An 81,607-nucleotide genomic window follows, 5' to 3' on the forward strand; every position below is an offset into this window, starting at 1 on the left:
TCAACATTGCTCACTGGGTGGTTTGCACCATGGTGACCAAATTTCATCTTTAAGGTTTTTGCGCCTGAGGCTAATGCTAATAATTGATGGCCAAGACAAATACCAAAAACAGGGATTTCTGTTTTCAAAATTTGCTGGATGGCGGTAATCGCGTAATCACATGGCTCAGGGTCGCCAGGACCATTTGACAGAAATACTCCATCAGGATTCATCGCAAGTACGTCTGCAGCAGAAGTTTGCGCAGGTACCACGGTGACATCACAACCACGGTCAACCAACATACGTAAAATATTACGTTTTACACCGTAATCGTAGGCAACAATTTTATATTTGAGTTCAGCTTCTGGTGTTTCAGACGGTAAACCACCGACTAATTTCCAGCTACCATTGCGCCATGTATAGGCTTTATCGGTAGTCACTTCTTTAGCTAAATCCATACCTTTTAAGCCTGGAAATGCTTTTGCAGCTGCAAGTGCCTTCGCTTCATCTAGGTTGCCGACCATAATGCAACCGGCTTGAGCGCCTTTTTCACGCAAAATACGAGTTAGTTTGCGAGTATCAATATCAGCGATACCAACAACATTATTTGCTTTTAAATAATCGCTTAATGATTGTTGGTTACGAAAATTACTCGCCATAAGCGGTAAGTCACGAATGATTAAGCCACATGCATGAACCGAATCCGATTCAGTGTCTTCATCATTAGTACCTGTGTTACCGATGTGAGGATAGGTTAATGTTACTATTTGGCGTGAATATGAAGGATCCGTAAGAATCTCTTGATAACCTGTCATTGAAGTATTAAATACCACTTCACCAACAGAGATACCGGTAGCACCAATTGCGGTACCAGAGAATACGGTTCCATCTTCGAGTACGAGTAAGGCAGACTGTGTCAACGCGACCTCCAGAAAAGAGCCAAGCCACTTAAATTATGTGTTTTTTATTTTGCACTAAAAATACCAATTTCCGTTAAATTACGAAATTTTGGCAAATTCTAGCGATTGTATAAGAAATTCGTTTTTACGTCTATATTTTGCAGGATTGTTTTCAAAAAAAAACACCAACGAATGGTGTTTTTAGTTGCTAATTCAACCCTAGTACTTGCTGCATGTCGTATAGACCAGCATTTTGATCTGAGAGCCAAAAAGCCGCTCTCATAGCCCCATTCGCAAAGGTCATTCTGCTCGATGCTTTGTGGGTTATTTCTAACCGCTCGCCTATGTCAGCAAACATAGCGGTATGTTCACCAACAATATCACCAGCGCGAACAGTAGCAAAACCTATGGTATTACGGTCGCGTTCACCAGTAATACCTTCACGTCCAAATACCGCACATTGGTCTAAATCACGGCCTAATGTTTGAGCAATAATCTCACCCATTTTGAGCGCGGTGCCTGACGGTGCATCTTTTTTATGACGATGATGAGCTTCGATTATTTCGATATCGGTATAATCACCCATCACTTCAGTGGCAAGTGCAAGTAGCTTCCACATCACATTAACACCAACAGACATATTAGGTGCTAATACCACAGGTACTTGTTCTGAATAGGCACCAATGAGCTCTTTTTGAGCATGATTGAACCCAGTTGTACCGATGACAATGGCTTTGTGATTTTTAGCACACCAATCAAGATGAATGATTGAAGACTCTGGTGAGGTAAAATCAATCAGAACGTCAAAATCGTTCACTACGTTATCTAGTGAATCGGTAATAACAACGTCCATTGCACCAACACCAGCAAGCACACCGGCATCAATACCGACTAAACTAGAGCCTGTACGATCTATCGCTGCGCCAAGTACGATGACTTGTTGCTGTCTAGCAGATTCAATCAGTGTACGGCCCATACGGCCACTGGCACCAACTACAGCAATTCTCACTTTTGCAGTCATTTATTTCTCCCAGTGTTAACTAAAGATAAACCTAAAAACAGCATATACAAAAACGCCTAAGTTAACTTAGGCGTTTTTAATAACTAGATAATTTCTAACAATTCAACTTCGAAGACCAAAGCTGAATAAGGCGGGATTGAAGCACCCGCGCCACGCTCACCATAAGCCAAGTGATGCGGGACATATAATTTAAGCTTAGTGCCAACAGGCATTAACTGTAATGCCTCAGTCCAACCAGCTATCACACCTGATACCGGGAACTCAGCAGGCTGGCCACGAGCAACAGAGCTGTCGAAAACATCACCACTGATAAATGTACCATGGTAGTGAGTACGTACAGTTGAATCATAGGTAGGCTTTTCGCCGTCACCTTGAACAAGTACTTCGTATTGAAGACCAGACTCAGTAATCGTAATACCGTCACGCTTAGCGTTTTCAGCTAAGAATGTTTCGCCTTCAGCAGCAGCGGCTTCAGCAGCAGCTTCTTGAGCTTCTTGTAAACGACGACTAATTTCAGTAAATGCAACTTGAAGCTCTTCCATTGATACTGCGCTTTCTTTACCGGCAAATGCATCAGCAAGACCAGCTTGAACAGCCGGGATATCAATACCTTCAAAAGAGTTTGCCGCTAGCTGCTCGCCCATTTGACGACCTACACCGTAGCTAGCATGCTGTTCCATAGTGCTGAACAAATCTGACATAATAATTTTCTCTCAATAAACATAAAAAATTCGCACCAGAGTTTATCACAATAAACTCCGTCAATGTTGGCAAAAAACGCTATTTAACTTGAGCAATTTTACACTCAGTCAAAGACTGTTTTCTTGCCTGTGTATAAAGCGGCATCACTTGATTTTGCGCCGCTTGTAAGTCTTCAATTCGATGACTGTGTGACGGATGAGTCGACAACAGCTCAGGCCCTTGTGCACCACCAGCCTTGGCCATATTTTGCCACAAAGCAATGCTTTGCGCCGGATTAAATCCCGCTTTAGCCATTAGCTCTAAACCTACAATATCAGCTTCAGACTCTTGACTGCGGCCAAAGGGTAAAATAATGCCGACTTTTGACCCTAAGCCAAGTCCGGCCATGTACAGATCTTTATTAGCAATTCCAGATGCGCCTATCGCTGCATCGGCGGCTTGCATACCCAAACCAGTAAGCTGGGCGCGAGATACTTGCTCATTTCCATGTTGCGCTAACACATGTGCCACTTCATGCCCCATCACAGTAGCAAGTTGATCTTGATTAACGGCGACCTTCAATAAACCGGTATAGACACCAATATGACCGCCCGGTAATGCAAAAGCATTAACCTGGTCTGAATCAAATACCACTACGTCCCATTGTTGAGACTGATCAGGTAATACTGCTGTGATACGCTTAGCAATACAATTGACATAGTCAGTTTGGGCTTTATTTTGACTTATTTTTTCACTTTGTTTCATTGCCTCAAACGACTGACCACCCATTTGCTGCATCTGTGTATCAGAAAACAATAAGGTCTGCCCTCGCCCCGTGGGCGATTGACTATTGACACAGCCCACTAATAAAGCAGCAACAAATAGGGTTAGTGCGAGAGGTTTCATGTTGTCATCCCTTAAACATTATTGAATCAAAAAGCTAATCCAGCATTAGCTTATTTTATACCAGTCTTTAGCGCGAATGCATCACTTACAATATCTAATCTCAGCTCGCATTAACAAGTCGGCTTGCGTTTGGTAAAATCACTAATACTGCGTTTGTTCGCAGTACGACGATTAGCTTGTTTATCGCGAGGCGCTCGCTTACTGGCTTCACTCGTTGGCTTATCTGTTACGGCAAAACCAGCGAGTTCAGTTAACGGTAACGCTTGCCTTGTTAACAACCTAATAGCATCCAAGCTTAATAACTCAGCATGACTCACTAATGACAAGGCAACACCACTTAATCCTGCCCGTGCAGTTCGTCCTATACGATGTACATAGACAGCGGCCTGGCTAGGTAAATCAACATTTATGACCACAGGTAGAGCGTCAATATGGATACCACGAGATAATACATCGGTAGCCACTAGTACTGTTAACTGTTGATTTTTAAACTGCTCCAAAGTTTGGCTTCGCACAGCTTGTTCTTTATCACCATGAAGTGCCGCGGCATTAATACCCGCTTTGACTAATTTTTTACATAATGAATCGACATCATCTTTAGCATTAACAAATACCAACACCTGTGACCATTGGTGCAAAGTAATTAAGTGGATCAGTGCTTTTGCTTTACTGCCTTTATTTACATGATATAAGGTTTGAGCGATATCAGCCACAGCACTATTGATCACATGCGCTTGAATACGCACGTGTGCTGTCGTCAAAACTTGCTCGGCTAATGTGGTTAATGGCTCAGGCAATGTGGCCGAAAATAATAAACGCTGTCCAGTTGGCATCATTGCGATTAGCGCATTAATGTCACCAATAAAACCCATGTCCAATAATCTATCAGCTTCATCAAGCACTAAGCTTTGCAGATGTTCAAACTGAATAACACCTTGCTGCGCTAACGCTAATAAGCGCCCTGGGGTCGCAACAATAAGGTTAGCAGGTTGTGTCAATCGCTCTACCTGCAATTCAATTGCTTGGCCGCCGCATAGCATATCGACGCGTAAATTTAATGCTTGCGCTAACGGGGCTAAATCTTGCATCACTTGTGAAGCTAATTCTCGAGTTGGCACAATGACCACCGCAGAAAGACCAACCTCTGGAGACAGACTCAAGCGCTGTAAAAGTGGTAAACCATAAGCATAGGTTTTACCGCTACCGGTTTGCGCCAATGCCAAGACATCTTGCCCAGTCAATATTGCAGGGATCGCTAATTGCTGAACGCGACTAGGCTCAGTCACTGCTGGCGGTAATGCGGTTAATAATGTTGGATTGAGCTGGAATACAGAAAATGACATACATAACGCCTAATGGTAAAAAAACAGCTAAATAAGTTGCTAAAAAATTGTATCGCTAAAAATGTGTTCGCCATGAACTAGACAGACATTGACGTCATCTGCAGAGCTATAACATGTCACCTTTTAGTACCTGATTATACCAGTCAATAAAAAAGGCTGTTTACCTAAAGTAAACAGCCTTTCATGATAGTCACGTTTAATGGAACGATACTAACTGTTTAAGTCTTGAAAAAACTTTTTTACGCCATCAAAAAAACCTTCCGCTTTAGGGCTGTGCTTTTTTGACTCGCCAGTTAAGGTCGCTTCAAACTCACGCAATAACTCTTTTTGTTTGTCATTCAAGTTAACCGGTGTTTCCATGACCACTTTACACAACAAGTCACCAACGGCATGGCTACGAACCGACTTAACCCCTTTACCACGCAAGCGGAACATACGCCCAGTTTGGGTTTCTGTTGGGATTTTAAGGCTAACTTTACCGTCTAATGTCGGTACTTCAATCTCGCCGCCTAATGCCGCTTTACTAAATGAAATAGGCACTTCACAGTATAAGTTATTGGCATCACGAGTAAAGATGGCATGTTCACGTACACTAACCTGCACATATAAATCGCCAGGAGGTGCACCAAACTCGCCCGCTTCACCTTCACCGGTTAAACGAATACGATCGCCTGTATCAACACCGGCTGGAATTTTAACTGACAGAGTTTTGCTTTTCTCGACTCGGCCTTCGCCATGACATTTGCCACAAGGATCTTTAATAATTTTACCGCGACCATGACAAGTAGGACACGCTTGCTGAACAGCAAAGAAACCTTGGCGCATTTGCACTTGGCCTTGACCATGACAAGTGCCACATGTGGTTGCAGAGGTGCCTTTTTTAGCGCCACTACCATCACACAAATCACATGCAGCGAGTGTCGGAATGCGTAATTCTTTGGTTAAACCACGGACAGCTTCTTCTAAAGATAATTCAAGGTTGTAGCGTAAGTCACTACCACGTGCAGCCTGACGTTGACCACCGCGGCGACCGCCACCAAAAATATCACCAAAAACATCACCAAAGATATCGCCAAAATCACCTTGGCCACCGCCGTGTCCACCACGATTAGGATCGACGCCAGCATGACCAAATTGATCATATGCAGCTTTCTTGTCGCTGTCGGTTAAAATTTCGTACGCTTCTTTAATTTCTTTAAAGCTGGCTTCTGCGGCTTTATCACCCGGATTACGATCTGGGTGAAATTTCATCGCTAAGCGTTTGTACGCTTTTTTAATTTCGCGTTCACTGGTGTCACGTCCAACACCGAGAACTTCGTAATAATCACGCTTTGACATAGTGTTCTGTTTCTCGAAGGTGTGAGTAAGTTGTTAAACTTAATTTATACAAACGGGCGTGTGAGGATAGCCTCAACGCCCGCTTTTAAAGTAACTAACTGAAATGGTTAATTACTTTTTGTCGTCTTTAACTTCTTCGAACTCAGCATCAACAACATCATCAGCAGGCTTAGATTGGCCAGCATCTTGCGCTTGGCCTTCAGCTTCGCCTTGCGCTTTAGCTTGAGCAATTTCCATTAACTTAGCAGACGCTTCGATAAGAGCTTGAGTTGCAGTGTCCATTGCTTCTTTATCTTTGCCTTTAATAGCCGTTTCTAAAGTTGCAATTGCCGCTTCAATCTTTTCTTTTTCATCGCTTGCTAAAGCATCACCAGCTTCTTCAACTTGTTTTCTAGTTGAATGAGCTAAACCATCGGCTTGATTACGCGCTTTTACTAACTCTTCAAATTTCGCATCTTCGTCAGCATGAGCTTCGGCATCACGTACCATTTGCTCTACTTCTTCATCAGACAAACCAGAAGAGGCTTTAATGGTAATGTTTTGTTTCTTACCTGTTTTCTTGTCTGTTGCAGACACATGTAAGATACCATCAGCATCGATGTCGAACATCACTTCAACTTGTGGCTGGCCACGTGGTGCAGGCTCAATACCTTCAAGGTTAAATTGACCTAAAGACTTGTTTGCACTCGCTTGCTTACGCTCACCTTGAAGTACGTGAATGGTCACGGCACTTTGGTTGTCGTCAGCGGTTGAGAATACTTGCTGAGCTTTAGTCGGGATAGTGGTGTTTTTATCGATAAGCTTAGTCATCACACTGCCCATGGTTTCAATACCAAGAGACAATGGTGTAACGTCAAGTAGCAATACGTCTTTCACTTCACCTGAAAGTACGCCAGCTTGAATCGCCGCGCCAACTGCAACCGCTTCATCAGGGTTGACGTCTTTACGTGGCTCTTTGCCGAAGAAGTTAGTTACCGCTTCTTGTACTTTAGGCATACGAGTTTGACCACCAACAAGAATCACTTCATTGATGTCTGATACTTTTAAATCAGCGTCAGCTAGGGCAACTTTTAACGGCTCTAAAGTACGTTGAATTAAGTCTTCAACTAATGACTCTAATTTAGAGCGAGTAATTTTAACCACTAAATGTTTAGGGCCTGATGCATCTGCAGTGATGTAAGGCAAGTTAACTTCAGTATGGTTAGTGCTTGAAAGCTCGATTTTTGCTTTTTCAGCAGCTTCTTTCAAACGTTGCATCGCTAGAGGATCTCTACGAAGATCTAAGCCTTGGTCTTTCTTAAATTCGTCAGCTAAATAGTTGATTAAGCGGTTATCGAAATCTTCACCACCTAAATGAGTGTCACCATTGGTTGCTAACACTTCAAATGTTTGGTCACCATCATTACTGTCGATTTCGATGATAGAGATATCAAATGTACCACCACCTAAATCGTAAACGGCAACGACGTTGTCGCCTTGCTTCTTATCGATACCATAGGCAAGTGCAGCAGCCGTTGGTTCGTTGATGATACGCTTAACATCAAGACCTGCGATACGGCCAGCATCTTTAGTTGCTTGACGTTGTGAATCGTTAAAGTAAGCAGGAACAGTAATAACCGCTTCAGTCACTTCTTCACCTAAAAAGTCTTCAGCTGTCTTTTTCATCTTTTTCAAGATTTCAGCCGACACTTGTGGTGGTGCCATTTTATTACCACGAGACTCAACCCATGCATCACCGTTATCAGCGCCAATAATTTTGAATGGCATGATGTTTACATCACGTTGCACTTCATCGTCTTTAAAACGACGGCCGATTAAACGCTTAATCGCAAAAAATGTGTTTGCAGGGTTAGTAACAGCTTGACGCTTAGCAGGTTGGCCAACAATAATTTCATCATCGGTGTACGCGATGATTGAAGGGGTTGTGCGATCACCCTCTGCGTTTTCAATTACGCGTGCTTTGCCGCCATCAAGGACTGCTACACACGAGTTTGTTGTGCCTAAATCGATACCAATAATTTTGCCCATGGGGTCCTCCGAAATTGACGTTATTCGTCGCAAATATGTTATTTGATGTTGATATGGGGATGAACAACCAGTATTTCAAGCATTTTATTGCTTAACTTGAGATTCATATTAACCACTCATATCAGCCTTGATACCTATATTGGGACAGCAAAGTGAATTACAAGGGGAATGCTAAAAATTTATCGTGTTTTACTGATATTATTGACGCAGCATCAATGATGCGAAGGGGTTTTCTCTTCAACTAACAACAACAGCTTAAATAATTGTATTGTCGAGGTTACCACTGCAACGTGAGGCTATTTTATTTTGGTTAGCTGTAACAAGGCGCAAGCTTTGCCATGTCTTTTACTATTACCCCTTAAGCCTTTTACGTCTTATAACAGCATGAACTGCTCGAATATTAGTCTCAAATAATCCAACGTTACATAGGCAGTGATGACTGACCTTTGCAGCCGAGTTTACCGATGGCTAACATCAGCTAGCTCAAAGAGAATAGGCACTCGGGTATGTTTTAATCCTCCCCATATTAGCTAACCATATCAGCAGAACTTATTGTCAGGATATTAAACAGCGTTAGATAAGCATTAAATAACGCTATTCATTTGATAAAAACACAACTAAAGTTATAAAAGTATCAAAGATGCTTAGAAAACAATCAAAATGCAATTAATTGAAGAGGTAGTAGGCAATGGGACTGCCAAGATGGAATTTAAGTGATAACACGGAACGTAAAATACGCATTATTATTTTAATCGTTGTGGCATTAATCCTTATCTATGAAAAGTTTTGTGGCATGAGCTCCACTCAATATCCAGCGATGTATTTAAGCGTGTTTTCACTGATAGCCACGTTTATGACCAATGCGGTACAGCGTCGCTATTTCACCTATGTAATGGAATACGCTCAAGCATTTAGAATTGTAGCCATATTAATGACCGGAGCATTTTTTGTGATTTGGTTGTTAACCACCTATGAACGCTTGAATGAATCCGCAATGCCAAGCCATCTTATTTATAATATGTAATGCGCTATTTGATTGTCAAAAACCAGCTCTACATTCACAAATTATCAATAATAAGGACGCTTAACAGCGCCCTTATTATCATGAAGACCATCACCCAATCAGTTATTGTCTACAAGTATAATCGCCCCAGGCGAGCCACTTATACGTCGTCAAAGCATCTAACGCCATGGGACCACGAGCATGCAATTTTTGGGTACTCACGGCAACTTCTGCGCCAAGACCAAACTGTGAGCCATCTGTAAAACGAGTACTGGCATTCACATACACTGCAGCGGAATCAACTTGATTCATAAAGTCGCTCGCTGTGTGAATGTTATCCGTTAAAATAGCCTCAGAGTGTCCTGTCGAATATTGACGAATATGCTCCACCGCTTCGTCAATATCATTGACCACTTTGATCCCTAACGTAAGTGATAACCACTCGGTTGAGAACGACTCATCATGCGCTGGAGTAACATCAAAACCTAGACCGTCAAGATAAGGTAAGGCAATGGCACAAGCATGGAAACGTACCCCAAGCGAATGTAAATGTGAGGCAATATTTGGAATAAATTCAGCGGCTACCTGTTGATGTATTAGCAATGTATCTAAGGCATTACACACTGTTGGGCGTTGCACTTTAGCGTTAGCAATCACATCAATTGCACGGACTAAATCGGCCTGTTTATCAACCAATAAATGACAGATACCAATCCCACCTAGAATGACTGGAATACTCGATTGTTCAGCACACAACCGCTGCAGATTTTGTCCACCACGGGGGATAATCATATCGACATATTTGTCGAGCCTGAGCAAACCACTAACAAGACTTCGCTCAGGTGAATCAATAAGCTGCACGGCATCTTTAGGTAAATCTAGGCTCACGAGTGCATCTCGAATGACTTCACTTAGCACTTTATTGGAGGTCAGGGTTTCTTTACCGCCGCGCAAAATCACGGCATTGCCAGTCTTTAACGCTAACACAGCAATATCAACGGTGACATTTGGCCGAGCCTCATAAATCACTCCCACTACCCCTAATGGGACACTGCGACGAGTTAAGCGTAAGCCGTTATCTAATACTCGACTTTCAGCTTCTTTACCGACAGGGTCAGCTAGGGCGATGACATTATCAATGTCAGCGATAATCCCGCCAAGCCGTCCTTCGTCCAGCATCAACCTATCTATCATGGCTTCGGTTAAACCACTTTGCTTCGCAGCAATGATATCTTGTGCATTGGCTTGTAAAATATCATCTTTACGCTGAGCTAAGTAATCGGCAATAGTTGCTAACAACAGGTTTTTCTGTTTTGCCGTTAAACTCGCTAAGATAAAACTAGCAGCTTTAGCGCGTTGGCCGAGTAGGGTTAAATATTCTGTTTTTGTGGCTGACATCTGCTTATCCTTAATTATCGAGTACGACCATATCATTGCGATGAACAACAGCATCACCGTAGTTATAGCCGAGTAAACTTTCTATGTCATCAGAGTGTTTACCGCTAATTTTAATTAAATCATTGGCACAATAACGGCTAATGCCTTTAGCTAAAATCTTACCGATTTGATTCACGATCAGTAAAGTCGCACCGCGCTCAAAATGACCTTCTACATCAATAATACCTTTGGACAATAAGCTACGACCATTAGCAACGACGGCAACCGATGCTCCAGCATCAATGACTAATTTACCTTGCGAAGCTGGGCCGGCAAGGATCCATTGCTTGCGACTTTCTAATGGATTTTCTATGGCACTAAAATGAGTACCAACAGACTCTCTAGCCGCTACTCTGGCGATAACATCAGGATGATGACCGGAAGCGATGACCACTTCAATACCCGCACGGCGAGCCACATCGGCAGCTTCTAGTTTGGTTGCCATACCACCCGTTCCAAGTCCAGACACAGAACCGCCAGCTAACAAACGCAAACTGTCGTCGATATTAACAACTTGTTTAATCAACTGTGCTTCTGGATGCGTGCGCGGATCGGCATCAAATAAGCCTTTTTGGTCAGTCAGTAAGATCAGTAAATCAGCATCGCAAAGCAAGGCTGCACGGGCGGACAAATTATCATTATCACCCACCTTAATTTCATTGGTGGCAACGGCATCATTTTCATTAATGATCGGGATAATATTATGAGCTAATAATGCATTTAAAGTGTCACGGGCATTTAAATAACGTTCGCGATCTTGCAAATCAGCACGAGTTAACAATAACTGGCCAACATGTAAGCCGTAAATACTGAACAATTGTGACCACGCCAAAATTAACTGACTTTGACCTACAGCTGCAAGTAACTGTTTATTCGCCATAGTGTCGGGCAACACCGGATAATGTAAATGCTCTCGCCCAGCAGCTATTGCGCCCGATGTACACAATACAACTTCAACGCCTGAACGCATAAGCGAGGCCATTTGCCTGGCCAATTCAACCATATGTGCTTTATCGAGCTTTTTACTGCCAGATGTCAGCACGCTGGTGCCTAACTTAACTACTACGCGGCGATAACCCATTTATCTCACTCAGCTTGCAAAAAATATTCAGTTCATTTTTATACCCAATTCACTCGATAATTCATAGTGAAAGCCGCTAATAGTGGAATATTTATCGAGATTAACTATTTTCAGGTTAATAAATGGTTATCAAACAGTCTCTAATCCTGCTAACTCAGTTTCATTAAGCTTAAATAGCTTGGCTATTGGCGCCTTATTAGAAAAACAAAAAAAGGGCTAATAGCCCTTTTTTGTATTGGCCTAAGCCAATTTATAACCATTTACCCTATTGATGGGCAACGGATTAACTATAAATAAATTTCGCCACAAACAATGCTGCTACAACTAAAATACCTGAATTTAAATCTTTAAAACGTCCTGTCATCAATTTGATTGCAGCGTAAGAAATAAACCCAAGGCCAATAGCATTGGCAATAGAGAAAGTTAACGGCATTAATAAACATGTCACCACCACTGGAGCGGCTTCCGTTATATCTTCCCAATCAACATTCACCAGACCAGACATCATTAAAATAGCCACGTAAAACAAGGTACCAGTTGTTGCATAAGCTGGCACCATAGCAGCTAGCGGCGATAAAAATAACGCCGCAACAAACAACAATCCAACCACCACAGCGGTTAAACCTGTGCGGCCGCCAGCACTTACCCCTGCAATACTTTCAATATAGCTAGTCGTCGTTGATGTACCCAATGCCGCACCGGTAATGGTGGCAACACTGTCTGCTGTTAATGCACGTTTAACTCGCGGCAAGCGGCCTTTTTCATCCAGTAATCCTCCCCGTTGTGCAACAGCAACTAAGGTGCCGGATGTATCGAATAAATCAACAAACAAAAAAGCAAAGACGACAGATAACATGCTAATTTCTAATACACTAGACAAGTCCATTTTCATGAATGTAGGAGCAATAGACGGTGGCATAGCAACTAAGCCTTGATACTGTACGTCACCAAAAATCATGCCGAGAGCCGTCACGATCAAAATACTAAAAATAACTGCCGCTTTCAGGCCACGATGCACCATAGCAATAATTAAGAAGAAACCTAACGCCGCCATCAAGGCTGGAAATGAGGTAATGTCACCCATAGTCACTAATGTTGCAGGACTTGCCACAACAATGCCGGCATTTTTCAAGCCAATTAATGCTAAAAATAAACCAATACCTGCCGCGATACCAAATCGCAATGACATAGGAATACAGTTAACAATCCACTCGCGGATCCTAACTAGAGATAGAATTAAGAAGCACACCCCAGACATGAACACCGCACCAAGGGCCGTTTCCCAGCTATAACCCATTTCACCTACTACAGTGTAAGTGAAAAAAGCATTAAGCCCCATACCAGGCGCTAATGCGATAGGGTAATTAGCCAATAAGCCCATAACTAAGCACCCTATGGCAGCGGCTAAACATGTGGCAACAAATACCGCACCATGATCCATTCCTGCATCAGCAAGCATCATAGGGTTGACGAAAATAATGTAGGCCATGGTTAAGAAAGTAGTAAGACCGGCTATCGCTTCTTGTTTAAGACTCGTGTTGTGTTGTTTAAGTTTAAATAATTTTTCTAACATGGAGCGAAGGTCCTTGGGCAAAGGTTAACGTTGAGTTTATCGTTTTAATCGTTACAGATGAGGATAAGGCATGCTTACATGCTAAGCCGACATCTTTACGCAGGATAGGTGTGAATCAGCGGGAAATTATAAGTACTTACGACCTTGATAGCTATCAATTGCCTTTTTATTGAAAGATTTCAGTTTTTTATATAACGCACTAACCAATTGGCTAAATTTCAGGTAAAAAAAAGCCTACTCAAAAGAGTAGGCAGACATGTTACAAGCATTCCGTATGGGGAAAGGAAAGCTAGCACCACTGAATGTGATGTGGTAATAAATCTATTAGTTTATTACCTTGTCTAAACCGTCAAACGAGACGAACAAAAGGTTGATGGATATTAAAACGACGTAAAGAGGGTCAATTCTTAACGTTTCATGGCGAATATACCGCCACGTAAAACTGTCACATCAGCAAACCAAGTGTTTTGCCAATAAAATTTGCTGCTACCTGTATAAGACATGGTCTTCTCCTGAATAAAGTTAAGTTGCATAAACCTAGTAAAGCTTGGCTCGGTTCCCTGGAACGTACATTTCTCAAATCCATTGAGACAACTTGTCACTCAGATCCTTGGAGGCTATATCCATCCTGGATTAACTAGAGCCGGCAATGATAATCCTTGCCGACGAAATGAATTATACAAAACTGTAATTTAATTACAAGTATTATTTGCTTTAATTCACAAAAACTTCATTAAAAGTGATTTAATTACAATAATTTCTAATTGAAACTATGTTAACCCATTGTTATCGGCATGTAACTATCAAAATAATACCAATAATTACAACAACTTAATTATTCTTCACCTACAAAAAGGAAAACTGTAATAAAGCAACCAAAGGGCTTGCAGTTGGCTTTCCGTAGAGAGGATCGCCCTCAACAGCACTGCCTGCAATATCGATATGGGTAAATGCCAGTTCTGTTTCGGCTAATCCAGACGCTTTTATCAAGAAAGCGGCAGGATATTGATGCCCACGAGCCGTAATTGAAGACGGACCATTATTCGATGACACCACATCTGCAGCGCCATTTTTATCGGCAACTTTATCAAAGTCTTCCGGACGTAATTGTGAAACCTCAAATGGTTCCCCCCATAATTGCCCCACTTCAGCTAATGTTGCTGCAACACCTTGCTTTTTAGCCGCGCTATTTTCAACTAATGCAGGGTAACCACCGTAGGCTCGAACAACATGACCGGTTAACGTCGCCACCGAAAACAATTGTGGATTCACCGCAGTTTGAGCCTGTAAACGTAAATGGGATAACAAATCGGCTAGCACTAAACGCCCTTCAGCATCGGTATTACCTATACGGACTCGTACACCTGCGTGACTGGCAATAATTTCATCGGTAACAAATGCATCACTGCCAATACTGTTTCTCACTAATCCAAGCTCGGCGACCACTTTGATCCCTTTAGGTTTAAGTATCGATAGCGCCTTCATTAAACCGGCAACCGCAGCTGCGCCACCTTTATCACGGCTCATGCCAGCCATTGACCCGGCAACTTTAACATCAGCGCCACCAGTGTCGTAAACCACGCCTTTACCCGCAAAGAATAAGGTTTTGGTAATAGTGCCTTCACCAACATATTCAAGCTTTACCACTCGTGGATGATGACGAGCCACATCAAAAGAGCTTCTGCCAACAGCGCTTAATAATGGGTATTGCGCTTTTAACTGCTCGGCTTGATCAATCACAGATACAGCCAAACCGCTATCAGCAAAAGCATCAACACAATATTGTGCAAACCCAATAGCCGACATACGCTCAGGTTCTGTACCACAAAGATCGCGCGCCAATACTCGTCCAGACTCTGCCGCATTAAGTAATAAACTATGGGTGGCGGTATTCAATAGTCCAATCGCGGTTAAACTCGATGGCAAAGACTTTGCTTCTCGTGCTTCTAACGGTTGCCAAAGCTCTTGTCCACACGCCAGTGCGGCAACTTGTTCAGCATTAGCAAAACGCTTGTCAGTTACACTTGGTACAACTAATAAAGGTTTAGTGGCACCTGCGGCTTTAGCAATGGCAATCCCTTCTCGAGCAGCTTTGGCAAAAATCCTCACATCGCTATACTCATTGCCGCTATCAGCCACTGGAGAGATGATCAATCGACCACCGGCCAACCCTGGTGCAAAAAGGAGCGTGGCACTTTTACCGACACGCATATCAATTTGGCGAGCGTGTGCAGCAAGCAAACTCACTTCATCTTGTTTAATCTCAGCTAAACTCGTCGCTATCACGACAACAGCATCCCAACCTTCGCCTTCAAAAATAGCCCCATCACTTGTGACATCAATAATTGGCACTTGGAACGCGGTAACCGCTTTATTCACTTGGGTCATACAAGATCCTTACTCTTTAGGAATACAGATAAATTAGTGGGTTCATAATTATTTACAGATTTGTGGACTAAACCTTGGCAAATCGGTATCGCAATATCAAGTAACTGCGCAGAATATGTTAAAATAATTGCAGTTATATTCTGTGTCGTATATCGACTTGATTTCATCTTAGAGGGCGTTTCGTGACTGCATTAACTCAATTATATCCTCAGCCTCTATGGCAATGGTTTGAACAAATTTGCGCTATTCCACATCCATCAAAGCATGAACATGCGTTATCACAACATATTCAGCAATGGGCAAAAGCTCAAGGCCTTGCGGTTGTTGAAGACAAAGTCGGTAACTTGATCATCCGTAAGCCTGCCACAGCAGGAATGGAAAACTGTAAAATCGTGGTGTTACAAGCGCACATTGATATGGTGCCGCAAAAAAATGCCGACAAAGTACATAACTTTGAAACCGATCCGATTGAAGCTTATGTAGACGGTGATTGGGTTAAAGCTAGAGGAACAACCTTAGGCTCTGATAACGGTATTGGTATGTCTTCGGCGCTGGCTGTTTTAGGCAGTAAAGACATTAAGCACGGGCCACTCGAAGTACTGCTCACCATTGATGAAGAAGCTGGCATGACGGGCGCTTTTGGTTTAGAAGCCGGTTACCTTGATGCAGAAATCTTAATCAACACCGACTCTGAGCAAGAAGGTGAAATCTACATGGGTTGTGCTGGAGGTGTTGATGCACAGATAAGTGTACCAATGTCTTGGCAAGCACCAGAACAAAGCAACGCCAGCTTTTCACTGACCATGTCAGAATTAAAAGGCGGTCACTCTGGGGTTAATATTCACCTTGGACGTGGTAATGCCAATAAGTTATTAGCGCGCTTTTTGTTTAAATACAGTGACGAATTAGCCCTAGAGCTAGTTAGCTTTAGTGGTGGCTCGCTGCGTAATGCCATTCCGCGTGAAGCTAACGTGCAATTTATGCTACCAGCAGAAAATATTGACGCACTAAAGCAAGCCATTGAATCGTTCCAAGCCCTAGTTCGTGAAGAATTAGCCGTTGCAGACCCAGGCATGCTACTGAGCTTAGCCACCATAGATGCACCCACCAAAGTCATGGGCGAAGAAGCGCAAAATACCTTAATCGACTTATTACATGCTTGCCCTAACGGCGTAATGCGCATGAGTGATGAAGTGGAAGGCGTCACTGAAACATCACTAAATATAGGCGTGATCAGCACTGAAGATGAAAGCGTAGAAATATTATGCCTTATTCGTTCATTAATTGATTCAGGTCGTGAAGAAGTCACCGGTATGCTAACCGCACTATCAAACCTATCGGGTGCTAGCATTGATTTAAGCGGTGCTTACCCGGGGTGGAAACCAGATACTAGCTCACCTGTAATGGCAATTGTGCGAGACACCTATAACGATATTTATAAAAAAGATCCAACCGTGATGGTTATCCATGCTGGTCTAGAATGTGGTTTATTTAAAGAGCCTTATCCACTAATGGACATGGTCTCTATTGGGCCGACTATTCGTTATCCACATAGCCCTGATGAAATGGTCAACATCACCACTGTTGGTCAGTACTGGGAATTGCTACTTGCCGTATTAGAGCGTATTCCAGCTAAAGAAGCGTAATCAGTAGCGATGATTAATGCGTAAAACTAAAAAACGACAGAAATGTCGTTTTTTAGTTTTAGACTTGAGCGTTTTTCATTGCAATTCTAACATTTAAAACTGCAAATCAAGCTGAGTAATATGTGCCACTGGATTATCTGTAACAGCCAATGTTGTATCAGCTAAACCAACACTAACCCCCAATAAGCGAATACCTCGCCCTTGACTGCGCTGCAGAGCCTGTTGCAGTAAATCATGAAACAAATTAATCGACATTTCATCACTACGATGTTCGATGGTGGTCTGTTTAAAATCATTAAATTTCAGCTTCACAACTTGCTTGTGGATCTGTCTATCTTTAGCACTGCGATGAACCCGAGCACTCAGTTCTTGAATCAGCTGTGGTAATACTTGACGGCATTGCTCTAAGGTAAAAATGTCTTTGGCTAACGTAGTTTCAACCCCAACAGACTTTCGTACCCGATGCGGACTAATTTGTCTTGGATCTATCCCTTGTGATCGCTCTGCTAATACATGACCAAATTTGCCAAATACCTCAATTAATTGCGCTTTTGGATACTGTTGCACGTCGTAGCAGGTGGTTAAGCCAATATCAGCTAACTTTTTTGAAGTGACTTTACCGACGCCAGGAATTTTACTCAGAGGAAGATCTTTTACAAAATCACTAATTTGATTAGGAGTGATGACATATTGGCCGTTGGGTTTATTTAAATCGGAAGCGATTTTAGCTAAAAACTTAATCGGTGCAATACCCGCTGAGGCGGTTAAACCTGTGGTCTCAAATATATCATTTCGAATAGCCTTGGCAATTAACGTGGCACTGCCTTGGTGAGCATCGCAATCAGTCACATCAAGATAAGCTTCGTCTAGAGACAAGGGTTCGACAAGATCTGTGTATCGATGAAAGATCTCACGTATTTGCGCAGACACCGATTTATATACATCCATGCGCCCTGGCACTAAAATTAGCTGCGGGCACAGCTGCAGTGCATGATAACTGGACATAGCACTTCGCACGCCAAATTTGCGGGCCTCATAACTGCAGGTACTTATCACACCGCGGCGATCACTTCTGCCGCCAACAGCAATGGGCTTTCCTCGTAATTCAGGAAAATCGCGCATTTCTACCGCAGCAAAATAACAATCCATATCGATGTGAATGATTTTACGCATTCTATAACCATCATCATTTACTCAATTAAAAACAATGATACTGTATATAAAAACAGTATTCAATCATTGTGTATTGTTAATATAATGAATAAGTACAACTCAACATACTTTTTAAAAGTCAAAACCTAGCTTCAAGTCATTCTAAAACTCGATAAAATATTATTGTAGAAAAACCTAGATCATCTACGAAGTTAATCAATTGGCTAAATCGATTGTAGACAATGTTCTTATTACTTCATTTCTGTTTATTGAGTCATTATTTCTTTTCAAAAGCATTACAAAATCATAAGCATTTAACTTATTTTGACTATCTAGCAGTTCAGGGTCACTACCTTTGCTAAGTAAGTATTCGACTAATTTTTTATCATTAAGTAAGATTGCAGCATGAAGAGGTGGTAATCCATCAATCTCGCTTTTGCTATTAACAGAGGCACCATTTTCGATAAATTTATCTAAGTAAACATATTTTTTTTTCTGATTAGAAATGCTAAATAAAAATGCTATACCGCTAGCAGACTGAAGCTCATCTAAGTCTTGTTTAGTTAATCTAAAATTAAACAAATAAAATTCACAGAATGAATTTGGTATGTAATGTGTATTATCTTCTACACTACATAATACAACATCTTCAACACGGCTATTTTCAAGCGAATAAATGGCACCTAATGAATACAGAATAATAGTAATGAAAACACATCCAAGTAATACCTTAAATCTCATTTTAACTCCATATAACTTTGTTGTTTAAGTTAAAAGCTAAAACACCAAAATGTGGACCTTTTGTTTTTGCTATTCCATTTAAATACATGAGTAAAACACGACCAAAACTGTATGATAGTTGCTCTCTCACTCTGTCATATATTTTTATTTGCATTAAGTCTTTAGCTGTTGCATGACTAAACCAATGCTTTGCAGCACTTCGCCCAAATTTTGTTATAACTTTTTTAGCACCATCTTGAGGGTTCATTGTTGCTCGAAATAAAGAGTCAATAAATCCCATTGCATAAGAGGCATCTACAGCCTCAACTAACAAACCTTGAGCAAACTCACGTACTTCATCAGTAATATCTAACTCATCAATAATCGAATGTTGACTCGAAAATATAAATTTGAGAATAATTATAGTTTCATCATTATCAAATATAAGTTCACTACTCTTGAAACTCTTAAGGTGTACATTTCTATTCATTTCAACTTCCATGTAGTTTATCAAATGTTCTATAAAATATATCAATTTAGTTAGAAACAAACCATTATCACTTTTAATGTATCTCCCACCAACGAACACAAAAAAGCCCAAACTGAGTTGGGCTTTTTTAACATGTAACGTGTCGACTAAGTCGTTACATTTTAGTCTGTAAATAGTTCTGTAAACCAATACGTTCAATAAGACCTAATTGCTTTTCTAACCAATACATATGATCAGATTCAGTGTCATCTAATAACACCTCTAAAATTTCACGGGTTTGGTAATCAGCCTTTTGCTCACACAAGCCGATAACCTTACGTAAATGATCAGCCACATGGTATTCATATGCAAGATCATTTTGTAGCATTTGTTGCACATCTTTACCTATGTTGAGCGCTTCACGACTGGCAACATCTGGAGTGCCTTCTAAAAATAAAATACGTTGGATCAACTTAGCTGCATGTAATTTTTCATCGTCTGATTCATGTAGAATACGGGTATAAAGTTCGTTAAATCCCCAATCCTCATACATGTGAGCATGGACAAAATATTGATCCATAGCAGATAATTCGCCGGTTAATAAACTATTGAGCGCATCGATGACTTCTGGATGACCTTTCATAATAATGTCCTATTAATCGTTAATTTGTGATTGAAGGTAATTTTGAATACCCGTTTGAGTGATGAGCTCTTGTTGTGATTCAATCCAATCTAAATGCTCTTCTTCATCTTCGAGTAAATCTTCCATTAAATCGCGACTAACATAATCTTGCTGAGTTTCGCATACCTTAATGGCTTCACGCAAAATGGCAATTTGTTCCGTTATCGCAGTGAGATCGCAGCTAAGCATTTCTTCAGCATGTTCACCAATACGCAATTTATCTAACTGTTGTAGGTTAGGTAAACCTTCAAGAAACAATACACGTTCAATCAGCTTGTCAGCATGCTTCATGTCTTCAATCGATTTTTTATATTCTTTCTCATTAAGCTTTTCCAATCCCCAATGCTTAAACATACGAGCATGTAAAAAGTATTGGTTAATAGCGGTCAGCTCACAAGTAAGTACACGATTGAGTTGGCTGATGACTTTAGGATGACCTTTCATAGTAGTGTCCTCGAGAAGTAATGTGATCTTGATCAATTACAAACAGAATAAAACACTATAGGGTAAAATGCAAATTATCCTTTATTTTCACACACTTACAATTGATAACCATTATCATTATAACTAAGCTTTGTAACTGGCCAGCAATACTCAAGCATAAAAAAGCCTTCAAAATGAAGGCTCTTTACAAAGCATTAGTGAAACAACCTAAGCTTAAAATAATTAACGAGGTTAAATAATACGATTTTGGTTAAGCAACTTATTTCGAGCTTGCTCTTTTTCCATACGGCGTTTGCGTTTATCACATGGATCATCACAGTCACAGGCTTTCTCTATACCTAAAACACCTAAACCACCGCAACTGCCTTCTACCGCTTTTTTCTTTACGATATAGCCAATGGACATTAGCAAAAAAAATAATAATAAAACCACAAACGCTGCAATAAATGTACTCATCACAAACTCCTATTGACTCATTCAGATTAGGGTAAACTGGTTCAATAAATTAGTAGCTCAATCAACCAGTTTAAAAATAAGCAAGCTACTTAAGATACGATTTAAACGCATCACTGTAATAGACCTGATATCCCTGCTCTTGCTTCTCTATCAACATTACCGCTAAATTGTTCTTTTTAGCTAACGCCAATGAAGCCTCTGTACCTAACACCATCATGGCCGTTGCATATCCATCTGCGGTCATACAACTAGAGTGTAACACGGTTGCTGAAGCTAATTGATGCTTTATTGGGTAGCCGGTACGAGGATCAATTAAATGTGAGAAGCGCTCACCATTTTCTTGATAAAAGTTACGATAATCACCCGAAGTTGCCAATGACATAGTGCCAGGTTCAATGATTTGCTGAACCGCTTGGCCTTCGCTGGTTGGTTGCTCTACAGCTACTCGCCAAGGGGTATTATCACTCTTAGTTCCTTTGACATTCAGTTCGCCACCAATTTCAACTAAATAACCAGACACATGATATTTATCTAATAAAGCGGCAACCTTGTCGACGCCAAAACCTTTGGCAATTGAAGATAAATCGACATACAAATCTGCATTATGCTTGGTTAATGTCAAACCGTTTACAGACAGCTCATGTATGCCCATTTTAGCTTTTGCTGCATCAATTTGAGCTTGAGTAGGTTCTGATATAGGGCGCTTATCGGGACCAAATCCCCATAAATTAACCACTGGGCCTAGAGTAATATCTAATGCACCATCAGTCTCATTATAAAGACGCATGCCCTCTTTAATCACCTTAATTGTATCGGCCGAGACGCTAACGCTCTGCTGAACCTGTAATTGATTAAACTTAGACAGTTCTGAGTCAGGGCGGTAAGTCGACATTTGATCGTTAACCACCTCCAATGCCATGTCAATTTCAGCTTGCAGTAGCTGTGGTTCGGGTAAGCTTTTATTACTGACCACTTTAATATGATAAGTGGTACCCATTGTACTGCCAGATAATGAAATAATAGGCTCTGGAGAGCTACATGCACTCACAAATAATAAAACCGCTGGCAATAGCAGTAACTTGATTGAATTTACAGTCATCTCAAATTTACACTTGTATTAAATGAACAAAAAAAATTGCAGCATGCGAGACCTGTGTTTAACCACCCTGTCTGCACTGCTGCAATCTCATGACTTACATGTCGATGTTATGGGTTAACTCATTAACCACCGAAATCATCTAATAAGATATTTTCGTCTTCGACACCTAAATCTTTTAGCATACCAATAACAGCTGCGTTCATCATTGGAGGTCCACACATGTAGAACTCACAATCTTCTGGCGCATCATGGTCACGTAAATAGTTTTCATACAATACGTTATGGATAAATCCAGTATAACCAGTCCAGTTATCTTCTGCTTGCGGATCTGATAACGCGACATGCCATTTGAAGTTCTCATTTTCAGCCGCTAAGCCATCAAAGTCTTCTACATAGAACATTTCACGTTGAGAACGCGCACCGTACCAGAAACTGATCTTACGCTTAGATTTAAGACGCTTTAATTGGTCAAAAATATGTGAGCGCATCGGGGCCATACCTGCACCGCCACCAATAAATACCATTTCTGCATCGGTATCTTTAGCGAAGAACTCACCAAATGGACCAGAAATAGTCACTTTATCACCGGCTTTTAAGCTCCAAATATATGAAGACATTTTACCGCAAGGCAAGGTTAAATTACGTGGCGGTGGCGTAGCAATACGCACGTTCAACATAATAATCCCAAACTCTTCTGGATAGTTAGCCATAGAGTAAGCACGAATAGTTTCTTCGTCTACTTTAGACTCTAACTTGAAGAAACCAAAGTGTTCCCAGTCACCACGATACTTATCAGGCACTTCAAACTCAGCATACTTAATATGATGAGCAGGCGCTTCAATCTGAATGTAACCACCGGCGCGGAAAGGCACAGACTCGCCATCAGGAATTTGCAGCTTAAGTTCTTTAATGAACGTCGCTTTGTTATCGTTAGAGATAACAGCACATTCCCATTTCTTGATGCCGAAGATTTCTTCATCAAGTTCAATTTCCATATCAGATTTAACGTTTACCTGACAAGATAAACGACAACCTTGACGAGCTTCGCCCTTGCTAATGTGATCAAGTTCGGTTGGCAGAATATCACCACCACCAGACTTAATATTCACACGACACTGACCACATGAGCCACCGCCACCACAAGCACTTGATACGAAGATGCCGTTGTCTGCTAAAACGCCAAGTAACTTGCCGCCAGCACCTGTTTTAATTGCTTTATCTGCGTCGCCGTTAATACCAATAATGATATCACCGCTTGCCACTAGTTTTGATTTAGCGAATAAAATCACTAACACCAAAACCAAGACAATCACAGTAAACATACTCACACCTAGATAGACTTCTAGTGGAGTAGATTCAAGAATACCCATTCACTTATCCTTAAAGGTTCAAATTAATGCGTCGTCTCAGTGACTCTTACAGAGAAACACCTGAGAATGACATGAAACCTAGAGCCATAAGACCTGCAGAAACGAAGGTAATCCCTAAGCCTCGTAAGCCATTTGGCACGTCAGAATATTTCATCTTTTCACGGATACCGGCTAGCAATACGATTGCTAACGCCCAACCAATACCAGAGCCAATACCGAATACGACGCTCTCGCCAAGGTTATAATCACGCTCAACCATGAAAGATACTGCACCGAAAATTGCACAGTTCACGGTAATCAAAGGTAAGAAAATACCCAACGCGTTGTACAAAGGTGGAAAATACTTGTCTAAAGCCATTTCCAAAATTTGCACAAGTGCTGCAATCACACCGATAAAGGTGATGAACTTCAAGAAGCTCAAATCAGCATCAGGGAAACCAGCCCAAGCTAGAGCACCTGGAGCTAACAGACCTTGATAAATAATTTGGTTAGCAGGAACCGAAATAGCCAGTACCACGATAACTGCAACACCTAGGCCCATCGCAGTAGTGATTTTCTTTGATACTGCTAAGAAAGTACACATACCTAAGAAGAACGCTAGCGCCATGTTTTCAATGAAAACGGAGCGAATTAATAAACTAATATAATGTTCCATTGCGTTTACCCTTTTGCTTCAACTTGCTCTGGCTTATACGTACGGATCAACCAGATCAGACCACCGATCAAGAAGAATGCACTCGGTGGTAGCAGTAATAAACCGTTAGGTTGATACCAACCACCGTCAGAGATTTTACTGAGGATTTCTACGCCGAATAATGAACCATTACCAAATAGTTCACGCACAACGCCGACAGACAATAGAATTGCACCGTAACCTAAACCGTTACCGATACCATCCATAAAGCTCATCATAGGCGGGGTTTTCATTGCGTAAGCTTCAGCACGACCCATTACGATACAGTTAGTAATAATTAAGCCAACGAACACCGATAACTGCTTAGAAATAGCGTAGGCATAAGCTTGTAATACTTGGTCAACCACAATCACTAACGAAGCAATAATGGTCATCTGTACAATAATACGCACACTGCTTGGAATATGATTACGGATAAGTGAGATAAACAGGTTAGAAAACGCTGTTACCGCAGTTAATGCAATCGTCATTACCAATGCTGTTTCTAACTTACTGGTCACAGCAAGTGCGCTACACACACCCAGAATTTGCAATGCAATTGGGTTGTTATTGATAATAGGTCCGGTTAGAACCTGTTTAAGTTCTTTAGCGTCAGCCATTAGCTTAACCCTCCGTTGTGTGCTTTAGCGATAAAGTTTGCAAAACCTTCTTTACCTAACCAAAACTGCAATGAGTGTTGTACACCGTTACTGGTAAGTGTTGCACCGGAAAGTGCATCAACACCATGAACAGAACTCGCCACTACAGGGTTTTTAGTTACACTAATCGCCAGATTGCCTTGCGCATCAAATAACTGCTTACCTTTCCACAATGCTTTCCATTTTGGATTTTCAACTTCGCCACCTAAACCAGGCGTTTCGCCTTGGTCATAGTAAACAAGTCCTTGAACTGTATTTAAGTCAGCTTCAAGTGCCAAAAGTGCATACATGGTTGACCACAAACCATAACCGTGAATAGGAAGAATGACGCTAGTCAGTGTACCTTCATCATTATGAACAAGGTAAACCACTGCGGTATCTGCAACACGTTTGATCGAGGCAATATCGTTTTCTGGCACAGACGAAGTGTCAGTATCACGAGACGCTTTACGTTGATCATAAAGGTTAGCATTACCTTCAACAAACTCACCGGTTTTAAGATCAACTAAGCGAGCTTCAACATATTGTTCGTACTTGCTTAGGATTTCTTTCTTGGTGACTTTACCTTCTTTGGTATTTATCAGGCTCGCCGCTTCAAGAATATACTTTTGCTTATCGAGTAACTTATTTTCTTGCTGAATAGGCTTTAACACCACGGCAGCGGTCGAAACCAGTACTGAACAGATAAGACATAAGCCGACAACAACAAATAGCGTTCTTCCGAACGAATCTTTATTACTAGCCACGAGCAATCCTCCGCTTGATATTTGACTGTACGACAAAGTGGTCAAATAATGGAGCAAATAGGTTAGCAAACAAAATAGCTAACATAATACCTTCAGGGAATGCAGGGTTAACCACACGGATAAACACTACCATTGCACCAATAAGGAAACCGTATGCCCACTTAGCGGTATTAGTAAACGACGCAGAAACAGGGTCTGTCGCCATAAACATCATACCAAATGCAAATCCACCTAACACTAAGTGCCAATACCAAGGCATTGCAAACATCGGGTTGGTGTCACTGCCAATCATGTTAAGTAAAGTCGCAATAGCAACCATACCTAAGAAAACACCACTGACAATTCGCCAAGAGGCAATACGGGCATAAATGATAACTAGACCACCGAGCAAAATAGCAAAGGTAGAGACTTCACCGACTGAACCAGGAATGAAGCCCATGAAAGAGTCAATCCAGTTAGCCGTTGAGGCATAGTCAAACGTACCTTGTGCTGCTTGGCTTAATGCTGTTGCTCCTGAATAACCATCAGCAACAACCCAAGTAGTATCACCAGACATGCTTAATGGGTAGGCAAAGTACAAGAAAGCTCGACCAGCCAATGCAGGGTTTAAGAAGTTACGCCCTGTACCGCCAAAGATTTCTTTCGCTACAACCACACCGAAGGTAATACCTAGTGCAACCATCCACAATGGAATAGTAGCCGGTAAAGTCAGAGCAAATAGTACCGAGGTAACAAAGAAACCTTCGTTAACTTCATGACCACGCACTGATGCAAATAGCACTTCCCAAAAACCACCGACGATGAAAGTCACGGCGTAGATAGGTAGGAAGAAGCACGCACCGTAGAACATCAAGGACGTAATGCCAGAGTCTGCAGTAAGTTGAGCGCCAAATAATTCAAATAAGCCAACTTGCCAAACATCTGGCGTGCCGAAACCGGCTGCCATCGCGACTTGAGCTTGTAAGCCTACGTTATACATACCAAAAAACATTGCTGGGAATGTACATGCCCAAACCGTAATCATGATACGTTTTAGATCAACATTATCGCGAACGTGGGTAGCACCTTTGTTCACTTTACCCGGAGTATAAAATACTGTGGCAGCCGCTTCATAAAGGGCATACCACTTTTCGTACTTGCCGCCTTTTTCAAATTGCGGCTCAATACGTTCGATAAAATCTTTCAAACTCATTAGCCTTCCCTCTCGATCGTATCTAAACAATCACGCAAATATGAACCGTAGTCATACTTACCTGGACATACGAACGTACACAATGCCAAATCTTCTTCATCTAACTCTAATGCGCCTAAACGGGCTGCGCCGTCAAAATCGCCAGAGAGTAAATCACGAAGTAGCATAGTAGGTAGAATGTCTAGAGGCATCACGCGTTCATAGTTACCAATAGGTACCATTGCACGGTCTGAACCGCAGGTGCTAGTGGTCATATTAAATAGACGCGATGGGCTTAAGTGGCCTAAGAATGCACGAGTGATAGAGAATTTATCTGCGCCAGGCATAGCCCAACCGAACAATTCTTTTTCTGTCCCTTCTTCCAGTACGCTCACCTGCTGATGATAACGCCCCAGATAAGCTTGAGGTCCAACCGCTGTGCGACCGCTTAACACTGAGCCCGAAATCACACGAACACCATCACCAACTGTTTCATCAGCAGTCAGTTCAGTCATGCTAGCACCCAAAACGGTACGAACTAGACGAGGTTTTTTCGCTTTAGGACCACCAATCGCAACCACACGTTCAGTGTTTAATACACCTTTGGTGAACAGTTGACCAAAAGCAATCACATCCTGGTAGCCAATATGCCACACAGTACGTGTTGCAGAAGCTGGAAGAACGTTGTGAATATGCGTACCCACAAGGCCTGCTGGATGTTTACCCGCAAACTCTTGGACTTGCGCATTGGCTGCTGGGATATCGGCACCTTGTGCTTTACATAGGTAAACTTTACCTTCAGTCAATCGTGCTAGAACCTTAAGGCCGTTAGCAAAATCTTCTTTATGTTGAGCTATGACTACCACAGGATCGGCAGCAAGAGGTTGGGTATCAATTGCAGTAACAAAAATACCTGCAGCAGTAGCATCTACAGCCGGCACTTTACTGAAAGGGCGCGTACGTAAAGCAGTCCACAAACCTGAGTCAATCAGATTATCACGAACAACTTGTACGTCTAACGTGTCTAACTTATCAGCATCGTATTGAGCAAAAGTAACGCTATCGTCACCTTCCACAGCAATAACAACTGACTGAAGTACACGTCTTGCACCTCGGTTGATTTCTAAAATAGTACCACTGGCTAAAGCCGTATATTTAACGCCTAAGTTCTTTTTATCTTCAAAAAGAACTTGGCCTTTTTGTACTTTATCGCCCACTTTGATTTTCATCGTTGGACGTAAGCCAATATACTCTTCACCCAAAGTCGCTACGTGTCTAATGGCTGGGCCATTATGGATAACTTGCTCTGGTCCGCCTGCTATAGGCAGTTCCAATCCTTTCTTAATTGTAATCATATCCACAAGCACTACGTTTGAAGGAAAGACAATGCGCCACGTTCCGCTGCAAAAACAAAGCATTAACAAATGCCTCACGTTTGAGCTAGCGCAGATTTAACTCGAAAATGCGATCGTAATCACGCTGGTCGCGCGCATTTTACCGCAAATATGAGACTATCGCCACGAAAATTATAGGTGTTTTCATACCAATACATTACTTTGTTAAATGATTTTTAGATCAGACTGAACGAATAAGAACCTGCAAGGTTATGCCGTATACGAAAATCTGATAAAAAAACTATCGCATTAATTTTAAAGAAATAAATTTCAGCTGTTCAACCACGAGAACAATTGTGACATAAATAATACTCCCCAAATGAGTCATCACTTGAGGAGTATTGGTATTTTGACATCAAAGTCACATCAGTTGTGATCGACTATGTCTACAGCTTACCTTAGCCTATAAACTATTCTCTAGAAATGGCCTTGATAACCAAAGTAAGTCGTCATTTCAGACTGTCCTTGGAATCCCATTACAGTGCGATTTGCCACTAACTCTTCGTCTAACAAATTCTCTACACGAACATACAGCTCGTGCTGCTCAGTCAAACGGTAAGTTGCGGCGATATCAACTTTCCATTGACTATCGATAGCACGCTCATTTGTGAAGCCACCTTGATAACCTAATTCAGATTGATACAAGGCTTGAGCCATAATAGAAAAGTCGCCATAAACAATACCTGAGCTTAAGGTCAGTTGTTGTTCAGGTACCCAAGGTAATTGACTATTAGCAGCAAAACATCCCATCAACTCATTGCAATTAGCATTATCTGTTTCAGCTTGGGCATATTGATATTTGGCTTTAAGAGGAATTGAAAAATTATCAAAACTAACGCCATAGGCTATGCTCAAATCTGCGCCGACAACTGAGACATCTTTAATATTCTCTTGTAATGATATTTGCTCATAATCACATACCATGCCCGGCAAACAGCTTACATGCTGGCTATCGTAATCATGCATATAAGCCGTCATGGCAATCGATAAAGCATCTTGTTGATAGCTTAACGCTAATTGATATTGCAGTGCTTCTTGCGCCGTTTGCTCAATATTGCCAGCTGATGCGGCGGTCCAAGCTTGTTTGGCTTGTAACGCGGCTAACCACGGCCCACTCTGATAAGCCACTTCAATAGATGGCGACCAGCCATCATCAGAAAAATCAGCAGCGTTAAGACTCGTATTTACATCACCAAGCTCGCGCGAAACACTGACATGCTCATAACCTAAACCAAGGTTAACAGACCACTGACCATAATTTAATTTGGTATCTACCGCAGATGAAAAAGCTGAAGCATCGTCAGTATAAGTCAGAGCATATTCATTATCTGTGGTGGGTAAAAGTACTAAATCATTGCCCCATAACCAATCTCGTTGACCTAAACGCATTTCAGCTTTGTCGGTGTGATAACGTGCACTATAAGTCACTTGATGTTGACCATACATAGTGACCCCTTTAGTTTGCACACCAAAGCCAGCAAAGTCGTTGTTTTGCGTTAACGCGCCTAAGTTCATGCCATCGACAGTGGGTGATGTTTCAAACGTCGCAATGTCAGTTAGTGAGTCATTATCAATCTGCACACCATCAACAAAACGCATTTCTTGAGATTGTTGCGAATAGGTTTGATAGTAAAAATCAGTATCCATGGTTGACGTCGCTGACAATATCACCTTATGAGCGAGTACATAACGTTGACGTTCGCCATCTGTGTTATCTGTGCTGGATGCGGAATATAAGGCAGTCGGGTTTAAGGCGAAATCTGCAGAGGTTAGCCCTAAGTTTCCGCGATCACTGTCTTGCGATGAATACTGGTAACTGAATTCGGTAGTCTGTTGGTTGCGCGCACCAGGTAAACTTTTGGCTGCTATTTTAAATAAAATATCTTTTTGGGTGGTATCGGCCTCTTGCGAAATACGATAACCGACATCGTCTGACGCTGATTGATAATCAACCGCCAGTAACATACCAGATTCTTTTGAAGTGCCACTCACTATGACACCACCATTGATGGCGCTATTATCACTGCCTTCAAGGTTAACATCAGTTGCAGCTTTTTTAGGGCTAATTTGTACAGACTGATAATCCAATTTACCAAAAGCGGCTTCAGAGCTTTCGGTGACACTGGTCATCCCCGTAAAGGATACTTGTTGTTGATGCAACAAATTAGGTTGCAATACTAGATGTTGTCCTGAATACGGCGCCGGAGAAAAGAAGATTCCATCTTGTAAAATAGCAACACCGTCTGTGGCCCCCGCATGGGTGAACATCACATTTTGATGTGGCGTAGCAGGTAATACTGTTGCGCCCGCCAAACCGAGCACAATATCACTCTGACGATAATGATATTGGCTTATTGATGACTGCTGCAACTCAAGTTGATTATTAATCTTATCAATAGACTCTGTTACCGTTTCGGCAACAGCATTGGTTGAATAGCAAACATAAAGCACTGCGGTGGCTATCACTGACAGGCTAAATGGGTGGTTAGACATATTAATCTCCGTATATGTGTCTGTTCACGCAAAAATCGCTTAATTTGACAAGTTACTAACTAAAACATAGGCATCACAATAACGGTTTTTTTCACATAAAAATAGCGTACTTTTAACGTTTACTCGACATTGAGATGTGCTATTTTCAAAAAAAGCGGCTAAAGCCGCTTTATGATTACCGAGTTAATCAATTGAATTATAACTTACCTAAAATTTCATCACTCAGTTTGAGATCATCATTTTGGTTAACGCTTACGCCAGCAGCAATAATCATCCGCGCAATATCTTGAGCTTGTTCTAATGAGTGCATCTCGTATGTGCCACATTGATACTCATTTAATTCAGGGATATCTTTTTGATCAATCACATTTGTGACGTCAATCATGGCTGCTAACCAAGCATCGGCAACGTTACTTTCTGTCGGTTGACCAATTAAGCTCATGTAAAAACCTGTGCGACATCCCATAGGTGAAATGTCAATAATCTCAATACCATCACCATTCAAATGATCACGCATAAAGCCAGCAAATAAATGCTCAAGCGTATGAATACCACGCTCGCTGAGGATATCTTTATTGGGTGCACAAAAACGCAAATCGAATACAGTAATAGCATCGCCACTTGGCGTGCTCATATGCTTAGCAACACGAACCGCTGGCGCATTCATACGTGTATGGTCTACGGTAAAACTGTCTAATAAAGGCATTGCTTTCTCCAAAATAAATTTAAAAATCTTACAATATAAAGCCTAATAACCAGATACTATCACTATTCCAGCGTTGTCACAGTCAGAGTTTACTGCGCATGTTGTTCATCTATTTCAAACTGACTTAACGCATCTTCGGTATAACTAAAATAACGTTTCACAGACTTCTCATTAGCGATATATGACTCTAATACTTTATTAAATAGCGGATCTTTAGCCGCTTCATGATTAAGGACATCATCTCGGGCATTTTTTAATGCTCGCATAACACTATAGGGAAAAGCTTTCACTTGGACATTGTGTTCGTTAAGCAATACGTCCATGGCAGCAATATGGCCTTGAGTATAATCATCTAACATATCTTGGTTAATGGCACTTGCCGCAACTTTAACCATCATTTGTAAATCTTCAGGTAAGGCAGAGAAAGCCTGCTTGTTAATGAGAAACTCCATAGTCGATCCAGGCTCGTGCCAGCCTGGATAATAGTAGTACTTAGCCACCTGATACAAACCTAGCGGTAAATCATTATAAGGGCCGACCCACTCAGCAGCATCAATAGCCCCGGTTTGGAGCGCGCTATATAATTCCCTGCCAGCTAGCGCATCAACAGGAACACCACCCAATTTCTTAAGCACCTCGCCCCCAATGCCAGGTAGGCGCATTTTAAGGCCTTTAAAATCTTCAGGTGTAGCAATGACTTTATTAAACCAGCCGCCCATTTGCATGCCGGTATTTCCTCCTGCCAACGGTAACACGCCAAAAGGCTGATAAACTTCCTCCCACAATGCCATTCCACCACCATAATGAAGCCATGCATTCATCTGTTGTGCGGTTAAACCAAAAGGAATTGATGAAAAAAACTGCGCAGCGGGTGCTTTGCCTTTCCAATAATATGAAGCGCTATGCGCCATTTCAATGGTGCCGTTACTTACACCATCAAAAACCGATAATGCAGGCATCAACTCTCCGGCGCCATAAACCGTAATCACTAAACGTCCGTTTGACATTTGTTTGACTAACTGGGCAAATCGTTCTGGGGCCATGCCTAAACCGGGCAAGTTTTTCGGCCATGAGGTTGCTAAACGCCATTTAATAACTTGATGAGGGAGTAAATCAGTTTGAGAAACAGAGTTTGCCTTTGCAGGCGCCTCTTGTTGACAGCCAAATAGTAATATAAGAACCATTAACCAGCAGATTGGTACCACCTTGCCCATGTCTATATCCTTTATCAATCAGGCTCTTCTACTCCATGACTGTAACATATTCATAACGAGTGACAAATACAACTGATTTACGACAAAAACAAAAAACCTCACGTCATCAGTGAGGTTTTTATACACTAGACAAAGTGAGAAACATTAGCCTTTACAGTTAGGCGTTTTAGGTACTTCATCTAAAGCTTGCCATTCTGGCTGGCTGTAAGCATTGATAGATAAAGCATGTACACCATTGGCTAATTCGTCTGCAAGTGCTTGGTTAACCAAACGGTGACGAGCAAGTAAACGCTGTTCGCTAAATTGATCGCTAACTACAACCACTTTAAAATGGGTTTCTGAATTAGGCGGCACATGATGACGGTTACTTTCATTAATCACCTCTAGATGCAATGGCGCAAAAGCGTGATTCAATTTATCGGTAATGATTTGTTCGACAGACATAGTGATACTCTTATTAATCCATATCGATGAAATCGCAGGGTACTGGTTTGCCGAATAAAGGTCAAACAAGCAGGGTAAAAGTTAACGTTTGAGCACAGCTTTCTCAAGTCGAACTGACATTAACTCCTTGGCCAATCGGTTATATCGACACTATCGATACAATATAACGCATGGCTCTCATCATGTTGCTGTAATGCCTCACGTCCCAACCATGCATTAATAAATAATCCTTGTGGATCGTATGTCTGCTGCTGTTTTTGCAGATTAAAACGTCTCGAACCGCGTGGGTCGGCGCCAACACCGGCTAGATACTGCCAATTGCCCCAATTCACAGCTGGATCATAATCAATTAATTGCTGTTGAAAATACGCCGCCCCATAACGCCAATCACATTGCAGTTCATTGACCAAGCAACTTGCTACAATTTGCCTGCCGCGGTTTGACATATAGCCAGTGTCATTTAACTGCTTCATCAATGCATTCACAAACGGATAAGGTGTCGTGGCGGTTTTCCAAGCTTGAATGCGTTGGGCGTAAAAACTGGTTAATGGTTTACGCCCATTAATGCCTGAAAATCTAAACACCAGCGTATTGAATTTATGCGCGTAAAAATGGAAATACTCACGCCAAAGCAGCTCATACAAAATACACTTGGTCGATTCGTTAGCACCTTGTTGCAACTCAAATTGCTTTAATGCTACCACGACTTGTCTTGCCGATAAGCAACCATTGGCTAACCAAGGCGAAAACTTTGTTGAGCATTCCCAGCCATCAAGTTCGTTGCGTACAGTTTTATAGTTATGGGCTAAATTTGACGAAAAGTAACTGTCTAATTGCAATTTCCCTTGTGCTTCACCACCGCAAAAGACATTGTTCATCGTTTGAGTTTGTGGCAACCAACTAGGATAAGCCAGCCAAGACTGAAGTTGTTTGTCTTGTGGCTTAAGTGCAACCATAGGCGGGAGCCAAGATACTGCATCAGTGGCTGGGCTGATATTAACATTGTCGACCTTTTTACGAAACTGGCTGAATGTCGCAGCCAGATCGGCTAATTCAAAAGGCAGTTGCTGCAGCTCAAACAGCGTTTGCGTAGTAATAGTCGAATATTCAACATTGGGGCATTGCTGCTGAATCACTTGCCAAGCCGTTTGCTCATCGGCACCACTATGGTTACTACGGTATACCCTTGAAATATTATGAGCTTGAATTATATAGGGTAACGATTTTTGCGCTGAGGCATAAACAATATGCACCTGTTGACCATATTGATTCAACGTTTCGTCTAAAGCCCGTAATGACTCCAGTAAAAACCGCAGTCGGTACTTACCAACATAATCAGCCTGATATTGAGCTTGGCGAAACCAGCTAGGGTCGATGCAGTACACCACCATCAACTGTTGTGCATGCAGGGCGATATCTGCAAAAATGGCATTATCTGCTACTCGCAGATCATCACCTAACCAATAAAGTGCATTGACAGTAGATTGTGACGTCGATTGTAGGTTCGAGTCTTCGAAAGTTTGCCCACCAGCATTATTCATCTATTCATTACCACAGTTTGTACCAATGGTAATGAGTACGTATACATAGCGGTTAACGGTTCAATAATGATCCATTTTAGCGATATTCTCAAACTAGCTCGAGCTTCGGTCTCCGAGGTTCTAGAGTCGCTTCGCTGCTAGTTCGCTACGCGGATACAGCACTTCAATTTTACTCGATATCGCTTGTCATCTCTGGGATAGAGACTGCTTAGCTGCTGAGATTCTATAGCATCTAGCCGCGCAGCGTCCTAGCCTCTAGGCCTTTCGCTTTTAGCTATGGCCATTAACGATATCTGTTAACCATAGTAATTAGGGATAATTTGTCGAAAAGTAAAATTAATACGCGGTTCAACCACCTTAAGGCGTTTAGGTAAAGCATGTTGCCAGTGTTGCTGCATACTGGGATGCATAATGAGTAAATCACCAGATCCAAGTGCAAAATTCACTTTTATTTTAGTGTTTTTGTGACGCACAACAAAGTCTCTACAGGCGCCTAAAGTAACAGAGGCGATAGCAGAACCGCTAACAATCTCAGGTTCATCATCACTGTGCCAGCCCATACAATCATGGCCATCAGCATAACGATTAACCAATACTGAATTAGTGTCTATTTGATGATCATTAAGTAATTTGGCACGTAATCGGCTCAGGACTCTGGGCCAAGGTAATGCGGTAATGTGTAATTTAGAATAATGATAATCGCATCCAGGATCACCAAACCACACTTGGGTTCGAGGAGTCAGATGCTGTTTACCGTATACCTCAATTGAAACCCGCTCTAATGGATATTGATTCACTTCATTGAGCAATAACTGCTGTTGCTTGGGCGATAGAAAACCTTTAATCCAAGTAACTGGGGGGCTAATTGGATTTTTAGCCGATGGCTCGACAACATAATCTTGGGTTAAGCCGTCTTGGGACCCACCGAAATCTAACCCATGTTGAAATCCTGCCACCTCAATTACCCTCTTATCACTCAGCCTAGTTAATACCAACGCTTAATCTTGGCAATCCATAAACCTGATACCGCAATAACAGCCATTAGGATCAATACCGCAAAATAGCCAAAGCGCCATTTTAATTCAGGCATATTATCAAAATTCATTCCGTAAATACCCGCCACTAAGGTTAACGGTAAAAAAACGGCGGTAACTAGGGTTAATGTCATCATGACCCGATTGGTTTTATGAGCACTCACCGAAATAAAGCCATTAATGAGGCTATCCACTAAGCCTTGATAAAGACTGGCACGACTGGATAATCGCTCAAACTGATTATATAAATAGCTTAGCTGTTGATAATCCATCTTAATATGTTGATGGCTGTCATCGCGAAGCAATTGTTGCAATATCTCTTCGAGATAACTGAATGAACGTTTTGCTTTTTGTAATTTACTGCTATAACCGATTAACTCTGCCAGTAAATCATCAGATGACACCTCAAAAATCTCATCTTCTATGTCACTTAAACGCTCTTCTAACGCTAACATCACAGCTAAATAATCAACCACAATTTGGCGCATGAGATCAAAGCACACTTGACTCATATCAGCATTATCAAGCTGACCATGCTCAGAGATCCGTTGGGTAACCTTACTGACACTGACTGACGGTTTAATATGTTGAGTGACTAAAAAGTGATCATTTACATGCAGTAGTAACTGGCTGCGTTCAAGCAGAAGATACTCTTCTCGGTCCATAAGCTCATGGGTGAGCAAGTATGAATGTGTCTCATATTCTTCAAACTGCGGAGGATGACGTTCACGTTGCGCGTCTTCAAAATCGAGATGATCGATACCAAAGTAAGGATATTGCTTAAAAAATGCTTGGCTATGTTGACTGGTAATATCGACCCATATTAAGTGCTGTTGTGGGTCATATTCAGCCATAAGGGCCTCATCTCCTTGAGATAATAATAGACCTTGTGCATTGAATAACATTATCTTTATTGCCATGAATAGCCCTTTTAACAACTCATTATTGCAGTAAAAATAGCCTAGTTTACCCTTTCAAGCTCAGCAATCGTCTCAATATGTTGTTTAATCTGCTCAAAATGACTATTAACCCAAGCACTGCTAATTGGTCCCCAGGTTGATATGCGATAATAACCATCATTATGACGTTGGCCTTGTTGCACAAAGTCCACTTCAATCCCAATATCGACAAATGCCGCTATTGCATCTTGCAATGTTCTTCTGGGCATCAGAGTCAGTTTTTGCAGGCTTAATAAGTTGTGCTGTTCTTCATCAAGCAAATGCGCTAAATATAATTTCCGTAAAAATGCTTTTTGCGATTTATTGATCACGTAATTATTTGAAAACATCTTTTACACGCCCTATTGTCTCTATATCACTCAGTTGAAATTACTGTATCAATAGCCCGTCACGCAAGCACTATTACTGGAGTGGCTTTATTACTGCATAATTAATTACTGATTGTTAAGCCACGGCATTGATTTATCGATACCTAAGATGATTAACTCTACCTAAGTTAAAACAATCTAGTTATAGTTTTTAATAATAGAAATAGCAGACATGGATAGCGAACAAACATGGATACTCCACCGCACGTGAAGAGCCCATTCGAGCAACCACCAATCAATGAGCCTGCAATAATAAGCGATACCGCTATATTATCCGCAGAAAAATTGTCAGCAGAAAAAGAATCATCAACAAATATTTATGATCATGGCCGACGTTTATCTCAAGCCGATTACATTCAGCTGGCCGACTTACCACTGAGCAATATTGATGCTAACTATCCTAAGTTATTGCTCATCATTAGTACGCTTATAGCAGTGGTTGCCTTATCGCTATTAAGTGTATTTCAATTAATCGCTCAACCACTGCCATTAATGATAGCCCTAGTAGGGCTAGTTTCAGTAACCTTGTTGGCCGCTATAATCATTAAACTTATCCACCTCAAAGCCAGCAAAATTGCTTATGGATTGTTTAAACATGAAATGGTGCTGCGTGAAGGATTATTTTGGATATCGACAACAGCGCTGCCCTATACTCGGCTGCAACATGTTAATTTGTCTCAGGGACCTCTTGAGCGAAAATACAACTTGGTCACCTTAAAATGCTTTAGTGCTGGCAGTGGATTAGCTGAAATAGATTTACCAGGCCTCAATGCTGATTTAGCTGAACATTTACGCCAACACTTATTAAGCCAAGCGGCAGCGAGTCACCCGTCAGACATCGCCGAAGATGATATGGTTGAAACAAGGGCACCTAACCAAGAAACTGATACTTTATCCATTTATCCTGCGCAACAGGATAACCATAATGGATAAGCCATCAACAGCAGATAACCATCAGCCGCATGGAACGGAAGCCGTTGTCACTGTTCAACCAGTTGATGCAGCACGCAGCGATATTAATCATACGCTAACCGATAACATCAATATCGCAAGTGATTTACAGCAATGGCAAGCACTGTCAGCGTGGTCTATCGTCAGTAATATTTTCAGTACCTTAAAAAGCATCCTTAGCAATGGCTTTGCTATTGTGCCCATTGTTTACACTGGATGGAAACAAGGTTTTGACATGCAATGGGGCATATTGGCGTCTGGCATACTATTATTGCTGGTGACATTATTGGCGATAATAGAATGGCGTAAATTTCGCTTTCGTCTTAATAACCATCAACTTGAAGTAAAACGCGGCTTATTGTTTACTAAAAAAGATGAAATACCCCTTAGCCGTATTCAAAATATTCGTTATGAACAACCCTTTTATTTTAAGCCACTGTCACTTGGAACCTTAGTGATTGAAACTGCAGGATCTAAGAATGATGAGGCTCACTTAGCGGCTTTAGATACCCAACAAGCGCAAACCCTAAAACGTTTGCTGCTAAATTTACCCCACGCAAAAACACTATCAACAAGTGAACATTCACAGGTTAATGAACAAGATAGCGCAGATACCTCCCAGACTGTAGTGCGTAAAAGTTTATGGGATTTAGTGTTATTTGGCTTTTATCAAAACAACTTTATTTGGTTTGCAGTCATTGCCGGCCCCATAGCAGGCCAAGTCAATTGGGATAACATATTTGACTCACCAGTGGCGCAGCAATTTTGGCTATGGGCCCAACAACAAACCCATCAAAATATTGGCCTACAAACCATCATGGTCATAGTGGTGTTGTTTGGGGTTTACAGCTTGTTTTCGTTAATTTCAATTATCGCGGCAATCTTAAAATATCATCCATATCAGCTCGACAAACATGATGATACTTTGCAGCGCAGTGGCGGTGTGATTTCACATCAACAAGATGCCTTGGCTATAAGGCGTATTCAATTAGTGCATGTTCAACAACCTATCATTGCACGTTTATTTAACCGCTGGACCTTATACTTCAAACAAGTCAAAGGCCATGAGGTTGAACATAAGACCAAGCAACACATGTTAGTTCCAAGCGTTAAGTCAGCTGAAATAGAATCTCTTTTGGCAAAAATACCTCACCTCAGCGGTGGAGCAAGCGCACTGCCCAACAGTTACTCGCCTATTCATGTTAATTGGCTAACCAGAAGAATCGCGCTGCCACTGACCCTAGCCAGTGTAATCAGTATCGCGGGGTATTATGGCCATCAAAGCCTTGGTTTTTTTGAAGTGATTTGGTTTGCCGCCACCATGGTAATAGTCGCACTGTTTATCCGCTATAAACAGTGGGGTTATGTCGTAGCAGATCAGGTGATTTGGCAACACAGTGGCTTTTTAGGTCAACAATGGAAACGAGTCACATTTGAAAAAGTTCAACACGTTTCGATTACTCAAACTCAAAGCCAAAAACAGGCTAAACTAGCATATGTTGAAGTTGGGTTAGCCAGTGGCAGTGTGGTGTTCCCATATATACCCATACAAGTGGCCGAACTGATTATTACACGATCACTTAATGCAACGAGTCACGATAACCGCAATTGGATTTAGCAAAATGAATCAAATAATAACAAGTGTTACCCCAGACCATGTAATTGATTTTTGGTTTGTGCAACTATCCTCTAAGCAATGGTGGATAAAGGATTTAGCTCTTGATTTGCAGATAAAACAAGCTTTTAGCACCACGCTTGATGCAGCCGTAAAAGGTGAATTACAACATTGGCGTACTAATGCTCAAGGCCGATTAGCTGAAATTATCGTGCTAGACCAATTTTCACGAAATATTCATCGCGATACCCCAGCGGCATTTGCCGCTGACAATATCGCGTTAGTACTTGCACAAGAAGCTGTAACATTAGGTTGTTTAGCTCAGTTACCAACACAACAGGCGGGCTTTTTAATCATGCCCTACATGCATAGTGAATCAATGATAATCCACCAACAAGGCTTGCCATTATTTGAGCAATTTGCGCCCAATAATCTGCCCAGCCAACAGCAACATCAAGCTATTATCGCGCAATTTAATCGTTATCCACATCGAAATAAAATATTAGGGCGCGACTCTACAACTGCCGAAATCGAATTTTTAACTCAACCCGGCTCCAGCTTTTAAGCAGATTAAAAACATCGTTTGGTAATACCCTAGCCAGCTTCAACAAGCCATGCTATTTAACCACTAATACCGGGCAATCAGCTTTATTGGCAATGGCTTCGGCTACATTATCATGTAAAAAATGAGCCAACCCGCTTCTGCCATGACTGGCAATTACTACCATACCAATATCACCTTTATTGGCTTCGGCTAAAATTTCGGTAATCGCATCGCCACGGCGGATAACCGTTTCAATTTTTAAATTAGTATTTAGCTGCCCAAGCAGTTCATGCATTCGACTCGCAGCCGCTTCTTCCATACTTTTAGCTAACTCTTCGGGAGTAATCGCAAGTACCATATAATTTTCATCACCAAAAGGCTGATCAACTACGTGCACAATACGAATCCCAACTTGGTATAAATTTGCCATTTCAATGGCATAACGTAATGCATGTGACGCCGTATCAGAAAAATCGGTAGGCCATAAAATATTACGAGTACGCATATTATCTTCCTCCATATCATTTGCTAAAACATTACATACCAGATAAACACACTCTGTTTCGTTTCACCAATATAAGTTTCATCAACGCTGAATAACACCCCACGTTTAAAGATATGTTCAGCATTGAAGTTAAGTATAGTCAATATTAAAGAGTCACTTAGTGATCAAAGTCAAATCAAAACCGAAAACTTGCTTTAGATCAAAAAACAACCTAACATTAGACCGACTAATCAGTCGGTTTATTGAGTTGTTCAATATGACACTCAGCAAATCAACATCGTTATTTTTGTTGGAGACAAAATATGAATATGGCCGTTGATAATATTGAAACACAACTACAACAATCACTAGCCGATCAACGCGCGCGTTTCCAGTCTAATCCAGCACCTGATTATCAATCACGAGTCGATAAATTAACTCGTCTAAAACAAGCATTACTCGATAACCAGCAAGCTATTATCGATGCCTTAATCAATGATTACGGTCATAGATCGCCAAATGACACTATCATTTCCGATATTATGCCTTGTGTAAATAACATCAATTACACCATCAAACAGCTTAAATCATGGATGAAACCCAGTCGACGCCATGCCGGTTTATTACTGTCGCCGTCTAAAGTTTCGGTGCAATATCAGCCATTAGGCGTGATAGGTATCATAGTGCCGTGGAACTTCCCAGTCATGTTATCAATGGGTCCGCTAATCACCGCCATTGCCGCCGGTAATGGCGCAATGCTCAAAATGTCTGAGTTCACTCCGGCAACGAATGCGGTATTAAGTCAGATGTTGGCAACAATATTTGACCCTACAGAAGTTGCAGTCGTTGAAGGTGAAGCCGATGTGGCCGCGGTGTTTTCAGGATTACCGTTTGACCATATTCTGTTTACCGGTTCTAGCGTTGTTGGCCGCCATGTTATGCGCGCCGCAGCGAATAACTTAACCCCAGTCACCTTAGAGCTAGGGGGCAAATCGCCAGCGATCATTGCTCCAGATATGCCAATAGACACAGCAGTAGAGCGACTTATTTTTGGTAAGTGCTTAAATGCGGGGCAAATATGTGTCGCCCCTGACTATGTCTTATGCCCAGCAGAAAAAGTTGAGGCATTTATTGCCGCTTACCAACGTCGATTTAATAAAATGTACCCTAACTTCGACACCAACCCAGACTACGGCAATATCATTAATTATCGTCAGTACCATCGCCTAATCAAAGTGTTAGACGATGCAAAAGCCAAAGGTGCAAGCATCACTTCCGCCATTACAGGCCCAATATCAACAACACAGCGGAAAATAGCCACTCAACTAGTGACTAATACCACTGATGATATGCTGATTATGCAAGACGAGATCTTTGGACCTTTATTACCGATTATTAGCTACCAGTCGATTGATGAAGCGATGGCTTACATCAATAAAAACGATCGTCCATTAGCCTTATATGTGATGAGTTTTGAGCCACAAATTCAACAAAAAATATTAGCTCACACTCATTCTGGTGGTGTATGCATTAACGATACGGTATTTCATGTTGCCGCCGATGATGCGCCCTTTGGTGGCATTGGTCCATCAGGTATGGGGCACTACCACGGCAAAGAAGGTTTTTTAACCTTTAGCCACGCTAAAACCATTCTACACAGCGGTAAAATAAATAGTGGTATCTTGGTTCACCCGCCTTATGGCGGTATTATCCAACGGTTATTAATGAAGTTTTTCTTGCGTTAACACCGGTTTATCGCCACTGCAATTATTGTGTGACAAGCAATAATTGCTCAGCGTAATGAAGAGTCAAACTGATTTAACAGATAATCATCAACTCTCTCCTTATAAACAGACTTTAGATCAACAGGTATCTTGATTCGATGAGCCGTAAAGCAGTGATGACCACAGATAAGAAACAAGCCATTTTAGATTCAGCTTTACAGCTGTTTGTAAAGAAAGGCTTTAATGCTACATCGACCGCCTCAATAGCCAAAGCGGCTGGCGTGGCAACGGGCACCTTGTTTCATCATTTTCCAACCAAAAAAGACATCATGAGCCAGCTGTTCTTATCCATTAAACAAGAATTTGCGACCAATATGATCAGCAATACTGATTTTAGTGGAGATATTGAACAAGATGCTAATACTCTATGGCAAAAAGCCATCGATTGGGCGATTGCACAACCGTTAAAGCAACTATTTTTTTTGCAATATTCGATGTCAGCAGACATTGATGCTGACGTCAGAAAGCAAGCGATGAATAGCATTTTAGGATTTGTGGTCGAGCTGATTGAGCAAGGTAAACAACAGCAGATTATTGCAGACTTTCCCAATGCCTTATTACTCGAAAACTGCCATGGGCAGTACTTAGCGGCGATTCGATTCTTTACCGACAACCCCAATTTAGGTGACGATGATGCGCACAGGAACGCTAGTTTTAGATTATTTTGGCAAGCAATGAAAGCGTAGCCTACTGAACACTGTATTATTCATCTACACTAAAACCGCTTAAATCAATTTCTTCATTGTCTGCTGTTATCTGGGTATCAAAATCTAATTGAGGTGTATGCGCGGTTTGCAGGGTTTGAAGCTCAAGCTGTTTCGCTTTATGAATGGCATACTGGCGACGTCGTTTACGCTGTAAACACAAACGGATCACATCTTGCTTTTGTAACTCGCTAAACGTCATCCAGTTAAAACGTTCATCGCGACTACGATGGCAGCCCATACAGTAGCCGCGACTGTCTGACTGACAAACGCCGATACAAGGGCTTGGCACCGCAAAAAAACTTAACTGTTCCATCATTAGAATGCTTAACCTCAGCGAATATTGTTAAATGCCAAATATACGATATAGTCATTAATAGTTTGCTTTGATAACGGCTCAGAACCGACTAACGTCGTTATCGAACACCTTGATATTAAGGTTATACTAATTGAGTTAATTTTGTACATTATTGCACGTTAAAGGAAGTCTTATGACAACACCACAGCGTTCAGGTAAGTTTTTTACTCAAAAAATAGCGCATTATCAATTCATTACCCTAATCTGTAGCCTGCTATTACTGACATCTTGCACGGTAAAACCCAAGCAAGATTATGATGTTAATTACGATTTTTCTGTACTCAAAACATTCAGTCAGCTCACCGTAAAACAAACCGATGATCCGTTAACCGCTGATCGTATTAATGCCGAAATTAAACAAACCTTACTTAATCAAGGTTATGTCTTTACTAAAGACAATGCTGACTTTTTAGTGAGTTACGCATTTTTCACTGAAGACGAAGAGCAAGATTCTGGGTTATCTTTTGGTTTAGGCTCTGGAACGTGGGGCGCTAATGGTGGGTTAATCGTTGGAACAAGTATGGGGATCCCTCTAGGCAGTGACACGGCTAAAATTCAAACGATTCAAATTGATATTATCGACCCTGCCAGTAAACGCTTAATTTGGCGTGGCACTAGTCAGTATCGCTATGATCAAGGTGGCGAATATAAAGTGAAAAGTATCCAGCAAACTATCATCGCTATTTTGGGGCAATTTCCACCCAAAAAAGAATAATAGCCTTAATTTTACTCTCGGTAATAATCGATGCACAGTGGCTGATCAAATATCTATTTAGCAATGAGTCACTTCACGGTAAACTAAGCGCCACATTACTTTATTGACCCAGTTGAAATGACGACAGAAACATACAACCAAGCTTTATTAACACTTGCGCTAGCTGGAATAGAAGCCATAAATACTTCGGCATCACAACACAAATCCGTCAGAACACCAGCACAAGAAAGCCATTTTTTATGTAACTGGATGGTTGAGTCGTTAAAAACAAAACGCTTTTCAAAGCTCATGGCAGACGACTTAACAACTTGGATCAGTCAAGCAAGAAGTCAAGGTGCAGGAGCTCAACTGAAACGTTTGTTAACCTGTATTGCAGATCAATATCAACAAGCTAACAACAGTACTATTGCGACCGGTGCAGGACTTAAAGGCCTTTTAGCCGCCTTGACGGAACAAAAGTGGGTGGTGATCACCGATACCGATATAGATGTAAAATTAAAACTCGGCAGCGATGGTCAATCCAGTATAGTCATCTCAGCAAAACAATTTAATCAGCATATTGTTGACGATAAAATTGTTAAACCCATCTCAATGTACATTCGCGGCGACGAAAAACTGGTCGCTCGCTTAGCACTAGAACAAGGTTTATTACTCAGTCAAGCCAATAAAAAGACTTCTCTGATCAAACACCATAAAACTTACATGCTAATGCCAAGTAATTTACATCCAAGTTTATGTTTGCTGTGTCTTGACCTTTATTAACTATCAATAGTTGATATAGTCTTGATACAAAAATAAGGAATCACCATGAAAAAACGTTTTATAGCACTTTCTTGCTTTGTGATGTTTTTTTGTGGTTCGACAGCTCAAGCCGCTACAGTTCTTAAGTACAACGTCAACGCCTCAAGCAGTTGGGTACCTTATTATATTGCTGACTCAGCAGAAGAGCCTGGAATACTAGGAGAGCTGGTACCTTTACTGCTGGCAAAAGCCAATATTGACATTGAAAAACATAACTTCCCGCCAAAAAGAACCAATTATGCCCTCGATAGCGGCTTATTAGATTTCGACTTTGTTAGCCCCGATTGGTTTCCTAATAAGGATTTAGGCACGCTTTTTGTACAATCTGATCCCATAATAGCTATCCAAGAAAATATTATTACTTTGGAGGAAAATGCTAAAAACTGGCAAAATATCAATAATATTAAAGGCAAAGAAATAGGCACGGTACGTGGTTATTTGTACCATGATGATGCGCAATATACTCGGGTCGATTTTGTTTCAGAACGCGATCTCATCAAGGCCCTGTATAAAGAAAGAATTGATGCGGCTATCTGCGGCGACTTACCCGCTTTATATTGGGCTAAAAAACTCAACAGTCCTATCAGCCTTGCGGCAATTCATACACAAGGCGAGTTAGTGATGCGTCTTCGTAAAGAGCACCTAGCCTTGTTACCACAAATCAACGCCGCTATTGCAGAATTTAATCAAAATGGTACAACTCAAAGTATTATCGATAAATACACCAAGCAAGATGTATTTAATCGATAATGCGATTGCCTACTACTACTGCCAATATACTACAGGCAAATTAAAACGGATTTACGCTGTAGCCTTCATGAGCCAACACGGCATGGGCAGTTAACGCCGATAATGCCATCTCAACGCCGGGCAATAAATCGTCAGGGGTAATGCCATAATATGCTGCGGTTTGACCACATACATAAAACTTTGCGCCATGCTTAACTAGCTGAGCAATTAAGTCTTTATTGACATTTTTTTGTCCCGCATTGAGCTGCTGGTAAACACTATCCTTGGTCATATCATTCGCGGCTTTACCATGCACCACCATAGCAACTGAAATATCTTCAAGCTTAACCCCAGCTGCCACATGCATGTTGATAAAACGCGCTAAGGTATCAATACTACGATTCAATTCTGCAGGTTTTGCTGCACTACTTAAATCAAAAGCGACTTTGAACTTCATTCCAGCAGGTATCACTAAGCTACTATTTACTTCAGCTATTTTGCCATAATCCTTAATTATCGGCCCTGATTTAAATGCCTCAGTCCCAGCTGAAGCGGTAAATGATAAAGAGGTCATTAAGGTAAATATCGCCGCTGCCAAAACACATTTACGGGCTGAATGTAAACTGACTCTCATTATATTGATATTCCTTATAGCTATTATTATGGTTACTCTAGCACTGATTTATACTTATGATTCATGCCGTTTCTGAGTATAATTACGCCCTCAAAACTACCACGAAAGAATGATATGTCAATTCGTCCAATTACCGCTAATGATTGGCCCGCTATTATGGCGATCCAAGCGCAATGTTATGTTGAACTAACACCAGAATCGCTTGAGGTTATGCAAAGTAAATGGCAACTCTCGCCTGCTAGCTGTGTGGTATTTGAACGACAAGGTAATGTGCTAGCTTATGCTCTTGTTCACCCGTGGCAAAGAGGCGATGCCCCGTCACTGAACCGTGAATTAAAGGGGCCTATTGAGAGCAACAGCTGGTATTTACATGACATGGCTATCTCACCCAATGCACAAGGTATGGGTGTTGGTAAGCAGCTATTTACCTACCTAATTAATCAGGCTAAAACATTAATGCTCAATGGTATTGGATTAGTTGCAGTGCAAGGCGCACAAACATATTGGCAACAGCAAGGGTTTAAACCTGAACCCACCTCAGCAAAGCTAGCACAATCATTAGAAAGCTACCCTACTGGGGCATGTTATTTATATTTACCCTTATGATAAAAACTCGCGCCATGTTGCTATCGGTTTATAACCACTGTGCGTTTAACACTCTATGACATTACTAATCAACTTAAGCAGTAACGTTGCGGCTTTATTAGGGATCTCGCCGATTGAGATATCCTAGGGTGTGTTGATGTTTCAAGGTTATTTTGCAGTGAATGTTTGGTCTATAACGGCAACAGTAGCCAATAAGACTAGGGCTTAGGAATGAAGTTATGCAGCATAAAAGCCGATAACGCAGGAGCGATGGCCAGTAAACACTGCCCGAAGGTCCAGCTAAAATCGTGTTGCTGTTTGTTGAGCGAATCTTGCTTAAATTGCTAGGCGGCTATCCACTCGCCTCGATTAACACACGTTTACATTGAACAAAATTCAACCAACAAAGTTCAATTGTTTCTAGTGGTGAAAAATTTATTGCCAGTTACAGCAAATCGGCTTGGTTATAACGAGATGAACGTGGGACAATTAACCGCTATGCAAGAGGCCGCTAACTTTACTGTATTTGCCCTTTTGTAGTTTGGTATCTCAAAGCCCCACGAATAGCTTAACAACTTGCAGGCAGAATCTGCATTTTTAGGTACCATATTGTTTATTTTTTACAGTGAATTACATTAATTTCAGGAGTTTACATGGCGCGCCAAGTGATTTACACCTTTAAAGGTCAAACCAAAACCATCGCTTTTAGCTATGACATACATCGCGATCTTTATGAAGCAGCCGCTGAAGCTGAAGGGATTGACTTAAAGAAATTTTTGGCCATGGAACAACAAGTTGCCTTAACGTCAAAAAAAGGCGCTAAAGCAGAAAAAGAATTTCGCAAGACCGAGTTTGCACGTTTTGGTTTTAGTAGCATTAAATTTGTTCGTGAAGATGATGATATTTAATCATTTTGATATCAATAAGGACTGTCTATGTTGAATTCAGATCATGCTAATTTCCCTCGTGCGAGTTTTATTCGACGTTTAGGTGCTATGGCGTATGACTCAATGCTCGCAGTAGCCGTTTATATGTGTGCTGGTGCCTTGGGCTTTGGGGTGTTCTTTGCTTTACAAAGCAGTGGCCTTATCGCGATGAATGGTCATGAACACGTGTCAGATCTACTTAATAACACCCCCATTTATCACGGCTTTTACCAACTCTGGATAGCGCTTTGTGTTGGCGGATTTTATGCCATATTTTGGAGTAAAGGCGGGCAAACCTTAGGTATGCGCGCTTGGCGACTCAAAGTGCAACATCCTAACGGTCAAAACCTGAGTTTTATTACCGCATGTGCTCGAATCGTGTGGTCTTTACTGGGTATTGGTAATCTATGGATTATCATCAATGATGACAAATTAGCATTACAAGACAAGATGACTCGTTCAGAAGTGGTAGTGCTGTCTGTAGAAGCCAATCAAATGCGAAATTGGCGTGGCGCATAGCACATTCACCCACGGCTAATGGGTAGTGTTAAAGCAAAAAAATGGCAACCAGAAGGTTGCCATTTTTTTACAGATTATCGATTAAATGTTCAGTGTTATTTGCGAATATAATACAAAGCTAATCCGGTAAATAACATGCTAGGAGCAATTGCACCGACTACTGCGGGCAATTCGTACACTATGCTCATAGGCCCAAATATCTCATTACTAATATAAAAACTAAAACCAGCGACCACACCCAACAACACGCGAGCCCCCATGGTTACGGTACGTAATGGTCCAAACACAAACGATAAAGCGACTAACATCATTACAGCGACGGTGACGGGTTGCATAATCTTGCGCCATAATGCCAGCTCATAACGACTCGGATCTTGTTGGTTAACTTTTAAATAATCTAAATAATCAATTAAGCCACTTATGGATAATGCTTCAGGCTTAATCGACACAACACTCAACTTATCTGGGGTTAATGTAGATTGCCACACATCGGAATCAAGAAAATCTCGCACCACTCTATCATCGACCACAGTGGTGTTCTCAACCACAGATAATTGCCAAGCATCATCCCTAAATTGAGCGCTTTTAGCATGTGTCACTCTGGTTAATTCTTGTTGGTCATTAAACTCATATAAACTAATATTATTCAGAGTATTAACGTCTTGAACCTCACCGATATTGACGAATAAATCACCATCTTTCGCCCAAATACCTCGATGAGATTTAATTAAACTTCCGCCAGATATTTTAGTCGCTTGAAGCTCTTTAGCACTTTTCTCAGCAATAGGTGCACCCCATTCCCCCAGAGCCATAACCAGAATCATCAATGGAATCGCTGTTTTCATCGCCGATTGGGTGATTTGTAAGCGCGACATACCTGAAACTTGCATCACCACTAACTCAGAGTTAGATGCCAGCATGCCCATACCAATTAGCGCACCAAGCAGCACTGCCATTGGGAAAAACATTTCAATATCTCGAGGGATCAAAAACAATACATAGATAGCAGCATCGAGCATGGTATAAGCACCCCGCCCAACCAAACGTAATTGATCAACCCACTTAATGATGCCAGATAAACCGGTCAAAATAAGTAAACATAAGCCAGATGTACTAACGATCATCCGCGCAATATACAGGTCTAATATTTTCATAGCGTCACCTGCTTACGTTTAAATAAGCCCAAGAACTTCATCCCTGTTGGTCGCTCTTTAATTAATAACAATAATCCTAACATGAGTGCTAATGCATGGATCCACCACATGCCTAAGAACTGCGGCACCACCTCATCTTGCAGTGCTTTTCGCCCTGCAATCATTAATCCGAAATAACCTAAATACAGTAAAATAGCGGGGAACATTTTGGCAAACTTCCCTTGGCGAACATTCACTCGCGCTAATGGCACGGCAATTAAGGTCAACAATGGAATTGAGATAGGGATCGCCAGTCGCCATTGAAATTCAGCCGCCGCTTCCGACCCTGGGGTATCCAATAGTTCATTGACTGGCAGTGCAGAAAGTTTACGTCGGCGCTCATCGACTTCTTGTTCTTTGATTTCCATTTTATAGCCGCCAAACTCAATCACTTGTAATTCGAGTGATTTAGGGCTGCCTTGATAACGAAAACCATTGTCGAGTTGTAATTGTTGACTGCCGATATTATCTTCAACCACCCGACCTTTTTTGGCCACAACAATATTAGTTAAGCCATTCTCATCTTCTGGGTCGGGCAGCTGCGCGACAAAAACTTTATCTAACGTATTGTCTTTATTTATTTTTTCAACAAACAATACCGCGCGGCCATTTGGGCTTGCTTGAAAACGGCCTTGAGTTAGTGCTGCAAGACCAGCTTCAGACTGAGCCTTTTCTAGTACTTGATTTTGGCGTTCTTCTGCCCAAGGTCCGACGTAAACAGACAAATAGGCCGTGAACAATAAATTAGCAAATGCGACTAATAACGTTACTCGAGTGACATACCACTCACTGACACCAACACCATGCAAAACGACCATTTCATTTTCAGAATACATGCGCCCGTGAGCCAACAATATCCCTAAAAAGAAACTCAGCGGTAACACCAATACGGTTAATTGAGGCAAGTTTAAGCCCAATAATGTCATCACTAAAGAAGCCGGAAATTCACCATCTGAGGCATCTGCCAACACGCGCACAAACTGTTGGCTAATAAAAATAGTTAGCAGTACCAAAAGTACCGCAAATTGCGCTTTTAAAACTTCACTAATAAGATATCTAAATACAATCACAAGTATGATCCGGTGGCTAAACTTATCTTTTTACTGGTATCAGAGCAACTTTCATGTAAACTGACTACTTTCAGCAGTTTTGCTAGTTTTCTGACCAGCGCGGAAGGTGCTTTGGGGTCAAGGTTAACATCTATTTGGGCTGCCAATTTGCGCCTCTTTTTCGTTAATAATCCCAAACAGTTATCACCTTTTCGTTGATTATATGCCAGATGGCCTAATGCAAACATTATCTAATAAATATAAAAATTTGTCTTTAAGAATCTAGGAGTGCTCATGGAGTTTAGCGTAAAGAGCGGTAGCCCCGAAAAGCAACGTTCAGCCTGTATCGTTGTTGGCGTATACGAACCTCGCCGTCTGTCTGGTATCGCAGAGCAATTGGATAAAATCAGTGAAGGTTACATTAGTAACCTCCTTCGTCGTGGTGACCTTGAAGGTAAACCAGGACAAATGTTGCTATTGCATCATGTACCAAACGTATTGAGTGAACGTGTTTTACTGGTTGGTTGTGGCAAAGAGCGTGAGCTAGACGAGCGCCAATACAAACAAATTATCACAAAAACCATCAGTACCCTAAATGAAACCGGTTCAATGGAAGCTGTTTGCTTCTTAACTGAACTGCATGTCAAAGGCCGCGACACCTACTGGAAAGTTCGTCAAGCCATTGAAAGCACGCAAAATAGCTTATATTCATTTGATGCATTAAAAACCCGTAAAGGCGAAACTCGTCGTCCATTACGTAAAATGGTATTTAACGTACCAACACGTCGTGAATTAACTATTGGTGAGCGTGCCATTGAACACGGCACCGCAGTATCTGCAGGTATGCATTTGTGTCGTGATGTCGCAAACATGCCACCGAATATTTGCAATCCAGCTTACTTGGCTTCACAAGCCCGCCAAATGTCTGAAGTTTACGAAAGCTTGAAAGTGACCACCATAGGTGAAGAGCAAATGGCCAAGTTAGGCATGAACTCTTATTTAGCCGTAGGCCGTGCAAGCAGTAACGAATCAATCATGACCGTGATGGAATATCAGGGCGCAGTTGATAGCACCGAAAAACCTATTGTGCTTGTCGGTAAAGGATTAACCTTCGATTCTGGCGGAATTTCATTAAAACCTGGCGAAGCCATGGATGAAATGAAATACGACATGGGCGGCGCTGCTGGTGTGATTGGCACCATGAAAGCACTATGCGAAATGAAGTTGCCTATCAACGTCATTGGTATTTTAGCCGGTTGTGAAAACATGCCTGCGGGTAATGCTTACCGTCCTGGTGATATTTTAACGACTATGTCAGGTCAAACAGTTGAAGTGCTTAATACCGATGCTGAAGGCCGCTTAGTATTGTGTGATGTATTAACTTACGTTGAACGCTATGATCCTGAATTAGTGATTGATACAGCGACCTTAACCGGTGCCTGTGTTATTGCACTCGGTAAACATGCGTCTGGCTTATTCAGTTCACACAACCCATTAGCCCATGAGCTATTAAATGCTGGTGAGCAAAGCGGTGACCGCGCGTGGCGCATGCCGTTATGGGATGAATATCAGGACATGCTAGACAGCCCATTTGCTGACATGACAAACTTAGGTGGTCGCCCAGCGGGGTCGATTACTGCGGCGTGTTTCTTGTCTCGCTTCACCAAAAAGTACAACTGGGCGCATTTAGATGTCGCAGGTACAGCTTGGAACAGCGGCGCGAATAAAGGCTCTACTGGTCGTCCGGTACCGATTTTAAGCCAATTCTTAATTAATCGTGCTGGAGTTGAAATCAACGAGTAATCGTTTGGTTTATTTAAGTACATATTGAAAGGGTAAAGCCTAGTGCTTTACCCTTTTTTGTTATCAATGAGGTAAGTTAAAGTACAAGCTCACCCACATGATTGATGCCATCGATTAGGCTAACCATTGACGATGTAATTGCTCACTATCACCTAGGTAATCTAATACCCAAGCCAATGCAGGTGACATTTGATCGTCATTCCAAGCTAAACAACAAGCACTAGGCTGTTTCACTTTATGCAGTTTTTTACACACTAATTGACCAGATTTAATCAAAGGTGCTGCCAAATGTTCTGGCATGTACCCAATCCCCAGTCCTTCAACAAAACAGTTAATTGCGCTGTGCCAGTCAGGCACCACTAACCGTCGCTGATTCGTTAACAACCAAGTGATCCGCTTGGGGATCTCACGGGAAGTATCTTCAAGACAAATAGATGGAAAACCTCGTAACTCATCATCACTTAGTGGACGCATTATCTTGGCTAATGGATGCCCTGCACTGACCACAAACAGCCAATCAATATTACCCATGTTAGTGTATTTGAATGTCCCGCCAACCGGATTTGCAGTTGTCGCACCAATGGCGATGTCACTTAAGCCTTTGGCAAGCGCTTCCCAAACACCGTTAAAAACTTCGATACGAATAATCAGTTCAACATCATGAAACTGTCTGTAAAAATCTGCGATTAATGCATGCATGCTGTCAGTTCTGGCAATATTATCTAGCGCAATAGATAACATAGGTTTCCACCCATTAGCGACTCTAAGGGTATCTCGTTTCATCAATTCCATCTCGCTAAGAAACTGACGTGCTTTGGCTGCAAAATGTTTTCCCGCAGGAGTTAGGCTAACGCTTCTATGGTGGCGAATAAATAGTTCAACCCCGAGTTCTGTTTCAATTTGCTTAACTGAGTAGCTTATAGCAGACGGTACTTTATGCAGTTTTTTTGCTGCAGCAGTAAAACTGCCAGTTTGAGCAACAACATCAATTAGCTCAAATATTTGTTGTGAAAGCATATCTATTTAACTCATTTAATGGCGGTATTCATGGGATATAACAGGACAAAATGAATCATGTGCTAAGGGCATAATCGGATTCAATTATGCTTTACAATAAGCGTCCAATCAATTTTTTTGATGACAGAATTCAAAAATAAACGTTTTAAGCTAATTAAGTAAACCATTAAGCTAACAGGCTTTATTGAAACAACGAAAAAGACATGTTTAAAATGAGTAACAAAGACCTAATAATTAACAAAAAAAACACTAACATTACATTTTACCTCTTCCTGTTTTATTTAGCCTTAATGAGTATGTTAGGTTTCATTGCTACCGACATGTACCTGCCATCATTCAAATCTATTGAAGGGACTTTTAATGCCAGCACTTCTGAAGTGGCCATATCGTTAACCAGCTTTTTGGCAGGACTTGCAATTGGACAGTTATTATATGGACCATTAGTCCATAAAGTAGGTAAACGTAATTCACTGTTTATTGGACTAAGCGTATTTATGTTGGCAAGTGCTCTGATTGCACTCAGTGACAGTATGATGGCGATGAATATTGCCCGCTTCTTCCAAGCGATTGGCGCTTGCAGTGCTGCAGTCATTTGGCAAGCGATTGTGATAGAACAATACCCAGCCGATAAAGCTCAAAATATTTTCTCTAATATTATGCCTTTAGTGGCATTATCTCCGGCATTGGCGCCCATTGCTGGCGCAATGATACTGAATAGTTTTGGCTGGCGCGCGGTGTTTATTAGCTTGTGTATTATAGCTGTGCTGTTGATTGTCATGACCTCTATTTTTGTCCCCAAAGAAACTGTGAGCCTGCATAAAAGTAAGCCTAATATTGGCTATCAACAATTACTGGCTAATACACGATACTTAGGTAATGTGATCATTTTTGGCGCCTGTTCTGGTGCTTTCTTTGCTTACCTAACGCTTTGGCCTGCGGTGATGGAACAGTATGGTTATGCTGCGACTGAAATTGGCTTAAGTTTTATACCTCAGACCATTATGTTTATTGTTGGTGGCTACTCGAGTAAGTTACTGATTAAAAAGTGGGGAGCTCAAGTCAGCTTGAACTGTTTACTTATTTTCTTTGGTTGTTGTGTTACAGCCATTTTTGTATCCAGCGTGATCCTCGATACTGAAACGATCTTACCACTGCTAGTTGCATTTTCATTACTCGCAGGAAGCAATGGCGGTATTTACCCGATTGTGGTTAATAATGCCTTGCAACAATTCAGCAATAACGCATCCAAAGCTGCTGGATTACAAAACTTTCTTCAAATCACCATCGCTTTTGGGGCATCAAGCTTGGTTGCCGTGTGGGCGAGTGCTGGCGATAATGCCATTGGTTGGGGAATCCTAGCCTGCTCCATTCTGGTTGTGGTAGGCCACTGTATTAAAAGTCATGATTCTTGGGCGAGCATTCGCGAGAATTTTACCTTTCCCGACCCGGCAAGACTATCTCAAGCCTTCACCAAACATGATCAATAACTGTGATGTGGCGATAAAATAATCATCATATGATGGAGTTATAATTTGCCTATAACTTCATCATCTTTTAGGTTGTTTATCGAACAATTTAACGCTAACGCTTATAGTCAAATTAACAATCACAAGGAAGTGATTGAATGACGCAACACAACCGCTTGATAATGTCATTAGCAGTGACATACAAATAAAGAAGCGGTTGCTTTGCATATACGCTAACCAACGCGCTCTTTGCAAAAGACCATCCGCAAGTTCATTTCATCCCCCATCCTTTACCCCATTTAGTTACCTAGACGATGACCGTTTAAACGGTTTTTCAATCGATATTATTCAAGCGATGATGGAATATACCCAGCCAACATTGAAATGCCTCCCCTTTAATAGAGCTTTTCAGTTATTAAAGTCGCAACCAAACACGGCGTTATTTGTCATTGCTAAAAGGCCGGAAAGAGAAGTAAACATGAAATGGGTAGGCCCCATTATTAGTAGCGGAGTGTATTTTTACCAAAAGCGTAATTACGGACTATCACTAGCAGATTTAGAAGACTTAAAACGAGTCCGAAATGTCGGCGTAGTGCTTGGTAATGATGATAGCACCTACTTAGACTCCCAAGGCCTCATCAACCTCAGTACTGACAAATACCAATTGCAATCGTTCAAAAAACTTAACTATGGTCGAGTTGGTGTTGCACCTATGAGCGAGCTAGTAATGCCTTTTTTGGCAAAAGCAGCCGATATCGATATCAACTCAATAGAGCGTACTCCTATTAAGTTGTACGACTCTACCTTATATATTGCGTTTTCAAACGACACCACTGATGAGGCGGTTGCACTATGGCTGCAAATATTTGACGAGTTAACATCATCAGGGATGTACCAAACCATTTAGCAAGATTATTTTCCAACTGATACCGATTTTGCTAAACGATAACGGATCATTAATTTCCAATACATAACAACTGCAATAGATAGTTTTTACTATTGAATTTTCGTTACCCGCTAAATATGCTTAATGCAATCTCCCCAAAAGATCCTCTCTAAACCAAACTGACTAAGAATAAACAATGATTAACTTGTTACATCTAAGTAACAAATTTAATATAAAACCCAAAATAGCTTAAATGTATAATTTAATGAAATAAAACTCACTGAAAGGAATGTTCAGATGAAGGCGATGAAAGTCATACTCATTTCAATAGTCAGCGCGTTGGCGCTTTTTGGGTTAATGGCTATTTTATTGGGCTGGCTACTCAGTTCCATGTGCGGTAATAACGTTTACACCGAATCACTTTCATTAGATAAAATGTACAAGGCTGTTATCTTTGAAAGAAGTTGCGGCGGCGCTTCTGGCCATTCAACCCAAATATCAATCATAAAAGCTGACGAGCAACTGTGTGACAATTGCGCTGGCGACGTGCTCGTTGCCAATGGCCATCCTAACAACAATAAACTCAAATTAGTATGGCTGGCTCAACATGATTCACAAGGTCAACAACTGCAAATTCATATTCCAGCTGATATCGCAATTGAGACTCAAGAAACTACTTGGTCCTCTTGGTTTGACAGTATCGATATTTCCTACCCTGTATTTGACCATTACCCATCAGCCTGTGAACAAACGCCGCAACCTAAAGCGTGTCAGTTTGTGACAAATGATCAGAAACTTATTGATGTGTTAATCAAGTATGAAGGCTTTAAAAACCATAAAGCACTGGCTGTATCGGTTAACGATATGGGTAATGTTAGATATGGATACGGTTTTGGTTATGACTCAATGTTAAAAGCACAACGCAGAGCTTTAAAAGAGTGCACCAAAGGGACTAGTCCTACTCATGTAAAGTGTGAGTTAATCCGCTAAGGAGACCGAATGCGATTTGACTCGTCAGCAACACAAAACACATATCATTGATAATCAAAAAATAGCTGCCTGTTACGACCGCTTCAGCACTCGTTTTAGCTTATCAGTCAATCAGCAACAAGTTTATAGTCGGCTACTGCTGTTAAGCCCATGGCGCAAACAGCACATAATAATTAATAACATCCCCTACAATTTAACCATTAGGTGGTTTGTACTGTGGCGTTCAAGCTTAACGCCAGCTCAACCATCTCCTCAACGTCCATCCATCACAGAGCTATTACCGCAACGGCGAAGAAAATCCATTGTGATAGCGATCTATGCCGGATTAATAAGCGCGATTAAACTCACGTTGGTGATATTGAGCTATTCTAACCTCATATAAATATCGCACCTCACAACCATTAACCCACGGCCTATTTTAGTGTAAACTCGAGCTCATCTTTTTAACCTGTTAAAAGCATCACTATATGACTCAAGCCTTGTTTTACCTTATGCCTGATAATCATAATCAAATGAGTGCATTAGATGCGCTGTATTTAGCTGCGTGCAGGTTAGCTGAACAACAATATCGCCAACAAAAAACCGTCTACATTCACTGCAAAGACAAACAGCAAGCGTATGCAATTGACGAATTACTGTGGCAATTTGAGCCCAACGCTTTTGTACCACACAACTTAAAAGGTGAAGGCCCGATAACGGGTGCACCTGTGGAAATTGGTTTTGATACCTTAGGGCCAAATAAAAGTCGCCAAGTTCTGATTAATCTTGCAGACCAAATGCCCAGTTTTGCGGTAAACTTGCCCCATATTATCGATTTTGTCGCTAATGATGACGAACTCAAGCGCATTGCTCGCAATCGCTACCGTCAATATCAGAATGTAGGCATTACGCCCAGCACTCAAACATTAGCTGAATAAACACTTAATTTAGATAGAGAACATAACGCTCCTATGGAAAAAACATACAACCCAAAGTCTATCGAACAAGCCCTTTACCAAAACTGGGAAGAGCAAGGTTACTTCAAGCCGCATGGTGATGAATCAAAAGGCAATTACTGCATCATGATCCCGCCACCGAATGTAACAGGTAGCTTGCACATGGGTCATGCCTTCCAAGATACCATCATGGATACCCTTACCCGCTTTGAGCGCATGAAAGGTAAAAATACCTTGTGGCAAGTCGGCACCGACCACGCGGGTATCGCGACGCAAATGTTAGTTGAGCGTAAGCTTGAAGCCGAAGAAGGTAAAACTCGTCATGATTTAGGCCGTGACGCTTTTATTGATAAAGTGTGGGACTGGAAAGAACAGTCTGGCGGCACTATTACCAAACAGCTTCGCCGCATGGGCGCATCAGTTGACTGGGATCGCGAACGTTTCACTATGGATGAAGGCTTATCAAAAGCGGTTCAAGAAGTGTTTGTTCGCCTGTACGATGATGAATTGATTTATCGTGGTAAGCGCCTAGTTAACTGGGATCCAAAGCTACACACCGCCATTTCAGATCTGGAAGTTGAAAACAAAGAGAAGCAAGGCCACATGTGGCATTTTCGCTATCCTTTGGCCCAAGGCGCATTAACTAGCGATGGTAAAGATTACCTAGAAGTCGCCACGACTCGCCCAGAAACCATGCTAGGTGACAGCGCAGTAGCCGTGCATCCAGATGATGAACGTTATCAGTCTTTGATTGGTAAATTCATTCTATTGCCTGTCGTAAACCGTTTAGTACCGATTGTTGCCGACGATTATGTCGACATGGAATTTGGTACTGGTTGTGTAAAAATCACTCCCGCCCATGACTTTAACGACTATGAAGTTGGTAAACGCCATCAACTGCCTATGTACAACATCTTCACCTTAGATGCCGCCGTACGTAGTTTTGTTGAAGTGATAAACACTGATGGCACCCCAAACAAAGACATCGAAATGGCCTTACCAGAGCGTTATGCTGGCCTGGATCGTTTTAAAGCCCGTGATGCTATCGTGGCTGAATTTGATAGCTTAGGTCTACTTGAGAAAGTCGCTCCGCACGGCTTAAAAGTGCCTTATGGCGATCGCTCAGGTGTGGTGATTGAACCATTATTAACCGACCAGTGGTACGTGGCCGTGCAGTCAATGGCCAAAACGGCGATTGAAGCAGTTGAGAATGGCGACATCAAATTTGTACCGCAACAATACGAAAATATGTACTTCTCGTGGATGCGCGATATTAAAGACTGGTGTATTTCACGTCAACTTTGGTGGGGACACCGAATTCCAGCTTGGTACGATGAAAACGGTAAAGTCTACGTTGGCCGTAACGAAGCTGAAGTCCGCGCTAAACACAAATTTGCCGACTCAGTAATATTACGTCAAGACGATGACGTATTAGACACTTGGTTTAGCTCGGCATTATGGACTTTCTCAACCTTAGGTTGGCCTGACAACTTAGAAGACTTAAAAACCTTCCACCCAACCGACGTGTTGGTCACAGGTTTTGACATCATCTTCTTCTGGGTTGCGCGGATGATCATGATGACCATGCACTTCATTAAAGATGAAGATGGCAAGCCACAAGTACCATTTAAAACCGTTTACGTTACCGGTCTTATCCGTGACGAAGTCGGCAATAAAATGTCAAAGTCTAAAGGTAACGTACTTGATCCATTAGACATGATTGACGGTATCGAGCTTGAAACCTTAGTTGAAAAGCGTACTGGCAACATGATGCAGCCGCAACTGGCGGCAAAAATTGAAAAAAGTACCCGTAAAGAGTTTGCCGACGGCATTGAAGCTCATGGTACCGATGCACTGCGCTTTACCTTAGCTGCAATGGCTTCAACCGGCCGCGACATCAACTGGGACATGAAACGTCTTGATGGTTACCGCAGTTTCTGTAACAAGTTATGGAATGCGTCACGTTACGTGTTAATGAACACTGAAGTGCAGACAGATCCAGATAGCGATGAAGCTGGCGAGCCTTTAGATTGCGGTCAACTATTGGTTGATGGCAAACCAGGTGCGATGGAATTGTCGCTAGCCGATCGTTGGATCATTGGTTTATTTAACCAAACCGTGAAAACCGTTGAAGACCATATGGCTGCTTACCGTTTCGACTTAGCCGCTAACACCTTATACGAGTTCACTTGGAATCAATTCTGTGACTGGTATTTAGAATTAACCAAGCCTGTTATGCAAAATGGCACTGAAGCGCAAATGCGCGGCACTCGCCACACTTTGGTCAATGTGCTTGAAAAAATGCAGCGTTTAATGCATCCATTTATGCCGTACATTACCGAAACGATTTGGCAACGCGTTAAACCGTTAGCTGGCGTCACTGGTGACACCATCATGCTAGCATCGTTCCCAACTTATCAAGCAGATGAGGTTGATGCGACCGCGATGGCCGATCTTGAATGGGTTAAGCAAGTGATTGTAGCCGTACGTAATATTCGTGCAGAGCTTAATATAGCCCCATCAAAGCCGCTTAATGCGTTACTGCGTGGTGTCAGCTACGAAGATCGTATACGTCTTGAAGCAAACCAAACATTCTTTGCTAGTTTGGCTAAACTTGAGACGATGACTATTTTAGCGGAAGGTGAAACGGCGCCAATGTCGAGTACTCAGTTAGTCGGCAATATGGAGCTATTAATCCCAATGGCAGGTTTGATCGATGTTGGCGCCGAAATGGCCCGTATCGATAAACAGCTAGAAAAGCTTGCTCAAGAAATTGCCCGTATTGAAGGTAAATTATCTAATCAAGGTTTTGTGGCTAAAGCCCCTGCGGCAGTTATAGATAAAGAACGCGCTAAGATGGCAGATTTAACTCGTGACATTGAAAAATTAAACGAACAAAAAGTCGAATTAGCTAAGATTTAACTGAAAGCCTCTATTTACCTTGGGGTTTACTCAGTTTACACAAAACGTTCTATAAAAAACCAGCGAGTAATTCGCTGGTTTTTTATCTTTGTTGATGTGACTCATGGCAATAATTAACGCTTTATTTTGTTCAAAATTGAAACTTTGATATCTCACTTTACATTTTTGGTGTATAAGCTTCGGCCAATATCATCATTCTATTTTATGGGCTAAAACCATGTCTGATAAATTCTTTTTTAAAGGTCGTCAAACCCCTAAGCCGGCTTATGGCGAAAGTGGTTATAACACCAAGCGCACAGCTAAACCTGGTACAGAAGCATTACCGCTTAAGTTGTCTGTGCAAACCGAGGCGCGTAAAACGGAAGTTGCCGCAATGGTTGCTGAAAAACAACTCTTTGCCAATATCACTATTGATGCTGACAAGCCTGAAAACATTATCGAATTAAGTGGTTTATTGAATAAACCTAAAACGGTAAAGTCTGAAGCTAAGCCTAATCGCAATGATGCTTGTCCTTGTGGCAGTGGTAAAAAGTACAAAAAGTGTTGTGGAGCCTAAACCGTAACAACAAGCTTAGCCCTGAGTATTTACATTTTTATATCAACATATCAAATGAGCATGGCCGTTACGCAGTTACAGATTTTTAAGCTGTTACGAGCCAATGATTAAATAAAAAAGCGGATCATTTGATCCGCTTTTTTATTGGTTTTGGATATTTCTGCAGAACTTAGGTAAAGTGTCAGCCTTTGTTATAAAAATGATATAGAACATAAAATAAAAGGGTGACTTATGAGCACTAATTCACATTCAGGCAACGATCTGAGTGAAGTAAAACAATTGGGAATGTGGGCCTCTATCACCAGTCTTGGCTATATATTTTGGCTCGTTGGCGGCATGGAGCTTGTTGAACGTATCGCCTATTACGGCGTCAAAGCCAGTGCAGGCTTATACGCTAAGTCTCCGGTGTCACAAGGCGGTTTAGGCATCGACTTGCACGACTACGGTATTATTCTTGCTGTTTGGGCAATGCTACAAACCTTTATTCCTGTTATCACTGGCGGAATTTCTGATCGAGTCGGATATAAAGAAACTATCTTTGTGTCCACGATTATAAAAATTTCGGGTTATCTCACCATGGCTTTACTGCCCAATTTTTGGGGTTTCCTTATTGGTGCGATGTTACTCGCTGCAGGTACAGGGGTCTTTAAACCCGGTATTCAAGGCACTTTAGTGCTGTCGACAAAACGCGAGAACACCTCTATGGCTTGGGGGATTTTCTACCAGGTCGTTAACATTGGTGGCTTTCTCGGCCCATTGGTGGCGGTGCACATGCGTCAGCTATCTTGGGACAACGTCTTTTATGCTTGCGCCGCGATAATCTCATTTAACTTCTTATTTTTACTGGCTTATAAAGAGCCGGGTAAAGCTGATCGCATAGAGCGTGCACGCCAAGTAAAGTCAGGAGAACGGCAACAAGAAGCACTGTGGAAAGATGCCTTAAGAGAACTTAAAAAACCAATAGTAATTTACTACATGCTGGTGTTTGCTGGTTTTTGGTTTTTATATAATTCACTGTTTGACGTATTACCGATCCACATTGCCGAGTGGGTAGATACTAGCGTTATTGTCACCTCGCTATTTGGCCCTGAAGGCACCAGTAACGGCATATTACAGTTCTGGTTGGGATTAAATAATGACGGAACTAAGGTCATGCCAGAAGGCATGCTAAACCTGAACGCCGGTATGATCATGACCACCTGTTTTTTAGTGGCCGCGTTTACCGCAAAATACCGGATCACCACCACTATGCTATTTGGCTGCATCTTAAGTATTGCCGCGATTATGTTAGTGGGCGTATTTAATGCGGCATGGATGATTGTGCTGGCAATTGTGATGTTTTCTTTCGGTGAAATGATGATTAGCCCAAAGAAAAACGAGTTTATGGGTAATATCGCCCCTGAAGGCAAAAAAGCCATGTACTTAGGCTTTGTCATGTTGCCGCAAGGGATTGGTTGGACATTAGAAGGCTACTTTGCCCCTAAGCTTTACCAAATTTACGCCTCTAAAGAGATCATCTCTCGAAATGAACTGGTTAGCCGTGGCATGAGCCAAGTAGATGTTGATAGCATTCCGCAAGGTGAAGCCTTTATGCGCTTAGTCGACTTTACTGGCATAGAAGCACAACCCCTAACGCATATGCTTTATGAAGCCAATAATATCGGCATGGCTTGGTATATTATCGGTGCGATTGGGATTATTTCTGCGGTGGGTATTTTTATTTATGGAAAATGGTTATTGACCATGCAACGCCAACAAGAAGCTTAATTAAACAGATGGCATAACACTTACCAGTAGGTTTAGATTAATGAATAAAAAGGGAAGCAGCAATGCTTCCCTTTTGTTTTCTTGTCCTAAATACATTGGTCGTTTTTAATCAACACCTAAGAAAACGGCCCTGTAGTGAACGTCAATCTTATTAACCCTGCTCTCATTAGCGACTCTGTTTATTGCCTATTTGTCGCTACTGTACCTCAAATGGCATCCGCAAAATAACAGACGAGAGCCTGTAACCTCAACAACTTACAGGTTTATGTATCCGGCTAATGAAGCCATCGTCTGTTGTAGGTAAACCACCGCCACGCTTCATGATGCAATTAAGGTCAATACGGCATTAACCTCAATTCAGTGGCCAATTAAATAGCGATAACTCAAGCTGCTAGCTTTGGCAGGATTGGTTAGGTTGGGTTGGTTGAATTGAATTGGATTGAGTCGAATTGAACTGAGCTGGATTAAATCTAATCAGCTTGGATAGCTAATTTTTCGAGTAGTAATACTGATAACGGATGAGCATTAAGTGCTTATACCCTGATAGATAAAATGAATAAAGAAGGAGGCATTGCTGCCTCCTTCTTACTTACTTTCTTAAGTGATGATTAAGAAGTTATTTTGTAACTAGTGCGCTGCACCTGAGTGAACTTTATCAAGACCATAAGTTTTACCTTCAGCATGACAAGTCGCACAAGACTCAATTGGTACACCGGCAGCAGACATTACGTTATCACCAGTAACTGTCGCACCATTACTCTTGAAGTGAGCTAGAGCAGCAGGACCAGAGTGAGCGTGACAGCTACGACAAGCTTCGGCAACCGGAGATATATATTGTGTTAAAGTCGGATTGAATTGATCTTCAGATACTGCAATTGCAGTTCTACCAGATGTTAACTCTCCAGTACCTGAGAAGAATGGCATAGCATCTCCCGCAGCATTGGCATCTTTATGACAAGCTTGGCAATTTGTTTTAGTTGCAGGATAGTTAACCCAAGTTTCACCATCTGTACCTAAGTAAATGCCAGCACCTGTGCTACCTGCAAACAAACCACTGTGGAAACGGTGAGCAACAGTAACTAAGTCACGATTGGTATAAGTTAATCCTTCAACCACTTCAAACGTAGGTTCGCCATCAGCATCTACACCAGCTTGCTTGTAAACATCAGCATGATATGAACCTGCATAGTTGTTGTTATGACAATCAGCACATTGTGTAAAGTTAGTCACACCATGGTTAGGTGATTTAATGTGAGACAAGTTGCCATGACAAGCATTACATTTAGCTTCATCAGCCGTTGTACGGTCGTTACCAGCCTGTGTAGGTGAGGTATAAGCTGTCAACTCAGGACTAACGAAACGTAGATTGTCCTCAGTTAATACGCCTTTAGCCGCAACTGCATCAAACATAAAGAACTTAGTCACTATGTTTGCTGGAACAGGTACATCACAAGCACCAGTATCGGTACCTGCACCTTCAGCTAGTTTGGTATTAACAACAACCATATCGGTCGTTGTATTGCCACACATGTTCATTTCAGAAGAAACTGAAAGTATTTTGCCGTCTAACTGGTTAGGGTTAAGTGCTTTAGTTAAGGTTAACTTGCCACTTTGAACCACGAACATTTCAGGATTAGAAGCAGTATTGATACTTAAACCACGCACATAATCGCCATTGCTATCAAGTGTACCGATTAAAATATCATCGCCTGCTTTAGCTTTGTTTAAGTACTGGGTTAAATCAGTACCATCAGCCGCAACCGCACCATTTAATTTAACATCAATGATGACAGTTAATACGTCTGATGCGACTTCAGCTGAAGCGACTTCTAGTACCAAACCATTTTCAAAGGCTGCACGGCGGTCAACGCTGTGAGCTTGCATTGGGCTTAAACTACCAGCGCCATGACAACCTGAACAATTCGCGTCACTTGCTGGCACAATACCTCTGTGATTTTCACCAGTCTTTAAGTTCACATTGACGTGACATGACAAACAGGCTTCTGCATAGATATTGTCGTTCCACTGGGTGCCACTATCATGACAAACAGTACATTCGTTTAACTCAGCAGGAAATCCGATTCCACCAAACATATCTTTGGCGTCACCAGTTAGAGAGTCAGCAATATGATGACCCGCATGAATGGTATGGATCATGGCATTGAAGTTGACGTTAAAACCAACTGCAGGGTCGTCTTGTCCACCAGCATAAGCAGGATTATGACAAGCTACACAATTTTCAACTTTTTGGTAATTATGATGAGCACCAATGTTGCTAATGCGCATATCAGTATCAGCGTAACCTTCCATTGGGCTATGACATTTAATACATGCAGCATTAGACACTGAGTCTTTTGCAGAAATAGCAAGTTCGCCAGTAGCAGGAATAAAATCAACCGGAGTTGATAAAATCTTATCACTTACTGCTGTACCATCAGCCATAGTAACGTCATAAACACGGATCATCACCCGCACTAAATCGTTTGCATCACCACTTGCTAGTACCACAGGCGCATTACCATCATGTGCCCAAGAACCAGTATAAGTACCTGGGTTAGCAGGATCTTCAACTAATGTACATGCATCAACGACAGACCCATCACGTGCTGTCGTACTACCCTCTAAATTACAATACATGCTGCTACCAAAATCATTAGCAAGTGCATGGTTTGTCCATAACATTGGCGCACCAGTGTCAGTAGTATTCGCTGATTGACTGGTCACATATAACGCTACTCTCTCGAGTCCTGAATATGGAACGTCCGCTCCGCCACTTCCTTTACCTGTTGCAGTAAATTTGAGGCTAAAAGGATCTGTACCTACTACTACAATATCTGTAGGAGCCAGTGTTAAGGTAAAGTCATAGGCATTTTCAACTGTTGTAACGACCGAACCAGCTGGTGTGCCCGGAGTTCCATCAGCACCCGGTGCTCCAGGAGTACCTGCTTCACCTTGGGCACCATCACTGCCATCAGATCCACAACCTGTCACACCTAATGCAGCAATAAACGCTGCAGCAAGTAAGGTTCTATTATATTTTTTCATTTTAAATCCCCCGATTTAAATTTGTAGGTTTTACACTTATAAAGTATAGGGAAATAGAACAAAACACCCGCGCGCTGTAACAAACCTGTGAAGCTTGGTTGCAAATTCGTTAACAGGAATCGATAATTTTAGTTTTGAGTATCCATAAAAACGAAACTGCCAATTACAGATTATGTAACCATAAAGAGGTAGTTGAGGGTGAGTAAAATACAAATGAAGATAAGAGGATAAATAAAAAACCGTAACACATTGAATTTACGCGTTAATATATAAAAAAAGATCCAGATCACACGTTAATCATGCTGGATCTTATTTCATAAAATGATAAATACTTATATCAACAATGACTTAGTGATATCAATTATCATTTGCTTGGTCTCTAACGAGTAACGACGATAATGCTCTGCACGCTCAATTAAACAATAACTTGGCATCGCCATAACACTGTTAAGCTTATTAAATTCACTGTCGGGTAGTTTCTCTACTCGCAGTTGTGGAATTTGCTGTGCAAACGAACCTTCATTGCAAATCGTTATCGCCAAACTGTCCATGGTGAGCATGTGCCAATACCAATCCTCAAGCTTAGCAACGCACTCTATATCTTCGATGAACAACCCGTTGGTTTGACAATAAAGCTCTAAAGGATCAATACGGCAGTTAAAACCTTTGCAACTTAAATACACAATTGAATGTTGAATGATATTTTCTAATTTAATCTCGTCAACACTAGTCCAAAAGTCATGGTTAACGTTACCCACTACACAAAAAGACTTCACATTGGCAATTGGGGAAGCCTCTAGACCATGAGCATTCTGAGTATCAAAGCCAATGCCAAAATCGAGCTCACCATTATAAATCAACTCTTCGGTGTCAACTTGCCAGCTATGAAGGCTCACCTTACCGATAACATTACGAGGCAATTTACTGAGTGCAATGGCGACGCTGGTAATAATACTGGGCGAGACAGCGATATGTAGAATGGGCATTTGATGGTGATTTTGGCTTTCGTCTGCAACACGCTCAATTTTACTTACCATGTCACACAATTGACATACTGGCTGATACAAGCGCTCAGCTAATGGAGTTGGTTTTAATCCCTGTTGGCGACGAAAAAACAACTCATCATTAAAAATAACTCTTAACGATGTTAAACATCGACTAATTTTAGGTGCAGATACCGCAAGCTCTTTGGCGGCAAAGTTAGCAAAGCCTGTCTCGTAAATAAGCTTAAACACCAACAAACTAAATACGTCTAATTCGCTGACTTTTTTTAATGCTTGAATATCCACATATCACCTAATCTGCTGTAATGAGGCGATTAAATTAACATGTATTCAAATAATAAAAATTGATCTAGTGCTGAAAAACGCTATCAACTTCAGCTTTTGTTAATGCACGAAACTCGCCAGCTAACAAAGTGTGATCCAGCACAATATCGCCAACAGATTCGCGATGTAGCGCAACTACCGGATTACGAAAACGACCAAACATACGTTTAATTTGATGGTACTTACCTTCACGCAACACTACTCGAGCTTGATGACTAGATAAAAGCATCAATTGTGCCGGTAACGTAGTGATATTTTCATACTCAAAATACATCCCATTCGCAAAGGCCTCAACATATGCTTGATCCAGCGGATTGACTAAGGTGACTAAGTACTTTTTGTCGACTTTATGATCTGGAGCCATCAAGGCCTCCGACCATTTAGCGTCATTGGTGAGCAATAATAACCCAGTAGAATGTAAATCTAATCGCCCAGCTATATGCAGCATCTCAGTATTAATGCCCGTCATTAGCCCCAATGCCGTCGGATGCTTATCGTCAATAGTGGCACTGACCACTCCGTCAGGCTTATTAAGCATATAGTAGCGTTTTTGATAATGACGTAGCACCACACCATTACACTCAATATGAGTAAACTCATCAATTTGTAAATCTAGTGACTTAGCAAATTGACCATCAACACGCACTTTATTGTTGATTAATAGTTCGCGCACGGCTTTTTTAGGGATCTGTAACGTGCCAGCAATAAATTGATCGAGTCGACCTCGTTTAGACACCATAAAACTTCACCAATATAGAATGATACCAATTTGTTTAAGAATACCTTATTCTGTTAAAAGGCAAAAACATTAAGGAGTAACATGCTTTCGCAACCTGCTAGTACAGTTTTGCGCTCAGATATGACTAGCGCCGAATTAAAACAGGCGATTAAGTCACTGGATCAACATTTACAAGATAACATTTTTCAGAGTGCCATTAACGACACCTTGAATAAGCGATCGCAGTTTTTCGATGCACTATTATGCCAACTCTGGCACCCCTTCGAATTAGACCCTGCGCGTATATCGCTTAATGCTGTTGGTGGTTATGGCCGCCAAACCTTACACCCTTTCTCCGATATCGATATTTGTGTTATCCATGATGGCCAATTAACACCTAACGAAGCGGCCGCTATCAGCCAATTCCTTACCCAACTATGGGATGTAAACCTTGATTTAGGTCATGCGGTTCGCAGCTTAGACGACACATATCAAGCCTGTAAAGACGACGTAACCATTGCAACTAGCTTACTGGAAATCCGCCATTTATCCGGTAACCATCACCATCAGCAACAAGTTCTCAATGCCCTTTACGGCCAAGAGTTATGGCAAAGCCAAACGTTTTTCAATGCCAAACTCAGTGAACAGCAAGAGCGTCATGCCAAAGCACAAGGTACCTCATACAGCATTGAGCCCAACCTTAAAACCAGCCCTGGGGGAATGCGCGATATTCAAACCCTTACCTGGGTTGCTCGCAAGCATTTCGGCGTATCCAGCATGCAATCACTTCGACGCTTTGGTTTTTTAACCAATGATGAATATGCTGAATTAATGGAATGCCAACACTTTTTATTTAGGGTGCGCTTTGCCTTGCATCAATCAGCCCAGCGTGGTGAAAATCGTTTGTTGCTGCAATACCAAGCCGAAGTGGCAAAATTAATGGGTTTTGGTGATGGTATGCCCATCGGCGAAAGCGGCAATATTGCTATCGAAAAAATGATGCGCCAGCTGTTTCGCGCCATGAAGCGCATCGGCGAATTAAACAAAATTTTAATGGCCTATTTCCAGCGAGAAATTATTCCAGAGCTCAATCCACACATTATTGTGATTAACGAGAATTTTGAAATTGTCGATAAATACATTCATGTTCGTGATGAAACCGTGTTTATCGATCGCACCCAGATTATGGCGTTATTTGAATTTATCGCGATTCATCACGACAAAATTATCGGTATTACCGCAGAAACGCTACGTTCACTGCGCCAAGTGAGACGCCGCTTAATGGGCGACTTACAAGACTTTCAGCTGTGTCGTGAACAATTTAAAGCGATATTTGTTCACCCTCAAGGCATGGGACTGGCGATTACCTTAATGCATCAGCACGGTATTTTAGCGTCTTATTTACCGCAATGGCGTGAAGTCGTTGGCCAGATGCAGTTTGATTTGTTCCATGCCTATACTGTTGATGAACACACCCACAAAGTGCTTAAAAATATTTACACTTACGGCCACGACATCAAAACCTTAGATAAAGATCTCACATTAGCAGCTGATATTTATCAAAAAATGTCCAATAAATCGACACTCTTGTTTGCCGCATTATTCCATGATTTAGCCAAAGGACGCGGCGGAGATCATAGTGAATTAGGCGCTGTCGATGCCAGTTTGTTCGCCAAGTTCCATGGTTTAAAAGCCTCACAAGAAAGACTCATTTGCTGGTTAGTAGAACATCATTTATTAATGTCTATTACCTCACAACGCATGGACATCTACGATCCTGAAGTGGTCAATGCTTTTGCCAAAAAAGTCGGCACATTAGCCCGTTTAGATACTCTATATTGCCTTACCATTGCAGATATTCAGGCAACCAATGATGATCTGTGGAATGACTGGAAAGCATCACTGCTAAAAGACTTATATTTTGTCACCCGCAAAGCACTTCGAAGTGGTTTTGAAAATATTCTGCAACTGCGAACCTTAGTGCGAGAGCACAAACAAGAAGCGCTCAATTTATTGGTTGATGAAAACAACAGCGAAGAGATTAAAAAATTATGGCGTCGATTGCCTATCGCCTTTTTCAGTAATGCTGAAGCTGATGATATCGCCCGCTATACCCAAGCAATGATCAATCACGATCTTGCGCCAGCGACAGATAATCAATACAACACCCTTATTTTACTTGACGATGTGGTGGTAAAAGGCTGCAGTGATGTGTTTGTTTATACCAAAGACCGCCACGGCTTATTTGTAAAATTATTCAATACCTTAGCAACATTACGCATTTCGGTTAAACAAGCACAAATTGCCCGCACTAAAGATGGCTATGTGGTCGAGTCATTTAAGGTACTCGACTTCGATGAAAAGCCCATCACCAGCGAGCAACGCCGCAAACAAGTTATTGATAAGTTACATCAAGTACTTGATCAGGGCATTACTTTATCGAAAAAGCGTCAGTCCAGACGGCATCAAAGTTTTGATAATCAACCTAACATCGAATTTTTGCATTCACGCAAATCGACTCGTAGTTTAGTTAATGTATCCGCACTAGACACCAGTGAATTTATGGAACAAATTGCCAGTGCGTTCAGGGAATTGGATTTAAATATTCATTCGGCCACCATCAGTACGGTCGGCGAACGTGCAGACAATGTGTTTTTATTATCCAATAAAGACGATCAACAATTAACCCCAGAACAACAGCAGCAATTGTCGGCAACATTAATGCAAGCGATTACCGCTAAACAATAGCAAGGCTTAAAAGCAAGTAAGTAGATAAGAATATGATTCAATAATGTTGATTTACTGGGTCATGAGCGTGTTAACCGCCATGGCCCGCCTATTTCACCCTTAAGCATACTTTGAGCAAACAGATGACTATGCGATAATCATGCCCATCAACTGCCGTTCATTAGGTCATCATGTCACAAGCCTTTCGTTATACTGCTGAATATGTACTCGATAAGTCGTACTTTGAAGAATGCTATCAGCAATCAGTTAATCCCAATCCATCACCAAAACGTTTTATTAAAACCGCTGTGTTTGCACTGATTGGTTTGGCTATTTTAATGCTCGACGCTATCAGTTCTGCGGCCATGAGCACCAAAGAAACCTACTATTTAGGCTACTTTTTCATTGGTTTAGCGGTTGTTGAATTTTTAAGTATTCGCTTTAATAAAACCTGGTGGTTATGGCGTCAAATGATGAGTAAAGCGGCAGGTGAACATGTCAGTCTGACCATCGATGATAAAGGCATCAACAGTCAGTCGCTGCATGTAAATCAACAGATTTTATGGACTGATATTTATCGGATTACTGAAACGGATAGCGGTTTATTAATAAAGCTCGAAAAAACCACTACTTATTTATCCAAGCGCTGTTTAGATAAAAGCGCCATTGATTTTATTATAAAGAAACAATAGCTTAGACACCATTGCAGCAATGAATAACTTGGCAATTACGCTAGCGCAATCGCCACCCGTTGACGAATATCGCGCAGTAACTCAGCCTCAAACCATGGATTACGGCTCAGCCAAATATTATTACGCGGGCTAGGATGTGGAAGTGGAATGTAACATGGCCCAAAGGTGCGCCATTGCAATACGGTTTCGGTTAAGGTTTTCGGTTTATCGCTTAAGTAGTACTGCTGTGCATATTGGCCCACCAGCAAAATCAACTTTACATTTACGAGTTGCGCTAACAACAGACTGTGCCATTTAGGCGCGCACTCAGGTCTTGGCGGTAAATCGCCAGACTGGCCCTTACCGCTATAGCTGCCAGGAAAGCAAAAGCCCATCGGCATAATAGCGATTTGCTTCGCATCGTAAAACACCTCTCGGGTGATGCCTAACCATTGGCGTAATCTGTCGCCACTGGCATCGTCAAATGGGATCCCCGACTGATGTACCTTGCGACCAGGGGCTTGACCAATGATCAATACTCTCGCTTGGGGATCGATTTGCACCACAGGACGCACACCATTAACTAAGCTGGAAGCACAAAGCTGACAATTTTTGATTTCAGTCAGTAACCCTGTCATATCAATCCCATACATTTTGCATATAAAATCATAAAAAGCCCTTAAATAACCCTATCCAAGGGAACTAAGCTACAGTAGTATTTGTCGAAATAATAAAGTTCTCCCAAGAAGGAACACCCATGCAAGCATCCCGTATTCCCCTAACCACATTAGCTGCAATATTCATCAGCAGCATAGCAATCAGTTTTAGTGCAGCAGCCCTTCCTCAAGCACCAATAAAAGATGTGGTGTCTTTAAAAGATGCTTGTAAGCAAATTGCAGTTGAAGATCAACTACCTGAATCTGAGGTTGGATCGTTTTTATTAGACTGTGTGAACGACCAGTTAACTGAAATGGGCTATGAACGGGTTACTAGCCTAGATTAAACAATATTATCGCTAAATATTATCGCTATCGTGAAAGTATCAACTCACGCGATAAAAAAACGCCTTTATGGCGTTTTTTTATCGGTGATTCAAATTTAAAATGCTTGGCAAAATATGCCAATCGATGCGCCAATCCCAACAAACCAAGTCAATGATCGCATGGTGCCATAATTCAATAAATACATCACATGGTAAACCAACCGCGCGACCACATGCACAATCGCTAATAACGCAACCATATCAGTAACATTATTAGTGATTAACGCCGTTAACACAGCAATACCAAAAACGATTAACGACTCAAACGCATTTTGATGCCCAGCAGCCGCTCGTGCACCATATCCTGTTAACTGAGCTTGCTGCGACCGCGGGTGGTTATTGTCATATTTGCCCAATTTAGCCATTGCCATTGCTAACGGTACTTTTGCCACATAAGGCAATAACATCGTAATCAATAAACATATCAGTATCGTCTGCATAATCTGTCCTTTTTATTAGTTATTAGTATTAGCAAGTCAATGCTATCGATAAAATAGTCAACTTACCTCGTCTTATTACGCCATCGTAAGTTAACACATCCACAAGATTTCAGTCACTTGTCTTGACGGTTACCTGAAACTGTTTTCCACTGAGATCGATTGTTAGGGGCAAACGTTAAGCTTAATGAATCAACGGCTGAGTCATTAGCGTGATGACATAAACATCCATCTGAACAGTAAGTCGCTAACGCCTATTAACTCTGTTGAGCAGGTAACCAGACTTTGACACTTAAGCCCCCTTCCGGGCGACTTTGCAGGCTAATTCGGCCACCGTGAGCTTCAATGATTTCCCGGCATAAGGGTAAACCAATGCCAGTACCAGACTGCTTGGTAGAATAAAAGGGCAACAGTGCCTGCGACAATACTTCGCTAGACATCCCCGAACCTTGATCATTCACTTTTATCAATAAACCAGCAACTGGATGGGTAATATCTTCAAAAATCAGCGCGACACTATCGGCATCCGCACCTGATTCATGGGCATTTTTAAGTAAGTTAATCAGTACTTGTTCAAGTTGAACCGCATCAAGCTTAATCGGCATTTGCGGCAGAGGCGATAACACCTGAAACGGATATTGCTGCGCCAGCTGTTGGGTCATCTTAGACCAATCAATTAGCTGTTTTTGTGGTAAAGGTAACTTAGCAAACTGGGCGTAATGAGAAATAAACTGACTTAAATGACTGGTGCGATTTTCAATAGTATCAAAAATCAGTTGCAGCTTAGTGTTGTCTAAATGTTGAGTTAAAAACCTACCTGAGTTAACCATAGAAGCGATAGGAGCCACTGAATTATTGAGCTCATGGCTGATAATGCGGATCACCTTTTTCCACACGGCGACTTCTTGGCGATTAAGCTCTTTAGTGAGTTGTTTAAGTAAAATTAAATGATGTTGCTGATTATTTTGGGTAAAGCGACCGCGGGAAATATGCCAGGTTTCAACATCATTCTCATCGATACTATCGCCTGAGCTGCTGCCCATCGAAAACAGCCCTTCTTGCTCACTATTTAATGCCGTTTTAAGCGCTTCTGGCAATATCGCAATCAGTTCAGGTAACAACATACCTTCAACTTTAACGCCATGATTAAACAAATGTCTTGCCGCGCCATTGGCATAAATAACTCGCTGTGAGTCATCAATTAATAACATCACATTTGGCGAGTTTTGAATCACTTTATCGAGCATTAACTCGCGCTGATAAATAAATTGTCGTTCGCTGCGCAGTTTTGCCGATGCTTGATTGTATAAACTCACCAAAGCATCAAGTTGCGGCTCACCATAAGGATGCAGCGACACACTAAAGTCGTTGTCTTTAAAGTTTAATAAGCCGATTTCCAACGCTTGCAGGCTGTCACTTAAGCGCTTGGTAAGCCACATACTGCAAAAGTAGCACACAGCCAACATTAGTAGCACAGCCAACCATAGCGAGTTATCACCTAATGTCAGCCACACTAAAGCCCCTGCCATTGCGGCCAAAAGGCAGCTTAACATGTTGCTTAAAACGACTTTAGTGCGTAACGATAACATCATGGCTTAGTGACTCTAATCGCGTATTTTTCCATCCGCCGATACAGGGCTTGCCTGCTTAAGCCAAACGATTTAGCCACTCTGGCAATAACGCCATTATATTGGGTTAATGCAGCTTCTATCTGTTGTTTATCAGGCTCAAAAATAAGACCCGCACTGGCATCATCTGACTCATTCTGCTCAAGAGCATCATTAACAAAATATTGATTTTTAACAGCTTCACTTGAATGATGCAGTCTTGAAACCGCAGCCACTTGATTAGCCGTGTTCGGGTTCAAGCCAAAGTCGTGCAGAGTAAGCTGGGCAGATTTTGCCAGTAATACCGCTCGTTTACAGGCGTTTTCTAATTCGCGTACATTACCTGACCAACAATGATTAAGTAACGCCTGCTGGGTCGTTTTATCAAGACTAAAGTTAGTGCCAATAAAATGTTTCACTAAGGGTAAAATATCATCTTGGCGTTGATGTAATGGTGGTACGCTCAGTTCAATCACATTTAAACGGTAAAACAAATCTTCACGAAATCGCCCATTGAGAATGTCATCGGCTAAATCGGCGTTGGTGGCACTAATTACCCGTACATTGACTTTACGAGTTTGATGGCTACCTAAACGTTCAAACTCACCCGTTTGCAGCACTCGCAATAACTTCACTTGACCAGACAAAGGCAAATTGCCTATTTCATCTAAAAATAACGTGCCACCATCAGCCGCTTCAAAACGGCCCATACGAGTTTTATTGGCCCCCGTAAAGGCGCCGGCTTCTGCGCCAAATAGCTCAGCCTCTAATAAATCTAGCGGCAAAGCGCCAATGTTGACCTTAATAAAAGGTTTATCTTTTAGTGGCGAATTAGCCTGTAAAATATCGGCGATTTTATCTTTACCCGCGCCATTTGGGCCAGTGATCATCACCGACACATCAGAACGTGCCACTTGTAACGCCAAATCAACACAGCGCTGCATCGCGCCACTACCAAATACTAGCCCACATAAATCAGCACCATTAATGGCCGACATCCGCTCGCTGTGTATGCGACTTAATTGGCTATTTTGTTGTGATAATCGATAAATAGATAATAAGTTGCTAATGCTATTGAGCAGCTTGGCGTCATCCCAGGGTTTGCCCATGTAATCAGCCGCGCCCGCTTTAACCAGTTCAACAGCTGTTTCAAGTTGAGTCCAGGCGGTCATTAAAATAATCGGTAAATTAGGCTGTAATTTACGTAAACCATAAAACAACTGTTTGCCCTCTTCACCCGAAGTGGTATCACGGCTAAAGTTCATGTCTTGGATCACCAAGCAGATCTCTTTATGAGTGACAATCTCAACTGCAGCTTCTGGCGTGTGACAAAAAATAGCCTGATAGCCATGCAGTTCAATCATCAGCGCAAGGGCTTGGCAAATGGCATGGTTGTCGTCAACAATTAAAATATTATCCATTACTTTGATGTAATTCTCATTGGTTAAACTCCAAAACGCGATGTTGATTGAGCACCTTTGCTAGCCTAGCACGCTAGCGCAAAGCTAACTAGATTGCGAATAAAATCAGCATGACTCTAGACGCTGCGCGTCGCCATCGCAGGTGAAATATTGGCCGCTTTAGCCGCGGGAATAATAACCGCTAGCGTGGTAACTATCAGTAAGCCAACCACAGATGCTATCGGATAAACTACCGGCACCATTGGTAAGCTATACAGTTTCATTAATTGCTGTCCCAATACAAGTGATAACATGCCGCCAATAACACCACCGACAATACAAATCAGATAGTTTTCAACCATAAAATATTCAATGATGTCACGCTTACGAGCTCCCAATGCACGGCGAGTGCCGATTTGTTTGGTGCGACGTTGAATATTAAACATCACCATACCCGTTAATCCTAGCGCAGTAATGAGTAGCAATAACACCACCATAATACTTAATACGGTCGCCATTAAACGGTGGTTACTGTAAGTCAGGTTTCTGATTTCACTCAGAGTTTGAAAGTTATCAAAAACCCGATTGGGATTTTCAGCATGGAGGGCTTTTCGGATAGCGTTTTCTAACGCGGGGATGTGTTCAGGTAATGCCCGTACCATATAAGATTTATTACTGCTGTTGCCGCCAAAATCGATATTTTGGATCACGCTGTATTCAAAGTTCTTGTTATCAACCCAAGCCCCTTGCAGTTTATCAACCACGCCAATAATGGTAACACTTTGCTCTCCTTGATACATGGTTTTACCCAGCGGCGATTCATCTCCCCAAAAGGCTTTAGCTAAAGGTTGCGACACTAGCGCCAGCATGCCGCTATCACTCAAGCTGGTATTAATTTCATCTGCCGTAAAGTTGCGTCCGGCAATTAACTTAGCGCCCATCACATTGAGCAAATGCTCGTTACCCAAGTAAAATGCAAAACCTGGAGTACTTTTGGCCGTATCTTCATTTGGGCTGTCAACATAGCGATCCATCCAACCACTGTCACTTAAGGGCAACATATTGCTAGAACTGGCATCGATAACATTAGGAAGTGAACGTAAAATCTGTTGATCTACCTCATTTTGCTTAAGATTATCAACGGCTGGGTCGAAGTTATAAACACTGAATGTGAGTATTTGATCTTCTGCATAGCCCGACTCACGCTGCATTAACGACAAACGCTCGTTAATAATAAAGCTAGCATTGGCGACAATCGCAACAGACAAAATGATCTGTAATAGCAATAAAACCGGCGCGCTTTTACTGCGCAGTAAACTGGATAAAATCGGTTTGATATGTAGCATGGTGATGTCCTTGTTTATAATCCGTTATTGGGCTTTTAAATACACGCTGGGTTTAGTGCGACACACTACCCATGCAGGATAAACCCCTGCCAATATCGCCGTTGAAATAGCGATAATTGGGGTGATAAACCACATACTGAGATCAAGCCCTGTGACACTTTGGTCCACTGAAAAATAGCTGTGTAGCGCCGTTAACGAACCCCATGCCCATAACAACCCGACTACCCCACCAATAAAGCCAATCATGCCCACTTCGACCATGTACTGGCTAAAAATCTGTCCACGGCTAGCGCCAATCGCACGACGGACCCCCACCTCAGGCGCACGCTTTAAAAATTTAGTCAGCAATAAACCGAGAATATTGACTAAGCAAACGCTTAAAAACAGTAAGCTTAAACCGACTAATATTTTGTTATCTTTGGGCACCACTTCATTATCTTCAAGCCATTTGCTGATATCGCTAATTTGCACTGATTCGCCAGCGGTTTTAGCCGTATCAGTAAAGCGGCCAATGGCTCTTTGTTGCTCGACATAACGGATTAACCACGCTAAATAACTTTGTTTTTGCTCATCGCTTTTGAGTTCGGTCCAAAATTGAATCCACACTTTTTCTGACGTTAATCGATCCTTGTAAGTGAGCATGGGTTCAAATTTCCAACCACTGGTATTGCCCCACACATCAAACTCTTCTTGTTCGGTTAACGAAAAAGGAATGAATATTTCTTCAGCATCATTAAATGCGCCATTAGTTGGATCGTAATATTTAGGTTGTGGATTCCAATCTTCAATCACCCCCACAATTTGATAAGGTTTACGATCTAAAAACACCGTTTTACCCACACTGTTTTTACCTTCAAAAAAGCGTAAATTTAACTTTTGGCTAATGACAACTTGATACGCTGGGCGTAAATCAACGCTGGCATCCCAGTAACTGCCATATAAAAATGGTACCGAGAAAATCCTAAAAAAGTCTCTGTCGGTAACTCGCACACTTTGCAATACTGGTTCAATCTTTGGATTATCAGACTGCAAAGCTAACCCAGTGCGATAACTGGCAGCTTTAAGGCTTAACTCATCGTTATTACGCAAATTCATTGCATCTGTATAAGTAATATTGGCAATAAACTCATCCCACGTATCCAATCCTTGGCTCCACAACTGTACCGAGTTAATCACTTCACTGCGATCACCTGCCGGATTATAAGACATGGTTTTATAGACATTTAACGTGGTGATGGTAATACCAATCCCAATCGAGATGGCTAACACCATTAACATCGATAACATCGGCGTTTTACGTATGCTTCGCCATGCTAAATCGCAATAGTAAAAAAACATAATATTCCCCTTATGCGATTATCGCGTGCCTGTAGCAGCTTGTTGATACATGGAAAAGTCACATACTTGGCCATCGACAATTTGAATATTGCGCTGCGCGCGACGTGCGAGTTCGGAGTCGTGAGTCACCATAATAATGGTGGTGCCTTGTTGATTAATATTCTCAAGCAGCTCCATCACCTGACGCGCCATTAAGCTGTCTAAATTACCGGTAGGTTCATCGGCTAATAAAAATCGAGGTTCGCCCGCTAATGCTCGCGCAATCGCTACGCGTTGCTGTTGTCCACCCGATAATTGTGTCGGTAAGTGCTTCATTCGCGCACCTAAACCCACTTGCTCTAATGCTGACTCGACTCGACGCTTACGCTCACTGGCATTCATACCGCGATAGCGTAATGGTACTTCGACGTTTTCGGCTAAATTGAGATCAGGAATTAAATTAAACCCCTGAAATATAAAGCCAATTTTTTCATTACGCACTTTGGCACTTTTGTTATCGCTTAAATTCGATACATTGACGCCATCAAGACTGTATTGCCCAGATGAAAACCCTTCAAGTAAACCGGCAATATTCAAAAAAGTGGTTTTACCTGAGCCTGATGGGCCCGTCACTGCCACAAACTCGCCTTCATTCACTTCCAGATTAAAGTCACGTAGCGCATGGGTTTCAACTAAATCGGTTTTGAATACTTTACTGATGTTTTTCATGGATAACATAATGGCTTCCTTGGTTAATTCGGTTGTCGCATCCCAGCGCTTATGGCTGATAATGTGAATCTTACTAATCTGAATACTGTTTTTTAATGCTTTTTTTAATGCTATGAGTGTTGTTATTATCGGTTTAGGTGATATGTCGTGGTCGCTGATTTGATTAGTGCTGCCAGCGACAGTACCCGCTAGCCGAGGCTAAAACAGCAGCTTAATGTTGACCATGTCGCTAATATCAATATGCAAGCGAACGGCCGGATTGACCCCCGTTAGCCGAGTTGAAACCTGGCTGCTCATGTCAATTAACTGCAAACTCACCGATAACCAATCGGTATGATTATCAATGCGATAACTCACAGCTATTGCGAGAACAAATAAAGCAGCGAGTGCGATAAGCTGTCTACGTTGAATAAAAGTCATTGAATGTCCTTACTCAGTTGAGTGTTTCGTTATGTGCTTAAGTCATTAACTTAGTTGCAGACTTGCTTAGCGGATCTGAATATTAGGTTCATTTTTAAAGCTTTCGGTACCTGATATCACCCAAACATCCCCTTCGTCACCGCCTTCAATCACTTCAACTTGGCTCATACTGCGTGCCCCCAGTTTGACGGTTTTCTTATGAGCAACCGCGTCATTCACTTGATAGGCCACTTCACCGCCAAGATTGAGAAAATCACCGCGTTTTACTATCAACACATTGGGTCTGTTTTCCAGTAATACTCGGGCAGATAAACGCTGGTTTTGACGTAATGATAAGGTGTTGCTGTCTGCAAAGCGCACTCGGGCAGTCACTTCGCGGTTACGCACCTCAGGTGAAATTGACGACAATTGGCCAACCACATTAACGCTACCAAAACTCAACTCAACATCCATTCCCAAGCCCAACTCATCGGCATAAGATTCTGGCACCGCAAGCTCTGCTTCAAAGGCGGTTAAGTCGACCACAGTTAGCATTGGCTGACTCGGACCGATACGGGCTTTTTGCTCCACCAACCAGTTACCAATAATGCCGCTAACCGGAGCGATAATATTCAGAGCATTGGCCTGACGAGTTAACTCTCTCACCACTAAATCTTGACGTTGTACTTCAAGAGTACGGTTTTTAATTTCAAAACTCAGGGTATCGCGCATTAACTCAACTTCTTGCTGGGCATGCTTATGCAGTAATTTAGCTTTGTGTAAATCATCTTTGCTTTTTTCAAAATCGATTTTGCTGATCAAACTCGACTCAATCAATTGATCGCCACGACGACTTTCACGATCCGCAGCTTCTAAATCCACTGTCGCCATGTCTAAAATCTGACTGACACGAAGTTGCTCGCGGCGGGCGTCTAACTTGGCACGTTCTAAACTGCCCTGCATCCCTTCAAGCATCGACTGCTGTTGTTGTAATTCACTTTGCAAACGTGGGCTCTCAATTTTAGCGACTACCTGTCCTTGCTCAACTTCATCACCTGGTTGGCTCAGTAAAGTCACCACACCTTCTTCGGTGCTATATAAAATCGGCGCATTAGCAGCCACTATTTTACCGGTAGTGGCTATATCACGAACTAAGGTTCCACGAGTGATCGTTGCTAAGCGTAATTCAGCGCCATCAACTGAACGCACCGAACTGTCATGGCCCAAACTCGCCCACACCAATGCACTCATCAATATTGCACCGCCACCTATAATTAAGGGTAAGCGCAACTTACGACCTAACTTAGGCGCAATAACAGTATCTTGGCTACTTGTGTCTTTAATCATCTCAGGTCCTTAGGTACGCACAAACCGCACCCACAACTTCACATTTATACCAAGATAAAGCACAAGCCATGCCAATAGTTATTTATTGTTATTTTTCAAAATGATAAGTATTTAAAAAGATAACCGAACACTCTAAAAGTGTCCGCGGACAGATGTATAAACTGTCCGGTCATTGAGAAAGTGTCCGAGCGGACACTTTTTGTTTTATGTATAGCGGGGGATTATCTTATTAACAGTTTTCTCGTCGTCCCGGTAGTGCTTTTGAGCCGGGATCCAGGTGTTTGTTTTGCTTTGTACTTTTGTACTTTATGGCCTGCGGCCACTAACGTCGTGGCGCGTCGCCCACACCAGACCAAGAGGAAACCAACGGCTGTTCCCTCTTGGAACATCCAGCCGCCACATCAAAATTATCTGAAAAGCGATAATTTCGCGACGTGGTTGAAT

At 41.8% G+C, this 81,607-nt stretch carries 74 protein-coding genes (1 of these 74 cut by a window edge); 24 read left to right on the forward strand and 50 right to left on the reverse strand.

Features of this window, described 5'->3' with window-relative positions; translation table 11 throughout:
• The 7 genes from carA to dnaK all read right to left on the reverse strand — a co-directional run.
• Positions 1-911, reverse strand: the 5' portion of a protein-coding gene (gene carA / locus ACED29_RS01990) for a glutamine-hydrolyzing carbamoyl-phosphate synthase small subunit (RefSeq protein ID WP_124017650.1). It extends 247 nt beyond the left edge of the window; 911 of the gene's 1,158 nt are visible here — the first part of the coding sequence; its start codon is at positions 909-911; the stop codon falls past the left edge of the window.
• Between the two features lie 175 nt (positions 912-1,086).
• Entirely contained in the window at positions 1,087-1,899 is an 813-nt protein-coding gene (gene dapB / locus ACED29_RS01995) for a 4-hydroxy-tetrahydrodipicolinate reductase (RefSeq protein WP_124017651.1), read from the reverse strand.
• A gap of 83 nt (positions 1,900-1,982) precedes the next feature.
• Entirely contained in the window at positions 1,983-2,600 is a 618-nt protein-coding gene (locus ACED29_RS02000) for an FKBP-type peptidyl-prolyl cis-trans isomerase (RefSeq protein ID WP_124017652.1), read from the reverse strand.
• Between the two features lie 79 nt (positions 2,601-2,679).
• Positions 2,680-3,486 carry a M48 family metallopeptidase gene (locus ACED29_RS02005; protein WP_371696859.1) on the reverse strand — a complete coding sequence of 269 codons (807 nt, stop codon included), beginning with the start codon at positions 3,484-3,486 and terminating at the stop codon, positions 2,680-2,682.
• Positions 3,487-3,596: 110 nt separating this feature from the next.
• Positions 3,597-4,829: a DEAD/DEAH box helicase gene (locus ACED29_RS02010; RefSeq protein WP_371696860.1), complete on the reverse strand. Its 1,233-nt coding sequence runs from the start codon at positions 4,827-4,829 to the stop codon at positions 3,597-3,599.
• A gap of 210 nt (positions 4,830-5,039) precedes the next feature.
• On the reverse strand, positions 5,040-6,167 hold the full coding sequence (dnaJ, locus tag ACED29_RS02015) for a molecular chaperone DnaJ (protein ID WP_124017655.1): 1,128 nt from the start codon (positions 6,165-6,167) through the stop codon (positions 5,040-5,042).
• A gap of 111 nt (positions 6,168-6,278) precedes the next feature.
• Positions 6,279-8,195 (reverse strand): molecular chaperone DnaK, encoded by a 1,917-nt coding sequence (gene dnaK, locus ACED29_RS02020; protein WP_124017656.1) that lies wholly within the window; start codon positions 8,193-8,195, stop codon positions 6,279-6,281.
• Positions 8,196-8,883: 688 nt separating this feature from the next.
• Between dnaK and ACED29_RS02025 the strand changes: the two genes are divergently transcribed.
• Positions 8,884-9,219 carry a hypothetical protein gene (locus tag ACED29_RS02025; protein ID WP_124017657.1) on the forward strand — a complete coding sequence of 112 codons (336 nt, stop codon included), beginning with the start codon at positions 8,884-8,886 and terminating at the stop codon, positions 9,217-9,219.
• Between the two features lie 102 nt (positions 9,220-9,321).
• Here ACED29_RS02025 and ACED29_RS02030 read toward each other — a convergent pair whose 3' ends face one another.
• The 4 genes from ACED29_RS02030 to ACED29_RS02045 form a co-directional block, all read right to left on the reverse strand.
• Positions 9,322-10,596, reverse strand: a complete 1,275-nt coding sequence (locus tag ACED29_RS02030) for a glutamate-5-semialdehyde dehydrogenase (protein ID WP_371696863.1) — start codon at positions 10,594-10,596, stop codon at positions 9,322-9,324.
• Positions 10,597-10,606: 10 nt separating this feature from the next.
• Positions 10,607-11,716, reverse strand: coding sequence for a glutamate 5-kinase (gene proB / locus ACED29_RS02035; protein ID WP_124017659.1), 1,110 nt, complete (start codon positions 11,714-11,716; stop codon positions 10,607-10,609).
• Positions 11,717-11,999: 283 nt separating this feature from the next.
• Positions 12,000-13,289, reverse strand: a complete 1,290-nt coding sequence (locus ACED29_RS02040; protein ID WP_124017660.1) for an NCS2 family permease — start codon at positions 13,287-13,289, stop codon at positions 12,000-12,002.
• 846 nt (positions 13,290-14,135) lie between these two features.
• A complete protein-coding gene (locus tag ACED29_RS02045; protein ID WP_371696865.1) occupies positions 14,136-15,677 on the reverse strand; it encodes a leucyl aminopeptidase family protein in 1,542 nt (513 codons plus the stop codon).
• 182 nt (positions 15,678-15,859) lie between these two features.
• On the opposite strand from ACED29_RS02045, the gene ACED29_RS02050 reads away from it, so the two are divergent.
• Positions 15,860-17,323, forward strand: a complete 1,464-nt coding sequence (locus ACED29_RS02050; protein WP_371696866.1) for an aminoacyl-histidine dipeptidase — start codon at positions 15,860-15,862, stop codon at positions 17,321-17,323.
• A 93-nt stretch (positions 17,324-17,416) separates the two neighbouring features.
• Here ACED29_RS02050 and dinB read toward each other — a convergent pair whose 3' ends face one another.
• The 21 genes from dinB to ACED29_RS02155 form a co-directional block, all read right to left on the reverse strand.
• On the reverse strand, positions 17,417-18,496 hold the full coding sequence (gene dinB, locus ACED29_RS02055; protein WP_371696867.1) for a DNA polymerase IV: 1,080 nt from the start codon (positions 18,494-18,496) through the stop codon (positions 17,417-17,419).
• Positions 18,497-18,691: 195 nt separating this feature from the next.
• Positions 18,692-19,216, reverse strand: a complete 525-nt coding sequence (locus ACED29_RS02060; RefSeq protein WP_124015680.1) for an ankyrin repeat domain-containing protein — start codon at positions 19,214-19,216, stop codon at positions 18,692-18,694.
• 1 nt (position 19,217) lies between these two features.
• A complete protein-coding gene (locus ACED29_RS02065; protein ID WP_165870064.1) occupies positions 19,218-19,685 on the reverse strand; it encodes a hypothetical protein in 468 nt (155 codons plus the stop codon).
• A 154-nt stretch (positions 19,686-19,839) separates the two neighbouring features.
• On the reverse strand, positions 19,840-20,307 hold the full coding sequence (bfr, locus tag ACED29_RS02070; protein ID WP_124015678.1) for a bacterioferritin: 468 nt from the start codon (positions 20,305-20,307) through the stop codon (positions 19,840-19,842).
• A gap of 12 nt (positions 20,308-20,319) precedes the next feature.
• Positions 20,320-20,790, reverse strand: coding sequence for a bacterioferritin (gene bfr / locus ACED29_RS02075; RefSeq protein WP_124015677.1), 471 nt, complete (start codon positions 20,788-20,790; stop codon positions 20,320-20,322).
• 231 nt (positions 20,791-21,021) lie between these two features.
• Positions 21,022-21,246: a (Na+)-NQR maturation NqrM gene (gene nqrM, locus ACED29_RS02080; RefSeq protein WP_124015676.1), complete on the reverse strand. Its 225-nt coding sequence runs from the start codon at positions 21,244-21,246 to the stop codon at positions 21,022-21,024.
• A gap of 85 nt (positions 21,247-21,331) precedes the next feature.
• Positions 21,332-22,345: an FAD:protein FMN transferase gene (locus ACED29_RS02085; protein WP_124015675.1), complete on the reverse strand. Its 1,014-nt coding sequence runs from the start codon at positions 22,343-22,345 to the stop codon at positions 21,332-21,334.
• 122 nt (positions 22,346-22,467) lie between these two features.
• A complete protein-coding gene (gene nqrF / locus ACED29_RS02090) occupies positions 22,468-23,715 on the reverse strand; it encodes an NADH:ubiquinone reductase (Na(+)-transporting) subunit F (protein ID WP_124015674.1) in 1,248 nt (415 codons plus the stop codon).
• A 46-nt stretch (positions 23,716-23,761) separates the two neighbouring features.
• Complete coding sequence (gene nqrE / locus ACED29_RS02095) at positions 23,762-24,370, reverse strand: NADH:ubiquinone reductase (Na(+)-transporting) subunit E (RefSeq protein ID WP_101085796.1); 609 nt, start codon at positions 24,368-24,370, stop codon at positions 23,762-23,764.
• A 5-nt stretch (positions 24,371-24,375) separates the two neighbouring features.
• Positions 24,376-25,008, reverse strand: coding sequence for an NADH:ubiquinone reductase (Na(+)-transporting) subunit D (locus tag ACED29_RS02100; RefSeq protein WP_011636426.1), 633 nt, complete (start codon positions 25,006-25,008; stop codon positions 24,376-24,378).
• Complete coding sequence (locus ACED29_RS02105; protein ID WP_371696869.1) at positions 25,008-25,793, reverse strand: Na(+)-translocating NADH-quinone reductase subunit C; 786 nt, start codon at positions 25,791-25,793, stop codon at positions 25,008-25,010. Before ACED29_RS02105 ends, ACED29_RS02100 begins: the two co-directional genes overlap by 1 nt.
• Positions 25,786-26,985 (reverse strand): NADH:ubiquinone reductase (Na(+)-transporting) subunit B, encoded by a 1,200-nt coding sequence (locus ACED29_RS02110; protein WP_124015672.1) that lies wholly within the window; start codon positions 26,983-26,985, stop codon positions 25,786-25,788. The genes ACED29_RS02105 and ACED29_RS02110 overlap by 8 nt, the downstream gene beginning before the upstream one ends.
• On the reverse strand, positions 26,985-28,319 hold the full coding sequence (locus ACED29_RS02115; RefSeq protein WP_124015671.1) for a Na(+)-translocating NADH-quinone reductase subunit A: 1,335 nt from the start codon (positions 28,317-28,319) through the stop codon (positions 26,985-26,987). The genes ACED29_RS02110 and ACED29_RS02115 overlap by 1 nt, the downstream gene beginning before the upstream one ends.
• Positions 28,320-28,775: 456 nt before the next feature.
• On the reverse strand, positions 28,776-30,851 hold the full coding sequence (locus ACED29_RS02120; protein WP_371696872.1) for a TonB-dependent receptor domain-containing protein: 2,076 nt from the start codon (positions 30,849-30,851) through the stop codon (positions 28,776-28,778).
• A gap of 196 nt (positions 30,852-31,047) precedes the next feature.
• Positions 31,048-31,557 (reverse strand): S-ribosylhomocysteine lyase, encoded by a 510-nt coding sequence (gene luxS, locus ACED29_RS02125; RefSeq protein WP_124015669.1) that lies wholly within the window; start codon positions 31,555-31,557, stop codon positions 31,048-31,050.
• An 89-nt stretch (positions 31,558-31,646) separates the two neighbouring features.
• The gene (locus ACED29_RS02130; protein ID WP_273058577.1) at positions 31,647-32,771 is read right to left on the reverse strand and encodes a TRAP transporter substrate-binding protein; all 1,125 of its coding nucleotides are present in this window, start codon (positions 32,769-32,771) and stop codon (positions 31,647-31,649) included.
• A 144-nt stretch (positions 32,772-32,915) separates the two neighbouring features.
• A complete protein-coding gene (locus ACED29_RS02135) occupies positions 32,916-33,215 on the reverse strand; it encodes a BolA family transcriptional regulator (RefSeq protein ID WP_124015667.1) in 300 nt (99 codons plus the stop codon).
• Positions 33,216-33,334: 119 nt separating this feature from the next.
• Positions 33,335-34,756 (reverse strand): DASH family cryptochrome, encoded by a 1,422-nt coding sequence (locus ACED29_RS02140; protein WP_371696874.1) that lies wholly within the window; start codon positions 34,754-34,756, stop codon positions 33,335-33,337.
• A gap of 296 nt (positions 34,757-35,052) precedes the next feature.
• Complete coding sequence (locus ACED29_RS02145) at positions 35,053-35,712, reverse strand: alpha-ketoglutarate-dependent dioxygenase AlkB (protein WP_371696876.1); 660 nt, start codon at positions 35,710-35,712, stop codon at positions 35,053-35,055.
• A 29-nt stretch (positions 35,713-35,741) separates the two neighbouring features.
• Positions 35,742-36,710 carry a magnesium transporter CorA family protein gene (locus ACED29_RS02150; protein ID WP_124015664.1) on the reverse strand — a complete coding sequence of 323 codons (969 nt, stop codon included), beginning with the start codon at positions 36,708-36,710 and terminating at the stop codon, positions 35,742-35,744.
• A 41-nt stretch (positions 36,711-36,751) separates the two neighbouring features.
• Complete coding sequence (locus ACED29_RS02155) at positions 36,752-37,078, reverse strand: winged helix-turn-helix domain-containing protein (protein WP_124015663.1); 327 nt, start codon at positions 37,076-37,078, stop codon at positions 36,752-36,754.
• A 228-nt stretch (positions 37,079-37,306) separates the two neighbouring features.
• Here ACED29_RS02155 and ACED29_RS02160 point away from each other — a divergent pair, with 228 nt between their 5' ends.
• From ACED29_RS02160 to ACED29_RS02170, 3 genes are read left to right on the forward strand one after another with little or no spacing between them, the layout of a single operon-like run.
• A complete protein-coding gene (locus ACED29_RS02160; protein WP_371696878.1) occupies positions 37,307-38,050 on the forward strand; it encodes a PH domain-containing protein in 744 nt (247 codons plus the stop codon).
• Positions 38,043-39,686: a PH domain-containing protein gene (locus tag ACED29_RS02165; protein ID WP_371696880.1), complete on the forward strand. Its 1,644-nt coding sequence runs from the start codon at positions 38,043-38,045 to the stop codon at positions 39,684-39,686. The genes ACED29_RS02160 and ACED29_RS02165 overlap by 8 nt, the downstream gene beginning before the upstream one ends.
• A 4-nt stretch (positions 39,687-39,690) precedes the next feature.
• Positions 39,691-40,248 carry a DUF924 family protein gene (locus ACED29_RS02170; protein WP_182697838.1) on the forward strand — a complete coding sequence of 186 codons (558 nt, stop codon included), beginning with the start codon at positions 39,691-39,693 and terminating at the stop codon, positions 40,246-40,248.
• 52 nt (positions 40,249-40,300) lie between these two features.
• Here the strand turns inward: ACED29_RS02170 and ACED29_RS02175 are convergent, their stop codons facing one another.
• On the reverse strand, positions 40,301-40,732 hold the full coding sequence (locus tag ACED29_RS02175) for a universal stress protein (RefSeq protein ID WP_124015659.1): 432 nt from the start codon (positions 40,730-40,732) through the stop codon (positions 40,301-40,303).
• A 302-nt stretch (positions 40,733-41,034) separates the two neighbouring features.
• Between ACED29_RS02175 and ACED29_RS02180 the strand changes: the two genes are divergently transcribed.
• Together ACED29_RS02180 and ACED29_RS02185 are read left to right on the forward strand one after the other, a co-directional pair.
• Positions 41,035-42,456 (forward strand): coniferyl aldehyde dehydrogenase, encoded by a 1,422-nt coding sequence (locus tag ACED29_RS02180; protein ID WP_371696883.1) that lies wholly within the window; start codon positions 41,035-41,037, stop codon positions 42,454-42,456.
• A 137-nt stretch (positions 42,457-42,593) separates the two neighbouring features.
• On the forward strand, positions 42,594-43,181 hold the full coding sequence (locus ACED29_RS02185) for a TetR/AcrR family transcriptional regulator (RefSeq protein WP_347689530.1): 588 nt from the start codon (positions 42,594-42,596) through the stop codon (positions 43,179-43,181).
• 16 nt (positions 43,182-43,197) lie between these two features.
• Here the strand turns inward: ACED29_RS02185 and ACED29_RS02190 are convergent, their stop codons facing one another.
• Complete coding sequence (locus ACED29_RS02190) at positions 43,198-43,515, reverse strand: DUF1289 domain-containing protein (RefSeq protein ID WP_124015702.1); 318 nt, start codon at positions 43,513-43,515, stop codon at positions 43,198-43,200.
• A gap of 175 nt (positions 43,516-43,690) precedes the next feature.
• Here ACED29_RS02190 and ACED29_RS02195 point away from each other — a divergent pair, with 175 nt between their 5' ends.
• The 3 genes from ACED29_RS02195 (at position 43,691) to ACED29_RS02205 (ending at position 45,823) form a co-directional block, all read left to right on the forward strand.
• On the forward strand, positions 43,691-44,272 hold the full coding sequence (locus ACED29_RS02195) for a DUF4136 domain-containing protein (protein ID WP_207891311.1): 582 nt from the start codon (positions 43,691-43,693) through the stop codon (positions 44,270-44,272).
• 117 nt (positions 44,273-44,389) lie between these two features.
• Positions 44,390-45,034 (forward strand): DUF2913 family protein, encoded by a 645-nt coding sequence (locus ACED29_RS02200; protein WP_182697835.1) that lies wholly within the window; start codon positions 44,390-44,392, stop codon positions 45,032-45,034.
• 45 nt (positions 45,035-45,079) lie between these two features.
• The gene (locus tag ACED29_RS02205; protein ID WP_371696885.1) at positions 45,080-45,823 is read left to right on the forward strand and encodes a substrate-binding periplasmic protein; all 744 of its coding nucleotides are present in this window, start codon (positions 45,080-45,082) and stop codon (positions 45,821-45,823) included.
• 40 nt (positions 45,824-45,863) lie between these two features.
• Here ACED29_RS02205 and ACED29_RS02210 read toward each other — a convergent pair whose 3' ends face one another.
• On the reverse strand, positions 45,864-46,436 hold the full coding sequence (locus ACED29_RS02210) for a DsrE family protein (RefSeq protein ID WP_371696886.1): 573 nt from the start codon (positions 46,434-46,436) through the stop codon (positions 45,864-45,866).
• A gap of 114 nt (positions 46,437-46,550) precedes the next feature.
• Here ACED29_RS02210 and ACED29_RS02215 point away from each other — a divergent pair, with 114 nt between their 5' ends.
• From ACED29_RS02215 to ACED29_RS02225, 3 genes are all read left to right on the forward strand, one after another.
• Positions 46,551-47,042, forward strand: a complete 492-nt coding sequence (locus ACED29_RS02215; RefSeq protein WP_371696888.1) for an N-acetyltransferase family protein — start codon at positions 46,551-46,553, stop codon at positions 47,040-47,042.
• A gap of 632 nt (positions 47,043-47,674) precedes the next feature.
• Positions 47,675-47,929: a DUF2960 domain-containing protein gene (locus ACED29_RS02220; protein ID WP_124015653.1), complete on the forward strand. Its 255-nt coding sequence runs from the start codon at positions 47,675-47,677 to the stop codon at positions 47,927-47,929.
• A gap of 27 nt (positions 47,930-47,956) precedes the next feature.
• Positions 47,957-48,466 (forward strand): RDD family protein, encoded by a 510-nt coding sequence (locus ACED29_RS02225; protein ID WP_124015652.1) that lies wholly within the window; start codon positions 47,957-47,959, stop codon positions 48,464-48,466.
• Positions 48,467-48,561: 95 nt separating this feature from the next.
• On the opposite strand, the gene lptG is transcribed toward ACED29_RS02225, so the two are convergent.
• Together lptG and lptF are read right to left on the reverse strand one after the other, a co-directional pair.
• Complete coding sequence (lptG, locus tag ACED29_RS02230) at positions 48,562-49,620, reverse strand: LPS export ABC transporter permease LptG (protein WP_124015651.1); 1,059 nt, start codon at positions 49,618-49,620, stop codon at positions 48,562-48,564.
• Positions 49,617-50,729, reverse strand: coding sequence for an LPS export ABC transporter permease LptF (lptF, locus tag ACED29_RS02235; protein WP_124015650.1), 1,113 nt, complete (start codon positions 50,727-50,729; stop codon positions 49,617-49,619). Before lptF ends, lptG begins: the two co-directional genes overlap by 4 nt.
• Before the next feature lie 273 nt (positions 50,730-51,002).
• On the opposite strand from lptF, the gene pepA reads away from it, so the two are divergent.
• Positions 51,003-52,511, forward strand: a complete 1,509-nt coding sequence (pepA, locus tag ACED29_RS02240) for a leucyl aminopeptidase (protein ID WP_124015649.1) — start codon at positions 51,003-51,005, stop codon at positions 52,509-52,511.
• A gap of 114 nt (positions 52,512-52,625) precedes the next feature.
• On the opposite strand, the gene punR is transcribed toward pepA, so the two are convergent.
• Positions 52,626-53,528, reverse strand: coding sequence for a DNA-binding transcriptional activator PunR (gene punR / locus ACED29_RS02245; protein ID WP_182722071.1), 903 nt, complete (start codon positions 53,526-53,528; stop codon positions 52,626-52,628).
• Between the two features lie 212 nt (positions 53,529-53,740).
• Between punR and punC the strand changes: the two genes are divergently transcribed.
• From punC to ACED29_RS02280, 7 genes are all read left to right on the forward strand, one after another.
• Positions 53,741-55,015 (forward strand): purine nucleoside transporter PunC, encoded by a 1,275-nt coding sequence (punC, locus tag ACED29_RS02250; protein WP_371696890.1) that lies wholly within the window; start codon positions 53,741-53,743, stop codon positions 55,013-55,015.
• Between the two features lie 133 nt (positions 55,016-55,148).
• Positions 55,149-55,901 carry a substrate-binding periplasmic protein gene (locus ACED29_RS02255; RefSeq protein WP_371696892.1) on the forward strand — a complete coding sequence of 251 codons (753 nt, stop codon included), beginning with the start codon at positions 55,149-55,151 and terminating at the stop codon, positions 55,899-55,901.
• A gap of 276 nt (positions 55,902-56,177) precedes the next feature.
• Complete coding sequence (locus ACED29_RS02260; RefSeq protein WP_371696894.1) at positions 56,178-56,870, forward strand: hypothetical protein; 693 nt, start codon at positions 56,178-56,180, stop codon at positions 56,868-56,870.
• 467 nt (positions 56,871-57,337) lie between these two features.
• Positions 57,338-57,787 (forward strand): DNA polymerase III subunit chi, encoded by a 450-nt coding sequence (locus ACED29_RS02265; RefSeq protein ID WP_182722076.1) that lies wholly within the window; start codon positions 57,338-57,340, stop codon positions 57,785-57,787.
• 33 nt (positions 57,788-57,820) lie between these two features.
• Positions 57,821-60,727, forward strand: a complete 2,907-nt coding sequence (locus ACED29_RS02270; RefSeq protein ID WP_371696895.1) for a valine--tRNA ligase — start codon at positions 57,821-57,823, stop codon at positions 60,725-60,727.
• Positions 60,728-60,944: 217 nt separating this feature from the next.
• Positions 60,945-61,283, forward strand: a complete 339-nt coding sequence (locus tag ACED29_RS02275) for a PBPRA1643 family SWIM/SEC-C metal-binding motif protein (RefSeq protein WP_124015643.1) — start codon at positions 60,945-60,947, stop codon at positions 61,281-61,283.
• Between the two features lie 231 nt (positions 61,284-61,514).
• On the forward strand, positions 61,515-63,050 hold the full coding sequence (locus ACED29_RS02280; RefSeq protein ID WP_371696897.1) for an MFS transporter: 1,536 nt from the start codon (positions 61,515-61,517) through the stop codon (positions 63,048-63,050).
• A 627-nt stretch (positions 63,051-63,677) separates the two neighbouring features.
• Here the strand turns inward: ACED29_RS02280 and ACED29_RS02285 are convergent.
• The 3 genes from ACED29_RS02285 to ACED29_RS02295 all read right to left on the reverse strand — a co-directional run bounded on the left by ACED29_RS02285 (position 63,678) and on the right by ACED29_RS02295 (position 68,162).
• The gene (locus ACED29_RS02285) at positions 63,678-66,095 is read right to left on the reverse strand and encodes an OmcA/MtrC family decaheme c-type cytochrome (RefSeq protein ID WP_371696899.1); all 2,418 of its coding nucleotides are present in this window, start codon (positions 66,093-66,095) and stop codon (positions 63,678-63,680) included.
• 332 nt (positions 66,096-66,427) lie between these two features.
• A complete protein-coding gene (locus ACED29_RS02290) occupies positions 66,428-67,384 on the reverse strand; it encodes a LysR family transcriptional regulator (RefSeq protein WP_371696901.1) in 957 nt (318 codons plus the stop codon).
• A 64-nt stretch (positions 67,385-67,448) separates the two neighbouring features.
• A complete protein-coding gene (locus ACED29_RS02295) occupies positions 67,449-68,162 on the reverse strand; it encodes a 16S rRNA pseudouridine(516) synthase (RefSeq protein ID WP_371696902.1) in 714 nt (237 codons plus the stop codon).
• A gap of 81 nt (positions 68,163-68,243) precedes the next feature.
• Here ACED29_RS02295 and glnD point away from each other — a divergent pair, with 81 nt between their 5' ends.
• Positions 68,244-70,889, forward strand: coding sequence for a [protein-PII] uridylyltransferase (gene glnD, locus ACED29_RS02300; protein ID WP_371696904.1), 2,646 nt, complete (start codon positions 68,244-68,246; stop codon positions 70,887-70,889).
• Positions 70,890-71,059: 170 nt separating this feature from the next.
• Positions 71,060-71,560 (forward strand): YcxB family protein, encoded by a 501-nt coding sequence (locus tag ACED29_RS02305; RefSeq protein ID WP_371696905.1) that lies wholly within the window; start codon positions 71,060-71,062, stop codon positions 71,558-71,560.
• A 35-nt stretch (positions 71,561-71,595) separates the two neighbouring features.
• Here the strand turns inward: ACED29_RS02305 and ACED29_RS02310 are convergent, their stop codons facing one another.
• Positions 71,596-72,183 (reverse strand): uracil-DNA glycosylase family protein, encoded by a 588-nt coding sequence (locus ACED29_RS02310; protein ID WP_371696920.1) that lies wholly within the window; start codon positions 72,181-72,183, stop codon positions 71,596-71,598.
• A gap of 113 nt (positions 72,184-72,296) precedes the next feature.
• Between ACED29_RS02310 and ACED29_RS02315 the strand changes: the two genes are divergently transcribed.
• Positions 72,297-72,542 (forward strand): hypothetical protein, encoded by a 246-nt coding sequence (locus ACED29_RS02315; protein ID WP_371696907.1) that lies wholly within the window; start codon positions 72,297-72,299, stop codon positions 72,540-72,542.
• Positions 72,543-72,637: 95 nt separating this feature from the next.
• Here the strand turns inward: ACED29_RS02315 and ACED29_RS02320 are convergent, their stop codons facing one another.
• From ACED29_RS02320 to ACED29_RS02355, 8 genes are all read right to left on the reverse strand, one after another.
• Entirely contained in the window at positions 72,638-73,021 is a 384-nt protein-coding gene (locus ACED29_RS02320; RefSeq protein WP_371696908.1) for an MAPEG family protein, read from the reverse strand.
• A 254-nt stretch (positions 73,022-73,275) separates the two neighbouring features.
• A complete protein-coding gene (locus tag ACED29_RS02325; protein WP_182697928.1) occupies positions 73,276-74,607 on the reverse strand; it encodes a PAS domain-containing sensor histidine kinase in 1,332 nt (443 codons plus the stop codon).
• A complete protein-coding gene (locus ACED29_RS02330; RefSeq protein WP_182722081.1) occupies positions 74,607-76,046 on the reverse strand; it encodes a sigma-54 dependent transcriptional regulator in 1,440 nt (479 codons plus the stop codon). The genes ACED29_RS02325 and ACED29_RS02330 overlap by 1 nt, the downstream gene beginning before the upstream one ends.
• Before the next feature lie 116 nt (positions 76,047-76,162).
• On the reverse strand, positions 76,163-77,371 hold the full coding sequence (locus tag ACED29_RS02335; RefSeq protein WP_124015632.1) for an ABC transporter permease: 1,209 nt from the start codon (positions 77,369-77,371) through the stop codon (positions 76,163-76,165).
• Positions 77,372-77,395: 24 nt separating this feature from the next.
• The gene (locus tag ACED29_RS02340) at positions 77,396-78,709 is read right to left on the reverse strand and encodes an ABC transporter permease (RefSeq protein ID WP_371696910.1); all 1,314 of its coding nucleotides are present in this window, start codon (positions 78,707-78,709) and stop codon (positions 77,396-77,398) included.
• A gap of 18 nt (positions 78,710-78,727) precedes the next feature.
• Positions 78,728-79,426, reverse strand: a complete 699-nt coding sequence (locus ACED29_RS02345; protein WP_124015630.1) for an ABC transporter ATP-binding protein — start codon at positions 79,424-79,426, stop codon at positions 78,728-78,730.
• Between the two features lie 189 nt (positions 79,427-79,615).
• Positions 79,616-79,837, reverse strand: a complete 222-nt coding sequence (locus ACED29_RS02350; RefSeq protein WP_182697819.1) for a hypothetical protein — start codon at positions 79,835-79,837, stop codon at positions 79,616-79,618.
• A 66-nt stretch (positions 79,838-79,903) separates the two neighbouring features.
• A complete protein-coding gene (locus tag ACED29_RS02355) occupies positions 79,904-81,163 on the reverse strand; it encodes an efflux RND transporter periplasmic adaptor subunit (protein WP_124015628.1) in 1,260 nt (419 codons plus the stop codon).
• Positions 81,164-81,607: the final 444 nt, after the last annotated feature.

This window comes from Shewanella sp. 5S214 (assembly GCF_041439795.1).
In the GTDB taxonomy this organism is placed as follows: domain Bacteria; phylum Pseudomonadota; class Gammaproteobacteria; order Enterobacterales; family Shewanellaceae; genus Shewanella; species Shewanella vesiculosa.

Excerpts from the sequence above, each read along its gene's own strand:
- ACED29_RS02130 (WP_273058577.1), bottom strand. The coding sequence starts at position 32,771 with ATGGGCAAGGTGGTACCAATCTGCTGGTTAATGGTTCTTATATTACTA.
- ACED29_RS02275 (WP_124015643.1), top strand. The coding sequence starts at position 60,945 with ATGTCTGATAAATTCTTTTTTAAAGGTCGTCAAACCCCTAAGCCGGCT.
- ACED29_RS02345 (WP_124015630.1), bottom strand. The coding sequence starts at position 79,426 with ATGTTATCCATGAAAAACATCAGTAAAGTATTCAAAACCGATTTAGTT.
- ACED29_RS02140 (WP_371696874.1), bottom strand. The coding sequence starts at position 34,756 with ATGAATAATGCTGGTGGGCAAACTTTCGAAGACTCGAACCTACAATCG.
- ACED29_RS02120 (WP_371696872.1), bottom strand. The coding sequence starts at position 30,851 with ATGTCTAACCACCCATTTAGCCTGTCAGTGATAGCCACCGCAGTGCTT.
- ACED29_RS02295 (WP_371696902.1), bottom strand. The coding sequence starts at position 68,162 with ATGGTGTCTAAACGAGGTCGACTCGATCAATTTATTGCTGGCACGTTA.
- ACED29_RS02215 (WP_371696888.1), top strand. The coding sequence starts at position 46,551 with ATGTCAATTCGTCCAATTACCGCTAATGATTGGCCCGCTATTATGGCG.
- ACED29_RS02045 (WP_371696865.1), bottom strand. The coding sequence starts at position 15,677 with ATGACCCAAGTGAATAAAGCGGTTACCGCGTTCCAAGTGCCAATTATT.
- ACED29_RS02200 (WP_182697835.1), top strand. The coding sequence starts at position 44,390 with ATGACGACAGAAACATACAACCAAGCTTTATTAACACTTGCGCTAGCT.
- ACED29_RS02225 (WP_124015652.1), top strand. The coding sequence starts at position 47,957 with ATGTTGAATTCAGATCATGCTAATTTCCCTCGTGCGAGTTTTATTCGA.
- ACED29_RS02010 (WP_371696860.1), bottom strand. The coding sequence starts at position 4,829 with ATGTCATTTTCTGTATTCCAGCTCAATCCAACATTATTAACCGCATTA.
- ACED29_RS02325 (WP_182697928.1), bottom strand. The coding sequence starts at position 74,607 with ATGTTATCGTTACGCACTAAAGTCGTTTTAAGCAACATGTTAAGCTGC.
- ACED29_RS02190 (WP_124015702.1), bottom strand. The coding sequence starts at position 43,515 with ATGGAACAGTTAAGTTTTTTTGCGGTGCCAAGCCCTTGTATCGGCGTT.
- ACED29_RS02350 (WP_182697819.1), bottom strand. The coding sequence starts at position 79,837 with ATGACTTTTATTCAACGTAGACAGCTTATCGCACTCGCTGCTTTATTT.
- ACED29_RS02060 (WP_124015680.1), bottom strand. The coding sequence starts at position 19,216 with ATGAGATTTAAGGTATTACTTGGATGTGTTTTCATTACTATTATTCTG.
- punR (WP_182722071.1), bottom strand. The coding sequence starts at position 53,528 with ATGCTTTCACAACAAATATTTGAGCTAATTGATGTTGTTGCTCAAACT.
- ACED29_RS02305 (WP_371696905.1), top strand. The coding sequence starts at position 71,060 with ATGTCACAAGCCTTTCGTTATACTGCTGAATATGTACTCGATAAGTCG.
- ACED29_RS02110 (WP_124015672.1), bottom strand. The coding sequence starts at position 26,985 with ATGAGTTTGAAAGATTTTATCGAACGTATTGAGCCGCAATTTGAAAAA.
- glnD (WP_371696904.1), top strand. The coding sequence starts at position 68,244 with ATGCTTTCGCAACCTGCTAGTACAGTTTTGCGCTCAGATATGACTAGC.
- ACED29_RS02175 (WP_124015659.1), bottom strand. The coding sequence starts at position 40,732 with ATGCGTACTCGTAATATTTTATGGCCTACCGATTTTTCTGATACGGCG.
- ACED29_RS02280 (WP_371696897.1), top strand. The coding sequence starts at position 61,515 with ATGAGCACTAATTCACATTCAGGCAACGATCTGAGTGAAGTAAAACAA.
- dapB (WP_124017651.1), bottom strand. The coding sequence starts at position 1,899 with ATGACTGCAAAAGTGAGAATTGCTGTAGTTGGTGCCAGTGGCCGTATG.
- ACED29_RS02220 (WP_124015653.1), top strand. The coding sequence starts at position 47,675 with ATGGCGCGCCAAGTGATTTACACCTTTAAAGGTCAAACCAAAACCATC.
- ACED29_RS02265 (WP_182722076.1), top strand. The coding sequence starts at position 57,338 with ATGACTCAAGCCTTGTTTTACCTTATGCCTGATAATCATAATCAAATG.
- ACED29_RS02000 (WP_124017652.1), bottom strand. The coding sequence starts at position 2,600 with ATGTCAGATTTGTTCAGCACTATGGAACAGCATGCTAGCTACGGTGTA.
- ACED29_RS02160 (WP_371696878.1), top strand. The coding sequence starts at position 37,307 with ATGGATACTCCACCGCACGTGAAGAGCCCATTCGAGCAACCACCAATC.
- ACED29_RS02260 (WP_371696894.1), top strand. The coding sequence starts at position 56,178 with ATGAAGGCGATGAAAGTCATACTCATTTCAATAGTCAGCGCGTTGGCG.
- bfr (WP_124015678.1), bottom strand. The coding sequence starts at position 20,307 with ATGAAAGGTCATCCAGAAGTCATCGATGCGCTCAATAGTTTATTAACC.
- pepA (WP_124015649.1), top strand. The coding sequence starts at position 51,003 with ATGGAGTTTAGCGTAAAGAGCGGTAGCCCCGAAAAGCAACGTTCAGCC.
- ACED29_RS02180 (WP_371696883.1), top strand. The coding sequence starts at position 41,035 with ATGAATATGGCCGTTGATAATATTGAAACACAACTACAACAATCACTA.
- ACED29_RS02285 (WP_371696899.1), bottom strand. The coding sequence starts at position 66,095 with ATGAAAAAATATAATAGAACCTTACTTGCTGCAGCGTTTATTGCTGCA.
- ACED29_RS02155 (WP_124015663.1), bottom strand. The coding sequence starts at position 37,078 with ATGTTTTCAAATAATTACGTGATCAATAAATCGCAAAAAGCATTTTTA.
- ACED29_RS02085 (WP_124015675.1), bottom strand. The coding sequence starts at position 22,345 with ATGACTGTAAATTCAATCAAGTTACTGCTATTGCCAGCGGTTTTATTA.
- ACED29_RS02185 (WP_347689530.1), top strand. The coding sequence starts at position 42,594 with ATGAGCCGTAAAGCAGTGATGACCACAGATAAGAAACAAGCCATTTTA.
- ACED29_RS02205 (WP_371696885.1), top strand. The coding sequence starts at position 45,080 with ATGAAAAAACGTTTTATAGCACTTTCTTGCTTTGTGATGTTTTTTTGT.
- ACED29_RS02005 (WP_371696859.1), bottom strand. The coding sequence starts at position 3,486 with ATGAAACCTCTCGCACTAACCCTATTTGTTGCTGCTTTATTAGTGGGC.
- ACED29_RS02355 (WP_124015628.1), bottom strand. The coding sequence starts at position 81,163 with ATGATTAAAGACACAAGTAGCCAAGATACTGTTATTGCGCCTAAGTTA.
- punC (WP_371696890.1), top strand. The coding sequence starts at position 53,741 with ATGAGTAACAAAGACCTAATAATTAACAAAAAAAACACTAACATTACA.
- ACED29_RS02100 (WP_011636426.1), bottom strand. The coding sequence starts at position 25,008 with ATGGCTGACGCTAAAGAACTTAAACAGGTTCTAACCGGACCTATTATC.
- ACED29_RS02210 (WP_371696886.1), bottom strand. The coding sequence starts at position 46,436 with ATGAGAGTCAGTTTACATTCAGCCCGTAAATGTGTTTTGGCAGCGGCG.
- nqrE (WP_101085796.1), bottom strand. The coding sequence starts at position 24,370 with ATGGAACATTATATTAGTTTATTAATTCGCTCCGTTTTCATTGAAAAC.
- ACED29_RS02170 (WP_182697838.1), top strand. The coding sequence starts at position 39,691 with ATGAATCAAATAATAACAAGTGTTACCCCAGACCATGTAATTGATTTT.
- ACED29_RS02030 (WP_371696863.1), bottom strand. The coding sequence starts at position 10,596 with ATGTCAGCCACAAAAACAGAATATTTAACCCTACTCGGCCAACGCGCT.
- ACED29_RS02150 (WP_124015664.1), bottom strand. The coding sequence starts at position 36,710 with ATGGCAATAAAGATAATGTTATTCAATGCACAAGGTCTATTATTATCT.
- luxS (WP_124015669.1), bottom strand. The coding sequence starts at position 31,557 with ATGCCTTTATTAGACAGTTTTACCGTAGACCATACACGTATGAATGCG.
- nqrF (WP_124015674.1), bottom strand. The coding sequence starts at position 23,715 with ATGGGTATTCTTGAATCTACTCCACTAGAAGTCTATCTAGGTGTGAGT.
- ACED29_RS02025 (WP_124017657.1), top strand. The coding sequence starts at position 8,884 with ATGGGACTGCCAAGATGGAATTTAAGTGATAACACGGAACGTAAAATA.
- ACED29_RS02320 (WP_371696908.1), bottom strand. The coding sequence starts at position 73,021 with ATGCAGACGATACTGATATGTTTATTGATTACGATGTTATTGCCTTAT.
- ACED29_RS02330 (WP_182722081.1), bottom strand. The coding sequence starts at position 76,046 with ATGGATAATATTTTAATTGTTGACGACAACCATGCCATTTGCCAAGCC.
- ACED29_RS02135 (WP_124015667.1), bottom strand. The coding sequence starts at position 33,215 with ATGTCTGTCGAACAAATCATTACCGATAAATTGAATCACGCTTTTGCG.
- ACED29_RS02315 (WP_371696907.1), top strand. The coding sequence starts at position 72,297 with ATGCAAGCATCCCGTATTCCCCTAACCACATTAGCTGCAATATTCATC.
- dnaK (WP_124017656.1), bottom strand. The coding sequence starts at position 8,195 with ATGGGCAAAATTATTGGTATCGATTTAGGCACAACAAACTCGTGTGTA.
- ACED29_RS02065 (WP_165870064.1), bottom strand. The coding sequence starts at position 19,685 with ATGAATAGAAATGTACACCTTAAGAGTTTCAAGAGTAGTGAACTTATA.
- ACED29_RS02195 (WP_207891311.1), top strand. The coding sequence starts at position 43,691 with ATGACAACACCACAGCGTTCAGGTAAGTTTTTTACTCAAAAAATAGCG.
- bfr (WP_124015677.1), bottom strand. The coding sequence starts at position 20,790 with ATGAAAGGTCATCCTAAAGTCATCAGCCAACTCAATCGTGTACTTACT.
- proB (WP_124017659.1), bottom strand. The coding sequence starts at position 11,716 with ATGGGTTATCGCCGCGTAGTAGTTAAGTTAGGCACCAGCGTGCTGACA.
- ACED29_RS02115 (WP_124015671.1), bottom strand. The coding sequence starts at position 28,319 with ATGATTACAATTAAGAAAGGATTGGAACTGCCTATAGCAGGCGGACCA.
- dinB (WP_371696867.1), bottom strand. The coding sequence starts at position 18,496 with ATGCGTAAAATCATTCACATCGATATGGATTGTTATTTTGCTGCGGTA.
- nqrM (WP_124015676.1), bottom strand. The coding sequence starts at position 21,246 with ATGAGTACATTTATTGCAGCGTTTGTGGTTTTATTATTATTTTTTTTG.
- ACED29_RS02040 (WP_124017660.1), bottom strand. The coding sequence starts at position 13,289 with ATGTTAGAAAAATTATTTAAACTTAAACAACACAACACGAGTCTTAAA.
- dnaJ (WP_124017655.1), bottom strand. The coding sequence starts at position 6,167 with ATGTCAAAGCGTGATTATTACGAAGTTCTCGGTGTTGGACGTGACACC.
- ACED29_RS02270 (WP_371696895.1), top strand. The coding sequence starts at position 57,821 with ATGGAAAAAACATACAACCCAAAGTCTATCGAACAAGCCCTTTACCAA.
- ACED29_RS02335 (WP_124015632.1), bottom strand. The coding sequence starts at position 77,371 with ATGCTACATATCAAACCGATTTTATCCAGTTTACTGCGCAGTAAAAGC.
- ACED29_RS02340 (WP_371696910.1), bottom strand. The coding sequence starts at position 78,709 with ATGTTTTTTTACTATTGCGATTTAGCATGGCGAAGCATACGTAAAACG.
- ACED29_RS02165 (WP_371696880.1), top strand. The coding sequence starts at position 38,043 with ATGGATAAGCCATCAACAGCAGATAACCATCAGCCGCATGGAACGGAA.
- lptG (WP_124015651.1), bottom strand. The coding sequence starts at position 49,620 with ATGAAAATATTAGACCTGTATATTGCGCGGATGATCGTTAGTACATCT.